106 protein-coding genes (1 of these 106 running past the window's edge) are annotated in these 113009 nt (G+C 70.7%); 39 read left to right on the top strand and 67 right to left on the bottom strand.

The annotated features are described in order from the left end of the window. From IH50_RS0113330 to IH50_RS0113320, 3 genes are all read left to right on the top strand, one after another. A protein-coding gene (locus IH50_RS0113330; RefSeq protein ID WP_234328147.1) for a hypothetical protein crosses the window boundary here: on the top strand, positions 1-471 show its 3' end. 1449 nt of this gene lie to the left of the window's left edge; the window shows 471 of its 1920 coding nt (coding positions 1450-1920); its start codon lies off the left edge, out of view; it ends in the stop codon at positions 469-471. A gap of 25 nt (positions 472-496) precedes the next feature. Next, a complete protein-coding gene (locus IH50_RS0113325) occupies positions 497-979 on the top strand; it encodes a DUF1616 domain-containing protein (protein ID WP_234328146.1) in 483 nt (160 codons plus the stop codon). Between the two features lie 62 nt (positions 980-1041). Continuing rightward, positions 1042-2142, top strand: a complete 1101-nt coding sequence (locus IH50_RS0113320; RefSeq protein WP_078913966.1) for a glycoside hydrolase family 26 protein — start codon at positions 1042-1044, stop codon at positions 2140-2142. 31 nt (positions 2143-2173) lie between these two features. On the opposite strand, the gene IH50_RS42505 is transcribed toward IH50_RS0113320, so the two are convergent. Both IH50_RS42505 and IH50_RS0113310 read right to left on the bottom strand, forming a co-directional pair. Continuing rightward, a complete protein-coding gene (locus IH50_RS42505) occupies positions 2174-4831 on the bottom strand; it encodes a lipopolysaccharide biosynthesis protein (RefSeq protein WP_234328145.1) in 2658 nt (885 codons plus the stop codon). Further along, positions 4828-6147: a DegT/DnrJ/EryC1/StrS family aminotransferase gene (locus tag IH50_RS0113310; protein ID WP_078913959.1), complete on the bottom strand. Its 1320-nt coding sequence runs from the start codon at positions 6145-6147 to the stop codon at positions 4828-4830. The genes IH50_RS42505 and IH50_RS0113310 overlap by 4 nt, the downstream gene beginning before the upstream one ends. Positions 6148-6389: 242 nt before the next feature. On the opposite strand from IH50_RS0113310, the gene fahA reads away from it, so the two are divergent. Both fahA and IH50_RS0113300 read left to right on the top strand, forming a co-directional pair. Continuing rightward, on the top strand, positions 6390-7604 hold the full coding sequence (fahA, locus tag IH50_RS0113305) for a fumarylacetoacetase (protein WP_030860800.1): 1215 nt from the start codon (positions 6390-6392) through the stop codon (positions 7602-7604). A gap of 169 nt (positions 7605-7773) precedes the next feature. After that, a complete protein-coding gene (locus IH50_RS0113300; protein WP_030860798.1) occupies positions 7774-8712 on the top strand; it encodes a M56 family metallopeptidase in 939 nt (312 codons plus the stop codon). Positions 8713-8811: 99 nt separating this feature from the next. On the opposite strand, the gene recQ is transcribed toward IH50_RS0113300, so the two are convergent. The 15 genes from recQ to IH50_RS0113225 all read right to left on the bottom strand — a co-directional run bounded on the left by recQ (position 8812) and on the right by IH50_RS0113225 (position 27001). Next, positions 8812-10755 carry a DNA helicase RecQ gene (gene recQ, locus IH50_RS0113295; RefSeq protein WP_051767289.1) on the bottom strand — a complete coding sequence of 648 codons (1944 nt, stop codon included), beginning with the start codon at positions 10753-10755 and terminating at the stop codon, positions 8812-8814. Between the two features lie 175 nt (positions 10756-10930). Next, on the bottom strand, positions 10931-12580 hold the full coding sequence (nuoN, locus tag IH50_RS0113290; protein WP_030860795.1) for an NADH-quinone oxidoreductase subunit NuoN: 1650 nt from the start codon (positions 12578-12580) through the stop codon (positions 10931-10933). Further along, entirely contained in the window at positions 12577-14148 is a 1572-nt protein-coding gene (locus IH50_RS0113285) for an NADH-quinone oxidoreductase subunit M (RefSeq protein WP_030860793.1), read from the bottom strand. Before IH50_RS0113285 ends, nuoN begins: the two co-directional genes overlap by 4 nt. 5 nt (positions 14149-14153) lie before the next feature. Beyond that, a complete protein-coding gene (gene nuoL / locus IH50_RS0113280; protein WP_030860789.1) occupies positions 14154-16118 on the bottom strand; it encodes an NADH-quinone oxidoreductase subunit L in 1965 nt (654 codons plus the stop codon). 14 nt (positions 16119-16132) lie between these two features. Next, positions 16133-16432: an NADH-quinone oxidoreductase subunit NuoK gene (gene nuoK, locus IH50_RS0113275; RefSeq protein WP_004927567.1), complete on the bottom strand. Its 300-nt coding sequence runs from the start codon at positions 16430-16432 to the stop codon at positions 16133-16135. Next, a complete protein-coding gene (locus IH50_RS0113270) occupies positions 16429-17286 on the bottom strand; it encodes an NADH-quinone oxidoreductase subunit J (RefSeq protein ID WP_030860787.1) in 858 nt (285 codons plus the stop codon). The genes nuoK and IH50_RS0113270 overlap by 4 nt, the downstream gene beginning before the upstream one ends. After that, positions 17283-17924 carry an NADH-quinone oxidoreductase subunit NuoI gene (gene nuoI, locus IH50_RS0113265; protein WP_030860784.1) on the bottom strand — a complete coding sequence of 214 codons (642 nt, stop codon included), beginning with the start codon at positions 17922-17924 and terminating at the stop codon, positions 17283-17285. The genes IH50_RS0113270 and nuoI overlap by 4 nt, the downstream gene beginning before the upstream one ends. Continuing rightward, entirely contained in the window at positions 17917-19293 is a 1377-nt protein-coding gene (gene nuoH / locus IH50_RS0113260) for an NADH-quinone oxidoreductase subunit NuoH (protein WP_030860782.1), read from the bottom strand. Before nuoH ends, nuoI begins: the two co-directional genes overlap by 8 nt. Next, positions 19290-21794: an NADH-quinone oxidoreductase subunit G gene (locus tag IH50_RS0113255; RefSeq protein ID WP_030860780.1), complete on the bottom strand. Its 2505-nt coding sequence runs from the start codon at positions 21792-21794 to the stop codon at positions 19290-19292. Before IH50_RS0113255 ends, nuoH begins: the two co-directional genes overlap by 4 nt. Next, positions 21791-23140: an NADH-quinone oxidoreductase subunit NuoF gene (gene nuoF / locus IH50_RS0113250; RefSeq protein ID WP_030860778.1), complete on the bottom strand. Its 1350-nt coding sequence runs from the start codon at positions 23138-23140 to the stop codon at positions 21791-21793. Before nuoF ends, IH50_RS0113255 begins: the two co-directional genes overlap by 4 nt. Continuing rightward, on the bottom strand, positions 23140-24009 hold the full coding sequence (gene nuoE, locus IH50_RS0113245; protein ID WP_030860776.1) for an NADH-quinone oxidoreductase subunit NuoE: 870 nt from the start codon (positions 24007-24009) through the stop codon (positions 23140-23142). The genes nuoF and nuoE overlap by 1 nt, the downstream gene beginning before the upstream one ends. After that, positions 24006-25328 carry an NADH-quinone oxidoreductase subunit D gene (locus IH50_RS0113240; protein WP_030860774.1) on the bottom strand — a complete coding sequence of 441 codons (1323 nt, stop codon included), beginning with the start codon at positions 25326-25328 and terminating at the stop codon, positions 24006-24008. Before IH50_RS0113240 ends, nuoE begins: the two co-directional genes overlap by 4 nt. Then, positions 25325-26077: an NADH-quinone oxidoreductase subunit C gene (locus tag IH50_RS0113235; protein WP_030860772.1), complete on the bottom strand. Its 753-nt coding sequence runs from the start codon at positions 26075-26077 to the stop codon at positions 25325-25327. Before IH50_RS0113235 ends, IH50_RS0113240 begins: the two co-directional genes overlap by 4 nt. Beyond that, positions 26074-26628, bottom strand: coding sequence for a NuoB/complex I 20 kDa subunit family protein (locus IH50_RS0113230; protein WP_010041554.1), 555 nt, complete (start codon positions 26626-26628; stop codon positions 26074-26076). Before IH50_RS0113230 ends, IH50_RS0113235 begins: the two co-directional genes overlap by 4 nt. Positions 26629-26641: 13 nt before the next feature. Next, positions 26642-27001, bottom strand: coding sequence for an NADH-quinone oxidoreductase subunit A (locus IH50_RS0113225; RefSeq protein WP_003974383.1), 360 nt, complete (start codon positions 26999-27001; stop codon positions 26642-26644). Positions 27002-27847: 846 nt separating this feature from the next. Here IH50_RS0113225 and IH50_RS0113220 point away from each other — a divergent pair. Next, entirely contained in the window at positions 27848-28690 is an 843-nt protein-coding gene (locus IH50_RS0113220; RefSeq protein ID WP_030860771.1) for a C40 family peptidase, read from the top strand. Positions 28691-28969: 279 nt separating this feature from the next. Here the strand turns inward: IH50_RS0113220 and IH50_RS0113215 are convergent, their stop codons facing one another. Beyond that, positions 28970-30652 carry a hypothetical protein gene (locus IH50_RS0113215; protein ID WP_037872340.1) on the bottom strand — a complete coding sequence of 561 codons (1683 nt, stop codon included), beginning with the start codon at positions 30650-30652 and terminating at the stop codon, positions 28970-28972. Between the two features lie 134 nt (positions 30653-30786). After that, positions 30787-32070: a geranylgeranyl reductase family protein gene (locus IH50_RS0113210; protein WP_030860768.1), complete on the bottom strand. Its 1284-nt coding sequence runs from the start codon at positions 32068-32070 to the stop codon at positions 30787-30789. A 98-nt stretch (positions 32071-32168) separates the two neighbouring features. On the opposite strand from IH50_RS0113210, the gene IH50_RS0113205 reads away from it, so the two are divergent. Both IH50_RS0113205 and IH50_RS0113200 read left to right on the top strand, forming a co-directional pair. After that, positions 32169-32675, top strand: coding sequence for a GNAT family N-acetyltransferase (locus IH50_RS0113205; RefSeq protein ID WP_030860766.1), 507 nt, complete (start codon positions 32169-32171; stop codon positions 32673-32675). 119 nt (positions 32676-32794) lie between these two features. Further along, positions 32795-33136 (top strand): PASTA domain-containing protein, encoded by a 342-nt coding sequence (locus tag IH50_RS0113200; protein ID WP_030860763.1) that lies wholly within the window; start codon positions 32795-32797, stop codon positions 33134-33136. Here IH50_RS0113200 and IH50_RS0113195 read toward each other — a convergent pair. The 4 genes from IH50_RS0113195 to IH50_RS0113180 are packed head-to-tail and all read right to left on the bottom strand — an operon-like array spanning position 33123 to position 37526. Continuing rightward, positions 33123-33818, bottom strand: a complete 696-nt coding sequence (locus IH50_RS0113195) for a demethylmenaquinone methyltransferase (RefSeq protein WP_030860762.1) — start codon at positions 33816-33818, stop codon at positions 33123-33125. The two genes, IH50_RS0113200 and IH50_RS0113195, sit on opposite strands and share 14 nt — an antisense overlap. Next, positions 33815-34906, bottom strand: a complete 1092-nt coding sequence (locus IH50_RS0113190; protein WP_030860760.1) for an acyltransferase family protein — start codon at positions 34904-34906, stop codon at positions 33815-33817. The genes IH50_RS0113195 and IH50_RS0113190 overlap by 4 nt, the downstream gene beginning before the upstream one ends. Continuing rightward, positions 34906-37158 (bottom strand): bifunctional polysaccharide deacetylase/glycosyltransferase family 2 protein, encoded by a 2253-nt coding sequence (locus IH50_RS0113185; RefSeq protein ID WP_030860758.1) that lies wholly within the window; start codon positions 37156-37158, stop codon positions 34906-34908. The genes IH50_RS0113190 and IH50_RS0113185 overlap by 1 nt, the downstream gene beginning before the upstream one ends. Continuing rightward, positions 37155-37526, bottom strand: a complete 372-nt coding sequence (locus tag IH50_RS0113180) for a hypothetical protein (protein ID WP_030860756.1) — start codon at positions 37524-37526, stop codon at positions 37155-37157. Before IH50_RS0113180 ends, IH50_RS0113185 begins: the two co-directional genes overlap by 4 nt. Positions 37527-37713: 187 nt before the next feature. On the opposite strand from IH50_RS0113180, the gene IH50_RS0113175 reads away from it, so the two are divergent. Then, complete coding sequence (locus tag IH50_RS0113175; RefSeq protein WP_030860754.1) at positions 37714-38733, top strand: chitinase; 1020 nt, start codon at positions 37714-37716, stop codon at positions 38731-38733. Between the two features lie 100 nt (positions 38734-38833). Here IH50_RS0113175 and IH50_RS0113170 read toward each other — a convergent pair whose 3' ends face one another. The 5 genes from IH50_RS0113170 to IH50_RS0113150 form a co-directional block, all read right to left on the bottom strand. Beyond that, positions 38834-39433, bottom strand: a complete 600-nt coding sequence (locus IH50_RS0113170) for an imidazolonepropionase-like domain-containing protein (protein WP_030860752.1) — start codon at positions 39431-39433, stop codon at positions 38834-38836. Between the two features lie 7 nt (positions 39434-39440). After that, complete coding sequence (gene mqnC, locus IH50_RS0113165) at positions 39441-40640, bottom strand: cyclic dehypoxanthinyl futalosine synthase (protein ID WP_030860750.1); 1200 nt, start codon at positions 40638-40640, stop codon at positions 39441-39443. Between the two features lie 68 nt (positions 40641-40708). Continuing rightward, positions 40709-41443, bottom strand: coding sequence for a prepilin peptidase (locus IH50_RS0113160; protein ID WP_030860749.1), 735 nt, complete (start codon positions 41441-41443; stop codon positions 40709-40711). After that, on the bottom strand, positions 41440-44376 hold the full coding sequence (locus IH50_RS0113155; RefSeq protein WP_030860747.1) for a BTAD domain-containing putative transcriptional regulator: 2937 nt from the start codon (positions 44374-44376) through the stop codon (positions 41440-41442). The genes IH50_RS0113160 and IH50_RS0113155 overlap by 4 nt, the downstream gene beginning before the upstream one ends. A 136-nt stretch (positions 44377-44512) precedes the next feature. Beyond that, positions 44513-44938: an ATP-binding protein gene (locus tag IH50_RS0113150; RefSeq protein ID WP_030860746.1), complete on the bottom strand. Its 426-nt coding sequence runs from the start codon at positions 44936-44938 to the stop codon at positions 44513-44515. Positions 44939-45174: 236 nt separating this feature from the next. On the opposite strand from IH50_RS0113150, the gene IH50_RS0113145 reads away from it, so the two are divergent. Continuing rightward, positions 45175-46026: a helix-turn-helix domain-containing protein gene (locus tag IH50_RS0113145; protein WP_030860744.1), complete on the top strand. Its 852-nt coding sequence runs from the start codon at positions 45175-45177 to the stop codon at positions 46024-46026. Positions 46027-46032: 6 nt separating this feature from the next. Next, entirely contained in the window at positions 46033-46242 is a 210-nt protein-coding gene (locus tag IH50_RS39655; protein WP_078913958.1) for a DUF397 domain-containing protein, read from the top strand. A 54-nt stretch (positions 46243-46296) separates the two neighbouring features. Here the strand turns inward: IH50_RS39655 and IH50_RS0113140 are convergent, their stop codons facing one another. The 10 genes from IH50_RS0113140 to IH50_RS0113095 form a co-directional block, all read right to left on the bottom strand. Further along, entirely contained in the window at positions 46297-46524 is a 228-nt protein-coding gene (locus IH50_RS0113140; protein WP_030860742.1) for a hypothetical protein, read from the bottom strand. Positions 46525-46883: 359 nt separating this feature from the next. Beyond that, positions 46884-47333: a TadE/TadG family type IV pilus assembly protein gene (locus IH50_RS0113135; protein ID WP_030860739.1), complete on the bottom strand. Its 450-nt coding sequence runs from the start codon at positions 47331-47333 to the stop codon at positions 46884-46886. Between the two features lie 17 nt (positions 47334-47350). Next, the gene (locus IH50_RS0113130; RefSeq protein ID WP_030860737.1) at positions 47351-47779 is read right to left on the bottom strand and encodes a TadE/TadG family type IV pilus assembly protein; all 429 of its coding nucleotides are present in this window, start codon (positions 47777-47779) and stop codon (positions 47351-47353) included. A 2-nt stretch (positions 47780-47781) separates the two neighbouring features. Continuing rightward, positions 47782-48231, bottom strand: a complete 450-nt coding sequence (locus IH50_RS0113125) for a TadE/TadG family type IV pilus assembly protein (RefSeq protein WP_030860735.1) — start codon at positions 48229-48231, stop codon at positions 47782-47784. A 23-nt stretch (positions 48232-48254) separates the two neighbouring features. Beyond that, on the bottom strand, positions 48255-48506 hold the full coding sequence (locus IH50_RS0113120; protein ID WP_030860733.1) for a hypothetical protein: 252 nt from the start codon (positions 48504-48506) through the stop codon (positions 48255-48257). Positions 48507-48570: 64 nt separating this feature from the next. After that, positions 48571-49482 carry a type II secretion system F family protein gene (locus tag IH50_RS0113115; protein WP_030860731.1) on the bottom strand — a complete coding sequence of 304 codons (912 nt, stop codon included), beginning with the start codon at positions 49480-49482 and terminating at the stop codon, positions 48571-48573. 14 nt (positions 49483-49496) lie between these two features. After that, entirely contained in the window at positions 49497-50501 is a 1005-nt protein-coding gene (locus IH50_RS0113110; RefSeq protein WP_051767288.1) for a type II secretion system F family protein, read from the bottom strand. Between the two features lie 7 nt (positions 50502-50508). Beyond that, the gene (locus IH50_RS0113105) at positions 50509-51816 is read right to left on the bottom strand and encodes a CpaF family protein (RefSeq protein WP_030860727.1); all 1308 of its coding nucleotides are present in this window, start codon (positions 51814-51816) and stop codon (positions 50509-50511) included. Then, positions 51813-52700: a hypothetical protein gene (locus IH50_RS0113100; RefSeq protein ID WP_030860724.1), complete on the bottom strand. Its 888-nt coding sequence runs from the start codon at positions 52698-52700 to the stop codon at positions 51813-51815. Before IH50_RS0113100 ends, IH50_RS0113105 begins: the two co-directional genes overlap by 4 nt. Before the next feature lie 17 nt (positions 52701-52717). Then, positions 52718-53449, bottom strand: a complete 732-nt coding sequence (locus IH50_RS0113095) for a hypothetical protein (RefSeq protein WP_030860723.1) — start codon at positions 53447-53449, stop codon at positions 52718-52720. A gap of 585 nt (positions 53450-54034) precedes the next feature. Here IH50_RS0113095 and IH50_RS0113090 point away from each other — a divergent pair. Both IH50_RS0113090 and IH50_RS37640 read left to right on the top strand, forming a co-directional pair. After that, positions 54035-54412, top strand: coding sequence for a type II toxin-antitoxin system RelE/ParE family toxin (locus tag IH50_RS0113090; RefSeq protein ID WP_030860721.1), 378 nt, complete (start codon positions 54035-54037; stop codon positions 54410-54412). Then, entirely contained in the window at positions 54412-54720 is a 309-nt protein-coding gene (locus IH50_RS37640) for a helix-turn-helix domain-containing protein (protein ID WP_037872339.1), read from the top strand. The genes IH50_RS0113090 and IH50_RS37640 overlap by 1 nt, the downstream gene beginning before the upstream one ends. Before the next feature lie 37 nt (positions 54721-54757). Here the strand turns inward: IH50_RS37640 and IH50_RS0113080 are convergent, their stop codons facing one another. Beyond that, positions 54758-55273 carry a hypothetical protein gene (locus IH50_RS0113080; RefSeq protein WP_030860716.1) on the bottom strand — a complete coding sequence of 172 codons (516 nt, stop codon included), beginning with the start codon at positions 55271-55273 and terminating at the stop codon, positions 54758-54760. 161 nt (positions 55274-55434) lie between these two features. On the opposite strand from IH50_RS0113080, the gene IH50_RS0113075 reads away from it, so the two are divergent. From IH50_RS0113075 to IH50_RS0113050, 6 genes are all read left to right on the top strand, one after another. Then, positions 55435-56106 (top strand): hypothetical protein, encoded by a 672-nt coding sequence (locus IH50_RS0113075; protein ID WP_030860713.1) that lies wholly within the window; start codon positions 55435-55437, stop codon positions 56104-56106. Beyond that, positions 56103-57182: a hypothetical protein gene (locus IH50_RS0113070; RefSeq protein WP_030860712.1), complete on the top strand. Its 1080-nt coding sequence runs from the start codon at positions 56103-56105 to the stop codon at positions 57180-57182. The genes IH50_RS0113075 and IH50_RS0113070 overlap by 4 nt, the downstream gene beginning before the upstream one ends. 133 nt (positions 57183-57315) lie before the next feature. After that, entirely contained in the window at positions 57316-57891 is a 576-nt protein-coding gene (locus tag IH50_RS0113065) for a hypothetical protein (protein WP_030860709.1), read from the top strand. A gap of 113 nt (positions 57892-58004) precedes the next feature. Beyond that, entirely contained in the window at positions 58005-59180 is a 1176-nt protein-coding gene (locus tag IH50_RS0113060; RefSeq protein WP_030860707.1) for a hypothetical protein, read from the top strand. 47 nt (positions 59181-59227) lie between these two features. Then, on the top strand, positions 59228-59806 hold the full coding sequence (locus tag IH50_RS0113055) for a hypothetical protein (RefSeq protein ID WP_030860705.1): 579 nt from the start codon (positions 59228-59230) through the stop codon (positions 59804-59806). Between the two features lie 59 nt (positions 59807-59865). Continuing rightward, positions 59866-60705, top strand: coding sequence for a hypothetical protein (locus tag IH50_RS0113050; RefSeq protein ID WP_030860703.1), 840 nt, complete (start codon positions 59866-59868; stop codon positions 60703-60705). 202 nt (positions 60706-60907) lie between these two features. On the opposite strand, the gene IH50_RS0113045 is transcribed toward IH50_RS0113050, so the two are convergent. Further along, the gene (locus tag IH50_RS0113045; protein WP_234328144.1) at positions 60908-61387 is read right to left on the bottom strand and encodes a Uma2 family endonuclease; all 480 of its coding nucleotides are present in this window, start codon (positions 61385-61387) and stop codon (positions 60908-60910) included. 724 nt (positions 61388-62111) lie between these two features. Between IH50_RS0113045 and IH50_RS0113040 the strand changes: the two genes are divergently transcribed. From IH50_RS0113040 to IH50_RS0113005, 9 genes are all read left to right on the top strand, one after another. Beyond that, the gene (locus IH50_RS0113040; RefSeq protein WP_158801202.1) at positions 62112-62597 is read left to right on the top strand and encodes a hypothetical protein; all 486 of its coding nucleotides are present in this window, start codon (positions 62112-62114) and stop codon (positions 62595-62597) included. Then, a complete protein-coding gene (locus IH50_RS0113035) occupies positions 62585-63628 on the top strand; it encodes a hypothetical protein (RefSeq protein ID WP_051767286.1) in 1044 nt (347 codons plus the stop codon). The genes IH50_RS0113040 and IH50_RS0113035 overlap by 13 nt, the downstream gene beginning before the upstream one ends. 245 nt (positions 63629-63873) lie before the next feature. Further along, positions 63874-64626 carry a hypothetical protein gene (locus IH50_RS0113030; RefSeq protein ID WP_234328143.1) on the top strand — a complete coding sequence of 251 codons (753 nt, stop codon included), beginning with the start codon at positions 63874-63876 and terminating at the stop codon, positions 64624-64626. A gap of 124 nt (positions 64627-64750) precedes the next feature. Next, positions 64751-65986, top strand: a complete 1236-nt coding sequence (locus IH50_RS0113025; RefSeq protein ID WP_234328142.1) for a mucin-2 — start codon at positions 64751-64753, stop codon at positions 65984-65986. Positions 65987-66018: 32 nt separating this feature from the next. Beyond that, positions 66019-66615 (top strand): hypothetical protein, encoded by a 597-nt coding sequence (locus IH50_RS39650; RefSeq protein ID WP_078913957.1) that lies wholly within the window; start codon positions 66019-66021, stop codon positions 66613-66615. Between the two features lie 570 nt (positions 66616-67185). Beyond that, positions 67186-67539 (top strand): hypothetical protein, encoded by a 354-nt coding sequence (locus tag IH50_RS0113020; RefSeq protein WP_030860691.1) that lies wholly within the window; start codon positions 67186-67188, stop codon positions 67537-67539. Beyond that, complete coding sequence (locus IH50_RS0113015; RefSeq protein WP_030860689.1) at positions 67539-69035, top strand: C2 family cysteine protease; 1497 nt, start codon at positions 67539-67541, stop codon at positions 69033-69035. Before IH50_RS0113020 ends, IH50_RS0113015 begins: the two co-directional genes overlap by 1 nt. Beyond that, entirely contained in the window at positions 69025-69396 is a 372-nt protein-coding gene (locus tag IH50_RS37635; protein WP_030860686.1) for a hypothetical protein, read from the top strand. The genes IH50_RS0113015 and IH50_RS37635 overlap by 11 nt, the downstream gene beginning before the upstream one ends. After that, positions 69389-70162, top strand: a complete 774-nt coding sequence (locus IH50_RS0113005; RefSeq protein ID WP_030860684.1) for a hypothetical protein — start codon at positions 69389-69391, stop codon at positions 70160-70162. The genes IH50_RS37635 and IH50_RS0113005 overlap by 8 nt, the downstream gene beginning before the upstream one ends. Positions 70163-70189: 27 nt before the next feature. Here the strand turns inward: IH50_RS0113005 and IH50_RS0113000 are convergent, their stop codons facing one another. Next, positions 70190-70450, bottom strand: a complete 261-nt coding sequence (locus IH50_RS0113000) for a hypothetical protein (protein ID WP_030860683.1) — start codon at positions 70448-70450, stop codon at positions 70190-70192. Between the two features lie 214 nt (positions 70451-70664). On the opposite strand from IH50_RS0113000, the gene IH50_RS0112995 reads away from it, so the two are divergent. Then, positions 70665-70925: a WXG100 family type VII secretion target gene (locus IH50_RS0112995; RefSeq protein ID WP_030860681.1), complete on the top strand. Its 261-nt coding sequence runs from the start codon at positions 70665-70667 to the stop codon at positions 70923-70925. 87 nt (positions 70926-71012) lie between these two features. Here IH50_RS0112995 and IH50_RS0112990 read toward each other — a convergent pair whose 3' ends face one another. Then, positions 71013-71315, bottom strand: a complete 303-nt coding sequence (locus tag IH50_RS0112990; RefSeq protein WP_030860680.1) for a hypothetical protein — start codon at positions 71313-71315, stop codon at positions 71013-71015. A 72-nt stretch (positions 71316-71387) separates the two neighbouring features. Here IH50_RS0112990 and IH50_RS0112985 point away from each other — a divergent pair, with 72 nt between their 5' ends. From IH50_RS0112985 to IH50_RS0112975, 3 genes are read left to right on the top strand one after another with little or no spacing between them, the layout of a single operon-like run. Beyond that, positions 71388-71657: an SAV_915 family protein gene (locus IH50_RS0112985; RefSeq protein ID WP_030860679.1), complete on the top strand. Its 270-nt coding sequence runs from the start codon at positions 71388-71390 to the stop codon at positions 71655-71657. Positions 71658-71667: 10 nt separating this feature from the next. After that, positions 71668-73128 carry a hypothetical protein gene (locus IH50_RS0112980; protein ID WP_030860678.1) on the top strand — a complete coding sequence of 487 codons (1461 nt, stop codon included), beginning with the start codon at positions 71668-71670 and terminating at the stop codon, positions 73126-73128. 12 nt (positions 73129-73140) lie between these two features. Then, positions 73141-73761 (top strand): DUF3592 domain-containing protein, encoded by a 621-nt coding sequence (locus tag IH50_RS0112975; RefSeq protein WP_158801200.1) that lies wholly within the window; start codon positions 73141-73143, stop codon positions 73759-73761. A 71-nt stretch (positions 73762-73832) separates the two neighbouring features. Here the strand turns inward: IH50_RS0112975 and IH50_RS0112970 are convergent, their stop codons facing one another. The 4 genes from IH50_RS0112970 to IH50_RS0112955 form a co-directional block, all read right to left on the bottom strand. Beyond that, entirely contained in the window at positions 73833-78311 is a 4479-nt protein-coding gene (locus tag IH50_RS0112970) for an FtsK/SpoIIIE domain-containing protein (protein ID WP_030860676.1), read from the bottom strand. A gap of 120 nt (positions 78312-78431) precedes the next feature. Further along, complete coding sequence (locus IH50_RS0112965; protein ID WP_030860674.1) at positions 78432-80819, bottom strand: protein kinase domain-containing protein; 2388 nt, start codon at positions 80817-80819, stop codon at positions 78432-78434. A gap of 119 nt (positions 80820-80938) precedes the next feature. Beyond that, positions 80939-82996 (bottom strand): serine/threonine-protein kinase, encoded by a 2058-nt coding sequence (locus IH50_RS0112960; protein WP_030860672.1) that lies wholly within the window; start codon positions 82994-82996, stop codon positions 80939-80941. A 74-nt stretch (positions 82997-83070) separates the two neighbouring features. Further along, positions 83071-83919, bottom strand: coding sequence for a menaquinone biosynthetic enzyme MqnA/MqnD family protein (locus IH50_RS0112955; protein WP_030860670.1), 849 nt, complete (start codon positions 83917-83919; stop codon positions 83071-83073). Positions 83920-84235: 316 nt separating this feature from the next. On the opposite strand from IH50_RS0112955, the gene IH50_RS0112950 reads away from it, so the two are divergent. Together IH50_RS0112950 and IH50_RS0112945 are read left to right on the top strand one after the other, a co-directional pair. Beyond that, the gene (locus IH50_RS0112950; RefSeq protein ID WP_003992177.1) at positions 84236-84439 is read left to right on the top strand and encodes a cold-shock protein; all 204 of its coding nucleotides are present in this window, start codon (positions 84236-84238) and stop codon (positions 84437-84439) included. A 441-nt stretch (positions 84440-84880) separates the two neighbouring features. Then, a complete protein-coding gene (locus IH50_RS0112945; protein WP_030860668.1) occupies positions 84881-85537 on the top strand; it encodes a class I SAM-dependent DNA methyltransferase in 657 nt (218 codons plus the stop codon). Position 85538: 1 nt separating this feature from the next. Here the strand turns inward: IH50_RS0112945 and IH50_RS0112940 are convergent, their stop codons facing one another. After that, the gene (locus IH50_RS0112940; RefSeq protein WP_030860666.1) at positions 85539-87458 is read right to left on the bottom strand and encodes an AMP-dependent synthetase/ligase; all 1920 of its coding nucleotides are present in this window, start codon (positions 87456-87458) and stop codon (positions 85539-85541) included. Between the two features lie 207 nt (positions 87459-87665). Beyond that, positions 87666-88952, bottom strand: coding sequence for an acetyl-CoA C-acetyltransferase (locus IH50_RS0112935; protein WP_030860665.1), 1287 nt, complete (start codon positions 88950-88952; stop codon positions 87666-87668). Between the two features lie 91 nt (positions 88953-89043). Here IH50_RS0112935 and IH50_RS0112930 point away from each other — a divergent pair, with 91 nt between their 5' ends. Both IH50_RS0112930 and IH50_RS0112925 read left to right on the top strand, forming a co-directional pair. Next, on the top strand, positions 89044-90348 hold the full coding sequence (locus IH50_RS0112930; RefSeq protein WP_030860663.1) for a 3-oxoacyl-ACP reductase: 1305 nt from the start codon (positions 89044-89046) through the stop codon (positions 90346-90348). An 8-nt stretch (positions 90349-90356) separates the two neighbouring features. Continuing rightward, positions 90357-91223, top strand: coding sequence for a MaoC family dehydratase (locus IH50_RS0112925; protein ID WP_030860661.1), 867 nt, complete (start codon positions 90357-90359; stop codon positions 91221-91223). Here the strand turns inward: IH50_RS0112925 and IH50_RS0112920 are convergent. The 8 genes from IH50_RS0112920 to IH50_RS0112890 all read right to left on the bottom strand — a co-directional run bounded on the left by IH50_RS0112920 (position 91193) and on the right by IH50_RS0112890 (position 97254). Beyond that, on the bottom strand, positions 91193-91885 hold the full coding sequence (locus tag IH50_RS0112920) for a TetR/AcrR family transcriptional regulator (RefSeq protein WP_030860659.1): 693 nt from the start codon (positions 91883-91885) through the stop codon (positions 91193-91195). The genes IH50_RS0112925 and IH50_RS0112920 overlap by 31 nt on opposite strands. 281 nt (positions 91886-92166) lie before the next feature. Then, positions 92167-93498 carry a dicarboxylate/amino acid:cation symporter gene (locus IH50_RS0112915; protein WP_030860658.1) on the bottom strand — a complete coding sequence of 444 codons (1332 nt, stop codon included), beginning with the start codon at positions 93496-93498 and terminating at the stop codon, positions 92167-92169. 70 nt (positions 93499-93568) lie between these two features. Next, positions 93569-93655, bottom strand: a complete 87-nt coding sequence (locus tag IH50_RS43520; RefSeq protein WP_311642580.1) for a putative leader peptide — start codon at positions 93653-93655, stop codon at positions 93569-93571. A gap of 164 nt (positions 93656-93819) precedes the next feature. After that, positions 93820-94119 (bottom strand): DUF4229 domain-containing protein, encoded by a 300-nt coding sequence (locus tag IH50_RS0112910; RefSeq protein ID WP_030860656.1) that lies wholly within the window; start codon positions 94117-94119, stop codon positions 93820-93822. Positions 94120-94215: 96 nt separating this feature from the next. Next, the gene (locus IH50_RS0112905) at positions 94216-94740 is read right to left on the bottom strand and encodes a GNAT family N-acetyltransferase (protein ID WP_030860654.1); all 525 of its coding nucleotides are present in this window, start codon (positions 94738-94740) and stop codon (positions 94216-94218) included. Positions 94741-94841: 101 nt separating this feature from the next. After that, the gene (gene mqnE, locus IH50_RS0112900) at positions 94842-96005 is read right to left on the bottom strand and encodes an aminofutalosine synthase MqnE (protein WP_030860652.1); all 1164 of its coding nucleotides are present in this window, start codon (positions 96003-96005) and stop codon (positions 94842-94844) included. Between the two features lie 51 nt (positions 96006-96056). Then, the gene (locus tag IH50_RS0112895; RefSeq protein ID WP_030860650.1) at positions 96057-96515 is read right to left on the bottom strand and encodes an Lrp/AsnC family transcriptional regulator; all 459 of its coding nucleotides are present in this window, start codon (positions 96513-96515) and stop codon (positions 96057-96059) included. 64 nt (positions 96516-96579) lie between these two features. Next, on the bottom strand, positions 96580-97254 hold the full coding sequence (locus IH50_RS0112890) for a UbiX family flavin prenyltransferase (protein WP_199822077.1): 675 nt from the start codon (positions 97252-97254) through the stop codon (positions 96580-96582). 114 nt (positions 97255-97368) lie between these two features. On the opposite strand from IH50_RS0112890, the gene IH50_RS0112885 reads away from it, so the two are divergent. Continuing rightward, positions 97369-97569 carry a hypothetical protein gene (locus IH50_RS0112885; RefSeq protein WP_030860639.1) on the top strand — a complete coding sequence of 67 codons (201 nt, stop codon included), beginning with the start codon at positions 97369-97371 and terminating at the stop codon, positions 97567-97569. A 25-nt stretch (positions 97570-97594) separates the two neighbouring features. On the opposite strand, the gene mqnP is transcribed toward IH50_RS0112885, so the two are convergent. Next, entirely contained in the window at positions 97595-98500 is a 906-nt protein-coding gene (gene mqnP, locus IH50_RS0112880) for a menaquinone biosynthesis prenyltransferase MqnP (protein WP_030860637.1), read from the bottom strand. After that, a complete protein-coding gene (locus IH50_RS0112875; RefSeq protein WP_030860635.1) occupies positions 98497-99948 on the bottom strand; it encodes a menaquinone biosynthesis decarboxylase in 1452 nt (483 codons plus the stop codon). Before IH50_RS0112875 ends, mqnP begins: the two co-directional genes overlap by 4 nt. A gap of 67 nt (positions 99949-100015) precedes the next feature. Here IH50_RS0112875 and IH50_RS0112870 point away from each other — a divergent pair, with 67 nt between their 5' ends. After that, positions 100016-100348 (top strand): PLD nuclease N-terminal domain-containing protein, encoded by a 333-nt coding sequence (locus IH50_RS0112870; protein WP_030860634.1) that lies wholly within the window; start codon positions 100016-100018, stop codon positions 100346-100348. Between the two features lie 138 nt (positions 100349-100486). On the opposite strand, the gene IH50_RS0112865 is transcribed toward IH50_RS0112870, so the two are convergent. From IH50_RS0112865 to hemL, 9 genes are all read right to left on the bottom strand, one after another. Continuing rightward, the gene (locus tag IH50_RS0112865) at positions 100487-102349 is read right to left on the bottom strand and encodes a protein kinase domain-containing protein (RefSeq protein WP_030860632.1); all 1863 of its coding nucleotides are present in this window, start codon (positions 102347-102349) and stop codon (positions 100487-100489) included. A gap of 164 nt (positions 102350-102513) precedes the next feature. Continuing rightward, on the bottom strand, positions 102514-103404 hold the full coding sequence (locus IH50_RS0112860; RefSeq protein WP_030860629.1) for a hypothetical protein: 891 nt from the start codon (positions 103402-103404) through the stop codon (positions 102514-102516). Between the two features lie 332 nt (positions 103405-103736). After that, positions 103737-104870 carry a c-type cytochrome biogenesis protein CcsB gene (ccsB, locus tag IH50_RS0112850; RefSeq protein ID WP_030860627.1) on the bottom strand — a complete coding sequence of 378 codons (1134 nt, stop codon included), beginning with the start codon at positions 104868-104870 and terminating at the stop codon, positions 103737-103739. Next, complete coding sequence (gene resB, locus IH50_RS0112845) at positions 104867-106621, bottom strand: cytochrome c biogenesis protein ResB (protein WP_030860625.1); 1755 nt, start codon at positions 106619-106621, stop codon at positions 104867-104869. The genes ccsB and resB overlap by 4 nt, the downstream gene beginning before the upstream one ends. 4 nt (positions 106622-106625) lie before the next feature. Further along, positions 106626-107429 carry a cytochrome c biogenesis CcdA family protein gene (locus IH50_RS0112840; RefSeq protein WP_420709057.1) on the bottom strand — a complete coding sequence of 268 codons (804 nt, stop codon included), beginning with the start codon at positions 107427-107429 and terminating at the stop codon, positions 106626-106628. 10 nt (positions 107430-107439) lie between these two features. Further along, complete coding sequence (locus tag IH50_RS0112835; protein WP_030860621.1) at positions 107440-108099, bottom strand: TlpA family protein disulfide reductase; 660 nt, start codon at positions 108097-108099, stop codon at positions 107440-107442. A gap of 66 nt (positions 108100-108165) precedes the next feature. Beyond that, on the bottom strand, positions 108166-109467 hold the full coding sequence (locus IH50_RS0112830) for a hypothetical protein (RefSeq protein ID WP_078913956.1): 1302 nt from the start codon (positions 109465-109467) through the stop codon (positions 108166-108168). A 308-nt stretch (positions 109468-109775) separates the two neighbouring features. After that, entirely contained in the window at positions 109776-110423 is a 648-nt protein-coding gene (locus tag IH50_RS0112825; protein ID WP_420709056.1) for a histidine phosphatase family protein, read from the bottom strand. A 41-nt stretch (positions 110424-110464) separates the two neighbouring features. Continuing rightward, positions 110465-111781: a glutamate-1-semialdehyde 2,1-aminomutase gene (gene hemL / locus IH50_RS0112820; protein WP_030860615.1), complete on the bottom strand. Its 1317-nt coding sequence runs from the start codon at positions 111779-111781 to the stop codon at positions 110465-110467. A 476-nt stretch (positions 111782-112257) separates the two neighbouring features. Between hemL and IH50_RS0112810 the strand changes: the two genes are divergently transcribed. Continuing rightward, positions 112258-112695: a hypothetical protein gene (locus tag IH50_RS0112810; protein WP_030860612.1), complete on the top strand. Its 438-nt coding sequence runs from the start codon at positions 112258-112260 to the stop codon at positions 112693-112695. Positions 112696-113009 lie beyond the last annotated feature (314 nt).

The following is a 113009-nucleotide window of genomic DNA, read 5'->3' as shown; positions in this document are numbered from 1 at the left end:
CCGGCCGTTCTGCTGGTGCTCCTGGCCGGCTTCCTGCCGTCGTACTACGGCAAGGAGAAGATGTACTACACACCGCCCGAGGAGACCGCGCTGGTCACCCGCACCCTCGACAACGCCCCCGACGGCTCGCTGATCCTCTCCACCAGCGGTTCCTTCCCGCAGGCGCTGCACCGGTACGACCGCCTGGAGCACTGGTTCTTCGCCGAGCAGGAGCTGCCCGAGAACGAGCGGATGCTGAAGGACCCGGCCCGCTACCTCGCCGACGGAATCCCGCCGGGCACCCGGACGTACGTCATCCTCACCCGCACCCAGGACGTCTACACCGCCGGCGAGGGCCTGCTGCCGGCCGGCGGCTTCGAGACGCTGCGCACGAAACTCTCCGCCTCACCTCTCTTCCAGACCGTCGAAAGCCATGCGTACGGGGTCGTGCTGGAGTACCGCCCGGCCGCCCGAGGAACGACCACAAGGTGATCGAAGTGACGTCGAAGGCCACCCCATGACCAGCATCGACTCCGCGCACTCCACCGACTCCACGGGCCCCTCCGGAACCGGTGCGGCCCGCGGCCTCAGAAGCCCGCGGGTGACCGGGACGCACGTCAGAGTTCTCATAGGCGCCTCGGGCTGGCTCGCACTGGCCGCCACCGCCGTCCCCGGCCCCTCACCGCTGCGCTGGATCCCGGTGCTGGTGTTCACCCTGTTCGGTCCGGGCTGGGCGGCGCTGTATCCGCAGCCGGGCGCCCTGGCCACCGGCGCCAGGCTGGAGGCCGTCGCGCTCGCCGCGCCGATCAGCCTGTCGCTCGGTGTGCTCACCGCCACCTCGCTGTTCCTGGTGGAGGGGTTCTCGGCGACCGCCTTCCTCGTCTCGCTCGCCGTCTTCACCACGGTCGTCGCGGCCCTGCCGGGACTGCCGCTGCCCGCCGCCCGGCGCGGCGCGGTGGAGCGTGTCAGGCGCAGGCCCGCGGACGGCGGTGACACATGACGGGGCCGCACCGGCCGCGCGAGCCGCGCAAGCGGTCCAGGTGGCGCGGGCTGAAGGAGGCGGTGCGCGCGAGGCGCGGTCACACGGCGGTCGTCCTGCTGACGGTCGCCGCGCTGCTGACCGGGCTCGGGTGCTGGGCCGGCCGTCCCGACGACGTGGACCCCTCCGCCCGGGGCCTGCCCGGCAACGCGGCCTCCGGCGAGCTGCCCACCGGCCCCTGCGCCCCCACCGACACGCTGGTTCCGCCCTGCGGCGCCTGGTGGGGGGCGTATGTGCCGTACGCGGCGAACGGCTCCCTCAAGGACGCCGTGCTCGGTTTCGAGGAGCGGATCGGCCGCAGGCTCGACCTCGTCTACAACTACCACGACATGTCGGGCACCGAGCTCGACGGGCAGCTGCTCACCCCCGACGAGCAGGAGCTCGGCAGGGACCGGCTGCTCATGCTGGCCTGGGAGTCCACCGTCTGGACCGAGCCGCACCACGAGAACTGGACGGAGACCCAGCTCGGCTGGAGGAACATCGCCTCGGGGAAGTACGACGAGGAGATCATCGACCCGCAGATCCGGCGCCTCAAGGCCTACGGCAAACGCGTCTTCTTCTCCTTCGACCAGGAGACCGACGCCCGCATCAAGGAGGGCGCGGGCACCCCGGAGGAGTTCGTCGCGGCGTACCGCCATCTCCACGACCGGTTCCGTGAGCTGGGCGCCGACAACGTCGTGTGGGTGTGGACCGTCTCCGGCTACCTCGGCAGCGCCGAGGAGATGAAGGCCCTCTACCCCGGGGACGAGTACGTCGACTGGATCGCGATGGACCAGTACAACTACTACGGCTGCCACGACACCACCGACTGGAAGGACTTCCTGCGCAGCCAGCGGCCCAGTTATGAGTGGCTGCGCGCGAACATCACCGACGACAGACCGGTGATGCTGGCGGAGTTCGCCACCGCGCCCGACGCCGACGACCCGGGACGCCAGCGCGACTGGTACGCCGGGATCCCCGGCGCCGTGAAGAAGCTTCCCGAGGTGAAGGCCCTGGTGCACTGGAACCGGCCGACCTCGGAGAGGCCCGAGTGCGATCTGACCGTCAACGCCGGTCCGGGGCTGGAGGGCTACCGGGAAGCGGGGCGGGACGAGTACTTCCAGCAGCCCGTGCCGCCCCGTTGAGCGGTGGCCGGTGCCCGGCCCGTCCGGCCGCTCAGTGGCCGGACGGGCCGTCCTGTCCGCCGCGGAGCGCGAGCCGTACCGCCGGCACCGCGTGGCTGAGCAGCAGCAGTCCCAGGAGCGTGACCAGCAGGGGCGGCGCGACCGGTGCGAGTGCCTCCCGGAACACCCAGCCGGCCACCCCGGCGAGATACAGCACGCCCCAGCGGACCGGCCACGCCGGCCGCCCGCCCACGCGGGCGAGCAGCAGCCACAGCGGTACGAGGCACAGCAGCTGGAACACCGAGGGGGCCCACCGCAGCACGGCAGCGGGTCCGTCGAGCCCCACCGCCTCCGCGAGCAAGCGGGCCGCGTCGGCGTACAGCGCCCCGTCCACCGGTTCGGGCCGCCACCCGAGGGCGACGGGCGCGGTGTGCAGGGCGAGCAGGGCGGAGGTCAGCGCGAGACCGGAGAGCCAGGGGACCGGCCGTCCGAGCAGGGTCACCGAGGCGACGAAGACGAGGAGCAGCACTCCTCCCGCGGCCGACGCGGGCAGCGGGAGACCCTCCAGTATCTGACGCCCCGTGGGCTCGCCCGCGCCGCCGGACCGGGGGAGCCGGCGTATCGAGAACCAGAAGACGAGGGTCGCGAGCACGAGCAGGGCCCAGAGGGTTCCCACGATCCGGCGGTCGGGGGCGGGGTCGGGGTCGGGGCATGTGCCGGGCACCGACGGCCCGGCGGAGTCCAGATGCCCGACGGGGTTCGGCGGCCCGGCGGGCTTCTGCGGCCCGGCGGAGTCCGCATACCCGGCGCGCTCCGGCAGTCCGGCGCGGCTCGATGACCCAGCGGAGTCCGACGGCCCAGCGGGGTTCGACAGCTCAACGAAGTCCGACGGCCCACCGGAACTCGATGACCCAGCGGGACTCCGATGTCCGGCCCGCGGCGGGGTGCCGGGGGACGCCTCGGTGGCCCGGAACGCGCCGTTCGCCTCCGCCGGCACCCGCCTCTCCCCCGAGGACACCGCCGGGTGCGCGCGGTTCCCCCCGTCCTCCTCCGGGCCCCCGCCCCGGTCCGGCTCCCTCGGCGTCTCCTCCCGGACACCGGTCTCCTCGTGAGGCGACCGCGCCTCGCCGCCGGCGTCGTCCCCCCGCTCGTCCGGGGCCGGCGGACGCGCGATGAGCGCCACCGTGTCCGCCTGGAGGGCCTCCCGTTCGTAGCCGGGGCGGCCGATGAACAGCGTGACGGTCTCCTCGTCGTTCTCGCTGCCCTCGCCGCCCTCCGGGTCCTCGCGCTCGTACGCCGCCCGGCGCGCCCAGTTCGTGCCGTATCCGGCGGTGGCGTTGAGCCGGGCCCAGCGCGTGCCGTAGCCGGGGGTGGCGGCGGACCGCTCCACAGGCCCGCCGGTCTTCTCGCGCAGCGCCGCACGCAGCCCGAACACCGAGACGGCCGCGACCAGTGTCATGCTGATCAGCACCGCCCATCCGGCCCCCGCGATCCCCGCCGGGGTGAACAGCACGGCCGCGCTGCCCAGCACCAGCGCGCACATCGCGCCCTGGAGCACGGCGAGCACACCGGTACGCCCCTGCACCCGCAGCACCCCGATGTACAGCTCCACGACCACGCGGGGCAGCGCGCCGAGCGCGAGCAGCCGCAGCACGGTCGAGCCGTGCTCGGCGTAGTCCGCGTCGAACGGCGTGAGGATCCAGGGCGCGAAGACGACCAGCACCGCGACCACCGGCACCAGCAGCAGCGTCATCCGGCGCAGCGCTCCGCGCACGCCGTCGGCGAGCCGGCGCGGATCGTGCGAGGCGTGGGCGGTGAGCGACGAGGCCATGTTGATGGCCATGAACTCCATCGTGCCACCGACGGTGTACGCCACGTAGAAGTAGCCGTTCTCCGCCGCGCTGAAGCGGACCGCGACCATCACCGGCAGCAGATTGATCATGGCAAGGCTGAACAGCGCGCCGAGCGAGTCGCCGGCCAGGAAGCGGCCCATGGAGCGCAGGCCGGGCGGTTCCACGTCGTGGTCGGCGGCGGCCTGGCGCGGGATGAGCCGACGGAAGACCAGCCAGCCGAGCGGCAGGGTGGAGAACGCGATGGCCACGGCCCAGGACACGAAGATGCCCAGCACCGGCAGTGCGCTCGCGAAGACGGCCAGCAGGACCAGTTTCCCGACGGAGAACACCGCGTTCCCGGCCGGCACCCACTCGGCCTTGCGCAGCCCCGTGAGCACGCCGTCCTGGAGGGTGAGCAGCGCCCACGCCACGCACGCCGCGACGAACAGCGCCCCGGCCGCCGGTGTGCCGAGGGGGGCGTAGGAGGGGCCCCACCGGTCGAGCGTGAGCAGGAAGACGCCCGCGGCCAGGGTGACGACCACCGAACTCGCCAGGTACACGCCCCACACCAGGCGTCCGGTCTCGCGGCCGGCCCGCGGTACGAAGCGGACCACGGCGCCGATCATCGTGGTCGCGGTGATGCTGGCGAGCAGCCGCATCGCGGCGATCGCGGCGGAGCCCTGGCCGACGGCGTCCTCGGAGTAGTAGCGGGCGGCCACGAGCCAGAAGCCCAGGCCGAGGACGGCGGACACGCCCGTGCTGAGCATCAGGAAGTAGGCGTTCTTGAACAGGGAGTCGGAGCCGGACGGGCTCCCGGCGGGCCGGTCCCCGCCGTCGGCGCGCGCCGCGGCGGGCTCGTGCACCTGGGTGTCGGTCACGGTCCGGCCCCAGCCTCGTGGGCCGGTGCTCCCGGCTCGCGGACCGGCGCTCCCTGCTCGCGGACCGGTGTCCCCGGCGCGTCGGCCGGTGTCCCCCGCCGTGTCAGGTCCTCCGGTGGTTCGGCCGGCCGGACACCGGACCGTTCCAGCACGTCGACGGCCTCCCTCGCCCGCAACGGGTCCACCGGCAGCGCGTGCCGCGCGAACCAGCGGGCCGCCTCCGGCGCGGGTGACGGGTCCGTGAAGTCCTTCCCCGCGTAGTCGTCGAGGGGCGGGTCGTAGAGATAGCCGACGACGATCCCGCGCCGGGCCAGTGCCGCGATCGCCGCGTCCCGGTCCGCCACCAGCAGCGGCACCCGGAACAGCGGCTGTACCCGGCCCCTCTCCCCCGGCCGGGCCCACTGGGTCGACAGCAGCAGTTCGGTGCCGTCCCGGCAGGCCCGGAGCACCTCGTCCAGCCGTCCGAGCCGGTGCCGGATCCGCCGCAGCCGCAGCGGTCCCGACCGCAGGCGGTAGGTGTGCATGTCGACGCGGACCCAGGGATCGTGCGCGGTCAGGTCCGGGGCCGCGCCGGCGGCCGCGGCCAGTGCCTCCGGACGCAGCGGCATCCTGATTCCGTCGCGCTCCGTCAGCCCCAGCAGTCCCAGCGCCGCCCAGGCGGCCCGCCGCAGCCCCAGCCCCCGTACGGCGGCCTCGGCGTACGGCCGTAAGAAGTAAGCGAGTTCGGACGTCGCCCTGGGCGGGGTGAGCAGCTCGTCGCAGTCGGCCCGCATCGCGTCGGCCAGACTCGGGTCGGCGAGCGAGAGCATGCCGCCGGCCTGGGCGCCGGCGTGTTTGGAAAGGCTGAAAACGGAGGCTTCCCCCCAGGCCCCGACCGGCCGCCCGCCGACCTCGCTGCCGATCGCGTGCGCCCCGTCCTCCAGCAGCGGGATGCCCAACGCGTCGCAGCGCGCCCGCAGTTCCGGCGCCGGGTCCGGGTTGCCGTACAGGTTCGTGGTCAGTACGGCGGACAGCGAGCCCCATGTCTCCTCGGGCACGGCGTCGACGTCGATGGTCCCGTCGAACGGGTTCAACGGCGCCTGCACCGGGCGCAGTCCCGCCGCCAGCACCACGAAGAAGATGACGTCGTCGTTGACCGGCGACATCAGCACCCTGCCGCCCGGCGGGCACCAGTGGCGCAACGCCACGAACAGCCCGAATCTGCACGACGGCACGTACACGCATTCCCGGCCGAGCCGGCCGCGCATGGTCTCTTCCAGCCGTTTCGACTGCGATCCCCGGCGCGCCGAGCGCGGTCCGGCCTCCCCAATGGCCATCCGCCCCCCAGTGTGCCTTCGGAAACGCCCCCTCCCCGAGGCCTTCCGGCACCTGCCCAGAGTCGCCCCGTTCGCACCGCTCCGTCAAGATTGCCTCCCGTTCTGTGGATAACTTCCGGTACGCAAGAGGAAGCGGGGGGCGCCACCACATCGGCTCTGCCCAAGACCGCCGTGTCACCCGTAACGTGTGGCACGGCCACGGACACGTGGAGCACTTGCACACGAAAGCGAGGCAGCACCCGATGCCCCCCTTCGATGTCCCCGAGGGTGATCCCTTCGGCCCGCACAACCTGCCGTACGGCGTCTTCTCGCCCCCCGGTTCGTCGGAGCGGACCGTGGGCGTCCGGCTCGGCGACCACGTCCTCGACGCCGGTGCGGCGGCGCACGCCCTGGGCTCGCCGTACGCCTCCCTCCTCGCCCGGCCGACCCTCAACCCGCTGCTGGCGGCGGGCCGTACGGCCTGGTCGGACGTGCGGCGGGCGCTCACGGCGTGGGTGACCGTCCCGGCGCACCGGGAGACCGTGGAGCCGCTGTTCCACCCGCTGTCCGAGGTGACCCTGCACCTCCCCTTCGAGGTCGCGGACTACGTCGACTTCTACGCCTCCGAGAACCACGCCCGGAACGTCGGCCGGATCTTCCGCCCCGACGCCGCCGACTCCCTGACCCCCAACTGGAAGCACCTGCCGATCGGCTACCACGGCCGCGCCGGCACGGTCGTGGTGTCCGGCACCGACGTCGTCCGCCCCTCGGGCCAGCGCAAGGCGCCCGCGGACGCCGCCCCGGTGTTCGGGCCGTCCGTCCGGCTGGACATCGAGGCCGAGGTCGGCTTCGTGGTCGGCGTGCCGTCCGAGCCGGGCCGGCCGGTGCCGCTCGGCGACTTCCGCGACCACGTCTTCGGTCTCTGCCTCCTCAACGACTGGTCCGCCCGCGACGTCCAGGCCTGGGAGTACGTCCCCCTCGGCCCGTTCCTCGGCAAGTCCTTCGCCACCTCGGTGTCGGCCTGGATCACCCCGCTGGACGCCCTGGACGAGGCCCGCGTCGCGCCGCCGGAACGCACCCACGCGCTGCTGCCCTACCTGGACGACGCGGCCGAGGAACCCGGCGGCTACGACCTGCGGATCACCGTCACCGTCAACGGTCACGTCGTCTCCGAACCCCCCTTCTCCACCATGTACTGGACGGCCGCCCAGCAGCTCGCCCACATGACCGTCAACGGCGCCCGTCTGCGCACCGGCGACCTGTACGGCTCCGGTACGGTGAGCGGTCCCGCCGAGCGGGAACGCGGCTCGCTCCTCGAACTGACCTGGAACGGCCGCGACCCCCTCGAACTCCCCGACGGCAAGCGGACGTTCCTGGAGGACGGTGACGTGGTGACGCTGTCGGCCTGGGCGCCGGGCCCGGACGGCGTCCGCGTGGGCCTCGGCGAGGTCACGGGACGGGTGGTCCCCACGGTCTGACCCGCCCGGCCCTTGCCGATCTCCGCCGGCCCCTGACTCGCACCGCCCTTCGCCGTCATACTTGGCGTCGGGCGGTGCGCGCGTTCGCGCCGCACTCCCCTCGTACTTCCCGCACGCCCCCAGCACGACCCGAAGCCGCCCTCTTCCGACAGGATCCGGAGCCCGTGGCATGACCGTCTGCCTGCTCCTTCTGAGCGTTGTCGCCGTGACGGCCGCCGTGCCCGTCCCCCGGGCGCTGACCCGGGCGAAGTGGCCGGAACGGGAACCGGTGGTCGCCCTGTGGGTGTGGCAGTGCCTGGTCGCCACCGTCCTGCTGTGCTGCGTCACGGCGCTCGCCCTGGGTGCCGCCGCCGTCTTCGGCACCGTCCGCGCCCAGCTCTTCGCCCCGGCCCCGCCCGCGGTCACCGCGGCGTACGACCTGTCCGCCGCCTCGCCCTGGACCATCGTCCTCACCGTGCTGCTGGCGTCCGGGGCGGCCTGGACGACGGCCATGCTCGGGCGGGAACTGGTCGAGGCCCGCCGCCGGCGCGCCCGGTCCCGGGCCCATCTGCGGGAACGCGCCCCCGAGCTGCCCGCCGGACTCCCCGAGGCCCGCGGTCCCCTGCTGGTGCTGGAGGACGACTACCCCGACGCCTGGTGGATGCCGGGCAGCCCGCCCCAGCTCATCGTCACCACCGGCGCCCTGCAACGCCTCACCGACCACCAGCTCGACGCCGTCCTCACCCACGAGCGGGGCCACGCCCGAGCCCGCCACGACTGGCTGCTGCACCTGTCCACCGCACTGGCCACCGGTTTCCCCCGCGTCCCGCTGTTCGCGCACTTCTGCGACCAGACCCACCGCCTGGTCGAACTGTCCGCAGACGACACGGCCTCCCGCCGCTGCGGCCACCTGACCACGGCGCTGGCGCTGATCGAGCTCAACCAGCACCGGGGCGTCCTCTCCTGCGCCTCCAGCCACCGCCTCCTCGGCGAACGCGTCGACCGCCTCCTGGCACCCCCGCCCCGCCTCGGCCGCCGCCACCGCGCCCTGACCACGGCCGCGGCGGCGCTGGTCCCCCTCGTCCCCCTGCTGATCACCTTCGCACCAGGTCTGACGGCCCTGCCGTAGCCGCCGTGCCCCGGCCGGCCGGGTGCCGGAAGAGCGCCGCGGCCCGGCGTGCGCGGGGTGCCTCTCCCGCTCCCGGCTTCGCTCGACCGGGGCGGCCGTCTATGTCCAGTCGGGCTCCGGCTCCTCCTCGGGCCAGTCGTCCGGGCCGCCGGGGTCCTCGGACCCGGCACCGGCACCGGCGTCTCCCGGAGCGGTCAGCCCCGCCAGCACGGCCACCACGCCCTCCCCGTACGTCGCCAGCTTCTTCTCCCCCACCCCGCTGATCCCACCGAGCTCCGCCACCGACGTCGGCCACACCGTGGCGATCTCCCGCAGCGTGGCGTCGTGGAAGATGACGTACGCCGGAACCCCCTGCTCCCGGGCCTGCTCGGCGCGCCAGGCGCGCAGCGCCTCGAACGCGGGGACGAGCTCCGAGGGAAGCTCGGCCGCGGCGGCCTTGGCCTTGCGCTCCCCCCGCCCCGAACCCGACCCGCCCGACCGGGAGCCCGCCGGCTTCTTCGGCTCCTTGCGCAGCGGCACCTCCCGCCCCCGCCACAGCACCGCCCCGCTCGCCTCGGTCAGCACCAGCGTGCCGTACTCCCCCTCGACGGCGAGCAGCCCCTGGGCGAGCAACTGGCGCACCACGCCCCGCCATTCCGCCTCGGTCAGCTCCTCGCCGATGCCGAACACGGAGAGCTGGTCATGGTCGAACTGGATGACCTTGGCCGTGCGCCGCCCCAGCAGGATGTCGACGATCTGCACCGCGCCGAACTTCTGCCCGCGCTCCCGCTGCAGTCGCACCACCGTGGACAGCACCTTCTGCGCCGCGACGGTCCCGTCCCAGGTCTCCGGCGGGGTGAGGCAGGTGTCGCAGTTGCCGCAGCCCGCCGGGTCGGGGTCCTGGCCGAAGTAGGCGAGGAGCTGGCCGCGCCGGCACCGAACGGTCTCGCACAGGCCGAGCATCGCGTCCAGGTGCTGGTTCGCCCGCCGCCGGAACGCCTCGTCGCCCTCGCCGGACTGGATCAGTTTGCGCTGCTGTATGACGTCGTTGAGCCCGTACGCCATCCAGGCCGTGGACGGCAGCCCGTCGCGCCCCGCGCGGCCCGTCTCCTGGTAGTAGCCCTCGACGGACTTGGGCAGGTCGAGGTGGGCGACGAACCGGACGTCCGGCTTGTCGATGCCCATGCCGAAGGCGATGGTCGCCACCACGACCAGGCCCTCCTCGCGCAGGAACCGCGCCTGGTGCGCGGCGCGCGTCCCCGCGTCGAGGCCCGCGTGGTACGGCACCGCCTCGACGCCGTTGCGGGAGAGGAACTCGGCGGTCTTCTCGACCGAGTTGCGCGACAGGCAGTAGACGATGCCCGCGTCCCCGGCGTGCTCCTCGCGCAGGAAGCCCAGCAGCTGCTTTTTGGGGTCGGCCTTGGGCACGATCCGGTACTGGATGTTGGGCCGGTCGAAGCTCGCCACGAAGTGCCGGGCGTCCGGCATGCCGAGCCGCTCGGTGATCTCCCGGTGCGTGGCGTGCGTGGCGGTCGCCGTGAGCGCGATGCGGGGCACGTCCGGCCACCGCTCGCCGAGCAGCGACAGCATGAGGTAGTCCGGCCGGAAGTCGTGCCCCCACTGGGACACGCAGTGCGCCTCGTCGATCGCGAAGACGGAGATCTTGCCGCGCGAGAGCAGGTCCTGGGTGCTGTCCAACCGCAGCCGCTCCGGGGCGAGGTACAGCAGGTCCAGCTCGCCGGCGAGGAACTCCGCCTCGACGACGCGCCGCTCGTCGAAGTCCTGCGTGGAGTTCATGAACCCGGCCCGCACGCCCAGCGCCCGCAGCGCGTCCACCTGGTCCTGCATCAGCGCGATGAGCGGGGAGACGACGACTCCCGTACCCGGTCTGACCAGGGCCGGAATCTGGTAGCAGAGCGACTTGCCGCCACCGGTCGGCATGAGCACGACGGCGTCGCCGCCCGTGATCACGTGCTCGATGACCGCTTCCTGCTCACCGCGGAAGGCGTCGTACCCGAACACCCGGTGCAGCGTGGCCAGCGCCTCGCTCTCCGTCACTGTCATCCCGTCACTACCGCCCGTCACCGTGCCCTCGTGAGCCGTCCCTCGACCACTGCCTCCACGATAGGGGTCCGTACCGACAGCCCCCGGAGTTATCCACAGGCCCGTCCGTACGCCGACGGCGGCCCGGCTCCCCGAAGGGTGCCGGGCCGCCGTCGGCGTGCCGGTGCGGGCCGTGTCAGCGCACGAACACTCCCGCGTCCCCCGCCAGCTCCAGGAAGTACTGGGGTGCGACGCCCAGGACCACCGTGACGGCCACGCCGACCGCGATCGCCGTCATCGTCAGCGGTGACGGCACCGCGACGGTCGGGCCCTCGGGGCGCGGCTCGCTGAAGAACATCAGGACGATCACGCGGATGTAGAAGAACGCCGCGATGGCCGACGAGATCACACCGACCACGACCAGCGGGGCCGCCCCGCCCTCCGCCGCCGCCTTGAACACGGCGAACTTCCCGGCGAAGCCGGAGGTCAGCGGAATGCCCGCGAAGGCCAGCAGGAACACCGCGAACACCGCCGCCACCAGCGGGGAGCGCCGGCCGAGTCCCGCCCACTTCGACAAATGCGTCGCCTCGCCGCCGGCGTCCCGAACCAGTGTGACCACCGCGAACGCGCCGATCGTCACGAACGAGTACGCCGCCAGGTAGAAGAGGACGGACGAGATGCCGGACGGCGTGGTCGCGATGACACCCGCGAGGATGAAGCCCGCGTGTGCGATCGACGAGTACGCCAGCAGCCGCTTGATGTCGGTCTGGGTGATCGCCACGACCGCACCGGCCAGCATGGTGACGATGGCGACGGCCCACATGACCGGCCGCCAGTCCCAGCGCAGGCCCGGCAGCACGACGTACAGGATCCGCAGCAGCGCGCCGAACGCGGCCACCTTGGTCGCCGCCGCCATGAAACCGGTCACCGGCGTGGGGGCGCCCTGGTACACGTCGGGCGTCCACATGTGGAAGGGGACGGCACCGACCTTGAACAGCAGGCCCATGACCAGCAGCGCGGCGCCGACCAGCAGCAGCGCGTCGTTGCCCATGGTGTCGGCGAGCGCCGGGGTGACCTCCGGGACGGTGCCGTCGACGACCTGGGCGATCGTGGCGTACGACATCGAGCCCGAGTAGCCGTACAGCAGCGCGATGCCGAACAGCGTGAACGCGGAGGCGAACGCGCCGAGCAGGAAGTACTTGACCGCCGCCTCCTGCGACATCAGCCGCTTGCGGCGGGCCAGCGCGCACATCAGGTACAGCGGGAGCGAGAGAACCTCCAGCGCCACGAACAGCGTCAGCAGGTCGTTGGCCGCCGGGAAGACCAGCATGCCGGAGACCGCGAAGAGCAGCAGCGGGAACACCTCGGTGGTGGTGAACCCGGCCTTGACCGCCTGCTTCTCGCTGTCGCTGCCCGGTACGGACGCGGCCTGCGCGGCGAAGGAGTCCACCCGGTTGCCGTGCGCCTCCGGGTCGAGCCGGCGCTCGGCGAAGGTGAACAGGCCGACCAGGGCCGTCAGCAGGATCGTGCCCTGGAGGAACAGGGCCGGTCCGTCGACGGCGATGGCGCCCATCGCCGCGATGCCCGCCTTGGTGGTGCCGTAGCCGTCCGCGGCGAGCGCCACGACCGCGGCGAACGCGGCGACGAGCGCGACCACGGAGACGAACATCTGCGCGTAGTAGCGCGACTTGCGCGGGACGAACGCCTCGACCAGCACCCCGAGGACCGCCGCGCCGACGATGATCAGGGTGGGCGCGAGCTGCCCGTATTCGATCTTCGGCGCGTCGATCTTCGAGATCGGGTCGGCCGCCGTTGTCCACAGGCTGTGGACGGCTGTTGCGCTCACTTGGCCGCCTCCACCTCGGGCCGGGGGTCCTGCTTCTGTACGTCGGACATGGTGTGCTTCACCGCCGGGTTCACGACGTCCGTGAGGGGCTTCGGGTAGACGCCCAGGAAGACCAGCAGCACGACCAGCGGCGCCACCACCGCGATCTCCCGCACCCGCAGATCGGGCATGGCGGAGACCTCGGGCCTCACCGGGCCGGTCATCGTCCGCTGGTACAGGACGAGGGTGTAGAGCGCGGCGAGGACGATGCCGAAGGTGGCGACGATGCCGATCACCGGGTAGCGCGTGAACGTGCCGGCCAGGACCAGGAACTCACTGACGAAGGGCGCGAGCCCCGGCAGCGAGAGCGTCGCGAGCCCGCCGATCAGGAAGGTGCCGGCGAGCACCGGGGCCACCTTCTGCACACCGCCGAAGTCGGCGATGAGCCGGGAGCCGCGCCGCGAGATCAGGAATCCGGCGATCAGCATCAGCACGGCGGTCGAGATGCCGTGGTTGACCATGTAGAGCGTCGCCCCGGACTGGCCCTGGCTGGTCATCGCGAAGATGCCCATGATGATGAAGCCGAAGTGCGAGATCGACGCGTACGCGATCAGCCGCTTGATGTCGCGCTGGCCGACCGCGAGCAGCGCCCCGTAGATGATGCTGACGACCGCCAGGACGAGGATGGCGGGCGTCGCCCACTTGCTGGCCTCCGGGAACAGCCCGAGGCAGAAGCGGAGCATCGCGAAGGTGCCCACCTTGTCGACGACCGCCGTGATCAGCACGGCCACCGGGGCGGTGGACTCCTGCATGGCGTTGGGCAGCCAGGTGTGCAGCGGCCACAGCGGCGCCTTCACCGCGAAGGCGAAGAAGAAGCCGAGGAACAGCCAGCGCTCGGTGTTCGTCGCCATGTCCAGCGAGCCGTTGGCCCGCGCCTCGGCGATCTCGGTGAGCGAGAAGTTCCCGGCGACCACGTACAGCCCGATCACCGCGGCCAGCATGATCAGACCGCCGGCCAGGTTGTAGAGGAGGAACTTCACCGCCGCGTACGACCGTTGTGTCGCCGCCTTCTCCTCGCCGTGCTCGTGGGCACGGTCCCCGAAGCCTCCGATGAGGAAGTACAGCGGGATGAGCATGGCTTCGAAGAAGATGTAGAAGAGGAAGACGTCGGTGGCCTCGAAGGAGAGGATCACCATCGCCTCGACGGCCAGGATCAGGGCGAAGAAGCCCTGCGTCGGCCGCCACCTCTTGCTTCCCGTCTCCAGCGGGTCGGCGTCGTGCCAGCCCGCGAGGACGATGAACGGGATCAGCAGGGCGGTCAGCGCGATCAGCGCCACCGCGATGCCGTCCACGCCCAGCTCGTACCGCACGCCGAAGTCCGCGATCCAGGCGTGGGACTCGGTGAGCTGGTAGCGGTCGCCGTCCGGGTCGAACCGCACCAGGACGGTGATCGCCAGGACGAGCGTGGCGAGCGAGAACAGCAGGGCCAGCCACTTGGCGGCCGTGCGCTTCGCGGCCGGTACGGCGGCCGTGGCGATCGCCCCGATGGCCGGGAGCGCCGCCGTCGCTGTCAGCAGAGGAAAGGACATCGGTATCAGACCGCCCTCATCAGCAGGGTCGCGGCGACCAGGACCGCCGCTCCCCCGAACATCGAGACCGCGTAGGACCGCGCGAAGCCGTTCTGCAGCCTGCGCATCCGCCCGGACAGGCCGCCCATGGAGGCCGCCGTGCCGTTGACGACCCCGTCGACCAGGGTGTGGTCGACGTAGACCAGGGAGCGGGTGAGGTGCTCACCGCCGCGGACCAGGACCACGTGGTTGAAGTCGTCCTGGAGCAGGTCGCGCCGGGCGGCCCGGGTGAGCAGCGACCCGCGCGGGGCGACGGCCGGCACCGGACGGCGCCCGTACTGGGCCCAGGCGATGGCCACGCCGATGACCATCACGGCGACCGTGGAGGCGGTCACCGTCATGGCGCTGATCGGCGCGTGACCGTGGTCGTGGCCGGTGACGGGCTCCAGCCAGTGCATGAAGCGGTCGCCGATGCTGAAGAAGGCACCGCCCGCGACCGACCCGACGGCCAGCACGATCATCGGGATCGTCATGATCTTCGGGGACTCGTGCGGGTGCGGCGGCTCGTACGCGCCCCGCGTCTCGGCGGCCGGCTCCACGTCCGGTGCGGCCGGGGACGGCGTCGGGGCGTTGCGCCAGCGCTCCTCGCCGAAGAACGTCATCAGCATCACGCGCGTCATGTAGTACGCGGTGATGGCCGCGCCCAGCAGGGCGCAGGCGCCGAGGATCCAGCCCTCGGTGCCGCCCTTGGCGAACGCGGACTCGATGATCTTGTCCTTGGAGAAGAAGCCGGACAGGCCCGGGAAGCCGATGATGGCGAGGTAGCCGAGACCGAAGGTGACGAACGTGACCGGCATGTACTTCCGCAGGCCGCCGTAGCGGCGCATGTCGACCTCGTCGTTCATGCCGTGCATCACGGAGCCGGCGCCGAGGAACAGGCCGGCCTTGAAGAAGCCGTGCGTCACCAGGTGCATGATCGCGAAGACGTAGCCGATGGGACCGAGGCCGGCGGCGAGGACCATGTAGCCGATCTGCGACATGGTCGAGCCGGCCAGCGCCTTCTTGATGTCGTCCTTCGCGCAACCGACGATCGCACCGAAGAGCAGCGTGACCGCGCCGACGATGGTGACGACCAGTTGCGCGTCCGGGGCGCCGTTGAAGACGGCCGCGGAGCGGACGATCAGGTACACGCCCGCCGTCACCATGGTCGCGGCGTGGATGAGGGCCGAGACGGGGGTCGGGCCCTCCATCGCGTCCCCGAGCCAGGACTGCAGCGGCACCTGGGCGGACTTGCCGCAGGCGGCGAGCAGCAGCATCAGCGCGATCGCGGTGAGCTTGCCCTCACCGGCCTGCCCGGCGAGGCCGGGCTCCTCCAGGGTGCCGAGCACCGGCCCGAAGGCGAAGGTGCCGAACCACAGGAACATCAGCATGATCGCGATGGACAGGCCCATGTCGCCGACGCGGTTGACCAGGAAGGCCTTCTTCGCCGCCGTCGCCGCGCTGGGCTTGTGCTGCCAGAAGCCGATCAGCAGGTAGGAGGCGAGACCGACGCCCTCCCAGCCGACGTACAGCAGCAGGTAGTTGTCGGCGAGGACGAGGATCAGCATCGCCGCGAGGAACAGGTTCAGGTAGCCGAAGAAGCGGCGGCGCCGCTCGTCGTGCTCCATGTACCCGATGGAGTACAGGTGGATCAGCGAGCCGACGCCGGTGATCAGCAGGACGAACGTCATCGACAGCTGGTCGAGCCGGAAGGCGACGTCGGCCTGGAAGCCCTCCACCGGGATCCAGCTGAACAGGTGCTGCGTAATGGTGCGTTCCTCGGCGCCCTTGCCGAGCAGGTCGGTGAACAGCACCAGGCCGAGCGCGAAGGAGACGGCCGCGAGCAGCGTGCCGATCCAGTGGCCGACGGCGTCCAGCCGGCGTCCGCCGCACAGCAGGACCGCCGCTCCGAGCAGGGGCGCCGCCACCAGCAGCGCAATCAGGTTCTCCACGATTCAGCAGCCCCTCACAGCTTCATCAGGCTGGCGTCGTCGACCGAGGCCGAGTGGCGGGAACGGAACAGGGACACGATGATCGCCAGCCCGACCACGACCTCCGCGGCGGCGACGACCATCGTGAAGAACGCGATGATCTGGCCGTCGAGGTTGCCGTGCATCCGGGAGAAGGCGACGAACGCGAGGTTGCAGGCGTTGAGCATGAGCTCGACGCACATGAACACGACGATCGCGTTGCGCCTGATCAGTACGCCGGTGGCGCCGATCGTGAACAGCAGCGCGGCCAGGTAGAGGTAGTTCACGGGGTTCACTTCGACGCCTCCTCGGCCCGCTTGAAGGTCGGCGCGTCGATCGCGGTGCGCTCCAGGCGCTCCTCGGCGCGCCGCTCCATGGCCCGCAGGTCGTTGATCGCCTCCTGCGACACGTCACGGATCTGGCCGCGCTCCCGCAGCGTCTTGCTGACGGTGAGCTCCGACGGGGTGCCGTCGGGCAGCAGGCCCGCGATGTCCACCGCGTTGTGCCGGGCGTACACACCGGGCGCCGGCAGCGGCGGCAGGTACGTGCCCTCGCGCACGCGCCGCTCGGCCAGCTCCCGCTGCGTCTTCGCGCGTTCGGTGCGCTCGCGGTGGGTGAGCACCATGGCGCCGACGGCGGCCGTGATGAGCAGCGCGCCGGTGATCTCGAAGGCGAAGACGTACTTGGTGAAGAGGAGGGCCGCGAGACCCTCCACGTTGCCGCCCGCGTTCGCCTCGCCGATGCCGTCGAACTCGCTGAGCGAGGCGTTCCCGATCCCGCCGATCAGCAGGACGCCGAAGCCGAGCCCGCACAGCAGGGCCAGCCAGCGCTGGCCCTTGATGGTCTCCTTCAGGGAGTCCGCCGCGGTGACGCCGACGAGCATCACCACGAACAGGAACAGCATCATGATCGCGCCGGTGTAGACGACGATCTGGACGACGCCCAGGAAGTAGGCGCCGTTGGCCAGGTAGAACACCGCCAGGATGATCATGGTGCCGGCGAGGCAGAGCGCGCTGTGCACGGCCCGCTTCATGAAGACGGTGCACAGGGCGCCGATCACGGCGACCGTGCCGAGGATCCAGAACTGGACGGCCTCTCCGGTGGAGGTGCCCGCGGAGAGGGTCACCGCGGCGGCGAGCTGCCCGGTCATCGCCCGATCACCTTCTCCGACGCCGGTTCCTCCGGGCCGAAGGTCGAGGCGGCCTCCTGGACCACCTCTCCCTCGGAGTGGGCCACCTGCCGCTCCGTACCGGGCGCCGCCTCGGTCACCAGGCCCCGGTAGTAGTCCTGTTCGTCGGTGCCCGGGTACATGGCGTGCGGGGAGTCGACCATGCCCTCCTCCAGACCGGCGAGCAGCTGCTCCTTGGTGTAGATGAGGTTGGCGCGGCTGGAGTCCGCCAGCTCGAACTCGTTGGTCATCGTGAGCGCGCGCGTGGGGCACGCCTCGATGCACAGCCCGCACAGGATGCAGCGGGCGTAGTTGATCTGGTAGACGCGGCCGTACCGCTCACCGGGCGAGTAGCGCTCCTCCTCGGTGTTGTCCGCGCCCTCGACGTAGATCGCGTCGGCGGGACAGGCCCAGGCGCACAGCTCGCAGCCGACGCACTTCTCCAGGCCGTCCGGATGGCGGTTGAGCTGGTGCCGTCCGTGGAAGCGCGGAGCGGTGGTCTTCCGCTGCTCCGGGTACTGCTCGGTCAGCCGCTTCTTGAACATGGCCTTGAAGGTCACGCCGAAGCCGGCCACGGGGTTCAGGAAACCGGGCTCGGTCCCCTTGGGCTCCTCAGCCATCGGACGCCTCCTTTCCATCCGTGGATCCGACCGCAGATCCGTCACTCTGAGTATCGGGTGCACCACTGACAATCAGCTCCCGCTCACGGCGCGAGCGGCGCCGCGGGACCGGCGGCATCTCCTGTCCCGGCAGCGGCGGTACGGGGAATCCGCCGCCCATGGGGTCGAAGGCGGGCGGACCCTCGGCGGGCTGCCCGGCCTCCTTCCCCTTGCCGCGGAACAGGTCGGCGACGAAGGACAGCAGCAGGAGGGCGAGGACAGCCCCGCCGATGTAGAGGGCGATGTCGGCGAAGTCGTAGTTCTCGTTCCGCAGCGCCCGCACGGTGGCGACGAGCATCAGCCACACCAGGGAGACCGGGATGAGGACCTTCCAGCCGAGCTTCATCAGCTGGTCGTAGCGCACGCGCGGGAGCGTGCCGCGCAGCCACACGAAGCCGAACAGCAGTGAGAGGAGCTTGCCGGTGAACCAGAGCATCGGCCACCAGCCGTGGTTCGCGCCCTCCCAGAAGGTGCTGATCGGCCACGGGGCCCGCCAGCCGCCCAGGAAGAGGGTCACGGCGACGGCCGAGACGGTCACCATGTTGATGTACTCGGCGAGCATGAACATCGCGAACTTGATCGACGAGTACTCGGTGTTGAAGCCGCCGACCAGGTCGCCCTCGGACTCGGGCATGTCGAACGGGGCGCGGTTGGTCTCGCCGACCATCGTCACGATGTAGATGAGGAAGGAGACCGGCAGCAGCAGGACGTACCAGCGGTCGGTCTGCGCCCCGACGATCGTCGACGTCGACATCGACCCCGAGTACAGGAACACGGAGGCGAACGCGGCGCCCATGGCGATCTCGTACGAGATCATCTGCGCGCAGGAGCGCAGACCGCCCAGGAGCGGATAGGTGGAGCCGGAGCTCCAGCCCGCCAGGACGATGCCGTAGATGCCGACCGAGGCGACCGCGAGGATGTACAGCATCGCGATCGGCAGGTCGGTGAGCTGCATGGTGGTGCGCTGGCCGAAGATCGAGACCTCGTTGCCGGCCGGGCCGAAGGGGATCACCGCGAACGCCATGAAGGCCGGGACGGCCGCGACGATCGGCGCGAGGACGTAGACGGCCTTGTCCGCGCGTTTGACGACGACGTCTTCCTTGAGCATCAGCTTCACGCCGTCGGCGAGCGACTGGAGCATGCCCCAGGGGCCGTGCCGGTTGGGGCCGATGCGCAGCTGCATCCAGGCGACGACCTTGCGCTCCATGACGATGGAGATCAGCACGGTCACCATCAGGAAGGCGAAGCAGAACACCGCCTTGACGACGACCAGCCACCAGGGGTCGGTGCCGAACATCGAGAGGTCTTCAGCGGCGAGGTACGGGCTCATGCCTCCACCTCCTCGGTGGCCTCGTCGGCGGGCGTCGCCGGGCCGATACGGACGAGTGAGCCGGGCAGTGCCCCGGTGCCGGAGGCGACGCCGCCGCCGACGGAGTTCAGCGGGAGCCACACCACGCGGTCGGGCATCTCGGTGACGGCCAGCGGCAGCCGGACCGTTCCGGCGGTGCCGGTCACCGCGAGCAGGTCGCCGTCCTTGACGCCGGCCTCGGCGGCCGTGGCCGCCGACACGCGCGCGCGGGCGGCGTGCCGGGTGCCGGCGAGCGCCTCGTCGCCCCGTTGCAGGACGCCCTCGTCGAGCAGCAGCCGGTGCCCGGCGAGCACGGCCTCCCCGGCGGCCGGCCGGGGCAGCACGCCCGCGGTCTCCAGCGGGTCGGTGGCCCGGGGGCCGTCCCAGACGCCGAGCCGGTCGAGCTCCGCGCGGATGGTGCGCAGGTCCGGCAGCCCCAGGTGGACGTCCATGGCGTCGGCCAGCATCTGCAGCACGCGCGCGTCGGTGGGCGCGACCCGCCGGGTCATCTGGTCGGGCTTGAGCGCCGCCTCGAACATACGGACCCTGCCCTCCCAGTTGAGGAAGGTGCCGGCCTTCTCCGCGACCGCGGCGACCGGCAGGACGACGTCGGCGAGTGCGGTGACCTCGCCGGGCCGCAGCTCCAGCGACACCACGAACCCGGCCTCGGCGAGCGCGGCACGCGCGCGTGCCGGATCGGGCAGGTCGGCGACCTCCACGCCCGCGACCAGCAGCGCCTGGAGCTCACCGCGGGCCGCCGCCTCGACGATCTGTCCGGTGTCGCGACCGTAGCGGTGCGGCAGTTCGGCCACACCCCACGCGGCGGCGATCTCCTCGCGTGCGCGCGGGTCGGTCGACGGGCGGCCGCCGGGCAGCAGCGCCGGCAGCGCCCCCGCCTCCACGGCGCCCCGCTCCCCGGCCCGGCGCGGGATCCACACCAGCCGGGCCCCGGTCGCGGCGGCGAACCGGACGGCGGCGGTCAGACCGCCCCGTACGGCCGCCAGCCGCTCGCCGACGACGACGACCGCGCCCTCGCCCCGCAGCGCCTCGGCGGCCCTGGCCCCGTCGCCCTCCAGGCCGACGCCGCCGGCCAGGGCGTCCAGCCACTCGGTCTCGGTGCCGGGAGCCGCCGGCAGCAGCGTGCCGCCGGCCTTCTCCAGCCCGCGCGTGGCGTGCGTGGCCAGGGCGAACGTCTTCTGCCCGTGCTTGCGCCAGGCCTTGCGCAACCGCAGGAAGACGCCGGGCGCCTCCTCCTCGGACTCGAACCCGACCAGCAGGACCGCGGGCGCCTTCTCCAGGTACGTGTACGTGACACCCGTGCCGTCGAGGTCACGGCCGCGGCCCGCGACCCGTGCGGCGAGGAAGTCGGCCTCCTCGGCGCTGTGCACGCGCGCGCGGAAGTCGATGTCGTTGGTGGCGAGCGCCACCCGCGCGAACTTGCTGTACGCGTAGGCGTCCTCGACGGTGAGCCGGCCGCCGGTCAGGACACCGGTGCGGCCGCGCGAGGCCAGCAGTCCCTGCGCCGCGATCCGCAGCGCGTCCGGCCAGGACGCCGGCTCCAGCTCGCCCTCCGGGTTGCGCACCAGCGGCGTGTCGAGACGGCCCGGCATCTGCGCGTACCGGAACGCGAAGCGCCCCTTGTCGCAGATCCACTCCTCGTTGACCTCGGGGTCGTGGGCGGCCAGCCGCCGCATGACCTTGCCGCGCCGGTGGTCGGTGCGGGTGGCGCAGCCGCCGGAGCAGTGCTCGCACACCGACGGCGACGAGATCAGGTCGAAGGGGCGGGAGCGGAACCGGTACGCCGCCGAGGTGAGCGCGCCGACCGGGCAGATCTGGATGGTGTTGCCGGAGAAGTACGACTCGAAGGGGTCGCCCTCGCCGGTGCCGACCTGCTGGAGCGCGCCCCGCTCGATCAGCTCGATCATCGGGTCGCCGGCGACCTGGTTGGAGAACCGGGTGCAGCGGGCGCACAGCACGCACCGTTCGCGGTCGAGCAGCACCTGGGTGGAGACCGGGACGGGCTTCTCGTAGGTGCGCTTCCTGCCCTCGAAGCGGGACTCGGCGTTGCCGTGCGACATCGCCTGGTTCTGCAGCGGGCACTCGCCGCCCTTGTCGCAGACCGGGCAGTCCAGCGGGTGGTTGATGAGCAGCAGCTCCATCACACCCTTCTGGGCCTTCTCCGCGACCGGCGAGGAGAGCTGCGTCTTCACCACCATCCCGTCGGTGCAGGTGATGGTGCAGGACGCCATGGGCTTGCGCTGGCCCTCGACCTCGACGATGCACTGCCGGCAGGCGCCGGCCGGGTCGAGGAGCGGGTGGTCGCAGAACCGGGGGATCTCGATGCCGAGCTGCTCGGCGGCCCGGATGACCAGGGTGCCCTTGGGCACGCTGATCTCGGCGCCGTCGATGGTCAGCGTCACGAGGTCCTCGGGCGGGACCGCCGCCTCTCCGCCTCCGGAGGGAGCGCTTGCGGTCACGGTCATGCGTTCACCTCCGTACGGTGGTCGGCCCAGGCCGTCGACCTGGCCGGATCGAAGGGGCAGCCGCGGCCCGTGATGTGCTCCTCGTACTCCTCGCGGAAGTACTTGAGCGAGGAGAAGATCGGCGAGGCGGCGCCGTCGCCGAGGGCGCAGAAGGACTTGCCGTTGATGTTGTCGGCGATGTCGTTCAGCTTGTCGAGGTCGGCCGGCCGCCCCTTGCCGGCCTCGATGTCCCGCAGCAGCTGGACCAGCCAGTACGTGCCCTCACGGCAGGGCGTGCACTTGCCGCAGGACTCGTGGGCGTAGAACTCGGTCCAGCGGGTGACGGCGCGCACGACGCAGGTCGTCTCGTCGAAGCACTGCAGGGCCTTCGTGCCGAGCATGGAACCCGCGGCGCCCACTCCCTCGTAGTCGAGGGGGACGTCGAGGTGCTCCTCGGTGAACATCGGCGTCGAGGAGCCGCCCGGCGTCCAGAACTTCAGCCGGTGGCCCGGGCGCATCCCGCCGCTCATCTCCAGCAGCTGGCGCAGGGTGATGCCGAGGGGCGCCTCGTACTGTCCGGGGTTGGCGACGTGGCCGCTGAGGGAATAGAGCGTGAAGCCGGGGGACTTCTCGCTTCCCATCGAGCGGAACCATTCCTTGCCCCGGTTCATGATGGCGGGAACCGAAGCGATCGACTCGACGTTGTTCACCACAGTCGGGCACGCGTAGAGGCCCGCGACGGCAGGAAAGGGGGGACGGAGCCGCGGTTGACCCCGGCGGCCTTCGAGCGAGTCGAGCAGTGCGGTCTCCTCACCGCAGATGTACGCGCCCGCGCCCGCGTGCACGGTGAGCTGGAGGTCGAGTCCGCTGCCCAGGATGTTCTCGCCGAGGAAGCCGGCCGCGTAGGCCTCGCGCACGGCCTCGTGCAACCGCCGCAGCACGGGGACGACTTCACCACGCAGATAGATGAAGGCGTGAGACGACCTGATGGCATAGCAGGCGATGACGATGCCCTCGATGAGGCTATGTGGATTCGCGAAGAGGAGCGGGATGTCCTTGCACGTCCCGGGCTCCGACTCGTCGGCGTTGACCACCAGATAGTGGGGTTTTCCGTCTCCCTGGGGAATGAACTGCCACTTCATTCCCGTCGGGAAGCCGGCGCCGCCGCGCCCGCGCAGACCGGACTCCTTGACGTACGCGATGACGTCGTCCGGCGACATGGCGAGCGCCTTGCGGAGCCCCTCGTACCCCTCGTGCCTCCTGTAGACGTCCAGCGTCCAGGACTCGTCCTCGTCCCAGAAGGCCGACAGCACGGGCGCGAGCAGCTTCTCCGGGCTCATGTCCTTGAGTTCGGGTGCCAAGGTCATCACTCCCCCTCCTCGGCGGTGGGCCCGGCGGGGTGCGCCGGGTCGGAGGCCGATGTGTCCTGTGGCGCGTCGTGCGAGCTGAGGTGCTCCGTCGGTGACGGCTCGTGCGGCGGGGTGTCCTGGGGCGCCTCACCGCGCGGGTGCACCACACGCGCGGGCGCGGCCTCCCCCTTGGCCAGCTTCAGGCCGATCAGGGAGGCGGGTCCCGCGCTGCCGGTGGCCTCGACGGCCCCCTCGCGCGTGTCGGGGAAACCGGCCAGGATGCGGGCGGTCTCCTTGAAGGTGCACAGGGGCGCCCCGCGGGTGGGCGCGACCGGGCGGCCGGCGCGCAGGTCGTCGACCATGCGCTTGGCGCTCTGGGGGGTCTGGTTGTCGAAGAACTCCCAGTTGACCATTACCACGGGCGCGAAGTCGCAGGCCGCGTTGCACTCGATGTGCTCCAGGGTGACCTTGCCGTCGTCGGTGGTCTCGCCGTTGCCGACGCCCAGGTGCTCCTGGAGCTCCTCGAAGATCGCGTCGCCGCCCATGACGGCGCACAGGGTGTTGGTGCACACCCCGACCTGGTAGTCACCGCTCGGCTTGCGCCGGTACATGGTGTAGAAGGTGGCGACCGCGGTCACCTCGGCCGTGGTCAGGCCGAGCATGTCCGCGCAGAACCGCATCCCGGTGCGCGTGACGTGGCCCTCCTCCGACTGCACGAGGTGCAGCAGCGGCAGGAGGGCGGACCGGGAGTCCGGGTAGCGGGCGATGACCTCGCGCGCGTCGGCCTCCAGCCGGGCCCGGACGTCGTCCGGGTAGGCGGGTGCGGGCAGTTCGGGCATGCCCAGGCTGACGCCCCGCTCGGACCGCTCCGAAGAAGAGGTGGTCACCGGTCGACGCCTCCCATCACGGGGTCGATGGACGCGACGGCGACGATGACGTCGGCGACCTGGCCGCCCTCGCACATCGCCGCCATGGCCTGCAGGTTGGTGAAGGACGGGTCGCGGAAGTGGACCCGGTAGGGGCGGGTGCCGCCGTCGGAGACGACGTGCGCCCCGAGCTCGCCCTTGGGCGACTCGACCGCCGCGTACGCCTGTCCCGGCGGGACCCGGAAGCCCTCGGTGACCAGCTTGAAGTGGTGGATCAGGGCCTCCATGGAGGTGCCCATGATCTTCTTGATGTGGTCGAGGGAGTTGCCCAGTCCGTCCGGTCCCAGGGCGAGCTGGGCGGGCCAGGCGATCTTCTTGTCGGCGACCATGACCGGTCCGGGCTGGAGCCGGTCCAGGCACTGCTCGACGATGCGCAGCGACTGGCGCATCTCCTCCAGCCGGATCAGGAAGCGGCCGTAGGAGTCACAGGTGTCGGCGGTCGGGATCTCGAAGTCGTAGGTCTCGTATCCGCAGTACGGCTGTGCCTTGCGCAGGTCGTGCGGCAGGCCGGTGGAGCGCAGGATCGGGCCGGTGGCGCCGAGGGCCATGCAGCCGGCCAGGTCGAGGTAGCCGACGTTCTGCATGCGGGCCTTGAAGATGGGGTTCCCGGTGGCGAGCTTGTCGTACTCCGGGAGGTTCTTCCGCATCGTCTTCACGAACTCGCGGATCCGGTCCACCGCGCCGGGCGGCAGATCCTGGGCGAGTCCGCCGGGGCGGATGTACGCGTGGTTCATCCGCAGCCCGGTGATGAGCTCGTAGAGATCGAGAATGAGTTCACGATCACGGAATCCGTAGATCATGATCGTGGTGGCGCCGAGTTCCATGCCGCCGGTGGCGATGCACACCAGGTGGGAGGAGAGCCGGTTCAGCTCCATCAGGAGCACCCGGATGACGGTGGCCCGGTCCGGGATCTGGTCCTCGATGCCGAGGAGCTTCTCGACGCCCAGGCAGTACGCCGTCTCGTTGAAGAACGACGTCAGGTAGTCCATGCGCGTCACGAACGTGGTGCCCTGGGTCCACGTGCGGTACTCGAGGTTCTTCTCGATGCCGGTATGGAGGTAGCCGATGCCGCAGCGGGCCTCGGTGACCGTCTCGCCGTCGATCTCCAGGATCAGACGGAGCACTCCGTGGGTGGACGGGTGCTGCGGACCCATGTTGACGACGATGCGTTCGTCGTCGGCGCGGGCCGCGGTCTCGACGACCTCGTCCCAGTCGCCGCCGGTGACCGTGTATACGGTGCCCTCGGTGGTCTCCCGAGGGGAGGCGTGGGAAGTGCTCATGAGTACGACCTCCGCTGGTCCGGAGCCGGGATCTGGGCGCCCTTGTACTCGACGGGGATGCCGCCGAGGGGATAGTCCTTGCGCTGCGGATGGCCCTGCCAGTCGTCCGGCATCATGATCCGCGTGAGGGCCGGGTGACCGTCGAAGACGATGCCGAAGAAGTCGTACGTCTCGCGCTCGTGCCAGTCGTTCGTCGGATAGACGGAGAACAGCGACGGGATGTGCGGGTCGCTGTCGGGGGCGCTGACTTCCAGGCGGATCAGCCGGTTGTGGGTGATCGAGCGCAGGTGGTAGACGGCGTGCAGCTCGCGGCCCTTGTCGTTCGGGTAGTGCACGCCGCTGACGCCGGTGCACAGCTCGAAGCGCAGGGCGGGGTCGTCGCGCAGGGTCCTCGCGACCCGGACCAGGTGCTCGCGCTCGATGTGGAAGGTGAGTTCGCCGCGGTCGACGACCGTCTTCTCGATGGCGTTCTCCGGAAGCAGGTCCTGCTCCTCCAGTGCGCCCTCCAGCTCGTCGGCGACCTCGTCGAACCAGCCGCCGTAGGGGCGGGACGCCGGTCCCGGGAGCCGGACCGAGCGGACCAGTCCGCCGTAGCCGGAGGTGTCGCCGCCGCCCGCGGCGCCGAACATGCCGCGCTGGACGCGGATCTCCTCGCCGCCCTGTCCGCGCTGGCCGGGGAGGTTCTCGGCGGAGAGGTCCTTCTCGGGGTTCACCCCGTTCGCCCCGCCCGCGCCGTTCGCGTCGCTCATCGCAGCAGCCCCTTCATCTCGATCGTGGGCAGGGCCTTGAGCGCCGCCTCCTCCGCCTCGCGGGCCGCTTCCTCCGCGTTGACGCCGAGCTTGGAGGTCTGGATCTTCTGGTGGAGCTTGAGGATCGCGTCCATCAGCATCTCGGGGCGGGGCGGGCAGCCGGGGAGGTAGATGTCGACCGGGACGATGTGGTCGACGCCCTGCACGATCGCGTAGTTGTTGAACATGCCGCCCGAGGAGGCGCAGACCCCCATGGAGATCACCCACTTGGGGTTCGGCATCTGGTCGTAGACCTGCCGCAGCACCGGCGCCATCTTCTGGCTGACCCGCCCGGCGACGATCATGAGGTCCGCCTGCCGCGGCGATCCGCGGAAGACCTCCATGCCGAAGCGCGCCAGGTCGTAACGTCCGGCGCCGGTGGTCATCATCTCGATGGCACAGCAGGCGAGGCCGAACGTGGCGGGGAAGACGGACGACTTACGCACCCAGCCCGCGGCCTGCTCGACGGTGGTGAGCAGGAATCCGCTCGGCAGCTTTTCTTCGAGTCCCATGACTAGTGGCCCCTCAGTCCCATTCCAGGCCGCCGCGCCGCCATACGTACGCGTACGCGACGAAGACGGTGAGCACGAAGAGCAGCATCTCCACGAGCCCGAAGATCCCCAGGGCGTCGAAGGTGACGGCCCAGGGGTAGAGGAAGACGATCTCGATATCGAAAATGATGAAGAGCATCGCCGTCAGGTAGTACTTGATGGGGAAGCGCCCGCCGCCGGCCGGCGTGGGGGTCGGTTCGATACCGCACTCGTACGCCTCGAGCTTGGCGCGGTTGTACCGCTTCGGACCGATCAGCGTGGCCATGACCACGGAGAAGATCGCAAAGCCTGCCCCGAGGGCTCCCAGTACGAGGATGGGCGCATACGCGTTCACCGCTCCTCGCTCCTCTCAGTCGGCATTGACTGCAATGGGGTCCCCCCGGGGGTGAGCGAAGCCGAGCCCCTGGGGGAGGTGGTGCGTCGGACCCGCCCCGCCTCGACAGCCCCACGAACCACGCCCGCCCCGGCGAAGATCGAGAACATGTGAAGCAGGTCACAAGCCCAACCGCTCCGCATCCTATGCCTGCGGGTCTGTGATCTGCGACACGGGGTATCGCACAAGCTTTGTGATCTCCACCACCTGACGAACGATCATGAAGTCGGATGAGCGGTGATCTTCACACGCCAAGCATCCAGGCGGTCACCAAAGGTGACATTTTGCCTCGTCAGCGCAGCTCAGGGCGGCCGTCTCCATATCAAGAGTCTTCCCGCGCATGCAAATTGGCGCTGGACTCGATCTCTTGATAGAGGAGCGTTCACACATCAGGGGGACCGGAGGCGGGATGTGGACGTGTGCACGCGTTCACGAAGTCCCGGCGCCGCGATCCGGCCGCCGATCCGCCCCCGCTCCGGCCGGCGATGCCCGCGTCGACGCTCTCGTCGATCCGGACGTCGATCCCGGGGGCCGGCCGAGGCGTGGCCGGCGCTCCCGGACGCGACGGTGCGGGTAATCGTTCCGTGACCTCCGCCACATTCATGAGAGGCGTCTGAGAGCAGGGGTTGGCCAACCAGTCCAACCAGTGGTAAGTGCGGGGCAATTCGGACGTAACGATGAAAGTACGTGATCACGGGCCGATCACGGACGCCCGCAATGTCCGTTAGGGCGTCAATAAAAAGCGACACGCCCGGGATTCGGAGTCCCGATTGAACAACTGTGGCGCAGCACACGTTTCTTGAAGGTATGAAGCAGTCCCTGGTACCGGTTGTTCCCATGTCCCACACCGCTCACATACGCAGCCACCGGAAGCCCCGCCGCACCGCCCAGTCCACGATGGCGATGCGGGCCGGCGTCGCCGGTGGCGTCCTCAGCACCCTGGCAGTGGCCGGGGCGTCGGGTTCGGCGAACGCTGCCGAGCCGGTGACGCAGACCCTCGAACTGCCGACCCTGACGGCGGACCTCGCCGCTCAGGTCGCCCAGTCCGCGGACGCCACCCAGCAGGCCGCCGCGAACTACCAGCTGCAGGCCGAGCGTGACGCGGCCGCGGAGCAGGCCGCCAAGGAGGCCAAGGCCGACCTCGCCGTGGCCAAGAAGAAGGCCCAGGCGAAGAAGGAGGCCGCCGAGGAGGCCCGCAAGGCCGCCGCCGAGCGCGCCACCCGCAACGCCGAGCGCACCACCCTCACCACCACCTCCGCCGCCTCCACCACCACGACCGCCTCCGCGCCCGCCAGCGGCAGCGTCGCGACGGTCATCGCCTTCCTGCAGGCACAGGTGGGCGACGCCTACGTCATGGGCGCCTCGGGCCCCAACGCCTGGGACTGCTCCAGCCTGGTCCAGGCCGCGTTCAAGCAGGTCGGCGTCGACCTGCCGCGCGTCTCGCAGGACCAGTCGATGGCCGGCACCGACATCCCGCTGTCCCAGATCCAGGTCGGCGACATCCTCTACTGGGGCGGCAAGGGTTCCGCGTACCACGTGGGTGTCTACATCGGCGGCGGCCAGTACCTGGACGCGGCCAACCCCTCCAAGGGCGTCGTCATCCAGGACCTCTCCGGCTACCCCGCGTCGGGTGCCGTGCGCGTGCTCTGAGCCGCGCCCCGTCGTGGGCCGGAGGGCCGCTGCCGCTCGGGGGCAGCGGCCCTCCGGCATGCCCGCACACCGGGCCGAGATCTCCCTATTGCCCGAATCGCCCCATCGTCCGGGCGGGTTGACGGCGCCGGTACGCACCGGCCGGACGCCCTGCGGCCCCGTGACGGCCCCTCACGGCGCCCCGGCACGGACGCCGACGGCCGGGGTCCGCCCTCCGGACCCCGGCCGTCCACAGCGCCGCTCACGGCTTCGCGCCGCACGGGCGCTCACTCACGCCTCTCAGGCGATGGCCCCGCCCGTCCGCCGCCCCCGGCGGCGCAGCAGCACGGTCACGCCCGCGCCGAGGCCCAGCGTCAGCAGCGCCGCCCCGCCGATCAGCGCCGTCCCGCCGGCGCCGGTGGACGCCAGACCGCCCTGGACGCCGCCGGACGTACCGTTCGTACCGGAACCGGAGGAACCGGTACCGCCGTCCTGCCCGGAACCGGACGAGGACGAGGGTGAAGGCGAAGGTGAGGCGGACGGCGTGGCGCCGCCGCCGTTCTGACCCGTTCCGCCGTCCGTCTGCTCATCCGGGCCGTTCAGGACGATCCAGGCCGAATTGTTCGCGCGATCCGACTCGGCGGGGTCCCCCGAATCCGGCAGCGCCACCTCGCCCTTGGCGTTCTCGACGACCCGGTCGACGCGCAGTTCGAACGGGTAGGTGAACTCGGCGTCCTCCAGCAGCGGGGTGCTCACCCAGCAGCGGTAACCCTTCTCGTCCTCGGCGAGGGTGGTCTCCCGGCACTTCTCCGGCGCCTTGGTGACGGTCGCCCCTTCGGGAACCTTCACCGTGAAGGAGAAGGGCTCACCGCCGGACCGCAGGGCGCTGATCCAGGCCGGCCCGTTGTTGCGGAAGCCGATCTCCGCCGTGACGGTGTCGCCGGCCCCGGCGTCCAGCGAGGCGCCGGTCAGCTCCAGGTCGTAGGTGTTCTTCAGGGGCAGGTCCAGCTCCGCGTACCGGGTGTAGTCCGCGGGGTCGGCGTCGGAGACCTGCCTCAGCTCCAGGTCCACTCCGTTGCCCTGCCGGTACTCCTTCCCCTCGCGCAGGCCGTCCGCCTCGTCCGGCGGTACGGCCGTGAAGGAGTAGGTGAAGATGTCGCGCAGCGCGAAGTCCGCGGTGCCCACCTTCAGCGGCTCGGCGAGCGCGTACGCCGCACCGGCCTCGATGGTGTCCGGGAACGTGCAGATGACGTCGGTGCCCTGCCGCAGCAGCGGGCCGGTGGTCACCTCGGAGTAGGCGCAGTTGCCGAACGAGTCGGGGAAGGACACCCCGCGCGAGCCGTGGAACCGCAGTACCGCGCCCTCGGCGGGCAGGGTGCCCACGTTGCGCAGGCCCACGGGGGCCTTGTAGGTGTCGCCCGCCTTCAGGTCACCGGGCAGGGGCAGCGTGTGGTTCAGGAACTCGGGGCCGCCGACGAGCACGTCGATGTCCAGCGGCGTGAAGTCCAGCCCCTCGCCCTCACCGGTGACCTTGATGCTGCCGGAGTCCCCGGCCTCGCTGTCGTCGTCGACGTCCAGCCGGATCTTGCCGACCCGGTTGTACTGCTGCCCTGCGTACAGCTCCCAGCCCGTGCAGGTGGCGACGAGGCCGTCGACGTCGCAGGGGAGGTCCACCGAGGCGACGCCCTCCAGCCCGGTGGCGTCGATGCGGATCGTGTAGTCGCCGGTGAACACGGGCGGGACGACGCCGTCGCCCTCGAACTCCTCCCCCGGGACGTTCAGCCGCAGGTCGATCTGCGGTTCCGGGGAGTCGTCGCCGGACCCCAGCGACAGGTCGACCCGGTCCTCGCCGGTGATGGTCACGGGGAGGGGCTCGTCGGCCGCCCGGGCGGTGCCCGCGGCACCGGCCGCGACCAGACTCGCGGCGGCCACCAGCCCCAGGGCTCTGAGCGGCCCGGGCCGCCGTTGTGCCTGCTGTGTCATGGAAGGCTCTTTCGTCGTACGGGACGTGCCTGCGTGGTTACGTCCCGTACGACTCCGGCCGCGGCCGGTCAGTTGTCCACCGGCGTATTACACGATGATCACAATCGGACGCTCCGTCAGAACCGTCCGGCCGGTCACGCCTTCGGCGCCACCTTGCTCAGGCCGTTGATGATGCGGTCCATCGCGTCGCCGCCCGTCGGGTCGGTCAGGTTGGCGAGCAGCTTCAGGGTGAACTTCATCAGCATCGGGTGCGTCAGTCCGCGCTGGGCGGCGATCTGCATGATCTTCGGATTGCCGATGAGCTTCACGAAGGCCCGGCCGAGCGTGTAGTAACCGCCGTAGGTGTCCTTCAGCACGCGCGGATAGCGCTGGAGGGCGATCTCCCGCTGGGCCGGGGTGGCCCGCGCGTGGGCCTGGACGATCACGTCGGCGGCGATCTGCCCGGACTCCATCGCGTAGGCGATGCCCTCGCCGTTGAAGGGGTTCACCAGTCCGCCCGCGTCACCGACCAGCAGCAGGCCGCGCGTGTAGTGCGGCTGGCGGTTGAAGGCCATGGGGAGCGCGGCGCCGCGGATCGGGCCGGTCATGTTGTCCGGGGTGTAACCCCAGTCCTCCGGCATCGACGCGCACCAGGCCTTGAGCACCTCGCGCCAGTCCAGCTCCTTGAAGGAGTCGGAGGTGTTGAGCACGCCGAGGCCGACGTTGCTGGTGCCGTCGCCCATGCCGAAGATCCAGCCGTAGCCGGGCAGCAGCCGGTCCTGCGGGCCACGGCGGTCCCACAGTTCCAGCCAGGACTCCAGGTAGTCGTCGTCGTGGCGGGGCGAGGTGAAGTACGTGCGCACCGCGACGCCCATCGGCCGGTCCTCGCGCCGGTGCAGCCCCATCGCCAGGGACAGCCGGGTGGAGTTGCCGTCGGCGGCCACCACCAGCGGGGCGTGGAAGGTGACCTCCCGCTTCTCCTCGCCGAGCTTGGCCTTCACGCCGGTGATGCGCCCGGTGCGGTCGTCGATGACCGGGCCGCTCACATTGCAGCGCTCGTACAGCCGGGCGCCCGCCTTCTGGGCCTGGCGGGCGAGCTGCTCGTCGAAGTCGTCGCGCTTGCGGACCAGGCCGTAGTCGGGGAAGGAGGCGAGTTCCGGCCAGTCGAGCTGGAGGCGGACCCCGCCGCCGATGATGCGCAGGCCCTTGTTGCGCAGCCAGCCGGCCTCCTCGGAGATGTCGATGCCCATGGCGACGAGCTGCTTCGTGGCGCGCGGGGTGAGACCGTCGCCGCAGACCTTCTCCCGCGGGAACTCGGTCTTCTCCAGCAGGAGCACGTCGAGTCCGGACCGGGCCAGGTGGTACGCGGTGGCGGAGCCGGCCGGCCCCGCGCCTACGACGATGACGTCCGCGGTGTTGTCGGAGAGGGGCTCGGTCACGGCGGGATCTCCCCAAGTTCGAAATCTGCGTGCCGACCGGCACTGGACACGGGCAGTCTATTCAGCACGAGTGATCACCCGGCTGAAGGGCTGCCCCCGTGAACCGAGCTCTCCCCGTCGTACGGCTGCGCGTCCCCACCCACGAGGACGCCTTCGCCTGGCATCGGATCTTCGACGACCCGGACGTCATGGAGTTCCACGGCGGCACGTCGGCGGAGCTGTCGGTCTACGAGGAGCTCACCGCCCGCCAGCGCCGGCACGACGCCCAGCTCGGCTTCTGCCTGTGGACCATGCTCGACGAGTCCGGCCGGGTCATCGGCTTCACCGGCGCCCAGCCGTGGGAGCGCGACTGGGGCCCGACGGGCGAGATCGAGATCGGCTGGCGGCTCGCGCGGGAGCACTGGGGCAAGGGGTACGTCACCGCGGCGGCCCGGCAGACCCTGGAGCGGGTGACGGCGGCGGGTCTGACGGGCGTGGTGGCGATGGTGGACGCCGGCAACTCCCGCTCCATAGCGGTCACCCGGCGGCTCGGGATGCGCCTCGCCGAGACGTTCACGATCCCGTCCTCCGGGCGGGAGGGCCACTGCTACCGGCTGGACCTCTGACCCCGGCACCCGGTCGTCACCCAGAGTAACCAATTGTCACGGAACGCCACTTGATGCTTCCGGCGGGCCCGGCACCGGGTCTACTCTGCCGGTACCGCTTGGGGGTGACGTCCGTGCGTATGACACCCAGGACACCGACGCCCGACGTGCGCGTGCCGCGCCTGGTCGGACTGATGGCCGTGGACGCGCGTGAGTCGGCCCGGGCCCGGGGCCTGTCCGTGCACGCCCCCGACCGGCCGGACTTCCAGCGCGTCGTCGTCGACTACGTCGTACGGCAGTATCCGCAGCCCGGCACCGAGGTGCCGCGGGACTCCGTGGTCCATGTGTGGTTCGACTTCGGTGAGGGCGAGGGCGGCGGAGGGGTGCGCGAGCCGCGCGGGCCGCTGCCGCCCACGGGCGGGCTCCGGCGGGAACTGGAGGAGCCCGCCCCGCCTCACCCGGTGCTGCTCAGCTCTCCTTGAACCCCCGGTGCAGCGCCACCACGCCGCCCGTGAGGTCGCGCCACGCCACCTTCGACCAGCCGGCGCCCTGCAGCCGCCCCGCCAGCGCGGGCTGGTCGGGCCAGGCGCGGATGGACTCGGCGAGATAGACGTACGCGTCCGGGTTGGACGACACCGACCGGGCGACCGGCGGCAGCGCGCGCATCAGGTACTCGGTGTAGACCGTGCGGAACGGCGCCCACGTCGGGTGCGAGAACTCGCAGATGACGATCCGCCCGCCGGGCCGGGTCACCCGGTGCATCTCGCGCAGCGCCGCGTCCGTGTCCTGCACGTTGCGCAGCCCGAAGGAGATGGTGACGGCGTCGAAGACGTCGTCCTTGAAGGGCAGCCGGGTCGCGTCGCCCGCCGTGTACGGCAGCCAGGCGTTGTTCCGCTTGCCGACCCGGAGCATGCCCTGGGAGAAGTCGCAGGGCACGACGTAGGCGCCGGCGCGGGCGAAGGGCATCGACGAGGTGCCCGTACCGGCCGCCAGGTCCAGGATCCTCTGCGCGGGCCGGGCGTCGACGGCCTTCGCGACCTCCTTGCGCCATCGCCGGTCCTGGCCGAGGGACAGCACATCGTTCGTCAGGTCGTATCGTTCCGCGACGTCGTCGAACATCGAGGCGACTTCGTGCGGCTGCTTGTCCAGGGATGCGCGGGTCACACGCCCATTCTTGCAGCCCGCCCACCGGGCAGGAGCGTCGGCTTCCGGCGGGCGGCGACATCCTCGACCCAGCCGCACGCGAGCACGAAGCCGCCGGTCAGGACCCAGCCGACGCCGAACAGGAACCACTGGCTCTCCAGCGGCAGGTACGTCTCGAACGCGGGCACCTCCCAGAACCGGTCGATCAGCGGCACGGCCAGGATCAGCGCCAGTTCGTGCCAGAGGTAGATCGTCACGGCGCGCGCGTTGAACACGGTGACCAGCCGGGAGCGGGACGGCCCCACGAGGCCCGCGTACTCCTTGGCGTACATCAGCAGCGTCACGAACCCGGCCGACCAGAAGGCCTGCGCGAGCGGGTTGTCGTCCAGGTCGTAGGTGCCGCCGTACTCCGCCTGGTGGGCGAGGGCGTACCAGCCGCCGTAGGCGAGCGCGGCGAGCGACGCCACGGTGACGGCGAGGGGGCGCAGCCGCGCGAGCACCCCCTCGTGGTGGGCGAAGCCGAGGAGCCAGCAGAACAGGAACGTCGCGAGGTCGGTGAGGGCGCTGCCGAACCGCCCCTCCGGCGGCTGCCACACGTACGTGAGGACGACGACCGGGACGAGCGACAGCACCAGCACCACGACCGGGGACAGCCGCAGCACCCGCAGCAGCAGCGGGGAGAGCAGCACGAACCACAGGTACGTCCGCAGGTACCAGACGATCTCCCAGGCCTGCTCGGCCCAGGCGCTGCCCGGCGGGTCGCCGAGCGGCACGATCCAGTACACGATCCGCCATCCCGGCATCCAGCCGTGCACCAGCATCGCGGTGACCACGAAGAAGCCCCAGAACCAGAACGGCGGCAGCAGGCGGCGGACCCGGCTCCGGATCACCGTGAGCGCGGGGCGCCGCAGCGACCTGGCCATCAGGGTGCCGGCCAGCCCGAACATCACCCCCATCGACGGGAAGACCATCCCCGCCCAGGCCCAGCCGAAGGTGTGGTACGCCACGACCCGGACGAGGGCCACCGCGCGCAGGAGGTCGAAGTACCCGTCACGGCCGGCCGGGGCCGTGACCTGCTCACGCACGGCCCCCTTGCGGTGCGCCCCCATCAGCCGCCCGTCCTCGTCGGCATCCCGACCTCGCCCGTCCGCTTCAGCTTCTGCCAGCGCAGCCGGCCGCCGGTCAGGGCGGTGACACAGGAGTGGATGAGGACGAGATACATCATCTGCCGGTACGCGAACTGCTGCAGCGGCATCATCAGCAGGTACCGGTACTTCTCCCGGTCGAGCCGGAAGGCGTACGCGGCGCACACCAGCTGCACGCCCAGGACCGCGAGCCAGGCCAGCAGGGCGGCCTGGAAGTCGACGAAGAGCATCGAGTACACGGTGAACACGTCGATGAGCGGCGCGAAGACCGGCGTGACGATCTGGAAGAGCACCACCAGCGGCAGGCCGACCCGCCCGAACCGCCCCGAGGGCCCCTTGTCGGTGAGGGACCCGCGGTGCTTCCACAGCGCCTGCATGGTGCCGTACGACCAGCGGTAGCGCTGCGACCAGAGCTGCCGCAGCGAGCGGGGGGCCTCGGTCCACGCGCGGGCGTGCTCCTCGTAGACGACCCGCCATCCCGCGCGGTGCAGCGCGATGGTGATGTCGGTGTCCTCGGCGAGGGTGTCCTCGCTCATCCCGCCCGCCTGGAGGACCGCCTCACGGCGGAACGCGCCGATCGCGCCGGGGATGGTCGGCATGCAGCGCAGCAGGTCGTACATGCGCCGGTCGAGGTTGAAGCCCATCACGTACTCGATGTGCTGCCAGGCGCCGATGAGCGTGGAGCGGTTGCCGACCTTGGCGTTGCCCGCGACGGCGCCCACCGACGGGTCGGCGAAGGGCTGCACCAGGCGGCCCACGGTGTCCGGTTCGAAGACGGTGTCGCCGTCCATCATCACGACGATGTCGTGCCGGGCGTGGCGGATGCCGTTGTTCAGGGCGGCCGGCTTGCCCGCGTTCTCCTGCCGGATCACCCGGACGTCGGGCAGGCCGAGCGCCTCGGCGAGCTCCGCCGTGCCGTCCGTGGAGCCGTCGTCGACGACGACGATCTCGATCGGATGGGTGCTCTCGGCCAGCGACCGCAGGGTGTTCTCGATGCACTCCTTCTCGTTGTACGCCGGGACGATCACGCTGACCGGCCGGGTGACGGGCGGTCCCCAGCCGAAGCGGCGTCTGTTGCGCTGCCGGTGGTGGCGCCGGGCGAGGACGAGCATCAGCCCGAACCGTCCCATGACGGCCACGCCCACGATCACCAGGCCGGCCGAGAGCGCGGGCACCGTCCACTCGGCGACGGTGACGGCCGCGATGAGCGCCTTGCCCTCGTAGAGGGTCGCGCCGGTGGCGGTGCGGTGGGAGGCCTGGAGCCGGCTGCCGGTGCCGGACGGGGCACCGGCGGCGGCACCGGGACCGTCCGCTCCGGACCCGCCGGCGGACTGCTGCTGCTCGGCCATGGCGCCGCTGACGGTGGTGAAGGTGTAGCCCTCCGCCTGCATGTTCTCGATGTACTCCGCCAGCGCCTCGACGGTCTGCGTGCGGTCGCCGCCGGAGTCGTGGAAGAGCACCGAGGCGCCCTTCCCGTCCTCCGGGGTGGCCCCTTCGACGATCTTCGCGACGCCCGGCTCCTTCCAGTCCTCGCTGTCGGTGTCGATGAAGACGCTGGTGTAACCGTCCTCGCCGAGCTGCTGGTAGACCTGCCAGCTGTAGTTGTCGATGGCGTCCGGCTTGGAGGAGTACGGCGCCCGGAACAGTGTGGAGGTGATCCCGGCCGCGCCCGCGAGCGCGAGCTGGGTCTGCTCCATCTCGCGGGTGACGCGGGAGGCGCTCTGGTAGGACAGGTCGACGTGGGTGAAGGTGTGGACGCCGATCTCGTTGCCCTGGTCGACCAGGTCCTTCACGATGTCGGGGTGGCGCGACACCATCGAGCCGACCACGAAGAACGTGCCGGGCACGTCGTACTTCTCCAGGACCTCCATGACCTCCGGTGTCCAGGTGGGGTCCGGTCCGTCGTCGAAGGTGAGCACGATCGTCTTGTCCGGGACGGAGGTGGTCTCGGCCTGCCCGCCGGGGAAGCTGAGGATCGGGCCGCCCTCGAGGACCTCGTCGGGCACCTCGGAGGACGAGGCCCCGGTGCGGACCCGCTGGTCGTCACCGACTTCGGCCCGCAGATAGCCGTCGAGCAGCATCACGCAGGTCAGGGCGAGCAGGAGCAGCAGCGCGAGGAGGACCCGCGGCCGGTGCAGGGCGGCGGCCCGTCCGGCGGCGCGCTCGATACGGGTGGGGGCGCGGCGCCGGCCGCGCGCGGGGGGTGCGGCGGTCATGACGTCGCCGAGGGGGTGGGGACGGTGGTGGCGCCCGGGGTGCCGGCCGGCGGGGACGGCGGGGTTCCGGTCGGGGCCACCCCGTTCCTCGGGCCCGCGCCGCCACCGGGTCCTGCCTCCCCCTGTCCGCCTCCGAACGGCAGCAGCGAGGCCGGCGTGACCGAGGTGCCGATGCCCATGAAGGTCAGACCCAGCACGACCGCGTACCCGGCGCAGACGGTTCCCAGGAGCAGGCCGATCCGGCGCAGCAGCCTGGCCCGGCGTCCGGAGGAGTCGACGAAGACGGGCCCTTCGCCGGACCCGTTGCGGCGTTTGCGGCGACGGCCGCGCGCGTCGGCGCGGCTTTCGATGGCGGGATCGGAATGCATGGCCCGGACGGTAGGGGCCGTTTTCTGGGGAAAACCCGGCGTTCCCTGTGAGTCTCCCGTGGGAGGGCCGCGAACCTCTCCGTCCCCTGAGAATGGTCCGGGAACCGGGCGTACATCCTCAGAAAGCGCACAGAACCGTGTGCCAGGTTGGCCGTCCACCCGATGTCTCACGAAGGGAACGAGCACGATGCGCGGTCCACTGAAGTCCGTTGCCGGGCTCGCCCTCCTCCCGGCCCTGGCCCTGGCCACCGCGGGCTGTTCCGCCGGGAGCACCACGGCGGACGCGGCCCCGGCGGACCCCGCCCCCTCGGCCTCGTCGTCGTCCGCGCCGGTCACCGCGTACGCCCCGTACGTCAGTGTCTCGGCGGCCTCCGGCACCGACTCGGCGGGCTCTCCCACGACGTACAACCTGGCGTTCGTGATCTCCTCCGGCAGCGGCTGCGCCCCGTACTGGAACGGCACCCAGGACATCGACGACGCGAGCGTGACGTCCCGGATCGCGGGGCTCACCGGGTCCGGCGCCGGCGTCCGGGTCTCCTTCGGCGGCGCCTTCGGGGACGAACTGGCGGCCACCTGCGACACCGCGGAGGAACTGGCGGAGGCGTACGGCACCGCGCTGGACGCGGCCGGCGCCACCCGTGCCGACTTCGACATCGAGGGCGACGAACTCACCGACTCCGCCTCCGTGGACCTGCGGTCGGAGGCGATCGCGCTGCTCCAGGAGGAACGTGCGGACCTGGAGGTGTCGTTCACCCTCCCGGTCATGCCGTCCGGGCTCGACGAGGACGGGCTGGCCCTGCTGGAGTCCGCGAACGACCACGGCGCCCGGGTCGCCACCGTCAACCTCATGACGATGAACTACGGCGAGTCCTACGACGGTGACATGGGCGAGTACGCCCTCACCTCCGCCGAGGCGGCGAACGCCCAGCTCCAGGACGTCTTCGGGCTGTCGGAGGCCGATGCCTGGCGGGGCATGGCGCTCACCTCGATGATCGGCGTCAACGACGTGGAGGGGGAGACGTTCACGCTCGCGGACGCGGCACAGGTGCGGGCGTTCGCGGAGGAGAAGGGGATCGCGTGGGTGTCGATGTGGTCGGCGTTCCGGGACCGGCAGTGCGGCGAGGACGCTTCCGCGGACGACCCGTTGACGGACTGCAGCGGGGTGGAGCAGGAGGACGGGGCGTTCGGGGAGGCGTTCGCGGGGTGAGGGCCGCACCGTCACGGGGCCGGCGCCACCACGGGGCAGCACCACCACGGATCAGCGCCGTCACGGGCCGGCGCCACCACGGGTCAGGCGTCGCTACGGGTCAGCGCCGCCGGTACACCAGGCGGCCGCCCACGACGGTGGCCACGCACGTGGACGCGCCGTCCCGCACGAGGGCGTCCCGGTCGGGCACGTCGAACACCGCGAACCGCGCGGGTCCCCCGGCGGCGAGGCCCGGCAGCAGCACGAGAGGGACCGGGGAGAGCGCCGGGGGCCCCGGCAGTACGGGCGGACGCCCCGCCAGGGCGAGCCCGGCCCTGCGCACCGCGTCCAGGGCCTCACGGCCGCGCAGCTCACCGGCGACCGCGACCGTCCCGTGCGCCAGCATGCGCTGTACTCCGCGGCGTGCGCTGGCGCCCCGCGCGGACGGTCCGGCGGCCAGGAGCGCCCGCGCCCGCTCCCCGAACACCGGCTCGGTACCGAGCCGGTCCGCCTCGCGCGGGTCGGGGTGGTACGCCTGCTCCAGCAGTTCCGGACCGTAGGGGTTGAGCAGGCCGGGCGTCAGGATGCCGGGCCACCGCCGCAGCCGGGCGTCCGGATGGTCGGCGGCCAGCCGCTCGTACGGGCCGACGGCGGCGATGTGCGCGCCGTCGACCAGGACGGCGGTCTCGGGTGAGGCGTCGGCTGCGTGAAGGGTCAGCACGGGGACGTCAGTTGGAGGCGAGGAGCTTCAGCTCCGGGTGGGCCGTGCCGCCCTCGATGGCCGTGGAGGAGATGTGGGAGACCACGCGCTCGTCGACGGGGTCGTTCGCCGGGTCGTCGTGGACGACGAGGTGCTCGTACGTCGTCGACCGCTGGGCCGGGACCCGGCCCGCCTTGCGGATCAGGTCGATGATCTCCAGCCGGTTGGAGCGGTGCTTGGCACCGGCGGAGGAGACGACGTTCTCCTCCAGCATGATGGAGCCGAGGTCGTCCGCGCCGTAGTGCAGGGAGAGCTGGCCGACCTCCTTGCCGGTGGTCAGCCAGGAGCCCTGGATGTGCGCCACGTTGTCCAGGAAGATCCGGGCGATGGCGATCATCCGCAGGTACTCGAAGAGGGTGGCCTGGGTGCGGCCCTTCAGGTGGTTGTTCTCGGGCTGGTAGGTGTACGGGATGAACGCGCGGAAGCCGCCCGTGCGGTCCTGCACGTCACGGATCATGCGCAGGTGCTCGATCCGCTCGGCGTTGGTCTCGCCGGTCCCCATCAGCATGGTGGACGTGGACTCGACGCCGAGGTTGTGCGCGATCTCCATGATCTCCAGCCAGCGCTCGCCGGACTCCTTGAGCGGCGCGATGGCCTTGCGGGGGCGGGCGGGGAGCAGTTCGGCGCCCGCGCCGGCGAAGGAGTCGAGCCCGGCCGCGTGGATCCGGGTGATCGCCTCGTCGACGCTCACGCCCGAGATCCGCGCCATGTGCTCGACCTCGCTCGCCCCCAGGCTGTGGATGACGAGCTGCGGGAACTCCTTCTTGATGGCGGCGAAGTGCTTCTCGTAGTACTCGACGCCGTAGTCCGGGTGGTGACCGCCCTGGAACATGATCTGCGTACCGCCGAGCTCGACGGTCTCCGCGCAGCGCCGCAGGATGTCGTCGAGGTCGCGGGTCCAGCCCTTCGCGGTGTCCTTGGGGGCCGCGTAGAAGGCGCAGAACTTGCACGCCGTGACGCACACGTTCGTGTAGTTGATGTTCCGCTCGATGATGTACGTCGCGATGTGCTCCGTACCGGCGTACCGGCGCCTGCGCACGGCATCGGCGGCGGCGCCCAGCGCGTGCAGCGGGGCGTCGCGGTAGAGGTCGAGGGCCTCCTCGGGGGTGATCCGCCCACCGGCGGCGGCACGGTCGAGGACGGTCTGAAGGTCGGCCTTCTCGGTCACCGGCGTCCCTTTCGTAAGGGTGTGGACGGACCGATCCAGCCTACGCCAGGGGGTTTCCGGGGCCGACGTCAGGCCGCGTACGCGCCGATCAGCAGCCCCGCGAAGGCCCCGCTGATCAGGAAGGGACCGAACGGGATGGCCGTCTTGCGTCCCGCCTTCCGGGCGACGACGAGGGCGCCCCCGTACAGCGCCCCGAACACGAACCCGGCGAGGGTGCCGAGCATCACGGCCGGCCAGCCGTACCAGCCGAGGACGGCGCCCGCGCCGAGGGCGAGCTTGACGTCGCCGAAGCCCATGCCGCCCGGGTTGATGAGGAACAGCATGAAGTAGCCGGCGCCGAGTGCGAGCGCGCCCAGCAGGGCGCCGGTCCACCCCCCCGCGTGTTCGGGGGTGAGGGCGGCGAGGCCGAGCAGGGCGAGGGCGGCACCGGCGAAGGGGAGGGTCAGCGGGTCGGGCAGCCGCTGCACCCGGAAGTCGACCACGGCCAGCAGCACGCCGACGGGCGCGAGCAGCAGCCAGACGAACAGCTCGGGCCGGGTGCCGGTGGCGGCGGCGAGGGCGGCGCAGACGAGGGCGGTGACGACGACGGGGGCGGTGCCGGGTCCGTACGGCGGTCCCGCGCACGGCCCGCACCGGGCCCGGCCGAGCCAGCCGCCGACCGGGTGCCCCGCCGGGCACGCCGTCCGCCACGCCTCCCCCGACGGGACGGAGAACCGGTAGGCCGCGCGGGGCAGCACCGCGCCGGCCGACGCGCCCCACAGCGCGGCGACGGCGATCAGCAGGGCGTCGAGGTGCTCGGTCATCCGGCCGCCGCGGCCGTGTCGCGCCAGGTGGGGAGCAGTTCGTCGAGCAGCGCCTCGGTGCGCGGCGGCAGTCCGCGGGCGCCGGCGCGGCCGACGAGGTCGGCGGCGAGGGCGGTGAGCCGTGCGGGGTCGTCGAGGGCGTGGGTGGCGCGCAGCAGCTCGTTCCACAGCCGCTCGTCGGCGGGGGCGGTGCGCAGCGCGGCGTTCAGCGCCTCGATGGCCTTCTCCGCGCGGTTCTTCTCCAGGTGGAACGCGCAGAGCGCGAGTCCGGTGTCCGCGACGAGCAGCGGGAGCTGGGCGTCGACGATCTCGTGGGTGAGCCAGCGGTAGCGGCCCTCGGGCCGGTCGGCGAGGAGCGGACCGCGCACCAGCACCAGCGCGTCGGTGAGCAGCCGGCCGCGTACGGCCCGGCTGTCGACGCCCTTGCCCTGGGTGGCCTCGTGGTACAGCGACCGCAGCACGTCCAGGTCGGAGACGACGGACTTGGCGAGGGTGAGCCGCCCGGTGGAGTCCGTGCCGAGGCGGGGGGTGCCGTCGGGGTCGGTGCCGAGCCAGGCGCGCAGCCGCTCGACCAGCGCCTCGCGCACGTCGTCGGTGACGCCGCGCGGCCACAGCGCGGAGGACAGCACGCGCGGGTGGACGCCCTCGCGGTGCAGGAGCAGCAGCGCGAGCGCCTCGTGGAGCAGGGCGCTGCGCTCGCCGTCGGGGGTGTCCAGGCCGATGATCTCGTACGGTCCGACCAGGCGCGCGTAGACGGCGGGCCGCCCCTGCTCGCTGATGTCGACGAGGAACGGCGGGGTGTCGCCGGGTCCGTCGGGTCCGCGCTCGGGGTCGGCGTCGGCGAACAGCTCGACGACCGCGCGCTGCTGGGCGGCGGGCAGGAGCTGGGCGTCGAGTTCGAGACCGAGCAGGGGGGCGAGCAGTTTGCCCTCGCCCGTGATCTCCATCTCCCAGGCGGCACCCGGCAGTTCGCCGCTGCCGGTGCCGACGAGGTAGCCGATGCCGAGGCGGCTCGCGTCGGCGGCGAGTTCGGCGAGCGTGACGGCGTCCTCGGCGGACGGCTCGGCGGCGAGCAGCACGAGGTGCGGGGCCCAACGGGTGTGCTGGGCCGGGCCGGTGCGTCCGGTGAGCACGGAGTCGTGCCCGGCCGCGCCCAGCGCGCCGCGCCGCTGCCGCGTCTCGGCCTCCATGGTCTCGATCAGCGCCTCGATGCCGTCGAGGTGGCGCAGCCGGCTGGGCGCGAGCGGGGTGAGGTCCTCGCCGAAGCCGACGAGGGTGATGGTCATCCGGTCCGACCAGCCGTTGGTGGCCAGCTCGGCGGCGACGGAGGCGAACACGGCGGCCCGGTCGGCCTCGGCGCCGCTCAGCGAGACGATGCCGGGGACGGACTCCAGGTTGAGCAGCAGCCGGGAGTCGTCCATGGTGCCGAGGCTGACGAGGCCGGGGTAGGGGGCGGCGGTGTCGACGTCCTCGTACCGTGCGGCGTCGTCCTTGGCGAGCGTCCAGAACGTCTGGTCCTGTCCGGGCTGCCAGGGCGCGGGCGGCTTCCCGGACGGCTGGGCGAGCTGGAGGTTCAGGTCGCCGCCTGTGAGCCAGGCCGCGTAGACGGTGGGCAGCGGGCGGGACTCGGCGGCGAGGGACGCGGCGAGCCCGCGCAGCGACCGGTCGAGCAGCCGTACGCCCTCGGGGTCGGCGCCGACCAGCAGCGCGTCCTGGACGTCCAGGGCGTCCCCGGTCGGCGTGGGCGGCTGCATCCCGCGCCCGCCGATACCGGCGAACGCCGACTGCCACAGGGCCTGACGGCGCCGGTGCCCGAGCGCGCCGAGGAGACCGGCGGCGAGGAGGGGCGCGGCGAGGAGGGCTTCGGGGAGGCCGAAGGAGGAGGAGTCCTGGGCGGGGGTGGCGTGCTGCCGGTGACCGGCGTCGTCGTTCGCGGGAGCGGGGGCGGGGGCGGGCCGCTGCTCGGGAACGGAGACCTGAGCGGCACCGCCGCCGCTGCCACCGCTGTCCTGCGCGTGCTCCCCGGTCCTGTCGTAGTCACGGATCTGCTGCCGCACCTCGGGCGAGACCTCGGGTGCCTCGTCCGGCATCTCGACGAGGTCGCCGCCGCGCGCGTCGCCGGGCATCTCCATGATCCAGCCGGGCCGGATCAGACTGGCCTCGGACAGCTTGGAACCGTCGGGCTGGGTGCGGTCCTTGTTGAGCTCGAAGATCTCCTTGTACCGGCGCCCGTCGCCGAGGTGCCGCTCGGCGATCTCCCACAGGGAGTCGTGGTGACGTCCCTCGGGCGGCTGGATCCGGTAGAACTTCGTGTCGCCCTGCTGCCTGGCACCACTGCTCGCGGCGGTTTCGGCGTGCGACGCCTGCTCGGCGAGCGCGGCGGCGGTACCGGCGGCCTGCTCCTGCTGCTGGGCGAAGAAGCCGGGGGTCTGCTGGGCGGCGGCCACGGCGGGCCGCTGGTTCCCCTCCAGGCTCTGCCCGAGCTGGCTCAGTCCCGGAGTGAAGCTGGCGGCGGTCGCGCCGACGAGCAGCACGGCGGCGACGAGCTGCCGGGCGAGCAGCTGGCTGGGCCCGGCCCCGGGCACCCGCCCCGGCACCCCGACCCCCGACAGCGCGGCCTTCATCTCGACGAGCACACACGCGGTGAACTGCGCCCAGGCGAGCCAGACGACGAAGGTCAGGATGGAGAGGAAGGTCTGGACGGAGATGTCCTGCTTGAGCCACTCCATCGGCTCGAACGTGTCCGGCAGCGGCCAGCCGGCGGTCACGGCCAGTGCGAACGGCACCCCGACGAGCAGCGCGACCAGCGCCACGAAGGCGAGGAACGCCTTGACGAAGTCCCCGAACGACCGCCGCCGCACCCGCACCGGCTGCGGCGTCCGGTTCCTCGGAGCCGTCGAGCTGGACGGGCTGGGACTGCGGCGTCGCGGCATGGCGGGTGTCCTGGGTTTGTGGGAAGAGGGTCTGCTGAGCCTACAGAGATCTTATGGACTCGATTGGCCCCAGTCGAAGGCCTCCTCCCGCTCAACCGCCGAACAGGTCCTCGGCCCGGGTGGCGTGAGCAAGGAGTCAGGCCGGGACGAGGTCACACCACACGTACTTGCCCCGGCTGCCGTCCCTCGCGTGGGGCTGCCAGCCCCAGAGGTCCGCGCAGGCCCGCACCAGGGCGAGCCCTCGCCCCTCCTCCGTCTCGGCGAGCCGCTCCCAGCACGCCGGCGGTTCGGGCGGCTCCGGGTCCGTGTCCCACGCGCCGATCCGCAGCACGCCGTCCGACCAGCGCACGCGCAGCGCCGCCGGCCCCTTCGTGTGCCGTACGGAGTTGGCGACCAGCTCCGTCGCCAGCAGCTCGGCGGTGTCGACGAGGCCGATCAGGCCGTGCATCGTGAGAATCAGCCGCAGTGTGCGGCGGCAGATGGTCACGGCGCGTGGGTCGTTGGGGATGGACAGGGTGTACTCCCAGGAGGTGGCGGCCTCTTCGACGCCGGTTTCGGGCATGCGTGGACTCCTGTCAGGGGACGGGAAAGGGCAGGTCGGCGGCAGCGAACGGGCGGTGGCTCCGCCGCGTCCGTCATGGCATGACGGAGCGGTGCGCTTCCGGGACCCCGAGCGCCGCAGAGTGTGCGTCGCATCACTGACAGTAGGGCCAAAATTTGGGCCCATGCAAGCCGTTGCCATACTCTTCACCCCGAACGTGTCACTGCCGGTCGGCAGTTGAAGGCGAGGAGCACGCCATGCCGCGCAGGCAGCAGGCCACCGCACGCCAGGAGCGACTGGGCACTGAACTGCGGAAACTACGGGAGGCCGCAGGGCTCAAGGGACGTGAAGCCGCCGCGTTGCTCGGTACCGACTCGGCACAGATGAGCCAGATCGAGGCCGGCGTGGCAGGCGTCAGCGAGACGCGTGTGCGTCAACTCGCCGCCCACTACTCCTGCACCGACGAGAAGCTGGTCGAGGCGTTGGTCGCCATGGCCACCGACCGGACACGCGGGTGGTGGGAGCGGTACAAGGGCCTGCTGCCCCCTTCATTCCTGGACCTCGCCGAGCTGGAGCACCACTGCATCCGCCGACAGGACATCGAGTTCCTGCACGTACCCGGCCTCTTCCAGACGGAGGACTACGCCCGCGCGGTCTTCTCCTACCGGGTCCCCGAACTGCCCCGTGACGACCTCGAACTGCGGGTGAACCACCGGATGGAACGCAGGCGGATCATCGAGGAGCCCCGCTCCGTCCCGTACACAGCCGTCATCCACGAGGCGGCTCTGCGCATCCGCGTAGGTGACCGGACCGCCGCGCGCGCTCAACTCCTCCGCGTCCTGGAGCTCTCCGAAGCGGACCACATCACCGTGCGCGTCATCCCCTTCGACCTGGACGGCTTCGCGGGAGCCACCAACGCCATGATGTACGTGGGCGGTGCTGTACCCAAGCTGGACACTGCCGTACGGGACGCACCGCAGGGGGCCGCCTTCATCGACTCCGAAGCCCAACTCAGCGCTCTTCGAACGCTGTTCCATATGGTGGAGTCCGCGTCTCTCGAACCTGCGCACTCACGCGATTTCATCCACCGTCTGGCGAAGGAGCTGTAAGGCACCATGACCACACCCGAACGCTGGCAGAGGGCGTCCCACTCCGGAAGCGGCGACGGCAACAACTGCGTGGAAATAGCCCGCTCCCCCGCCCGCACAGCCATACGCGACTCCAAACACCCCACCCACGGCCCCCTCTCCTTCCCGTCCCCCGCTTTCAACGCGTTCGTCGAAGCCCTCAAGTCAGGCAGTGGAAACGGGCTCGGAGACGAATGAGCCGGGGCCCGGTCCGCGAACAGACCGGGCCCCGGCTCACGTCGGAAGCGACGCTCAGAGCATCGTGGTGCGCGCGGTGGCCTCGTGGGCCACCGAGGCGCCCAGACCGGCGGAGACGCAGAGCGGGCCCGCCTCGGCGTACACGCCGACGCCGACGGAACCGTGGTCCGCGACGACGGCCACACCGGCGTCGATGCCGGCGGAGACGGACTGCCCACCGGAGACGTTGTCCAGGTCCGCGTCGGGGATCTCGGCGGTTTCGACCTGGGGGACGAAGTTCATGACAGGTCTTTCCCTTCTGTTTCGACGAACGGGAGCGGAAAGGCACGCCCGAAATCCGGGTGGGGGAATCCGGAACAAGGGGTTCGGGGAGCCGCGCACTGATCCAAGCACGCCGTGGAACGGCCGACCAGCGGCGCACGACCGACGCACGCCCTCGCCGCGCCGCCGAATCCATGAATATGGGAATGCGGTCATGGAAAAGGCCCGCATCTTCACGTTACCCACCGGTCACGGAGCGCTTCCGGTGGCACGCTCCCCGCACCCCGACCGATCCGCGCGCTCCGTCCCTTTTCCGTGCGGCCCCGCGGTGAACGGTGTGCAGGTCCGTGGAAGGTTCGGCGACGGCGCCGGCCGCGGCCTCAGCCCACCTCGTTCTCCGCGACCGCCTGCCCGTGCACCACCACGTCCCCGCCGTAGAACACGCCCGTGAAGACCGGCGCGTACGTCAGCTGCACCTCGACCTCCACCGCGTCCACGGTCGCCGCCACGCAGCGGGTCGCCGCGATGTCCGCACCGGACATGTCCATCTCGCGGGCGAACGCCTTCACCCGGGCGTCGCAGTTCTCGTAGTTGATCGGCGCGGGGCCGCCCACGTCGTCGTACAGCGCCTCGCGGTCGATGTCCTGGGCGGCGTAACGGGCCGCCTGTTCCGCGATGTCCGCCGCACGCTCCCGCTTGGAGATGGACATCCCGCCGTCGATGACGAAGGCCGCCAGAGACAGGAACACCAGCGCGAAGATGATGACCGCGCCGGCGCCCGAACCGCGGTCGTCCAGCCGCGTACGGCGGTCCGACAGCCAACCGCGCATACGCGCACGCGCCGCTCTCACGCCGTCCTCCGGTACGGGTCCAGCGGCGAGCTGAAGCTCGCGCTCAGGGTCGTCGGGATGTCCAGGCCCAGCATGGCGAGGCCCCGCACCTCGCAGCTCACCTCGACCGTGAAGATGGTGTCCGGCTCGAAGCCCCGGCTGGTCTGCACGACGCTCACCGGACCGGAGCAGACGTCCGCGAGGTTCGCCTCCGCCACCGCACGCGCCTGGGCCATCGCCGTACCGTGGTCCTTCTGGATCGAGCCCGCCCGGGCCGCGTCCCGCGCCGCACCGTCCAGCGCGCCACGCCCGTCGACCAGTTGCCCGAAACCCACCAGCACCAGGATGAAGAGGATCATCACGGGCGCGAGGATGACCACCTCGACCGTGGACAGCCCGCGGTCGTCCGCTTCTCCCGGCCGCCCGTCCCCCAGGGGGAACCCCATCTCTAGTTCTCCCCCTCCTGCACGAACCGCTCCACCGGCCCCACCGACTGCGCGTGCACCGTCAGATCCAGCCCCGGGAACACCGTCGGGATGCGTGCCGTGATCTCCACGCCCACCGTGTTCTGCTCCGGCTGGAGCATCTTCACGTCGGGACCCAGCACCAGCTGCGGGCCGAGCTGCCGGATGTAGCTGTCCACCACGCCCCGTGCCTCGCCCCGCCAGCCGCCCGGCTGGGCGTCCGCCGTCGCACGCGCCTTGCGCGCACCCGCCTGCGCCGCCGCCTGGGCGACGTGATCGGCGAAGAAGTACAGCGCGAACTGCACCGTCGCGAAGATCATGAAGAACAGGACGGGCGTGAGGAACACGAACTCGATCGCGGTCATGCCGGACTCGCCGCGGGCGGAGGCGGCCTCCACCCGTCGGCGTACCCAGCGGCGTACGCGCACCGACATCCCCGTGGGAGAAGTGACGGCCGTCAGCAGGTGCCGCTCGCGTTGGCGCCCTTGATGCAGTTGCCGACCTTGGTGGCGCCGTCGCTCAGCGCGGTGTTGATGATGGCGGCCACCACGCCGACGATCGCCACGACGACCGCCGAGATGATGACCCACTCCACCGCGGAGGCGCCGCGGTCCAGTTCGCCGGAGCGGGCGCGCTCCACGCGGGCCCGCATGAAGGTGACCAGGAAGTCCACGGCAGGGATGCCGGTGTGGAAGGTACGTCCGTTCATGACGCGTTGTCCTCTCGAATTCGGTTCACGGAAGTTCTGACGTACGGCTCACGGTCAGCGGTTCTCACACCTGGAACACCCGCATCGCCGCCGGGAAGATCAGGAACACGAGGAACCCCGCGCACAGCAGGAGCTGTGCCACGAGCATCGACTGGGACTTCTCACCCGCGCTGCCCTCGATCTCGGCGAGTTCGCGGTGCCGCATGGTCTCGGCGCGGGAGGCGAGGGACTCGCGCACCTTGGCGCCGTCGTCCGCGACCAGCGCCAGCGACGCGGAGAGGTCCTTGAGCTCCTCCACACCCAGCTCCTCCCCGAGCTGTCCCAGCGCCTGCCACTGGCTGATGCCGGTGATGCGGGCGTCGGCGAGGGCGTTGCGGATGCGCTGCGTCGCCCAGCCGTCGGACACCTCGGCCGCCGCCATCAGCGCCTCCGGCAGGCCCCGCCCGCCGGCCAGGCTCATCGACACCAGGTCCAGGTACGCGCCGATCACCCGGCGCAGATCGCGCCGCTTCTCGGCGGCGTCCCGGCGCACCTCCAGGTCGGGCAGGAAGAAGAACAGCGCGGCGCACAGCAGGGCCAGCCAGACCGGGATGATCGGGCTGTCGGCGAGGGCGAGCGTCCAGACGATGGCGAAGAGGAACGGCCCGAAGAACAGACCCGCGACCCCCAGCAGCACCTTGGTCGCCAGGAACTTCTCCCAGCTGCGCTCCAGCACGGCGAGGTCCGCGCGCAACGAGCGCTGCTCCCACCCCTGCTGCAGATACAACTCGGCGACCTTCGCGCCCACTTCGGCCCGCAGCGAGCCGAAACGGCCGGTGTCCCGCTCCGCCGTCCGGGCCGACTCGTACGCCGTGCCGCGTGCCCGCATCGCGTCGATCCGGGCGACCTGGGAGATCGCGCTGCGCTTGGTCGGCAGCAGCGCGCGGACCAGGACGTAGACGCCCAGTCCGAGGACCGCGCCGACGACGACCGGCATCGTCAGTTCGTCACTCACCGACGTACCCCCTCTTCCGGCTGGAGCGGCGCCTGCTGCTGACCCGGCACGGCGCCGGGCGTGCGCGGACGCACGAACCGCACCGCCGACTCGTCCCGCACCAGGAACCGTTCGGGCGTCTCGATGGTGGACAGCTTGCGCAGCCACCAGAAGCCGAGCGCGAACAGGCCGCAGACACAGGCCAGGACGAGCTGGCCGACCGCCGTACCGTACGGCTCGACGAAGTCCCGGTTGAAGACGGACAGTCCGAGCACGAACGCGATCGACACGGCGACGACGATCTGCACCGAGCGCCGGGTCGACGCCCGCTGCGCCATCACGCGCTGCCGCATGTCGACCTCCTCGCGCGCCGACTTGGCGAGCGCGCCCAGCACCTGCCGCAGACCGGGGCCGCGCAGCCGGGCGTTGAGGATGAGGGCGGCGACGATGATGTCGGCGGAGGCGTCGTCGATCTCGTCGGCGAGCTGCTGGAGCGCCTCGGGCAGCGGGGTGCGGGAGCGCAGCCGGTCGACGAGCGCGTCGAGGTGCGGGCGCAGCACGGGCGCGGCGGCCCGCGCGGACGCCGGGATGGCCTGCTCCAGGCCCACCGCGCCGGCGATGGTGTCGCGCAGCGACTCGGTCCAGGAGGCCAGCGCCTCCACGCGCCGCATCGCGGCCTTCTCCTCCCCGGCCCCGCCGAAGAGGCGGTCCCAGAAGAAGACGAGGACGGCGGCGGCGATACCGGCGACCGTCCAGCGGGTCAGCAGCAGCACGGCGAGGCCGACGAGCGCGGCGAGGGAGCCGCGCCGGCCGGCGAACCGGACCAGCTCGTTCGCCCGCTCGCTCGCCTTCTGCCGCTCGTGCTCGGGCTTGGCGGGCAGTCCGCGTACGGCGACGGCGAGCAGGGCGAGTCCGCCGCCGACGGCGACGCCGCACCCGAGCGCGTACAGCACGGTGGGGGAGAACAGCCCGCCCATGGCGCCGAGGGAGTCGAGCGTGGCGAGATCGGTGGTCGTACGCATCACCGGCTCACCCCCACGTTCCGCTGGGCCGGTAGCCGTGGGCCATCAGTTCCTCCAGGCAGGCTATGGGGGCGTGTGCGGTGACCCGGCCGTCGGGGGCCTGAGCGAACACCTCGCTGGACAGCACGCGTCCGTCGACGCCGTTGACCTCGCGCACGGAGGTGACCATGCGCTGGAGGCGGCCGCCGCTCTGGTAGTCGTTGCGCCGCTGGATGAACACGACGAAGTTCACCGCGCCCGCGATCAGCATCTGGCTGGCCTCGATGGGCAGCCGTTCCGTCGCCTGCAGGGCGTAGGTGGAAATACGGTTGAAGACCTCGCTGGAGCTGTTGGCGTGGATCGTGGACAGCGAACCGTCGTTGCCCTGGGACATCGCGTTCAGCATGGTCACGATCTCGTCGCCGAGCACCTCACCGACGATGACGCGGGAGGGGTTCATGCGCAGCGACCGGCGCACCAGCTCCGCCATGGAAATGGAACCCTGTCCCTCGGAGTTGGGCAGCCGCTCCTCGAACGCCACGACGTTCGGGTGGAGGTCGGGGAACGTGTCGAGTCCGAGTTCCAGCGCCCGCTCGACGGTGATGAGCCGCTCCTGCGGCGGGATCTCGTTGGCGAGGGCGCGCAGGAGGGTCGTCTTGCCGGCGTTGGTCGCGCCCGCGATCATCACGTTCTTGCGGGCCCGGACGGCGCAGGCGAGGAAGTGGCCCAGTTCGGGGGTGAGCGTGCCGTTGCCGACGAGGTCGGAGATGAACACCTTGCCCATGCGCGCGCGCCGGATGGACAGCGCGGGCCGCCGCGTCACGTCCATGACGGCCGACAGACGCGAACCGTCCGGGAGCCGCAGGTCGAGCTGGGGGTTGGCGGAGTCGAAGGGCCGGGACGACAGACCGGAGTACGCGCCCAGCACCTGGATCAGCTCGATGAGCTCCTCGTCGGTCTCGGCGACGGGCTCTCCCTGCACCTCGCGCCCGTCCGAGTAGCCGACGAACACCTGGTCGCAACCGTTGATGTCGATGTTCTCGACCTCGGGGTCGTCCAGCAGCGGCTGGAGCCGCCCGACGCCGAACAGCGCGGCGTGCACGGCGGCCGCGTACTGCTCCTCGGTCTCGGCGTCCGGCGGGGTGCGGCCCGCGTTGATCTCCGCGCGGGCGTACTCCTCCAGGATCTGGGCGATGACGGCACGGGCGTACTGCCGCTCGTCCTCGGTGGACATCGGCGTGACACCGGCCACCTGGTCGAGGCGGCGCTGCTCGGCGATCCGGTCGCCGGCTTCCTGACGGAACCGCTTGACCAGCTGATGGTCGACAGCGGTCATCGTCCGGCCCCGTGCGCCTGGGGCGGCTGCTGGGCGTGGGCCTGGGCCTGCGCCTGAACCTGTGCCTGGGCGTGGGCGTGGGCCGCCCATGCGGCGCCGTACTGCTGGTACACGTCCGCCGTCACCTTGCGCGCCGAACGGATCAGCAGCGACTTGTCGAGCCGGCCGCGCCTGCGCCCGGCCAACTGCTCGGCACCGGCCGGGTCGTCGGCGAGGGTGCCGACCACCCGGGCACCGGTCTGCGCGTGCACGAGCATGTCGTTGACCTGGGACGCGAGCTTGGCCGCGTTGCCCGTGTCGGCGACGAGGACGACGCCGATCACCGGGTTGCCGAGGTTCGCGGCGCCGCGCGGCCCGCCGTGCAGCTTGTTGGCAAGCGCGGCGGCCCGGTCCCGTACGCGGGCGAGCGCCTCCGGCTCGGTGCGCGAGACGAGCAGGACGAGGGAGGCGTGCGGGAACAGCTCCACGGCCGGGGTGTCCCCGCTGATCCGCCCGCAGTCGGCGATGACGTCGGCGGGCGCGTGCGGGGAGTCGCCGAGCGCGGCGAAGGCGTGCCCGAGCGTCGGCCACAGCCCGGCGAGCCCGGCGGCCTGCTCGGCGATCCCGAGCCCGACGAGCACGTCGAGTCCGCCGCTCAACGGCTGCGCGTGGTCCCAGAGCTGGTCGGGCACGAGGCCGCGCCGCGCGGTCGCGGCGATGGACAGCATCCCGGTGTTCGGGTTCAGCGGCCCGCCGTGCGCGGCGGCACTGCGGTACACGAGGTCACCGCCCGCCGGGTCGGTCTCGGCGAGCAGCACCCGCCGCGGCCAGACCGCCGCGAGAGCGACGGCCGCGGTGGTGACGCCGGGGGAACCCTTGTCGGCGGCGAGGGCGATGAGGGCCATGGGTCGGGTGCCGCCTTCTAGTTGCCAGGAACGAGGACGAGAGCCACCTCGCCGTTGGAGGCGGCCTGGGTGAGCGCCGCGGCGTCGGCGCTGTCGACGAGCACCGTCACGGGCTTGTCGGTGCTGCTGACGAGGTCGCCGTTCTGCTCCTCCGGCACGGAGTTCACCCGCGCCTCGTCCACGATCAGGGCGTTGCCACCGCCGGTGGAGCCGGAGGAACCCTTGTCGGCGTCGGAGTCGGAGCCGGAGCCGGAGGTGCCGCCGACGCGGTAGGCGGCGACGGTGTCACCGTTCTCCAGATTGGCCGGGTACTGCCCGTCCTTGAGGGAGAGCCCGACAAGGGCCTTGCCCTCGGGGACCTTGGCCTCGTCGCCGAACATCTCACCGACGGCGACGACGCCGCCCGGGATCGTGCTGACGGCCTTGAGCTTCTTCAGGGCGTCGAGCTGAGTCCACTCCACGTAGTGGATGTTCGGGTCCTCGGCGACCATGACCGACGTGGTGTTGGCGTCGGTGACCTTCTGCCCGGCCGGGATCTCCTTGGTGATCTTCACGACCTCGATCCGGTCCCCGGCCTGCAGCACGAGCATCGTGGCACCGAGCGCGCCGACCAGGATCAGCAGCACCGCCAGCGCGGCCAGCGCCGGTTTGCGCTCGCGGGGCGCAGTGGGAAGCCGGTCACCGACCGCCGGCCCGGCCGGTGCCGCGGAACGGCCGGCGCCCGCCCCCGTACGCTCTTGGATCTTCACGCAACCGCTCCCCGTACACCCAAGACGATGTCTGCCACGTTCCCTGAGATTCCCGACACTTCACCCACATCCACTCGCGCACGGACATGCGCGACGGGTCGGACCCACCCGCCCGACCAGGGCAAATAGCCAACGCTGAGGTGAGTGTCAAGCCATCGCACCGTATCAGCCACACATAAGCCCCTCAAGGCGCAGTCCGTCTCGCGTACCTCACCCCGCACACCGTTACCCACCTGCAATTTCACTGTTGAACAACCCAGTTGGGACCTGCTCACCACCTGTGCTCGAGCGAACCGCCGCCCCACCCGGCCGACCACGCATGACATACGGCCCCTTACGCACCGCACATGAGCCCTGCACGATTCACTCACGAGGCTGGGCTGACACATCGGCAGGGCTTCGGACGGCCTGCGGTCACCTCTGCCCAACGCACTCACGCGGCTCGTGGTGAACGCACGGAAGGCGGGGACGGTCGACTGATCCCCGATCGGGTGATCGTCGGGCAATCCGGCCCTCGGGCCGAAGGTCACTCGATTGTGTGGACGCCGTACGTGCCCACGAACCCACGCCACGAACGGAACGGTCATGCCGGAACCACCGGCCCCGGGCCTCTGCATCATCGAAGTGGAGCCGGAGGTGCGCGCCTGGCCGGAAACCCTCTCGCATGCGGACTACCGAGCCGTCGAACGCTTCGCGGACCGGCTCGCCACCGACGGCCCCGCGTTGCCCTTCCCTCTCGCCGGCCACCTCGGCGACGGCCTACGAGAACTGCGCATCGGACCGGTGCGCGTCACCTACTGGTTCGCTCGGGGGCGCCGCGCGATCCTTCTCACGGTCTTCCGCAAGACCAGGATGCAGGAGCGGGACGAGATCATGCGGGCACAGCGAGCAAGGAAGGAATGCGAGGCGGAACACGCACCGGCCGGTGAGCACGACGTTTACAGCAGGGACGAGGAGGCCTGATGAGCAGCGGATACCACACCAGCTGGAAGGTCCCGCCGGAACACCGTGAGGACCCCGCGTACCGTGCCGCAGGCCGCCGCATGGACTTCGCCCAAGCGGTCTACGACCGGCGCTCGGCCCTCGGCTGGACAACAGCGGAGCTGACCCGACGTGCGGCGCTCCCCGAAGAGGACATCGAAGCCATCGAGGAAAGCGCCGTCGACCCCACTCTTGAGCTGATCGAGCGCCTCGCCACAGCGCTCGAGGCCGGAGCCCGCATCGACCCGCGCACCAGCCCCGAATTCCGCTTCGAGGACCACGCGGCCTGACCGCGGAGAGCCGCGGAGGCCGTCCTCGCACCCGGGCTCACCTCCCGATCTGCCCCCAGTCCCGTCGCGGTCGCGGCGGCTCGACGGGCCGGGCGGGCACGACCGGTTCGCGGCGCGATCGCCCGGAGAACCACTCCCCCACCTGCAGGACCGTCATCGCGAGGGAAGGACCGCCGAGCACCAGGCCGAACCCCAGCCCGAACCACCCACTGCCGTCCCCGCGACTCAGCATCCCCGCTCCGGAGACAGCGAGGGCGACACCGCCGACCACCGGGGGAAACAGCCAGGGCCAGGCGTCCGGCTCGGCCACCGCCTCCTCACGCCGCCCCTGACAGAAGGCCGACCACCAGAACCGGGCGCTCCACCACACGAGCAGATACGCGGAGACGGCTCCGGCACCGAACCCCAGCCGGGCCGGCCACCCGACCCGGCTCGCGACCGCCGCGGCGGTGAGTCCGACGGCCAGGAGGACCCAGAAGAGGAAGAGCATGACGCCGACGGCCAACCGGTGCCCACGGCCGCCCTGAAGAGCGCGGTGCGAGATGAAGACCACGACCGCAGCGTAGACGGAGCGGCTCTCCGCCGTACGCCCCGCCCAGGCACCCGGCGACTGTCATTTCGGTCCGCTCATTGGACAGTTCGCGTTGGTGAAACCGAGAACCCCACCGATATCGTCACTGCACTGGAAACGTTTCGTCTCACGGGGAGCCCACTGTGAAGCGCCGTACTTTGCCTGTTGCCGCCGCGTTCGCCGCCGCCGCGACCTTGATGCTGACGGCCTGCGGAGGCGGGGACGACCAGTCCGGTGACAACGACAAGATCACCGGCGCCGACCAGGGGACAGAGAAGCCGACCAAGTCGGCGGAGCCCTCGGGAGCACCGGCGGAAGACAAGCCGGACGGCGTGGACGTGTCCCTGCCCGCGGACATGAACCTGGTCTTCGACTGGGAGAAGCCGAAGAACGAGAACGAGGCGGCGGCCATGGACGACGCCGCAAACTTCTTCCGGGCCATCTACCGAGGCGTCGACAAACGTACGTCCAAGGACGCGTCCGTCGCAGCGTATGCCACCGGTGACGGGCTGAAGTACGCAGAAACGCAGATCAACGCCTGGATCGACGGCGGCTGGACCGCCACCGGCACACTGCGCCACTACGACGCCACCACTCGGTCCGCCGCGAACGGCAAGTCGGTGGAGGTGGCATTCTGCGCGGACGCCGGAAAGTTCTACGGCAAGGAGATCAAGACCGACAAGGTCCTCAAGACCGAGCCCAGCATCGAGGACTTCGACTACTACAAGATCATTATGGTCAAGTACCCCACCGGCACCGGCCTGTGGCAGGCGTCCAAGGTGTACGTCGAGACAAAGGCGGCGAAGTGCCAGTGAGGGGATCACTTCGCACATTCATCGGCACCGCGACGCTGTCGCTGGCCCTCAGCACCGTTGTTCTCTCAGAAGCCGCGTACGCGGCAAAACCGGTGGGCTCCGACAAGGGAGCCACCACCGAGCAGTCGGGCGGCAGCGACGACACCGGCATCTACGCCGCCGCCCGCATCCAGTACTCCGGCTCCGTCGCCAAGAACGGCGGCACCGGGAACGTGACGTCCTCCGACGTCACCTGGACGCCACCGCCCTGCTGGTACGCCCCGTACCTCGGCGCCAAGGACTTCAAGAAGAAGATGTCCAAGGATCTCGAGAACGCCGCTTCGGCCCCCGGAATGACCGGGCACGCGGGCGCGGCGATCGGCGAGACGAAGCGGCACTACGAGGACGACTACGGCTGGGCCGACACCCCCGGCTACAAGGACTACAACGTCGAGAAGGACGGCGAGGGGATGTTCTGGGCCGGTGTCGAAAACCCCAACGAACCCGACATCCTCAAGCGGACCTCGTGCACCGACCTGCCCTTCTGGGTCGACAACGGCGAGGCCCCGCCGCCCCAGTACGAGGAGGCCATCACCCCGGAGATACTCGCCGCCCTCGCCTACCAGCACATGCAGCTGCCCGACACCGAGGTCAGCCTCAAGCCCGAGGGGACCACCAAGGTCAACCTGCCGACCTGGGCCTGGCTCGACAAGGCCGTCTTCGACGAGGTCCGGGCCACGGCGTCCATCAACGCCCCCGGCTTCGCCCTCCAGGCCACCACCACCGCCAAGCCGGTCTCCCTCAAACTGGAGCCGGGCACCGACGACGCCGAGACCTACCCCGCCTCGGGCGAGTGCACCATCAACGCCGACGGCTCCATCGGCGAGCCCTACGCCCAGGGCAAGGCCGACCGGACTCCGCCCTGCGGAATCACCTACCTCCGCTCCTCCGGCAACGGAACCTACAACCTCCAGGCCACCATCACCTGGGAGATCGCCTGGACCGGCACCGGCGGCGCGGGCGGCGACCTGCCCGACGGCACCTTCGGCAACGACCAGGCGGTCACCGTCCAGGAAATCCAGGCCATCAACCGTTGAACCGCGACTCCGGTCCGTCTGCCCACGCCACGATCACCTCCTCCCGCCACGTCGCTCACGTGCCTCATGGGTTGTCGCGGGCGGTGGGTAGCCTCGGCCGGAGTCAAAGTCGGTTCGGATCGAGGGAGCAACCGTGGAAGGTACCGAGAATCCCGGAACAGGCGCAGCGAACGCGTTCCATGGGCGGGCGGTGGTGTACCGGGAGAAGCTGCCGAGGCGCTGGACCATCGCGACCTCGGCGGTCCTGACCGGCTGGGTCGCATACCAGGGCAGCATCCTCCTTCCCGAGGACAGCACGGTCTGGGTCATCATTCTCGGTTTCTCCATATTCCTTGCGCTCGTATTCAATGCCGTGCCGATTTCCAAACGCGTTTATCACCGAATCCATCTTCGCGACGGGCAGTTGACCGTCGGACGGGAGACGATCGCGGTGGAATCGTTGACGGCCGCCTCGCTTCAGGAGGCTCGTGAGCAGCCCACGGACGCGGAGTTCACCGCGGCCTTGGCCTCGCGGTCGCGTGAGGAGCTCGCGGAGTTGCGGCGGAGAAGCCACGCGGCCGGGGCGCCGCGGCTCGTAGGCGGCGGTTGGTCCGTGCCCATGGGGATGGACCAGATCGTGGTCGAGACCGTGCAGGGCGAGTCGCTGCTGATCGCCACCCACGACCGCACGGCACTGCTGGACGCACTGGCGCGAGCCCGCCGGGCCTAGGACCGCCGGAGACCTTGACCTCGAGGTCCGACCGTGACCTGAGTACGGTCTTCGTGTGCCTGTGCTGCTTCCTCCCCGGGAAGGAGCCGACACCGATCACCTGAAGGAGCTTCGTGACAGGCAAGCTGAACAGAGTGGTGAATCCGCAGGACCTCGAGCAGCTGGCCAAGTTGCTCGACGGACGGGGCGGGACGGGGGACAAGCTCGACGAGGCGTTCAGCCGGGCCTCGGCACTCGGTGTATCGGACAAGCTGACCGCGATACGGCCGATGCGCTCCTGGATATCGGACACAGCGCCCGAACTCCGCAGGAAAGCGGCCTACGCCCGCTTGGAGGACGGCGATCCGCTGGCCGGACTGCTGCTCGCCGGGTTCACCCCCGAACAGCTCAAGAACAAGGACCTGCCACCGGACATCCTGCTGGTCGCCAATGCGGCCGCGTCCGACGACCAGGTCGACGACGGCTGGCTCAAGAAGAAGGACGGCGAGACCCTCGACGACTGGCTCGTCAGGATCCAGGGCGATGCCGTCACGCAGCTCACCGGCAACGAGAAGCTGGGCAAGGCGGTCTCGACGTACATTGAGGGGGCCGCCAACCTGTCGGCGTTCTTCACGTCGTCGACCACGGCGCTGCTCGGCGGCAAGTCGCTCATCTCGTACTTCAAGGCATCTAAGGTGCTGAACGCGCCGGGTACCTTCACCGCCCGCATGATCAACGGCCACTGGGACAAGCTGTCCCGGATTCCCAAGGCCGGGAGCTGGCTGACCCGGGTGCCGACCAGCGCGCTCGCCGGCTCCGACGAGGCGGCGATGCTCGCCGGATACATGCGCAAGGGGTCCTTCTACCTGCCCACCTCCACCGAGGCCAACCTGCTCCGCGTCGCTCAGCGCGGCGGTCTCGCCAACGCGGCGAAGGCCGCCGGATGGATCCGTGGTGCCGGCATCGTCGGCTCCGCCGGCGCCACCGCCTGGGGAGTCGCCAACCTGGCGACCATGGACCACGGCAAGGCGTGGAAGGAGGACAAGGCCAAGTACCTCTCCAACTGGACCGGTACGGCCTTCAACGCCTCGCTCACCGCCGCCATGGTGGCCCCCAACCCGGTCACCATCGGCCTCGCCGTCGGCACGGGAGTCGCCTACGCCGGAACCCTGGTCTGGGACAACTGGGACAGCATCAGCAAGGGCGCGGAAGAGGCCGCGGACTGGGTCGGCGACAAGGCCGAGAAGGCCGGCGAGGCCATATCCGACGGCGCGAAGAAACTCGGCAGCGCCCTCAACCCGTTCGACTGACGCCGGTGACGGCACATCCGCGCCGAGCGGCGCGAGGGGAAGGAACCATGCAGCGGCACACCTACGCACTCGAACACTGGGAGGAACGGTCGGGCGACCGGCTGTCCTGGAGGTTCGGATATCGGGGAACGGCAGGGGAGTTCGGGCGGATCGAGGTGGTCTACCCGGCGAGGCGGCACGGCGACCGTCATGTCACCGAGGTCAGCGGGGACACCGTTCCCGCCACCTCCTTCAGCGGCTGGGCCTACGGACGCAAGCCGTCCCTCCACATGGCGCAGCTCAGCGTCGGCGGATCCGGAATCCGTATCCAGCGCAACCGCTGGGCGCAGACCAGAGCCGGACGGGCCCTGCGCCTGCGGGTCGCCGGACGGGAGTACCGCTATCTCGCGACCGGCCGACGGCACCGGGACCGCGCCCTGGTCCGCGACGGGGTGGAAATCCGGACCGGCCGGCAGGGCAGTGGTGCGCGGAAGAAGGCCACCTTCACCGTCCTCGGTCCGGCCGACGCCACCGATCTCGCGCTGGCCGCGGTGATGGTCGGCGTCAACACCCGCAACCTCACCCGGGGCGGTGCCGTCCGCGCTTTCCTCAACAGGTCACTGAACTGGCTGGAGATCTTCCAGTGACCTTCTGACGACTTCGAGCCATCACCGTTCGCCCCCTCCGCCGACGAAAGCGACACACCATGCCTTCCTACGACAGCACCCGGGGCCGGTTCCGCCTGGGCGAGAACCACCTGGCCGTCCTCCGCCACCGCATCGACGGGGAGGAGGTACCCGCGGAACTCGCCGAGGCGGACCGCGAACTGCTGGAGACCTGTCTGACCGACCAGGACGGGAACCTCAACCTCCTGCTGGCGCCGCTGGTCAGCACCCTGCGGTCCCCCTCCGTCGTCCTCCACGTGGAGGCGTTGGGCGAACACGGCACGCTCCACCACGGTGTCACCATCGGCGACGGCTACGTCTACTCCCACGAGTCCTGGCCGGGCTCTGTGGAGTCGGAGTACGTCCGGCTGGAGCCGGCCATGCTCGTCTGGGCACTGGCGCGGATGGTCAATCTCCAGGGCGAGGAGACCGTGGAGGTCGCCACACCCGTGATCGAGACCACCATGGCCGTCCTCGATGCGGGGCTCGACACCTTGGACAGCCTCCCCGGCCTGACGGCGGAGGAGGGCATCGCCCGGATCACGGAGGCACTGAAGGACGCCGGACTTACCCGAAAGTCCCAGCTCAGCACACTCGCCAAGCTGATCGCCGGGATGCGTTCCAGCTGGCGGATGACCGCTGCGTGGCAGGGGCACGACGAGGGAACCCCGGCTCGGCAGGTGCGCGGTTTCGCGGTGTGGGACTGCGGACCTCTCGGCTACTGGCACCGTGAACTGCCCACCGAACCGGTCCTGCCCGGCCAGGTGGACGGCACCACCCCGCTCAAGCTGGTCCGGGTCGATGCCAAGGAGGTCTGGCAGCTGATCACCGACCTGCTCCCGGCCGCCGAGGAGTTCGCGGCGAGGCCGCAAGCGGGCTGATCGAGCCTGGCCTGCGAGTCCAACGGCCGATGAGTACTCGGGCATCACGTCGCGTACACGGTCCGGCACGAGAGCCTGCCGCCGAACGCCCGCACCGGCCCCGGATGTGTCCACTGCGACACGGCCCCCTCTCAGTCACATCTTTCGTGTCTGGGGGCTCACCCTGACGACGTCGCCGTAACTGCCCGCGTCGGCCCGGGGATCAGCCCGATGTCACGTTCCACCCGCATCGCGCGTCGGAAAGGTCCCCGTGTCGATCGCGACCCGCTCCCCGGTGGCCAGCGTGAAGCCGACCGGCTCGCCGTACGGGATCTCGACGACCCGCCCGTATCCCGAAGCGACCGTACTTCCGGACGTTCCGGACGTAGTCCTTCTCGTCCTCCGGTTCCGACGGGACCTCGACCACCGCCAGCACGTCAAGACACGAATAGCTGTTCTTCCGGCGTTCGGCATCGAAGCCGACGATCGTCAGATCAGGCGCGGCGTCGTTCTCCCCGGGGAACGTGATGAGCACGTCACCGAAGACACGCTCCCGCGCGATGCCGGAGGCTTTGACCGCGTCCTTGACATCGGAAACGGTCCAGTCCCGCTCCGGGCTCTGTGGCGTCATGATCACCCTGCCGTCGAACACCTCGACCTTGTAACCCTCGGGGACGGCACCCCGCTCGATCAGCTCGCTCATCACCGACACGGCAGCTCACCTCCTACCGGCATCATGGCTGGCCAAGGCAAGGTGGGCGCGGCTCCGGGCCGGCCGGCCCGTTTGCTCCTGCTCCTGGCTGGCGGCTGAGGACTCACCAGGCAAGGTCACGCTCACCCGGCAACCGAGCGTCACCGCGGCTCCCCTTCGGAGGCTCTTTCGGCTGATCCACGAAGTCCATACCGCCACGGACTCGGCTTCACCGCGTACGCACGCGATGCCGGACGCAAGAGCGAGGCCCAAGCCGCTCCCCTGTTCGTCGGTGTCCCCTCCATACGCACGCCCGCGGCATGACGAGCGGAAGCACGCATGGGGACAGCGACGGCTCCGGAGGCAGCACATCGCGGTGTCCGGGCCCGTCGCTCGCCCGGGCACGATCAGGACACAGCTCATCGCGAAAATGTCGCCGAACAACCGAAACACCCTGGCCCCGGGGTAGTTCGCTCTGGCGAAACCAGCAACCTCACGGCTAGCGTCTGTGCTCTTGACTGAACCTTTGTCTCACGGGGAGCTCACTGTGAAGCGCCGCACTTTGTCCGTTGCCGTTTCGTTCGCCGCAACAGCAGTCCTGTTGCTGACGGCCTGCGGCGGCGGAGACGACGGCTCGAACGACAGCGGCAAGATCACCGGAGTCGACACCGGCAACGCCAGTCCTTCGGCGTCGCCCAGTACGTCCGGGAATACCCCGGACATCAAGCGTCCGAAGATGGCCTTCCCTTCAGACTTCACGATGGAGTTCGACCGCTCCATGCCGTCCGACGCCAAGCAGGCAGCGGCACTCACCGACGCGGAGAACTTCGTGCGCGCCATCAACTACGGCATCGTTCAACAGGACGCCGAGGACGCGGCGTACAAGTTCTACTCCACGCCCGGTGGCAGCGCCCAGGCCTATGCGAAGAAGCAGATCCAGCAGTACGTCGACGGCGACTGGACCATCACCGGGGTTCAGCGCTACACGCGGGCCAAGGTCGAGATGGCGGGCGACGGCAACCGCGCCTCGGTCTCCTTCTGCGACGACGACTCGAAGTTCTACGGCAAAGAGGTCAAGACCAAGAAGGTCCTCAAGACCGAACCGAGCGACAAGGACTACTACTTCTTCGAAATCGTCATGACGGCGTCCCGGGAGGCAAAAGGCCTGTGGACCGCTGACACCATCGAGGTCCAGAAGGAGGCCACGCAGTGCAAGGCGTAACCCGCCATGGTCTGTGCACCATCGGCCTCGCAACCATTCTGCTCCTGGCACCCGCGCACAGCGCGTTCGCCGGAGGCCCCGTCGACAAGGGCACGGAAACCGATGCCGGTCTCAAGGGCGACAACCTCTACGCCAGGGCTACGGCGATCTCGTACGACACCTCGAAGAACGGATCCGGCCCCACTGCCGGATCCGTGACGGTTGCGGGAGGTTCCTGGGCGCCCCCGGCATGCTGGCTGGCACCCAAATGGACTGCGAAGCAGTTCGCCAAGGAGACCGAGGCCGGATACAAGCAGATCTCCGGCGACCCCAACCAGGCCCCTCACGCGAGGAAGGCCACGCATGAGTTCCGCCAGATGTACAAGGACGGCAAGTACAAGAACTACAACCTCGACCAACAGGACGAGGGGATGTGGTGGGGGCCTGTCGAAAATCCGAACGCCCCCATCCTCGAGCGCACTGCCTGCAACGCGACGCTTCCCTTCTGGGCCGAGAACGGCGAGACGCCGGACGTCGAGAACGCCATCACCCCCGAGATCCTCGCCGGCCTGGCATATGAGCAGATCAAGGTTCCCGGAACCGAGGTGACACTCGCTCCCGAGGGCACGACCAAGGTCAATCTCCCCACATGGGCCTGGCTGGACAAGGGCGAGTTCGAGCCCGTGTCCGTCACCGCGTCACTCGACGCACCCGGCCTCAACATCCAGGCCACGACCACAGCCAGACCGATCGCACTGGAATTACTGCCTGGCACCGAGGATGCCGAGACCCATCCCGCGTCCGGCGAGTGCGCCGTCAACGAGGACGGCTCCATCGGCGAGCCCTACACGAAGGGCGCAGCCGACCGGACACCTCCCTGCGGCATCACCTACTTCCGTTCCTCCGGGGACGGAACCTTCAAGCTCCAGGCTGCTGTGACCTGGGGGATCACATGGACCGGCACCGGCGGCGCGGGCGGCGACCTGCCCGACGGTACGTTCGGGAACGACCAGGCGGTCACGGTCCAAGAGATTCAGTCCATCAACCGGTGAGCACGGCAGGCGCGACTCAATGAGGAACATGCCCTCCATGGAGAAAATCCCGACTGTGGTTCGTCCTGTGCGCGCTGTTCCTCCTGATCCTGCTGCCTCACCTCGCCGCCCTGGATGACTGTGGCCCGTCATCCCCTTTTCTTCAACAATTTCTCCACCAGAGGGAACTCACCATGCCTTCCGTAGACGCAAGCCGACGTCGGCTCCGGCTCTCCGATTCCCACATCAGTGTGCTGGGGCTACTCGTGGAGGAGGAGCAGATTCCCGAAGAACTGTTCGTAGCCCGCTCCGAGTTGCGGGATTCGGGCATTGTCGATGCCGACGACAAGATCGCAGCAGACCTTTACCCGCTTGTCACGACACTCATGGAACCGCGGGTCATCGTGCAAGTGGAGATAAGCGGCTCGCACGGCGTCATCCCCAGCGGGGCCGTCATCGGTGATGATTTTATTTTCACGCATGAGAGCTGGCCCGGTGACGCCGAGTCGGAGTATGTCCCCGCAGAACCCGAGACGCTGGTCTGGGCCCTGGCCAGGATGGTGGATCTGCACCGGGACTTCACGGACGGGATCGATGGTGACGAAGAGATCGTCTCGACGATGGGCGCATTTGACGATGTGGTCGCCCATATGGAAACAGGACGGTTCGAGGAGCCCGGAGCTGTGGCCGAAGCGGCGAACGCACCCACACGGTTGGCGGAAGTGCTGTCTCAGCTGAATTGCATGTGGCGCATGACCGTGGCCTGGAAGGGCACCGAGGCGCAAGCAACGCTGGGAAACGGGCTGGCTGTATCGGCGCTCGCCGTCTGGGACTGTGGAATCGAGGGCTACTGGCTGAGGGAGGTGCCCGCGGAGCCGGTCATCGATGGGCAAGTGGACGAGAGCAGCGAGCTGAGGGTGCGACGCACCACCGCGAAGGAACTCTGGCGGATGATCACGGATCTGCTGCCCGACGGAGCGCAGCTCGCTCCGGCACCGCAGTCTCAGCCCACGTCCTGAGGCCGCGCGCGTGCGAGCACGGCGTGAGTCGGACAGGCTGCCCCGTACTCGCCTTTTAGCACCAGAGTTTCTGTACGCATCTCACACTTGATCACGGGGAAATATGAGTAACAGTTCCATACGCATGGCGAATCCCGAGGACATGGAACACCTGGCCAAGCTCCTCGACGGCAGAGGCAAATTGCGGGACAAGTTGGACGAGGCCTTTACCCGGGCAGCCCGTCTCGGTGTGACGGGACAACTGAGCCCTCTCAAGCCCATGCAGAGCTGGACTGATGACACGGCGGTCGACCTCCGTCGGCGTGCGGCCATTCTTCGGGCCGAGAAGGGCGATCCGAAGGCAGCAGCGCTGTACGCCGGTTTCACTCCTGAAGAATTGAAGGGCGTGAACCTCCCGCCTGACGCCATGCTGATCGCGAACGCCTCCGTCGCGAACGGCAACAAGTTCGACACCCAGTGGCTGGAACGACAGAAAGGTGAAACGCTCCAGGACTGGATTGACCGAATCAAGAGTGATGCCGTCGCCAAGGTCACGAACAACGAAAACCTCGGAGAGGTGGTCGGAGACTACATCAACCTGACCGCACTCGCCTCCACAGTTCCAGGCGCCTTCAAGATGGCAGCAGTGGGAACAACTCATCTGATCAAGTACTTCAAGAGCCTTAAGACGCCCGGTCGTGTCGACTTCTTGAAGGCACCCGGCACTACGCTCGCTCAACTATTGAAGGGGCAGTCGACCTCCCGCTTCATTCCCGCGCGCATCCGTTCCCTGGCTGCGAGCATCGGGGCACGCACTCCTGCACCGATCCTTGACGCACTGACCGGGAAGGACAGCTTCGCTGCCCTTTCGGGAAGGCAGTGGGCGTGGGAGGCGAACCTTCTCAAGGTCGGCAAGAACGCCGGCTCTCTGAGCAGGGCGACCGGAGCAAGTCGGCTGAGTGCCTTCGCCTCCGGAACCGGTACTGCGCTGCGGACAGGCGGCTTCTGGCGTGTGGCTGGTATTGGTGGCAGTGCCGTTTCCACGGTGGTCGGTGCCGTCGACCTCATGCAGGAAGGGAACCCTGTCGAGGCTTTCAAGCGGGACAAGGCCGGGTACGTGGCCAAGGCTTCCGGCGTAGCCTTCAACGCCACCTTGACCATGGCCATGGTCGCGCCCACCCCGCTCACGATAGGCGCGGCGGTGGTCACGGGTGCCGTCTACGGTGTCGCAAGCATCATCGACAACCGGGAGGCCATCAAGGAGTTCCCGGGCAAGGTCGCCGACGCCGGAGCCTGGGCAGGCAAAAAAATCAGTGAGGGAGCTGGAAAACTTGCTGATGGCGCGAAGGCGCTGGGCAGTGCACTGAACCCCTTTGATTAATAATCCACAGCGCGCAAAGGCCAGGACCAAAAATGTCTCAATTCTCGTTCGATCTTCAACGGTACACGAACACCGCCACTTCCCGGGAGCAGACCCGTGTGACCTTTTGGCGTGGCACCGTGGGGCAATTGGGTTCCGTTGAACTGGTAGTACCCGCTTTGGAAATCGTAGCCGTGTCCGAACCAAGGGAGATGATCGGCGCCATGGTGACCGGCGACAGCATTCCGATGTCTTCATTCAAAGGAATTCGATACGGTGGACGACCTCGCTTGGCCGAAGGGAAGTTGAGCGTGGCCGGGCAGCACGCGTCCTTTACACGGAAAGCTTTGCGGATGAGCAGAAGCGGCCGGGCTTTGAAGATCTGGGCCGTGGGGCGGGAGTACCGATATCGAGAGGAAGGGAACCGGCGACATCACGTGTTGGAACGCCCGGAGTCCCGTATCGCCATGACCCGTTCCAGCACAGTGAACCCGGAGAGAATTTCCGGAGTGGCCTATGGGGCTGTGGACTCCGTGGACATCAGTGTCGCCATCCTTTTCGAAGGCGTGTACACACGCAACCTGTCGTTTCGCGGTGCAGTGATATCGACCCCAGGAAGATTCCTGGACGGGTTGTCCACGCTTTCTTGATGCTGGTCAGGGCGTAGTCATCCGTTCAAGCCGCGGCCAGTCTTCTTCGACTTCGTCCAAAATTTCCACTACTCCAGATCACCGGACACCGCCGAAGTTCGTGTGGACAAAACTTCCAGGCAGACGGCAAGGCTGATTGCGAGGACGCCCGCCGCACCCAGGCAGGTTCCGGACAACGTCTGCGGTTTGTTCTCACTGAAACTTCTCATGCGTACGCCTGCGCCCGACCGGGCCGTTGCATGGCTGCGCTTGCCGCCGCCCAGGTCTTCGGCCGGTTCGACCGCACCCCTCGGGGTCACCACACGGACAACTCACACAGCGAAAAGCCGACATAGGGGAAAATGGCGCGCTATCGCCGTGCTTCTCGAATCGGTCGCCAGGTCACAGTAAAGCAAAGGCGATGAAGTGCCGTCGGGTGCCGATGGCCTATGTGGTTGGCCTGCGTCAGCCGGGGCGGTTCCGCTCCGCAACCGTGCAACGGAAGCGACTCTCGTATGCTTCAGCGGCGATCCCGTGCAGCAACTCACGTGAAATCGCCGGAAATGTCAGCGAACGGGGAGGACGTCGGCCGTGGGGCCTGCAGATGCGGACAGTGGTGCCGAGTTGAAAAAGCGGGCCGAGCGGTTGCGGGAGTGCGCACGTGAGGCGCGGACGCTGGCGCGCAGCCTGGGGCCGTATCTCGACGGCGTGGTGAAGAAGGCCACCCCGCGCGCCGGCTCCCGTGCGGGGGACGGTGCGGACGCGATCTGGCAGGGGCCCTTCGCCGACGACTGCACCGCACAATTGCAGCAGCGGCAGCGCACCCTCAACGGCATGGGCGGCGCCCTTCTGGCCGATGCCACCCGGTGGGAGAACCAGGCCGACGAACTGGACCGGCAGGCCAGGGAGAAGGACAAGGCCACGGCCGGGACGGGCGGCAACTGATGGGCTTCCGGGGATTCGACGCCGCCAAGCTCACCGCACTCGCGGGTGACCTCGACACCCTCGCCGGCAATGCGGGGAAGCTGCACAGCCGGCTGGCCGCCGTCCTCACCTCCGCCCAGCAGAACCTGCCGCCGGGACAGAGCGCCTCCCACGACCCCGAACTGCGGGCTCTCGTCGGTGACGTCGTTCCCATACCGTCGTTCTTCGGCGGGCGCCGCCGGCTTCCCGGTTCCCTGACCGGCGAACTCGGTGACATGCAGGCGTCGATGAAGCGCCGGATCAGGCAGCTGGAAGGCGTGCGGGAGCTGGTGCGCAAGGGCTACCCCGTGGCCGACGGGAGCGTGTTCCTCGACGAGAAGGCCCCGGACGCCAAGAAGATCGACGAGGCTCTGCGCAACCTGCGGGCCCTGGACGGCAAGGACTTCGGTACCAACGGCAACCGCGACGACCTGGAGAAGGTCTCGGGCGAGCTCGACGGGCTGACGGCCGCCGAGATCGACGCCCTCATGTCCAAGGCGTCCCCGAAGGACCTCGCCTTCTACAACGAGCTCATCACCGACACCGGTGATTCCGGCTGGAACCCGTTCGACGAGAACGGTCTGCCCGAGGGCAGGCGCCGGGACACACTCAGCCTGATGCTGTCGAAGATCAGTCCGGAGAACGTGCCCAAGTTCCAGGCGGCCTTCCCCGGGATGCAGCCGACGTTCACCAACACCGGCGCGTACGAGCAGGGCGGCAACAACCAGAACGGGCAGACCAACAGCGGCATTCACTGGGCGCCGCCCGGCGACCCGCTGTTCGTGAACGGCGTCTCGTCCGAGGACGTCAACCAGAACCAGTTCGGTGACTGCTGGTACGTCGCCTCACTGGCCGGCCTGGCGCAGAAGAACCCCCGGTTCGTCCAGGAGGGCATCAAGGAGAACCCGAACGGCACGGTCAGCGTCCGCGTCTGGGACAAGGAGGGCAACTACCACTGGGTCACCATGACCGCCGACCTGCCCACCGACCAGAACGGGAACCCGATCAGCACCTACGGCAGAGGCGAGTCCTGGCCCGCGTACTACGAGAAGGCCTTCGCGATGGTCTACTCGGAGGACGGCGACGACGAGCGCGGCTACGGCGGCATCGAGGGCGACGACCCGAAGAGGGCCGCCCCCTACCTCACCGGCCAGGAGGGCGAGGACCTGACGACGGGCGGCTTCCTCGGCATCGGCGAGGACGAGGACAAGAACCTGGACTCCCTGAAGAAGGCGTTCGAGTCGGGGCAGGTCGTCACCGTCTCCACGCCGGCCGACGAGAGCCTGGACAAGAACCACCCCAAGGAATGGGGCAGCACGTACCACAGCAATCACGCCTACTACGTCCGCGGCTTCACCGACGACGGCAAGGTCGTTCTCGGCAATCCCTGGGGCACCTCCGGCTATCCGCCGATCACCGTGACGCAGGAGCAGTTCAACAAGTACTTCCAGGCACCGGAGGCGTTCGATGTCCCGTGACGACGCCCGCGACACCCGGCAGGTGAGTGGAGTGACGACCGACCGTCCGCAGGTGAAGTACCCGTTCGAGTTCGACGGCCGCTGGGTGCTCCGCTACCACATTCCGTACACCGTGGAACATGAGGGCTGTACGCACCGGATCGTGGCAACAATCTTCGCCCAGCCGTCGGTGCACGGCCGGATCCAGGTCAACCGCGACGGACGGCTCATCGCCGAGTACGACGAGCTGGTCCCCGGAAGCGTGGTGGAGATCACCGGGGACGTCTGGCGGGTGACGGAGGTCGCCTACCGGACCCGCGTCGTCCTGGAACGCGTCCTTGAACAGACAAAGGAGGAAGCCGGTGCACAGGCCGGTGAGTAGGTACCGCATCGCAGGCTCCGCGCTGGCCGTGCTCACGCTGGCCGGTTGCGGGGCGTCGTCCGGCGGGGGCGGTGAGGAGCCCACGGCGGCCCCCGCGACCACACAGGCGGCCGCCAAGGACAAGGGGCCGGTGTGCGTCGGCGAGGCACCGCGGGACGGGGTGCACGTCCTGCGCGGTGGCGGCTTCCGGCTGCCGGGCGGTGGAGGCGTGCAGTACGCCGAGGCGGAGGCCGACGGCACGACACGCAAGGCGACCCTGCGTGAGGGTGACCGGTACAAGTCCGGCCAGCGCCAGTGGACGGTCGGGCCCGGTGGGCAGGTGACCGTCTCCGGCCACACCTACACCGTCCGGCAGATCTGTTCCTACCGCGTCGTACTCGAGCCGAAGGCCGCCGCGGACAAGGCCTCGCTCTCCGCGGCGCCCAAGTCCATGGAGGCAGTCGGCGGGGCCGCGGACGCTCCTTTGTGCTTCACGACCAATCCTGACGTCCTGGCCGCCGCCGCGGCCGGTTTCCCGGCCGAGGGGAAGGAACTGTCCCTCGTCGGCAACGGCGGGGTCCAGCGTTTCCCCACGGGGCTGTCCCTCACCGTCTCGTACCTCGACACCGACACGGGAACGGCCGGGATCGCCGCGAACTGCGCGGCGATCCCGGTCGCGGCGTACGAGAACGTACGAGTCGGCGATCCGGTGGAGTTCGCAGGGGTGCTGTTCGAGGTCTCACAGCTCACCGAACAGGTGGTACGGCTCACACGGACGAGTGCGTAGCGGGCCGGCCGGCACCTTTGCCTCTACTTACTTCTTATTGTCCTGGAGGTCCTTGGCGTCCTGCGTGCACCGCTGTGCTTCGTCGCGCAGGGCCTTGGCGACGGTGCCGCACTTCGTCTGCCAGGTCTTGAGCTTGCCCCGTACGTCGTCCGCGTTGGGACCCGCCCAGGACTTCATGCCGGTCGTGCTGTGGTTCTTGGCGGTGTCGACGAGCGAGTCGATGTGGTCGGCGAGCGAACGCAGCTGACCAGCCCGCTGGTTGAGTTCCTGAATGTCAGGATTTGCCATGGCAGCCTCCCCCTCTGTCTCGACGGTCAGGATACGGTCGCATCTCCTGGAGCCCCGTTCGACCCTCACCCGTCGGTCCGTGCCGGGCGAACACGCGTCGTTCACGGTATGGCCCCAACCCCTGTGTGCCGGGCAGGAACTGATCGTGGTGCGATAGCGTCCACTGTTGCAAACGGATAGTCCGCTTGTTCCTGATGACACGGGGAGGATCACCATGGATCGCGGTGCAGATCTCGCACGGCTCCGGGAGTTGTCGAAGCTCTACGCTCGCAAGGCTCATGACCTTCAGCTCCTGATCAAGGACCTTCAGACGGCCACGGCAGACAGCACCAGCTACTGGAAGGGCCCGAAGGCCGACCGGTTCCGGGACGACTGGCGCGATGTGAAGCCGACGTTCGACAAGTGGGTCGACACGCTGAACGACGCCAGCAAGTCCGCGAACACCAGCGCCGACAACATCGAGCGCGCCACCTGATTCCAGGGCGGATCACACGGAGTGCACAGCCGCTCGGGGCGCCGGGATCACACCCCTCAGGGGCGATCCCGGCGCCCCGGCGGCGTCTCAGGCGCTCGATCCGTACGAGCGGGCCTGCGCCGCCGGCACCTTCTCGGGCTCGTCCCGGATGGCCGCGTCGATGACCGGCAGCAACCTGCCCACCTGTTCGCCCAGCCTCCGGTGACGCCCTTCCAGCTCTCGGTGCCAGGCCCGGGCGTTCTTCCCCACCCAGACCTTGTCGCCTCCGATGTCCTCGGCCGGCCCCTTGAGGGCCCTCTTGAGGTTCTCCACCTCCTTGGCCAGGTCACCGCGCAGCTTCCGCAGGTCTGCCTTCCTGGGATTGGGAACGGTGGATTCGAATTCCGCCATTAAGTATTACCTTCAGGCTTTCATATCGCGCTCGGAATTGCCCCTTCTCTCAGCGCCTCATAATCTAAGCCAATGGCCTCCGAATACCTTGTCCTGCCCACGATGAGTGACCCCCCTCCCGACGACGGCGCGTTCGAGGTGACTCTCGTACCGGTCGCCGGTGCCGATGGCCGGGAGCGGCTCGTCGCACTCGCGTTCACGTCGGTATCCCTGCTGGTCGAGGCGATGGGAGAGCGACAGCCCTGGGTCGTCCTCCCCTCCGGCGAGGTCGAGGGGGCGTTGAGAGGCTCGGGGGCCCTGAGCGTACTGATCGATCCCCGACTCGCCACGGGCGCGGAATAGGAATTCTCCGGTGGTCGATCCGAATTTCTCCGGAATCAATCCGGACAATCTACTGAGGACCATCAAGAACCTGGAATCCGGCAGCAAGGCGCTGCACGGTGCGAAAACCTCTTACCTCGCCAGGTTTCACAGGTTCGGCCTGGACACGGCCCATCTGACGGAGATCGGGAAGATCGCCCGCTGGGTCGACGACGAACTCCCCATGCTGCGCCGGAGGCAGGCTCTGGCAGCGGCGATGGAGACGGATCCCGGGAAGCACAAGGGCGGGGCCATGGTCCGGTTGCGTGAGCCGGTCCTGACCATCGGCGCGGCGAGGGAGAAGGGGGAGAGACTCGCCGGGGAGACCGACGAAGCCGCCGGCCTCGGACCTGGCGCGGCCGGTGCGGAATTCCACCGGATCGCACAGGAGTTGGCCGCGCGCCAGGGGGACCCTGACTTCACCTCGGCGTTCTACGCCGCGCTCGATCCCGCCTTGCTGAAATTCCTGCCGGTGACCGTCGCCGCGACCAGGACACCGACGGCGGAGAACGACGCGAAAGTGTTCGGCTCCGCCTTCACCACGGCAGTCAACGCCGACACTCCTGCCCCGGGCTTCGCCAAGGCGGTCGCCCTGTTCCACGGCGACATCGGCGAGGACGAGCCGACCGCCGTGTTCAACAGGGCACTCATGCAGGGGGACGATCCCGACCTCTGGGCCATCGCGTGGCGGCACACGCAGGCTGCTGTGAAGAAGCTCGGCGATCCCGCGGACACGTGGTCCGACACGGCCGGGCTGCTGGCCTCCGTCATGGGCATGCAGGCGAAGTACGCCGGGCACTTCTGGGAACGGTCGCAGAAGTTCTCCGACGAAGCGAGCCGGCTGTACCAGCAGCGCATCAACAGCATGTCGCCGGAAGACCGGAGGAAGTTCAAGAAGGACACCCGGCGAGCGGCCAGGAACGCCAGGCAGTCCGCTCGAGAGGCGGAACGCATCCTCGCCAAGTACGGCATGGGATCCTTCTCCCGCTTGCTGGAGGCTTCCGTCGCGGACGGTGGCAGCTGGCTGATCGGCAAGGTTCCTGGCCTCAGAGCACCCAGCTCGGCAACGCTCTTCGGACGTGCACTCCACACAGGGGGCAAGCTGCCGCTGGTGGGCACGGTTCTCACCCTCGGCGCCATCGGATGGGACATCGGTCACGGCGAGGAGAAGGACGTCGCCGTCGCGGCCAACGTCGGGGGGATGGCTGCGGGCACAGGTATGACCTGGGGGACGATGGCGGTGGTGGCAGCGGCGGGGGGTCCCGTCGGGTGGGGCATCGCAGGCGGAGTCGTGCTGGGTTTCGGTGTCGGTTACGGAATCTCGTACGCGCTCAAGGAAGAGACCGGAAGAAGAGCCGTCAATGCGGTCACAGGCGCGGTGAAGGACGCGGGCGAAGCGATCGGTGACACCGCGTCCGGCCTCAAGAAGACGGTGAGCGGGTGGTTCTCATGAGGCGGAGCAGTGATGGCTAGGAAGAAGAGACCCAGACGCCGCAACGACCAGTACCGGTTGCCGCAGCGTGTCGCCGCGGCACAGCGGTATGCCGCCGGAGTCGCCGAGGACAAGCCGCGTCCGGAGCCTCCTCAGCGACGGCTCATCGCCGTTGCTCTCGGCATGTTCCTGCTGTGCCTCGGGATGGCGCTCTTCTTCTGGATTCCGGCACGCTCCCTCGTGCACGACCTGCGTGCCAACGGAGTCACCGTCCCGGCGACGGTAACCGGATCGGACAGCAAGCCCAAGTACGTGAAAGTGAGGTACATCCAGGGCGAGAACTCCGGGAAGGAGGTCAAGCTCTCCGAGTACGCCGGAATGCTCCCCGATCTCCATGCCGACGATGCACTGCTGGTCACGTATGACCCTGAAGACCCGTCCCGTGTCCTTTCACGCAGTTGGGTGATCTCCCCTCCCCTCAACCTGCCGGCGTACGGCACCTCCGCCCTGGCCCTGTTCACCTTCGGCTTGACCCTCGCAGTCGTGGTCCGTCGCCGCTGGATTCTGCGCACCCCCTGGCCCGATCATCCCCTTCATGGCTCAAGTGATGGCCGGAATCCCGGCTCCACGGCCGTCCGCCTCACCAAGCCTTAGCCACGTCACCGAACAAACGCTGGGGGCCCCAGCCACACCGGCTGGGGCCCCCAGCTCCCTCGTATGAACCCTCAGCCGTTCATCACCGCCTGAACCGGCATGAACGACCCTCCGGTCACGAACAGGCCGCTTCCCGCTGGGCCGCCGCCGCTGTTGGAGGGGAGGCGGATGCCGAAGAGTTCGCCCTCCGATGGGCTCTGGGGTGTCAGGAGCAGGCCGTTGCGGGACTTGCGGGCCTCTACCGCGAAGCCGCGGTACTGGCCCGAGAGGCTGTCGGTGGAGCCGGCCGCGATGAGGCCGATACCGCCGTCGGCGCCCTTGCGGACGACCGTTTCCAGGGCCTCGTCGAGACGGGTGTCGTAGAGGAGTTCCGCGTCGTCGACGACCACGACGTAGGAGCCGCCGGACGCCTTGTCCACCAGCTCGTCCAGGTCGTCCTCCCTGCTGTCCGCGTTCAGCAGGCCCAGGACGCCGTCCCTGCCTTCCAGCTCGCGCAGCGGCGAGCGGCGTGGGGCGACCAGGACCACCGGTGTGCCGGAGCGCAGCAGTGTCTCCGTGGCGGCCACCAGGAGTGTGGAGCGGCCGGACTTCGGCGGGCCCGCGATGACGAAGCCCGGGCCGTTCTCCTCCAGGTCGACACCGACGGGCTGGAGTTCGTCGCCGCCGACGCCGATCAGCGCCCAGAGCGGGGACGGCGGGGCGAAGTCCGGATCGAGGGCGAGCGCCTCGGACACCGTGATGCGGGACGGCAGCGCGTCCACCCGCATGGGGCGGCGGCCGGCCGGGATCCGGCCGTGGCGGGCTGCCGACTCCTCCGCGATCTCACGCAACGCCCGCACCTGCGCCTGGCCGGCGGGGTCGTCCGTGAGCAGGCCGATCTGGGTCTCGTCGACGCCCGTGTCGGTGATGCGCAACGCCCGTCCCGGGGGCATGTTCTTCGGGACCTCACGAGCCTGCAGCCCTGCCGTGGAGTAGTCGTTCGGGTCGGCGAAGCGCAGCACCAGGCGGTCGGCGAAGGCGGACGAGACATGGCCGCTCAGGCCGCTGCGGTCGGCGGTCATGACGACCTTGAGGCCCACCGCGGAACCCTCACGGAAGATGCGCTGGGCCGCCTCGATCAGCTGGCCGTAGTTGTAGCTCTCGAAGGTGGAGGCGAAGCCCTCCCAGCCGTCCAGCAGGAGCACCATCCAGGGGAGGCGGTCCTCGGGGGCGGCGGTCGCCCGCTGTTCGGCGGCGCTGGACGCGCCTTCCATGGCGAGCAGTTGCTGCCGCCGGGCGATCTCCGCCAGCAGGCGCTCGATGAGGCGCCGGACGCGGTCCGGCTCGTCACGCGTCACCACGGCACCCACGTGCGGCAGCCGCATCAGCGGCAGCAGCGCGTTCGAGCCGCAGTCGATGCCGTACAGGTGCACGTCGTGCGGGGAGGTGGTGCGGGCCAGCGAGCCGGCCAGCGTCCGCAGGGCGGTCGAGCGGCCGGAGCGGGCACCGCCGAGCAGCATGGTGTGCTCGCCGTGCACCAGGTCCAGCGACAGCGGCGTACGGGACTGCTTGGCCGGCAGGTCGATCAGGCCGTACGGGATCGGGGCCACGTCCGTTGCCTCGCTCGTGGCGGGTTCCTCGCCGTACGCGGTGAGTTCGTCCAGGGTGACCTGCTCGGACAGGGGCGGCAGCCAAGGGCTGCGCTGTTCGCCGAAGCCCATGCGCGCGGCACCGTCCCGCACCGCGTCGACGAGGACGGCGAGGTCGGTGACCATGGTGCCGTCGTCCTCGGCCTCGGCCCGCTTGGGCAGCGGGCGGCCGTACGCGTTCCAGGGCAGCGGCAGCAGCGTCGCCTTCGGGCCCGTCCCACCCGTGGCGGGGCGTCGCCCACCGATGCGGGCCGACTGCACCCCGACCAGGGACTGCGCACCGGAGCGCACGTACATGCGGCCCGGCGTGGACTTGGCGATGGCGCCCGAGTCCGGGGCCTCGATGACGTCGATGGACTCGGAGGCGTCCGTCACCCGCAGCGCGATCCGCAGGTTGGTGTTGGCACGGATGTCCGCGCTGACGACACCGGCGGGCCGCTGCGTGGCCAGGACCAGGTGCACGCCGAGCGAGCGGCCGCGGCGGGCGATGTCGACCAGGCCCGCGATGAAGTCGGGGAGTTCGGCGACCAGCGAGGCGAACTCGTCGATCACCAGGACCAGTCGGGGCATTGGCTCCAGCTCGGGGCGGAGCTTGCGGGTGTCGTTGTAGTCCTCGATGTCCTTGGCGGCGGCGTCGAAGAGGATCTTCTCCCGGCGGTGCAGTTCGGCGGCGAGGGAGGCGAGGGCACGCTCGGTGAGGTGGGCGTCGAGGTCGCTGACCATGCCGACCGTGTGCGGCAGCCGGGCACAGTCCATGAACGCGCTGCCGCCCTTGTAGTCGATGAGCACGTAGTTGAGGGCGTCGGGGCGGTTGGCGACGGCCAGCGAGGTGATGATGGTCTGCAGGAGCTCCGACTTACCGGCACCCGTGGTTCCCGCGACCAGCGCGTGCGGTCCGTCCCGCCGGATGTCCAGGACGAAGGGTCCGTCCGCGGCGATGCCGACGGGGGCCGCCGTGGTGGAACCGCCCGCCCGCCAGATCCGTTCGACGTCCACCCCGGTCGGGTCCGGCATGCCCAGCAGGGTCAGCAGCCTCGCCGACGTCGGCAGGGCACTGCCCGCGTCGTCCCGGCTGACGTCCCGGACGGGGGCGAGGGAGCGGGCGAGCAGCTCGCACCACTCCGGCGTGACCTGGTCGGCCAGGACGTCCCCCGCGGCCTCCAGTCCGTGGCCGCGTACCCGGACATGGTGGGCGGCGTCGGGGGACCAGGCGACGACGGCCTTGCACTCCTCCGGCAGCAGGCGCTCGTCCTCGTCGACGCACAGGGCGAGGATGCCGTACTGGGGGCCTTCGGCGAGCAGTTGCGGCACGCCGGGCACGCGGCGCAGCAGGCGGGCCCCGTCGAGGATCAGCAGGACGCTGGGGTCCGGGTACAGCTGGCCCGTCATGTTGTTCTGCTCACGGGCCGCCTTGCGCCGGGCGAGCTCGTTGAGGAGTTCGTTGACGCGGCGGGTGATCCCCTCGGAGTCGAAGCCGACCAGGGCGACGCAGTCCTGCCCCTGGTCGGGGCTGGTGTGGGGCAGCCAGTGCGCCCAGTGCCAGTCGGCGCCGGCGTTCGGGGTGGACGTGAGCGTCACGAGGGAGAGGTCCCGGGGGCTGTGCAGCACCGCCGCCTGGACGCCGAGCCAGCGGGCGGTGGCCAGCGCACGGGCCCGGTCCCCGGCGATGCCGACGACCCCGAGCTCGGTGAAGGGGAGGGTGACGGGAACGTCCGGGAGGACGGGGGGCTCGGGGCGCTCCTCGTCGTACAGGGAGCCGCCGCGCCCCAGGACGAGTTCGACGTCGGACGGAAGGCTGCCGGAGCCGACCCTCAGCCGCAGGGCGTCCGGGTCGGTGAGCCGGCGTTCCCACAGCCGGCGGCGCGGTCCCGTGGCGAACAGCAGGACTTCGGCCGGATCGGGGCTGTCCACGCGGCGGGCCCGCTGCTCCTCTTTTCCGAGGGCGGCGAGTTCCGCCTCGTGAGCGGCGAGATCCTTCTTGTACTGCTTGACGGAGGTCTTGTGCTGCTTCTTGCCCTCCCGGTTCTCGCTGATCCACTGGGCGATCATCATCAGCGGGCTCATCAGGCAGAAGAGCAGCATGTAGATCTGCTTGGTGAGGAAGTACATGCCGATGCCGAACAGCATGGGCATGAACGCCATGATGAACTGGAAGCGCGCCCGGTCCCCCTTGGTGGGCGGTACCGGCACCACCAGCCGCCGCCGGGGTCGCAGCGGGGACAGGCGGGGCGGCCGGTTGTAGGCGAGTCCGCCCTCGCTCATCGGGGACAGGTGGGCGTCCGGCTCGGTCACGCGGTCGAGTACGAGCAGTGAGTCACCGACCCGGACGACGCCGCCGAGCGGCCACGCAGCGCCTGCCGTCACCGCTTCGTCGTCGAGCAGGACTTCGGCGCCGCCCTCGGGGACGAGCGTGATGTCACCCTTCATGTCGATGGTGATCCTGAGGGCGACCGCCGGCAGCGACGTGTCCGTCAGGGGCAGCGAACACGTGGGGGCGGCACCGACCGTGGCCGCTCCGATCCCCAGCCGGACCACGCGTCCGGAAGCGGGCCCGCCGGCCACCCTCAGTTCGTACGGTCCGACCGGCTCGCCCTTGCGCAGCAGCGGGCCCACCGAGGCGTCGACCGAGACCCTCATGCCGTCCTGGAGGACGGCCGTGGCCGGCGCGGAGGGATCGCAGCGCTCGCCGTCGGCCCACAGAAGCGGTGCGCCGGCGGTCACCGCACCATGGCCGTACGGGAGCGCCTGTGACGTGCCGGACAGGGGAATCACGTTGCCGGACACACTCGCCGGGCGGCCGGGCCCGCCGAGAGCGGTCGCCAGTGCCTCCGCGACGTCGCCCGCCGTGGCGGTGTCGTCCGTGGTGACGACGACGTCCTGCGGCTCACCGCCCTCCCGTACGACCGTGACCAGCATCTGCATGGTGGTTCATCCTCCCCGTCGGCCCCTGCGGCCGCATTCGTTGCTTCGCCTGACGGAGACCGGTGGCGGTCGGTCCCCTGTCCCCTGTACGTCCGAAGGCCGTGTCCTGATATCCGGGTGTCAGACGGCGGGCAGAGCGTAGATCTCCGGGCCGTGGGTGACCAGCAGGCGGTTGCCGGAGAGGGTCACCTGCCACGGTTCGCCGTTGTCCTTGGTGTCGTCGTAGACCCAGCGGACCTTGCCGGTCCGGGCCTCCAGTGCGACGACGCCGCCGCCGGACAGGCCGCCGGTCGCCCCGTACAGGGAGGAGCCGGCGCGCAGGAACGTCTCCGGTCCGTCGGCTTCCAGGTCGTCGCAGAGCCAGGTCCGCTTGCCCGTCTTGACGTCCACCGCCCAGACGCCGTCGTCGTGGTCGCTGACGTACAGCACGCCGTCGATCACCGAGGGGTTGCGGAAGGCCCGGCGGCCGTTGGAGGACAGGGTCCAGCGGGTGTCGCCCGTGTCGGCGTCGAGGGCCGTGAGCTCGTCGCCCGGCAGGAAGACGAGACCGCCCGCGACCGTGGGCTGCCAGGTCCAGTCCTCACCGATCTTCCTGGTCCACAGCTGCGCACCCGTGGCGGTGTCCCGCACCGTGAGGTTGTGGTGGGAGTCGGCGTACACCAGGTGCTTGCCGGAGACACTGCCCTGGACGTCGTAATCCTTGGTGCCCCAGTCCCGTCTCTGCAGCCACGTCTTCCTGCCGGTGGTGTGGCTGACGGCGGCCACGGCCGTGCGGTATTCCGTGGCGCTCCTGGACTCGCCGAAGTCCTCGGCCGTGACGTAGACGTTCTTGTCGTCGACGGCGATGGCGGAATCGACCGACAGGGACTCGCCCAGCCGGCTTCGCCAGACCTCCTCGCCGGTCTTCACGTCGAGGGCGACGAGCACTCCGTCGTAGCCGCCGTCGGCCAGGAACACCTTGCCGTCGTGGAAGAGAAGGGGCTCTCCCGGGCGGCACGCCTCCTTCTTCGACCAACGGGCCTTGCCCGTCTTCACGTCGTACGCCACGAGCGGGTCGCCGCTGATCAGCAGGAGGCCGTCGTGCGTGAGCAGCGGTACGAGGGAGGTGGTGCTGTCCTCCGCCACCGACGTGTGCCACAGGGGCTGGGGCGCGACGCCGGGGGGCGGCGTGGTGAACCGTTCCCCGGCCGGTTCGGCCGAGCCGCCCCGGCCCGCCTCGTCCGTCGTGGAAGGGGAGTCGCCTCCGTCCTGCGTGAGCCACCAGGCCACTCCGCCTCCGGCCACGGCGACACCGGCGGCGGCGCCGAGCGCCAGGCCGAGTGCGCGGCGGCGGGACCGGGCGGTGCCGGTGCCCGGCTCGCCGAGCCGCACCGTGCCGGGCAGGGAGGTACCCGGAGCGCCTCCGTGAGCGGGAGCGCCGTGACCCGGTGCGGGCGCACCGCCGTATCCGGGGGTCGGCGTGCCACCGTATCCGGGGGTCGGCGCGTCGCCGTACCCAGGGGTCGGCGTGCCGCCGGGGTGACTGCCGTACGCCTGGGCCGGGTTGCTCGCGCCGGGCCCCGCCGTCATGGTCGGCGCCGGGCCGAAGGACGCCACGGCCGGGGCCGATTCCGGGGCGTCGAGGTCGAGTATTCCCGCGGCGTGCGTCGCGATCGTCGACGCCACCGCCGACGGCAGCCAGTCGGTCAGGACGGGCCCGACTCCCTGCGGGGCCAGGGACGTCACGATCTGCGCCGGCGCGGGACGCTGCGCCGGGTCCTTCATCAGGCAGGCGCGGACCAGGCCCAGCAGCGACTGCGGTACGCCGGTGAGGTCGGGCTCGCCGTGCACGATCTGGTAGAGCAGCGCGGCGTGCGAGGAGGCGCCGTCCCCGTAGGCCCCCCGGCCGGTCGCCGCGAAGGCGAGCACCGCGCCCAGCGAGAAGACGTCGCCCGCCGTGCCGACGTCCTTGCCCTGAGCCTGCTCGGGGGACATGTAGCCGGGCGATCCGACCACGACTCCGGTCTGTGTCATACGGCTTCCGTCGACCGCCCGTGCGATGCCGAAGTCGATGACACGGGGGCCGTCGGCGGCCAGCAGGACGTTGGACGGCTTGAGGTCGCGGTGGATCAGACCCGCCGCGTGCACCTCCTGCAGCGCCGCGGCGAGGCCCACGGCCAGGGCGCGGACCGTGCGCTCCGGCAGCGCGCCGTGCGCGGCGACCACGTCCGTGAGGTCGGGGCCGAGCACGTACGACGTCGCCAGCCAGGGAAGTGACGCGTCCGGGTCGGCGTCCACGACCGGCGCGGTGTAACGGCCGGACACCGCCTTGGCGATCTCCACCTCGTGCCGGAAGCGCTCCCGGAAGCCGGCGTCCGCCGCGAGGTCCGGGCGCACCACCTTCACGGCGACGGTACGGCCACCGGGCGAACGCGCCAGGTACACCCGCCCCATGCCGCCGGCGCCCAGTCTTCGCAGCAGGCGGTAACTGCCCAGCTCGCGAGGGTCGTCCGGCTGCAGAGTCTCCATGGTGGCCTTCCCCGTCATGATGCCCGTGCGGCATGTGCTGCGCCTGGTGTCGTTCGCCGACGCAGACACATTAGTGAGTGCCGGGAGACGGACAGCGACCGGGCGGAGCCGGAGGGCACTTACTTGATCTTCGACAACCGGGCTTTCGGTGACCCCGACTCCTTGCTGTCCGACTCGTAGACGAGGTCGTCGCCGACCGGGGTGAGGCGGACCGTGTGCTCGGCCTGGTTGCAGACGTCGCGGTTGGACTTCGCGCCGACGGAGACCGTGACGAGCTGCTTCTTTGTGACCTGTTTCAGGGTGAGGACGTCGTCGCAGACGCCGCCGAAGATGTCCGTGTGGCGGAGGGTGCCCACCTGTTCGCCGATCTCCGCCTGTTCGAGGGTGACGCGGAACGTGCCGAGCGGAATGGCGATGCTGTCGCGGGAGTTGGCCTGGCCCTCCCAGGTGCCCAGGTAGGTGGTGGGGACGGTGACGGGGGAGGCCGGCTCTTCGGTCCGGCCCCCGCCGTCGGACTGTGTGGCGCCGTCCCCGGAGCCGCCAGGCAGCAGGTCGAGTACGAAGACGGAGCCGACGGTCACCGCGGCCAGCGCGCCCGCCACCGCGAGGGCGACCGTGCAGCTGACGCGCCGGCCCCGGCCGCTGCGGTCGGGGGAGGAGGTGGCCGCGAAGGAGACGGAGAGTTTCCCGGGGCCACCCCGGGCATCCCGGTCATCCGGGCCGCCCCGGCCGTCCCGGTCCACCGGCTGGGTGGGCGGGTGCGGGGTCGCGGAGGCGTGGGACGGTGCGTCGCGTGGCTCGGGAACGGCGGCCACGCCCGGCCCCTGTGTCACCGGCATCACGGGCGGCGGGCCGAAGCCCCCGGACACCGCGCCGGCCGACGGGGAACCCCCCTCGGACGGATCACCGAGGCCCCCGGCCGACACGGAGCCACCCGCACCCGGATCACCGAAGTCCCTGGCCGGTACGGAGCCACCCCCCGACGCCCCACCGAGGCCCCCGGCCGACACGGAACCCCCCGCACCCGGATCACCGAAGCCCCCGGCCGACACGGAACCACCCGACGACGCCCCACCGAAGCCCTCGGCTGACAGATCCCCGCCCGCCGACGCACCGCCGAAACCGCCGGCCACCACCGCCCCGCCCGCCGACGCACCACCGAAACCCCCGCCCGACGGATCCCCACCCGCCGGCTCCGCTCCGGCCCCCTCCCCCACCGACGGCCTGCTGAACCCCACCGGCCCCGACGCTCCCTCCCCCGTCGTCTCCAGGTTCAGGAGTCGTACCGCGGCCCGGCTCACCTGCTCCACCAGGGCTCCCGGCAGCCAGCCGGCCGTCATCAGGCGGGCCGCGCCGCCCTCGGGGGCCAGGCGGCGGGCCAGTTCGGCGGGGGCGGGGCGGGCGGACGGGTCCTTGTCGAGGCACGCCTCGACGAGCTCGCGCAGCTCGCCGTCCAGTCCGTCCGCCCCGTCCGTCCCGTCCAGCTCGGGCGGCTCGTGCACGACCTTGTACAGCAGCGCCGCCGAGGAGTCGCCGGGGAAGGGCGGGCTGCCCGTCGCCGCGTACGCCAGGACCGCGCCGAGGGAGAAGACGTCCGCCGCGCCGGTCACGCCCTTGCCGAGGATCTGCTCGGGGGACATGTAGCCGGGGGAGCCGATGGACACGCCCGTCGACGTCAGGGACGCCGTGCCGTCCGTGGCGCGGGCGATGCCGAAGTCGATCAGGAGGGGGCCGTCGAGGGTGAGGAGGACGTTGGACGGCTTCACGTCCCTGTGCACCAGGTTCAGCGCGTGGACGGCGGTCAGCGCCTCGGCGAGGCCCGCGCCCAGCGCCCGTACGGTGGGCGCGGGCAGCGGGCCGGTGTCGGTGACCGCGGCGGCGAGGGAGGGGCCGGCCGCGTAGGCGGTGGCGACCCAGGGGATCCGGGCGCCGGGGTCGGCGTCCAGGACGGGGGCCGTCCAGGCGCCGCCGACCCGGCGGGCGGCGTCCACCTCGCGCCGGAACCGGGCGCGGAACTCGTCGTCCAGCGCGAAGTGGGGGTGCACGATCTTCACCGCGACCGTGCGGCCCCCCGCGCTGCGGCCCAGGTAGACGCGGCCCATGCCGCCGGAGCCGAGCCGGCCGAGCAGCCGGTAGGGGCCCACGGCCGTGGGCTCGTCCGCTTCGAGCGGCCGCATGGCGTCCACCCCTCCCCCGTCATGCCCGTACGCCGGAACCTTCCAGCAGGGTAGTGGGCGGGCCGCCCGTGGCCTCAGGGCCGGAGCAGATCGACCTTCACGTCGGCCGGGAACCCGGTCGTCGGTCCGACCCTGCGGGCGAACTCGGCGACCGCCTCCAGCTGCGGGGCGCCGAAGCTGAAGTCGAGGGTGGTGAAGTACTGCGCCAGGGTCGCCTCGTCGAAGGCCTCCCAGCGGGCCGCCTGCTCGGCGACCTTGTCGACCTCCTCCAGGGAGAGGTTGCGGGAGGCGAGGAAGGCCTCGTGCACCTTGCGGGTGATGAGCGGTTCGCGCTCCAGGTAGTCGCGGCGCACGGCCCACACCGCGAAGACGAACGGCAGGCCCGTCCACTGCTTCCACAGGGCGCCCAGGTCGTGCACGTCGAGGCCGTAGCGGGGGCCGTCGAGCATGTTGGCGCGCAGGGCCGCGTCGCCGATGAGGACGGCGGCCTCGGCCTCCTGCATCATCAGGCTCAGGTCGGGCGGGCAGGTGTAGTAGTCCGGCTGGACGCCGTACCGCTCGGCGAGGAGGAGCTGGGCGAGGCGTACGGAGGTGCGGGAGGTCGACCCGAGGGCGACCCGTGCTCCGTCCAGCCGGTCCAGGGGGACCTGCGAGGCGATCACGCAGGACATGACGTCGCCGTCGCAGCCGACGGCGATGTCCGGGAAGGCGACGAGCTGGTCCGCGTGCTTGAGGAACTCGACGAGGGTGACGGGCCCGATGTCGAGGTCGCCCTGCACCAGCTTCTCGCTGAGCTTCTCCGGGGTGTCCTTCGTCAGCTCGAAGTCGAGGAGCGTGCCCGTTCTCGCGAGCCCCCAGTACAGGGGCAGGCAGTTCAGGAACTGGATGTGGCCGACGCGCGGCCGGGTGCGAGGATTGTCCACATCGTGAGGCTAGTCCTCGTCCCCGGCGGGCGGACCCTCGCCCCCTCACTCCCTCGGTCGCCCACATGTTCGATCGAACGCCCACGACGGACGGAGTGTTCAAACATTCGGGTGACGTGATCTTGACCTCTATTGCATTCGGGAGTCTGCGTGCTAGGCTCGTCGCAAGTTGCAGTTTGGTTTCCCTTGCAGTACAGAGCCTGCGGAGCATGTGACCGCGGGCTCTCGTCGTTCTCAGACGGATGCACTTGTGCGGAATAGTCTTCACACTTGCTGGTTCTGGAGCAGGGCAACCCTTTGGGCCCAAGGAGGGCTTATGGCTACCGGAACCGTGAAGTGGTTCAACGCCGAAAAGGGCTTTGGTTTCATCGCCCAGGAAGGCGGCGGCCCCGACGTCTTCGTCCACTACTCCGCGATCAACGCGAGCGGCTTCCGCTCCCTCGAGGAGAACCAGCAGGTGTCCTTCGACGTCACGCAGGGTCCGAAGGGCCCGCAGGCGGAGAACGTCACCCCGGTCTGATCCTCACCGATCCGGGAACGACTAGCAGTACCCAAGGAGCCCCGCGCCGTCAGGCGACGGGGCTCCTGCCTTTTCCCTCCCGCCCCCGATCCCGCCACCGAAATACCTCGGTGAATATCCGGGGAATTCCTCTCATACGCGCCGCATGATCAGTACGAATTTCGTACCGGCCTCCCCTGCCTCGTATGCGCGCCTCGTGCGCATACGGCACATCCCCGCGATACGTCATGCGGTCCCCGGAATGCGCGGCTCGAAGGCGCGTACGGTCCCGGTTCCCGCCCCACCGCGCAGACGTCGCGCCGCGCAGACGCCCCACCGCGCAGACGTCGCGCCGTGCGTCCGGCACGTGCCCGCCCGGCCGCGAGGAGCGCGAGGAGCGCGAGGCCGGTTCCGCCCCCATGCCCCCGGAGCCGTCGGTGGAGGCGAGTAGGGTCACCGCCCATGACCGCCACCGACGCCGATCACACCCTCGCCACCCGCACCTTCTACGACGCCGTCGCCGAGGACTACGCCGCCCTGTTCCGCGACTCCCTCTCCGTCATGCCCCTGGACCGGGCGGTGATGGCCGGCTTCGCCGGACTGGTCGGCGAGGGCGGCCGGGTGGCCGACCTGGGGTGCGGTCCCGGCCGGGTGACCGCGCATCTCGCCTCCCTCGGACTCTCCGTCTTCGGCCTCGACCTGTCGGAGGGGATGCTCGCGATCGCCCGCCGCGAGAACCCCGGCCTGCGCTTCGAGCAGGGCTCGATGCGGAACCTGGACCTCCCCGACGGTGCCCTCGCCGGCGCCGTCTCCTGGTACTCCACCATCCACACCCCGCAGGACGAGCTGCCCGCCGTCTACGCCGAGTTCCGCCGGGTCCTGGCACCCGGGGGCCACCTGCTGCTCGCGTTCCAGTGCGGCGACGCACCCCGCCGCCACGAGCGTCCCTGGGGCCACCCGGTCACCCTCGACTTCCGGCGCATGCGCCCGGAACACGTCGTCGCGCTCCTGGAGGCGGCCGGCTTCACCCTCGTCCAGCAGACGGTGCGCATCGCCGACACGGACCAGGGCGAGTCGACGCCCCAGGCGTTCCTGATCGCCCGCGCGGCGACGGGGTGACCTACCCCGCGTACAGCCCCTCCACCTCCGCCGCGAAGTCCCGCAGGATCTCCTCGCGCCGCAGCTTCATCGACGGGGTCAGGTGGCCGGCCTCCTCCGTGAAGTCCACCGGGAGGACGGTGAAGCGGCGGATCGACTCCGGGCGGGAGAGCATCTTGTTGGCCTCGTCGATCGCGCGCTGGAGGATCGCGTACAGCTCCTCGTCGTCGAGGACGAGCTCCGGCGGGACCGGGTGCTTGCCGTTCATGCGGCGCCAGTGGGTGAGGCCGGCGGGATCGAGGGTGATCAGGGCGGAGACGTAGGGGCGGTTGTCTCCGACCACCATGACCTGGGAGATCAGCGGGTGCGAGCGGAGCCAGTTCTCCAGCGGGGCCGGGGCGACGCTCTTGCCACCGGCGGTGATGATCAGCTCCTTCTTGCGGCCCGTGATGGTCAGATAGCCCTCGTCGTCCAGTTCGCCGAGGTCGCCGGTGTGCAGCCAGCCGTCGGGGGCGGCGGGGACGATTCCGCCCGCCTGGGAGTCCCAGTAGCCGCGCAGCACGTGCTCGCCGCCGACCAGGATCTCGCCGTCCGCCGCTATGCGGATCCGCGTCCCCGGCAGCGGCCAGCCCACCGTGCCCAGCCGGGGCTTCATCGGGGGCGTCACCGTCGAGGCGCCGGTGGTCTCCGTCAGGCCGTAACCCTCGAAGATCTCGATGCCGGCACCGGCGTAGAACGCGGCGAGGCCGGGGCCGAGCGGGGAGCCGCCGCAGATGGCGTAACGCACCTTGCCGCCCATGGCGTTGCGGATCTTGCGGTAGACCAGCGGGTCGTAGAAGGCGCGGGCCGTCTTCAGGGAGCGGGACGGGCCGGCGCCCGCCCCCGTCTTGCGGGCCTCGGCGGCCTCGCCGTAGCGGCGGGCCACCGACTCCGCGCGGTCGAAGGACGAGAGCCGTCCGCCCGCCTCCGCCTTCGCCCGGGCGGTGTTGAAGACCTTCTCCAGCATGTACGGGATGGCCAGCAGGCAGGTGGGCCGGAAGCTCGCCAGGTCGGACAGCAGGTCCTCGGCGGCCAGGCTCGGCGCGTGGCCGAGGCGCACCCGGGCGCGCACACAGGCGACGGCGACCATCCGGCCGAAGATGTGGGACATCGGCAGGAAGAGCAGGACGGAGGCCTCTTCGCCGGTCCGGGCCTTGAAGACGGGGTAGAGCAGCTCGATGGCGTTGTCCACCTCGGCGAAGAAGTTGCCGTGGGTGAGGGCGCAGCCCTTGGGGCGGCCGGTGGTGCCGGAGGTGTAGACGAGGGTGGCGAGGGTGTCGGGGCCCAGGACGCCGCGGCGCACCTCCACCTCCTGGTCGGGTACGTGCGCGCCGGCTTCCGCGAGCGCGTCGACGTGGCCCTTCTCCATGACCCACACCCGCCGCAGGTCGGGGAGGTGCGCGAGCTCGGGGCCGAGGGCGGCGGCCTGGCCGGCGGTCTCCGTGACCAGGGCGACCGCGCCGGAGTCGTGCAGGATCCAGCGGGTCTGGAAGACGGAGGAGGTGGGGTAGACGGGGACGGTGACCAGCCCGGCGGCCCAGGCGGCGAAGTCGAGCAGCGTCCACTCGTAGCGGGTGCGGGCCATGACGGCGATCCGGGCGCCCGGCGTCAGACCCTCGGCGATCAGTCCCTTCGCGACGGCCAGGACCTCGGCGGCGAACTCCCGCGCCGTCACGTCCCGCCAGCCGCCGTCGGCCGTCTTCCGGCTGAGCACCACCTCGTCCGGCGCCGTGCTCGCGTTCTCGAACGGCAGGTCGGCGAGCGACCCGTGCCGCACCTGCCGGGCGAACGGCGGTACGGACACTTCCCGTACGACGCCGTCCAGCCGCCGGATCTCCGGCTCGACCAGGACGGGTGCTCCGTAGACGTCGTCGTCGAGAGCGGAGGAGTAGGTGGTGGACACGGGGCGGCTCCTGGGACGTGCAGGGGAACTGCGTGCTGCCACGACATACGTGCCTCGCACGCCGAGGCGCTCACCGGTGGCCGCGGGAGAAAGGGGTCACCACCGGTCGGTGCGGAGATCGTACGGCGCTGACGTGGAAGGTCTGTGCGGGTTCGGGGACGGTCCCGGGCCGGGGGTGTGCATTGTTGTGGGTTACGTGAGGGTCACTCACGTACGCTCCAGGATCGCCGTCACCCCCTGGCCGCCCGCCGCACAGACCGAGATCAGTCCGCGTGCGGGGGCGTCCCGTTCGGCGAGGAGTTTCGCCAGGGTGGCCACGATGCGGGCGCCGGTGGCGGCGAAGGGGTGGCCGGTGGCCAGGGACGAGCCCGCCACGTTCAGCCGGGCGCGGTCGACGGGCGCGAGGCCCCGCTTCTCCCAGGCGGCCAGCGTGGCCAGCACCTGGGAGGCGAACGCCTCGTGCACCTCGACCAGGTCGAAGTCCGCGATGCCCAGACCGGCCCGCTGAAGCATGCGCGGGACCGCGTGGGCGGGCGCCATCAGCAGGCCGTCCTCGCCGCCGGCGACGTCCCCGTGCACGAAGTCCACGGCGGCCGTCTCGTACGCGCTCAGATAGGCGAGAGGTTCCAGGCCGCGCTCCGCCGCCCACTCCTCGCTCGCGAGCAGCACCAGCGCGGCGCCGTCGGTGAGCGGGGTCGAATTGCCCGCCGTCATGGTGGGTTCGGGGCCGTCGAGGCCGAACACCGGCTTCAGCGCGGCGAGTTTTTCCACCGTCGAGCCGGGGCGCAGGTTCTGGTCGCGGGCCAGGCCCCGGAAGGGCACCACCAGGTCCTGGAAGAAACCGCGTTCGTACGCCGCCGCCAGCCGCTGATGGCTGGCCGCCGCCAGTTCGTCCTGCGCCTCGCGGGTGATGCCCCAGGCGCGGGCGGTGACCGCGGCGTGCTCGCCCATGGACAGGCCCGTGCGCGGTTCGGCGTTGCGCGGGATGTCGGGGACGAGGTGACCCGGGCGCACCTTCGCCAGCGCCTTCAGCCGGCCGCCGAGCGTCTTCGCCCGCCGCGCCTCCAACAGCACCTTGCGCAAAGTGTCGTTGACGCCGAGGGGCGCGTCGCTCGCGGTGTCGGCGCCGCCGGCGATCGCGGCCTCCGTCTGGCCGAGGGCGATCTTGTTGGCGGCGGCGATCACCGCCTGGAGTCCGGTGCCGCAAGCCTGCTGGATGTCGTAGGCGGGGGTGCGGGCGTCGAGCGCCGCGCCGAGGACGGTCTCGCGGGCGAGGTTGAAGTCACGGCTGTGCTTGAGGACCGCCCCGGCGACGAACTCCCCGACGGCGCCCGGTGCTTGCAGTCCGTACCGCTCGACAAGTCCGTCCAGCGCGGCGGTGAGCATCTCCTGGTTGGAGGCGGTGGCGTAGGGGCCGTCGGAGCGGGCGAAGGGGACGCGGCTGCCGCCGACGACCGCGACGCGCCGGACGGTGCCCGGCTTCAGAGTGCTCATCTCGACCTGCTCCTCACCGTGACATAGGCTTACCTCCGGTAACCTTACTCCAGAGTAAGCACTCCTCGGAGCAGTCACGGAGGAATCCCGCATGGCCGACCGCTATCTGAGCTTCACCGGCACCGCGCCCGGCCGCTTCCTCACCCGCCGTCTGGGCCTGCCCCGGCCGGCGGCGCTGCGGCGCTGGTCACCGGAGCGGCCGGAGCTGGACGGCGGCCTGCTCCACCGCACGGCCGGGAAGTCCGCCCTCGACCTCGCCCCCGTCCTCGCCCGCACGGGACCCGCCCCGGACGACACCGGCCGGCCCGCCGCCGTCGTCCTGGACGCCACCGGGATACGGGACGTCGACGGGCTCGCCGAGGTGCACGCGGCCCTGCACCCCGTCGTACGGTCCGTCGCCGCGAGCGGCCGGATCGTGGTGCTCGGCGCCCCGCTCGACCCCGCCGACCACCATCAGGCCGCCGCCCAGCAGGCGTTGGAGGGCTTCACCCGCTCCCTCGGCAAGGAGGCCGGCCGGGGCATCACCGTGAACCTGGTCCGCCTCACCGACGCCCCCGCCGCCGAGTCCACCCTCCGCTTCCTGCTCTCCCCCAAGTCGGCCTACGTCAGCGGCCAGGTGATCGGCGTCGGCGCGCACGAGTCCCCCGCCCCCTACGACACGGACCGCCCCCTGTCCGGCCGTACCGCCCTGGTGACCGGCGCCGCGCGCGGCATCGGCGAGGCGGTCGCCGAGACACTGGCCCGGGACGGCGCCGAGGTGGTCGTCCTCGACGTCCCCGGCGCCGAGGCGGACGCCCGGCACGTCGCCGAACGGCTCGGCGGAAGGGCGCTCCCCCTCGACATCACCGCCGCCGACGCGGGCGCCCGCATCGCCGAGGCCCTCCCCGGCGGCCTCGACGTCCTCGTCCACAACGCGGGCGTCACCCGGGACCGCCGCCTGGTCAACATGCCTGCCGAGCGCTGGAGTTCCGTCCTGGAGGTGAACCTGGCGAGCGTGCTGCGCACCACCGACGCGCTGCTCGCCGCCGGGACCCTGAGGCGGGGCGGGCGGATCGTCGCCACGGCGTCCATCGCGGGGATCGCCGGGAACGCCGGCCAGACCAACTACGGGGCGAGCAAGGCCGGGATCACCGGCCTGGTCCGCGCCCTCGCGCCGCACGCGCTCGCCGGGCACGGGGTGACGGTGAACGCGGTCGCGCCCGGCTTCATCGAGACGAGGATGACGGCCGCCGTCCCGCTGCTCATCCGCGAGGCGGGCCGCCGGATGAACTCCCTCGCCCAGGGCGGCCTGCCCGTCGACGTCGCCGAGACCGTCGCCTGGCTCGCCCACCCGGCCTCGGGCGCGGTGAACGGGCAGGTCGTACGGGTCTGCGGCCAGAGCCTGCTGGGGGCGTGAGAGGGCCCATGACACCCACGCTCGAACTCCCCGCGCCCCCCGCTCTCGCACCGCTCCTCGCCCGCGGCGCCCTGCTCTCCCCCTTCAAGCGCCCGCGTCCCGACGCCGCCCACCCCCGCACCCGCCTGGTGCTGCCCGCCCTGCGCGTCGACACCGCCCGGCTCACCGCGTACGAGCGGGTGTGCGGCTTCCCGACCGGCTTCCCGACCGGCACCGCGAGCCCCGGGGACGCGCTGCCGGTGACCTATCCGCACGTGCTGGGCTTCCCCCTCGCCATGCGCCTGATGAGCGGGCCGGACTTCCCGCTCCCTCTGCTGGGCCTGGTCCACACGTCGATACGGATCACCCGGCACCGGGCGACACCGGCCACGGGCGCGTACGCACTGACGGTGTACGTCGACGGGCTGGCCCCGCACCGGCGCGGCACCCAGGCCGCCGTGGTCACCGAGATGCGGGACGGCGGGGACGTCGTGTGGGAGTCACGGAGCACCTATCTGGCCCGCCACCGGACCTCCGAACGGCCCACCGGGCAGCGGGAGGAGGAGCCGAAGCCCCTGCCCGCCGTCGACGAGTGGCGGCTGGCCGGGGACGTCGGACGGCGCTACGGTGCCGTCTCCGGCGACCGCAACCCGATCCACCTGCACCCGCTCACCGCCCGCCTCTTCGGCTTCCCCCGCGCCGTCGCGCACGGCATGTGGACCGTGGCCCGCTGCCTCGCCGCCCACGGCACCCCGGACGCGGCACAGGTCCGCGCGGACTTCCGGGCGCCGGTGCTCCTGCCGGGGACGGTGACGTACGCGGCGGAAGCCGGACGCTTCCACCTGCGCGGCGACGGCGGCCGGGTTCACCTGACCGGCGAGGTCAGCCCGCTCTGAGCCGTCTCCGGGGCGGGCTCGTCGTCCGGCGGGGTCCAGCGGCGGCCGGCCATCAGGTCGCCGAGGCCCGCCCAGGCGAAGTTCATCAGGGTCGCCGCCGCCTGCCGGGCCGTGACACCGGGGGTGGCGTTGGCCCAGTCCGCGAGGGACTCGGCGGCGCCGACCAGGGCCTCCGCGAGCCCCGCGACCTCACGCTCGGGCAGGTCGGGGTCCCGGTGGGCGTCGCGGGCGGCGACGAGGATGAGCTGCGTCACGAACGCCACGATCTCCGCGCGCATCACGGCGACCTCGGCGGCGAACACCTCGCCGTGGGTGCGGGCCTGGAGGTGCAGCACCGCCCAGCCGTCGGGGTGCCGGGCGGTGTGCGTGAAGAACGCCGTCAGCCCCGACCAGAGTTGGCGGTCGGCCGGCAGACCGGGGCGGGCACCGGCGCGCACGGCCTCGACGAGGGCCGTCGCCTCGCGCCGGATGCACGCGGTGAACAGGTCTTCCTTGGAGTTCAGGTACAGGTACACCAACGGCTTGGACACACCCGCCAGTTCGGCGATCTCGTCCATCGACGCCGCCATGTACCCCCGCTGTCCGAAGGTCCGCACGGCGGCGTCCAGCATCTGCTGCTCACGGACCGCACGCGGCATCCGCTTCGTCTTCACGGCACCCATGGGACACAGCGTACGGTCCGTCCCCTGCCGCGGGCCCCGGCCTCCGGCGCTCCCCGGCCCCGGCTGGCCGCCGGGGACGGCCGTTCACCCCGCCGTCGGCGTCGGCGGGAGCTGCGCGGTGAACCGCGTGGACGGCGCCGAGGTGCCGGTGCGGACCACCGGCGGCGGGGCGCTTCCCGGCCGACCGGGCGCTCGCGGGCCGGTTCGTACGGGGCGCCCCCGGCGACGGTCACCCGCCGATGACGGCCGGGAAGCGCTCCGTGTCCGGGGCCCGGTGACGGTCAGGCCGCCGCGGGGACCCGGCGGGGCTCGTCGGCCGGGGTCTCGTCGGCCGGGGTCTCGTCGACCGGCGAGGCGTGGACCGAGTCGTACGCCTCCCGGTCGAGCAGTCCCTCACGGGCGGAGACGATGACCGGGACGAGCGCCTGGCCTGCGACATTCGTGGCCGTGCGGATCATGTCCAGGATCGGGTCGATGGCGAGGAGCAGGCCCACGCCCTCCATGGGCAGGCCCAGGGTGGAGAGGGTGAGGGTGAGCATGACCGTCGCGCCGGTGAGGCCGGCCGTGGCGGCGGAGCCCACCACCGAGACGAACGCGATCAGCAGGTAGTCGCCGACGCCGAGCTGGATGTCGAAGATCTGGGCGACGAAGATCGCGGCGATGGCCGGGTAGATGGCGGCGCAGCCGTCCATCTTGGTCGTCGCGCCGAACGGGACGGCGAAGGAGGCGTACTCCTTCGGCACGCCGAGGCGCTCGGTGACCTTCTGGGTCAGCGGCATGGTGCCGACGGAGGAGCGGGAGACGAAGGCGAGCTGGATCGCGGGCCAGGCGCCCTTGAAGAACTGGATGGGGCTGGCCTTGGCGACGGTCGCGAGCAGCGTCGGGTAGACGCCGAAGAGGACGAGCGCGCAGCCGACGTAGATGTCGGCGGTGAAGGTGGCGTACTTGCCGATCAGGTCCCAGCCGTAGGTGGCGATGGCGTTGCCGATGAGGCCGACGGTGCCGAGCGGGGCGAGGCGGATGACCCACCACAGGGCCTTCTGGAGGAGTTCGAGGACGGACTCGCTCAGGGTGAGGATCGGCTGGGCCTTCTCGCCGAGCTGGAGGGCGGCGATTCCGGCGACGGCGGCCATGAAGACGATCTGGAGGACGTTCAGTTCGGTGAACGGCGTGATGACGTCGGTGGGCACGATGCCGGTGAGGAAGTCGATCCAGGAGCCGGTGTGCTCCGGCTCGGCGCCGTCCGCCGGGGTGAGGCCGGTGCCGGCGCCCGGGTTGGTGACCAGGCCGATGACCAGGCCGATCGCCACCGCGATCAGCGAGGTGATCATGAACCAGAGGAGGGTGCGCGAGGCCAGCCGGGCCGCGTTGTTGACCTTCCGCAGGTTGGTGATGGAGACCAGGATCGCGAAGAAGACGAGCGGGGCGACGGCCAGCTTCAGCAGGCCGATGAAGGTGCCGCCGATCTTCTCCAGGGTGGTGACCAGCCAGGAGACGTCCTGGCTGCGGGCGAGCCAGCCGAGCAGGACGCCCAGGACGAGGCCGGCGAGTATCTGGGCCCAGAAGGGCACGCGGAGGGGCAGCTTGGACTGCGTGTTCGTGGACACGGACATGCTCCGTTGAGGGGACGCGTGGGGAAGGTGACGGTGACGTGGGACGGGGAACGCGGGTGGCGGCGGAGCGTCAGGGACGACAGTTCGCGGCGGTGACCCGGCAGAGGTCCACGTGCAGGCGCGCCACGAGCGGAACACTCCGGGGCGTGGGGAACACGGCTGCTGACTTCACCCGAAGACCGTAACACCTGAGCTTTGAGATCCTCAAAGCCTTTCTTTGAGAGGTGAGGAGCCAAAGACACCTATACAACGCAAAGCGCCCCGGTTTCCAGGACGTTCGGAACCGGGGCGCCCGAGTACGGTGCGCGGGTGTGACGGACGTTACGAGGTCTGGCCCTGCGTGCGGGCGGCGTCGTCGGCCGTGTCCTCCATGGCGCGGTTGGCCTCCAGGCCGGCCTTGGCCCGGTCCACCCGCCGTACGATCCGCTCGGAGGCCCGGTCCCGCTCCTCGCGGAGCACGACGAAGCTGATCGGGGCCGAGATCAGCAACGCGAGCAGCACGATCCACAGGCCGTTGGAGTCGCCGAGACCGCGCGGGGCGAGGCCGGAGTAGACGAGGCCCCAGACGACCACGAGGCAGCCCACGAAGATCCCGAGGCGCATCAGTGTGTAGCGGAGCATCTCATCCACTCTTCCCTGCGTACGGTCAGAACGCCCCAAAGGGACGATGTCCAGTGAAGCACGGCCGGGCGTGGATCTTTCAGCGGGGTGCGGGGCTCAGGTCAGCGGCAGCAGCATGATGATGTCGTCGCGGTCGTCGCCGGGGGCCACGCGGATGGCGTTCGGGACCCGGCCGACCTCCTTGTAGCCGCAGGAGGCGTAGAAGCGCTCCAGGCCGAGGCCGCCGCGGCAGGCGAGCCGGATCGCCTCGATGCCGTCGACGGTGCGGGCGGACCGCTCGGCGGCGGCGAGCAGGTCACGGCCGTACCCCTTGCCCTGGTGGCGGGGGTGGACCATCACCGTGTAGAGCCAGAGCCAGTGGGTCATCAGGGGGTGGGTGTTGAAGGTGAGGAACGCCGTCGCCGCCACCCTGCCCTCCTCGTCGTGCCCGACGAGCAGGCGGGAGCGTTCCTCCGTCATCGACACGAACTGGCGCACCAGGCCGGGGCGGATGTCCTCACGGGTCACGGGCGGTACGAAGCCGACCGCTCCGCCGGCGTTGGTGACGTCGGTCCACAGGTCGAGGATGCCGTCGCGGAGTTCGGGGGTGACGACGGGATCGAGGGTGAACGTAAGGGGCATGTGGCGATGCTAGCCCTTACTCGGAGGTGGCGCACTCAAGAATGAGGTGGGCACAGGGCGAGGGTCAGGGGGCGGGAGCCCCCTGACGGGGCCCCGCCGCCTCACACCCGCATCGGCTGGGGGGACTCCCGGCGCGCCGGGTCGGGGCCGTCGTACTCCCGGATGATCTCGTACCGGGTGTTCCGTTCCACCGGCCGGAACCCCGCGTCGCGGATGAGGTCCAGCAGATCCTCACGGGTGAGCTTGTTCGGCGTGCCGTAGTCGTCCGCATCGTGCGTGATCTTGTACTCGACGACTGACCCGTCCATGTCGTCCGCCCCGTGCTGCAGCGCGAGCTGCGCCGTCCGCACGCCGTGCATCACCCAGAACACCTTGACGTGCGGCACGTTGTCGAACAGCAGCCGCGACACCGCGAACGTCTTCAGCGCCTCCGCGCCGGTCGCCATCTGCGTCCGCGCCTGGAGCCGGTTGCGTACCTTGCCGTCCTTCATGTCCACGAAGTCGTGCTGGTAGCGCAGCGGGATGAAGACCTGGAAACCGCCGGTCTCGTCCTGGAGTTCACGCAGCCGCAGCACGTGGTCCACGCGGTGGCGGGGCTCCTCGATGTGGCCGTACAGCATGGTGCACGGCGTCTTGAGGCCCTTCTCGTGCGCCAGCCGGTGGATGCGCGACCAGTCCTCCCAGTGGGTGCGGTGGTCGACGATGTGCTGCCGCACCTCCCAGTCGAAGATCTCCGCGCCGCCGCCGGTGAGGGACTCGAGACCGGCGTCGATCAGCTCGTCGAGGATCTCGGAGGCGGACAGCCCGGAGATGGTCTCGAAGTGGTGGATCTCGGTGGCGGTGAACGCCTTCAGCGAGACCTCCGGCAGCGCGGCCTTCAGCTCCCTGAGCGAGCGCGGGTAGTAGCGCCACGGCAGGTTCGGGTGCAGCCCGTTGACGATGTGCAGCTCGGTGAGGTTCTCCCCCTCCATCGCCTTGGCGAGCTTCACCGCCTCCTCGATGCGCATCGTGTACGCGTCCTTCTCTCCCGGCTTGCGCTGGAAGGAGCAGTAGGCGCAGGAGGCGGTGCACACGTTGGTCATGTTGAGGTGGCGGTTGACGTTGAAGTGGACGACGTCGCCGTTGAGCCGCGTCCGCACCTCGTGCGCCAGCCCGCCCAGCCAGGCCAGGTCGTCCGACTCGTACAGCGCGATGCCGTCCTCACGGGTCAGGCGTTCGCCCGCCCTGACCTTCTCCTCCAGCTCGCGCTTGAGCCCGACGTCCATGCCGATCCCTCATTCCCTCTTCAGACAGACCCGGTCAACCGTACGCCCCGGTCACTCCACTTCCTCAGGCAGCTCACCGACCCGGTTCTCCCACTTGGTGGAGAGCACGATGGTGGTACGGGTCCGGGAGACGCCCTTGGTGCCGGACAGCCGGCGGATGGTCTTCTCCAGGCCGTCCACGTCGCTCGCCCGCACCTTGAGCATGAAGGAGTCGTCGCCGGCGATGAACCAGCAGTCCTCGATCTCCTTCAGCTCCTTCAGCCGCTGCGCCACGTCCTCGTGGTCGGCGGCGTCGGAGAGCGAGATGCCGATCAGGGCGGTCACGCCGAGGCCGAGCGAGGCGGCGTCCACGGTGGCGCGGTAGCCGGTGATGACACCGGCCGCCTCCAGCCGGTTGATGCGGTCGGTGACGCTGGGGCCCGACAGGCCGACGAGGCGCCCCAGCTCCGCGTAGGAGGCCCGGCCGTTCTCCCTCAGGGCCTGGATGAGCTGCCTGTCCACCGCGTCCATGCGATCGAAGCCTTCCACTGAAGAGGTCTGAAGTTCTGCACGTGCTGGAATGCCGCCGAAGCGCTCAGTCGGGGCGGGATCCGCCGCCGAGCTCGCCCTTCCAGCGGCGGTAGAGCCGGTGCTCGACGCCCGCCGCGTCGAGTACGCGTCCGGCGACGAAGTCCACCAGGTCCTGGATGTGCGTCGCGCCCGCGTAGAAGGCCGGCGAGGCGGGCACCACGGTCGCGCCCGCGTCGTCCAGCGTCACCAGGTGCCGCAGGGTCTGGCCGTTCAGCGGGGTCTCCCGTACGGCCACGATCAGCGTGCGTCCCTCCTTCAGGGTGACGCTCGCCGCCCGCTGCAACAGGTCCTTGGACAGCCCGAGCGCCACCCCGGCCACACAGGCCGTGGAGGCGGGCACGATCAGCATGCCCTTGCTCGGATACGACCCCGAGGACGGCCCGGCCGCGAGGTCACCGGCGGCCCAGTGCCGTACGCCGTCGAGGTCGACGGTGAAGGTGTCCGGCTTGCCGTCCGCCCCCCGGGACAGCCATTCCCGCAGGTCGTCGCGCCAGTGGGCGTCCCGGAAGGCGATGCCGGTCTCGTCCAGCAGGGTCAGCCGGGAGGCCCGGCTGACGACGAGGTCGACACTCTCCCCCGCCGCCAGCAGCGCACGCAGCACAGCGGCTGCGTAGGGCGTACCGGACGCCCCGGACACCCCCACGATCCAAGGCTCGCGCCGCGTTTCTCCTGCGTTCACAACTCGAGCCTACCGGCGGACGGCAGGCGTCCGCGCTCAGGACCGGTCGGAGGCCTTCGAACCCGGCGGCCGGGCGGCTAGAGTGCGGAGGCGACACGGGACGAGGGGGGAACGATGGCCAAGGTCAGCATCAGCCTCGACGCCGAACTGGTGGTGGAAGTGATGGTCCTGGCGGGCGTCGGCTCGCCCCAGGACGCGATCGAGGTGGTCGTACGGGACTACATCGCCCGCGGCCACCGCACCGAGGCCCGCACCGAACTCAGGGACCAGGGCCTGCGCGAGGTCGACGCCAAGCCGCAGGAGCCCCAGGGCTGAGCCCCCGGGCCGCGCGCCGGCGTTCTCACACGGTCAGCCCCCGCACCAGCAGGTCCAGCAGCGCGCACACGAACAGCGCGATGCCGATGAAGCCGTTGACGCTGAAGAACGCCCGGTTCAGGCGGGTCAGGTCGTTCGGGCGGACGATGGTGTGCTCGTAGACGAAGGCGCCGGCCACGATCAGCAGGCCGAGCCAGAAGAACGCGCCGGCGTCGGTGAGCAGGGCGTACCAGACGAAGAGGGCCGTCGTGACGGTGTGGCAGGCACGGGCGCCCCAGATCGCGGCCGGGATGCCGAAGCGGGCCGGAACCGACTTCACACCGATCTCGCGGTCGGTGTCGACGTCCTGGCAGGCGTAGATCAGGTCGAAGCCGCCGATCCAGACGCCGACCGCGAGGCCGAGGACGACGGCGTCCCAGGACCACGACCCGGTGATCGCCAGCCAGCCGCCGACCGGGCCCATGGCCTGCGCGAGACCCAGGATGGCCTGCGGGAAGTTGGTGAACCGCTTGCCGTACGGATACACCACCATCGGGATCACGGCGACGGGCGCGAGGGCGAGGCAGAGCGGGTTGAGCAGGGCCGCCGCGCCGAGGAAGACGGCGAGGGCGACGAGCGCGCCCGTCCAGGCGTGCCGGACCGACATCGCGCCGGTGACCAGCTCGCGGTGGGCGGTGCGCGGGTTGCGGGCGTCGATCTCGCGGTCGATGATCCGGTTGGCGGCCATGGCGAAGGTGCGCAGGCCGACCATGGCGACGGTGACCAGGAGCAGCCGGCCCCAGTGGATGTTCTCGTCCCACTCGTACATCGCGGTGAGGGCGGCGATGTAGGCGAAGGGCAGGGCGAAGACCGAGTGCTCGATCATCACCAGGCGCAGGAAGGCTTTCGTGCGTCCCGGCTGCTGCGGGAGCGCTGCGGAGGCCGAGGTCACAGTCCGTACTCCTTCCAGCGGCGGTCGACGAGGGCGGCGGTGTCCGGGTCGGACTCGACCATGTCGGGCCAGCCGCCGTCGCGCGTGTACCCCTCCTCGGGCCACTTCTTCGTCGCGTCGATGCCCGCCTTGCCGCCCCAGAACTGCTGGTACGAGGAGTGGTCGAGGTGGTCGACGGGACCCTCGACGACGGTGAGGTCACGGGCGTAGTCGGTGTTGCCGAGGGCCCGCCAGGACACCTCGTGCAGGTCGTGGACGTCGCAGTCGGAGTCGACGACCACGATCAGCTTGGTCAGCGACATCATGTGGGCGCCCCAGATGGCGTGCATGACCTTCTGCGCGTGCTTGGGGTACTTCTTGTCGATCGAGACGATCGCGCAGTTGTGGAAGCCGCCGGACTCGGGGAGGTGGTAGTCCACGATGTCCGGAACGATGATCTTGAGGAGGGGCAGGAAGAAGCGTTCCGTCGCCCGTCCGAGCGGCCCGTCCTCGGTCGGGGGCCGGCCGACGACGATCGACTGGAGCAGCGGGCGCTTGCGCATCGTCACGCAGTCGATCGTCAGCGCGGGGAACGGCTCCTGCGGGGTGTAGAACCCGGTGTGGTCACCGAACGGCCCCTCGGGCAGCATCTCGCCGGGCTCCAGCCAGCCCTCGACGACGACCTCCGCGTGCGCCGGGACCTGGAGCGGAACGGTCTTGCAGTCGACCATCTCGATCCGCTTGCCCTGCAGGAAACCGGCGAACAGGTACTCGTCGATGTCGCCGGGCAGCGGCGCGGTGGAGGCGTACGTCACGGCGGGCGGGCAGCCGAAGGCGATCGCGACGGGCAGGCGCTCGCCGCGCCGGGCGGCCACCTGGTAGTGGTTGCGGCTGTCCTTGTGGATCTGCCAGTGCATGCCGATGGTGCGCTTGTCGTGGCGCTGGAGGCGGTACAGGCCGAGGTTGCGGACGCCCGTCTCCGGGTCCTTGGTGTGGGTGAGGCCCAGGTTGAAGAAGGAGCCGCCGTCCTTGGGCCAGGTGAACAGCGCGGGGAGCCGGTCGAGGTCCACGTCGTCGCCGGTGAGGACGACCTCCTGGACCGGCGCGTCCTTCACCTTCTTCGGCGGTACGTGCGTCATCGCGCCGAGCTTCCCGAACGCCTCGCGCACCCCGACGAACCCGTGCGGCAGCTCGGGCTTCAGCAGCCCGCCGATCTTCTCGGAGATCTCCGCGTACGACGTCAGGCCGAGCGCCTTCAGCAGGCGGCGGTCGGTGCCGTACACGTTCATCGCGAGGGGCATGTCCGAGCCGCGCACGTTCTCGAAGAGCAGCGCGGGACCGCCGGCCTTCTGCACCCGGTCGACGATCTCACCGACCTCCAGATACGGGTCGACCTCGGCCTTGATGCGCTTGAGGTCACCCTCGCGCTCCAGCGCCCTGAGCAGGGAGCGAAGATCGTCGTAAGCCATGCGGTCAAGTATCCCCGAGCGGTTACGCTGGCCCTGTACCGCCCACCGCTTTCGCTGGAGAGGCCCCATGCTGCGGGTGCTGATGTTCCTGGTGCCACTGGCCCTGAGCGTGTACGCGTTCATCGACTGCATCAGTACGAAGGACGACGACATCCGGCACATGCCCAAGCCGCTGTGGGCGATCCTCGTGCTGCTGTTCCCGCTGGTCGGCTCGATCTCCTGGCTGATCGCCGGCAAGAAGCGGCACCCCGCGGGCGGCGCCGCCGGTTCCGCCTGGGGCCGGGGCGGCGGCCGGCAGTGGGTGGCGCCGGACGACAACCCCGAGTTCCTGAAGTCGCTGGACGAGGAGAGGGACAAGGACGACAGGCCGGGGGACGGCGAGCGGGGCGGGCCCGCCTGACCGTCCCGCGCCGGCCGCCGTCAGCCGGCCCTCGGCGACATCGGCCCCGACAAAGCGGCCCGCGTCCTGCCCGGCCGCCGGATCCGGTGGCCGGACAGCACGGCCCCCGGACGATCGCGGGCGGGGCTCCGGGACGGGTCAGCCGACGAGGTTCTTGATCCGGGCGGCGGTGAGGGCCCGGTCGAAGACCCGTACGTCGCGGACGGCGCCGGGGAAGAAGTCGACGGCCTGGCCGCCGTACGACGCCCGGCCGATGATGAAGGGGCCGGTGGCGGACATCGGGTTGGTGTCCTCGGCCTCCGCCTCCTGTACGCCGTTGACGTACAGCCGCAGGGTGCGCGCCGGGCCGTCGCAGACGCCGGCGAGGTGGGTCCAGACGTTCACGGCGGGCTCGCTGCGGCCGGCGGCGCGCAGGCCGGGGCGGGAGAGGGCCCAGCGGTTCTCGTCGACGGCGTACTGGAGGTAGAAGCCGCTGGCGTCCTGGGCGTCCTGGCTGACGGCGGTGGCCCAGCCCCCCGGTGCGGCGGAGAGCCGGACCCAGGCGGCGATCGTGAAGCTTTGGCCCTCCCCGGTCTCCACCACCGGTCCTCCGGTCATGATCTGGCCGCCCTGCCCGTCGAAGACGGCTCCGCCTCCGCCGGGCACCCAGGTGACGCCGGTCGCGGTGCCGTCGTGGCCGCCCGCGGTGTCCCGCGCGACCGTGCCCGAGGTCTCGTCGAGGGGCCAGTGCCCGACGGGCCGGGCGGGCTGCGGGGCGACGGTGGGTGAGGACGTGGGGGAGGCCGAGGAGGGGGGCGTGGCCCGGTCCCGGTCGGCGGCGGCCGACCGGTTGAGCCAGAATCCCGCTCCGGTGCCGGCCGCGGCGACCGCGCCCCCGCCGATGCCGAGGAGCAGGAAGGCCCGCCGGCTGCCGCCACGCTCCCGGCCCGCCCGGCGGCCGGTGGGCTCCGTCGCGGCGGGGGCGGGCTCCGGGACGGCACCCACCCGGGTGGCCTGGTCGTGGAAGTGCGGCGCCACCATGGTCGCCTGCTGCGGGAGGGCGCCGGGCCCGGCGTCGCGCGGCAGTACGTTCGTCGGGGCCCCCGGATCCGTGGCACGGGCACCCGGGACGGGCGTACCGGCCGGGGTCGGGGCCCCGGCGGCGTTGCCCTGCTGCGGCCAGGGGCCGAGGTGCCGCAGGGCCATCGTGTTCTCGTTGCCCAGGGCACCGACCCGGGCGAGGATCTCCTGCGGGGTGGGGCGGCGGGCCGGGTCCTTGGCGAGGCAGTCGCCGATGAGGGCGTGCAGGGCGGGGTCGGTGACGGCGCCGATGCCGGGGGTGTTGTGCACCACGCGGTAGAGCAGCGCGGGGGTCGGTCCCTCGCCGAAGGGATTGGCGCCGGTCGCCGCGAAGGCCAGCACCGCGCCCAGGCAGAAGACGTCGCTGGCCGGGGTGATCGTGTCGCCGTTGACCTGCTCGGGCGACATGAATCCGGGCGAGCCGGCCACGAGGCCGGTGCCGGTGATCGAGTCGGCCTCGACGCTGCGGACGATCCCGAAGTCGATGACCCGGGGCCCGTCCTCGGCGAGCAGCACGTTGGAGGGTTTGAGGTCGCGGTGGACGAGGTTCACGGCGTGGATCGACACCAGTGCCTCGGCCAGCCCGGCCGCCAGCGCGAGGACCGCCCCCGCCTCGAACGGCCCTCGCTCGACGACTGCCTGCTCCAGCGAGGGACCGGCGATGTAGCTGGTGACCAGCCACGGCAGGGGCGCGTCCGGGTCGGCGTCGACGACCGGGGCGGTGAAGGCGCCGCTGACCTTACGGGCCGCCTCGACCTCGCGGCGGAACCGGTCCCGGAACTCGGGCCGGCGCACCAGCTCGGCGTGCACCACCTTGACCGCGACGAGCCGCCCGCCCGGGGAACGTCCGAGGAACACCTGGCCCATCCCGCCCGCGCCCAGCCGGCTCAGCAAGCGGTACGCCCCGACGGAGTGCGGGTCGTCCGGCTCCAGCGCTGACACAAATGCCTCCCGGCGTGCGATCTCGGCCCATGGGGGCAGGGCCAAGCATAAAGCCAATCGCACCCGTGTTCGTCGAAGTGCCCTACCCCGTACGGCACTTCGACCATCACCCTCTCCCTGAACGCCGCGCCTCTACGCGGAGCCGGGCGACCAGGGAGCCGGCGTCATTCGAAAATCTCTTCGGCCTTCGGAGCGGTGACGGCGCGGGTGAGCCAGCGGCGGAGGAGGTCGGGGTCGCCGCAGTCCGTGACGCGACTGCGGACGTCGTCGGAGATGTCGAGGCCGCGCTGCTCCAGGATGAGCAGGACGTCCTCGGCACGGCTCTTGACGAGGGCTTCGGCGCGGGCTTCGGCGCGGGCTTCTTCCCGGATCTCTTCGACGAGGTAGGACTTGTAGAAGGAGAGGTCCACGGCCACCAGGTTCCTCCAGAGGTGCTTGGCCGGGTGCTTGCCCAGGCCCTGTGCGGTGAATTCGACGATGGGGTCCGCGATGTCTTCGGGCACGTCCCGCAATGCGGTGGAGAGGGCCTTCAGTATCGCATTGACGGCGGGTTCGGCGGCGTGCGTGATGGCCGCGAGGCTGGTCAGGACGAGGTCGGCGCGGGCCTCCTCGGGGTCGGTGATCACGGGCATGTTGTGCGGACCGGCGACCACGGGGCGCAGGGTGAGGGTGGGCAGTTGGGGCGGTCCGCTGCTGACCGCCCGCTGGGCCCATTGGGCCGTGGCGTGGTCCTGGCAGACGACGAGGAGCGCGGTGGGCAGCCGGTACTTCGTCCACAGGTAACTGGTGTAGTACGCCCAGCTCGCCGGCTTGTCCGGGTTCTTGCCGCCCTGGGCCTCGATCGCGAGGAGGAAGTCGCCCTGCTCCGCGGTCTCGAACCGCAGGACCGTGTCGACCCGGCGTTCGACGGGGCTGGTCTCAGTGAGGTCGGTCGGCAGGGGGGTGGCCTTGACGGGCCTCGGGATGTCGACTCCGAGGAAGCGTGAGACGCGACTGAAGAGTCCGGGATCGTGCTGGAAGATGCGGTGCATCGCCTCATGGGGCGGCTTGACCATGGGTCTCCTTCATGTCAGCCCCTGAAGAGGAGTGACATATGTCGTCGGCATGTGCGCCAAACGTAAGGAGAGCGGGACCCTGAAAGCGGGCAAACCGGTGATGTTCACCCACGTGAGTGAATCGGACGCCGCGTGCGAGGAGCGCTGCCACGTTCCGGCCGGCCGGGTACGGCGTGGGGATCGTGCCGCTGGACGACCCGGAGTACGCCGCGACGACGCGGGAGTTCATCGTCCGTCATCCACAGGTGGGGAGCGAGGACATCGGGAGCTGAACGGCGAAGGCCGGTTGCCATGACCCGGGTCACGGCAACCGGCCTTCGTGGTGTCCGGGGTCAGAACCCGACGGACCCCAGCGCGCTCAGGCCGACGTCGGCGTACGAGTGCTTGCCGGAGACGAAGATGTTCACGCCGTAGTAGTTGAACAACCAGCAGCCGAAGGCGAGCAGGGCCAGGTAGGCGGCCTTGCGGCCCTTCCAGCCGGCCGTCGCGCGAGCGTGCAGGTAGCAGGCGTAGGCGACCCAGGTGATGAAGGACCAGACCTCCTTGGGGTCCCAGCCCCAGTAGCGGCCCCAGGCGTCGCCGGCCCAGATGGCGCCCGCGATGATCGTGAACGTCCACAGCGGGAAGACGGCCGCGTTGACCCGGTAGGAGAACTTGTCGAGGGACGCGGCGGCGGGCAGCCGCTCCAGGACGGAGGTGGCGAAGCTGCCGGGCTTGCCGCCGCCGGCGAGCTTGTTCTCGTACGCGTCCTTGAACAGGTAGAGGATCACACCGACCGCGCCGACATAGAAGACCGCGCCGCACAGGATCGCCGTGGAGACGTGGATGTACAGCCAGTACGAGTGCAGGGCGGGGACGAGCTGGTCGCTCTCGGTGTAGAGGACGGTGACGGCCAGACCGAGGTCGAGGAGGACCGTGGTGGTGAGGAACAGGCCGAGCCAGCGGATGTCCTTCTTCAGCGCCAGCAGCAGGAGGTACACGCCGACCGCGGTGGTGGAGAAGGTGATGTTGAACTCGTACATGTTGCCCCACGGCGCCCGCTCCACGGACAGCGCGCGGGTGAGCACACCGCCGAAGGAGAGGCAGAACGCGAGCACGGTGAGGGAGACGGCGATCCGTCCGTAGAGGTCGCCCTTCTCGTCGCCGCCGTGCGCCCCGGGTCCGTCGGGCACGTCGCGGGAGCCGGTGGCGGCACGCACGACGACCTTCGGCCGCTCCAGTACGGCGGTGCCGCCGGCCTGCTGCACCGTGACGGCCGGCGCCTTCCTCGCCTCGGCCCCCGCCTTCGGGCTGAGGGCGGCGGCGGTACGGGCGACCTTGCTGCGGCTGCCGAAGGTCCACTCCGCGATGTACGCGAAGAAGGCGAGGGTGTAGACCGCCATCGCGGAGTAGACCAGCACGTTGCTGATCTCCGCGAGGTTCTCGTTGGCCGCGGCGGCCAGATCTGTTGCGGCGGCGAGAGTCATTTCTCAGCCCCTTCGGCAGGTACGGCTTCGGGATCGGTGGCGGTGTCGGTGGAGTCGGTCGGGTCCGGGGAGGGGTCGGGTGCGGCCGGTGCCCGGTCGTAGAGGATTCCGGCGAGGTCGCCGAGTTCCTCGGGCACCTTCGCGGACTCGCTGCGGCCGAGGCCGGCCATCTCGACGACGGTCACGCCGTCCTCGCCGCGTACCGCGCGCACCCACACACGGCGGCGCTGGATGAACAGGGAGCCGGCGAGACCGGCGATCGCGGCGACCGCGCCGCCGAGCGCCCAGCCGCCGCCCGGCTCCTGGACGATCTGGAAGCCGGCCCATTCCCTGACGTCCTTCTCGAAGGTGACCGAGCCGGCGCCGTCCGGGAGCGTCATGGTCTCGCCGGGCGTGAGCAGCTTCTTGAACAGCTCGCCCTCGGCGTCCTTGAACTCCTTCATCTTCGTCTTGTCCATCTGGTACACGCTCTGCGGAATGCCGGAGTCGGCCTTCAGGTCACCGTGGTAGGCGGAGAGCGCGAGCACCGGATAGTCCAGCGCGGGGAACTGGGAGAGCATCGTGCCGGCGGCGGAGCCGCCGAAGGTGGGCACGAAGAAGGCGTTGAAGCCGAGCTGCTCCTTCTCGCCCCCGGGGTTGCGGTAGCCGTCGAGGACCTTGACCACGCCGGAGGAGGTGACGTTGGCATCGAGCGGCAGCAGCGGCACCGCGTCCCGGTAGACGATCTTGCCCTTGCCGTCGCGGACGGTGATGACGGGCGCGTAGCCGTGGCTGACGAGGTAGACCTTGGCGTCGCCGATCTCCAGGGGCTTGTTCACCTTGACGAGGGCCGTCTTCTCCTTGCCGTCCGCTCCCTCGGTGTAGGTGAGCTCCGACTGGTACGTGCGCGGGGTGCCCTTGTTGGGGCCGGTGCGCTCGTAGGTGCCGGTGAACTCCTTGACGTCGAAGCTGAACGGCTCCAGGTCGTCGTTGGTGAAGAGGCTGCCGGACTTGAAGTCGTCGTACTGGGTGAGCGTGTTGGCGAAGCCGTCCCCCTCGACGATCAGCTTGTTGCCCTCGGACTTGAAGAGCTGGCCCCAGCCGAAGGCGATCAGCATCACGATCAGCGCGATGTGGAAGAGCAGGTTGCCGACCTCGCGCAGATAGCCCTTCTCGGCGGCGACGGCGTCACCGGCGAGGTGGGCGCGGAAGCGGCGCTTCTTCAGCAGGGCGAGCGCGGCCTCGCGGACGGCCTCGGGTTCGGCCTCGGTGCGCCAGGTGGTGTGGGCGGGCAGCCGGGTCAGCCGGCGGGGCGCGCCCGGCGGGCGGCCGCGCAGCTGGCCCACGAACTGCCAGGTGCGGGGCACGATGCAGCCGATGAGGGAGACGAACAGCAGGATGTAGATCGCGGAGAACCACACCGAGCTGTAGACGTGGAAGAGCCCGAGCTTGTCGTAGAGGGGCGCGAGGACGTCGTGGCGCTCGCGGAAGTCGGCGACCGCCGTCTCGTCGATGCCGGTCTGCGGGATGAGCGAGCCGGGGATCGCGCCCAGCGACAGCAGCAGCAGGAGCAGCAGCGCGACCCGCATGGAGGTGAGCTGCCGCCAGAACCAGCGGGCCCAGCCGATGACGCCGAGGGAGGGCAGGTTCGGCGCGTCCTCCGTGGGCGCGGTGGACAGCTGGGAGCCGGCGGCGCCGAGGTCCTGGTCGTCGGCGGCCTTGGAGGTGTCGTCGGCGGCCCGGTGGGAGTCGTCGGTTGTCGTCTTGCTCATCGGGTCAGATCCCCACAGTGAAGCCGTTGGACCAGGTCTGCATCTCCGCCACGAGGCTGTCCCACGCGCCGGTCAGCAGCAGCACACCGGTCGCGATCATCATCGTGCCGCCGACGCGCAGGACCCAGACGTAGTGCCGCTTGACCCAGCCGAAGGCTCCGAGCGCCTTGCGGAAGGCCACGGCGGCGAGCACGAAGGGCACGCCCAGCCCCAGACAGTACGCGACGGTCAGCAGGGCGCCGCGTCCGGCGCTCTCCTGCTGTGCGGAGAGGGTGAGGACGGAGGCGAGGGTGGGGCCGATGCAGGGGGTCCAGCCGATGCCGAAGAGGGCGCCGAGGACGGGGGCGCCGACCAGTCCGGCGGCCGGCCGCTTGTGGAAGCGGAACTCGCGCTGGGTGAGCCAGGGCATCAGGCCCATGAAGAAGACGCCCATGAGGACCATGAGGACGCCGAGCACCTTGGACAGGACGTCCGACTGTTCCTGGAGGGTCTGCCCGAAGTAGCCGAAGAAGGCGCCGCCGGAGACGAACACGGCGGTGAAGCCGAGCACGAAGAGGGAGGCGCCGATGACCATGCGGCCGCGCCGGGCCTCGGCGAGGTCGGTGCCGGAGACGCCGGTGACGTAGGAGAGGTAGCCGGGGACCAGCGGCAGGACGCAGGGCGAGAAGAAGGAGACGAGCCCGCCGAGCAGCGCGATGGGCAGGGAGACCAGCAGGGCGCCGTTGAGCACCGTGCCGTTGTAGCCCGCGCCGGCGGCCAGGGTGAGCACCGTGCCGTGGTGGCCGGCTTCGGCGGCCAGCGTGTGCAGAGCCGTCACGTCACTTCTCCGCGACGACCGGCTTGAGCATCTTCAGCAGCCGCTCGTCGTCGAGCTGGGCCAGCGCGCGGGCCGCGATCTTCCCGTCCCGGTCCAGGACCAGGGTGGAGGGGACGGCCTGCGGGTTGAGGGTGCCCTTCTCGAAGCGGAGCATCAGCTTGCCCGTGGGGTCGTACAGGCTCGGGTAGGGGATGCCGAAGTCCTTCTCGAAGGCGAGGGCGGCCGTGGTGCTGCCGTCGCGGGTGTTGATGCCGACGAACTGCACGTCCTGGTCGGCGTACTCCTCGGCCACCTTGGCGAAGTACTTGGCCTCCGCGCGGCAGGGGTTGCACCAGGAGCCCCAGACGTTGAGGACGACGACCTTGCCCTTGTAGTCGGCGACGTCGAGCTGCTCGCCCTCGAGGGTCTTCCCGGACAGGTCGGGCGCGGCGGCCCGCTCGCCCCGGGGGACGGTGGAGATGCCGTCGCTGCCGGTGACGAAGTTGGTGTTGCCGCCCCCGCCGGACGTTCCGCCGGAGCCGCAGGCGGAGACGAGCAGCGCGGCCGCGGCAGCGCCGGCGGCCAGGGTGGCGCGGCGGCGGGCGCGCGGGGCACGGAGGGCACGGTCCGGGCTGTGAACGGCTCGGTTCGAGCGCTGGGGGGCGCGGCTGGCGGCACTCATGTGAAAAGTTTCGCATGCCCGTTCCGGGGATCTTGCGCACCCCCCGTGCGGGTGGAAACCCGCATTTCAGGCGCCGTTGCCGGCACCTGTTCCGCTCGCCCCGCCGGTGTCCTTCGCGAACGCCTTCCAGCCACCGGCCGGTTCCTGGCCGACGTCCAGGGTGCGGAACCGCTCCAGGACCTCGGGCCTCTGCGCGTCCAGCCAGTCGGTGAACTGCCGGAAGGAGACGAGCCTCACGTCGCCGCCCTTCTCCTTCTCCCGCGCGATGTGCTTGAGGGCCTCCTCCACGGCGTCCATGTAGATGCCGCCGTTCCACTGCTCGAAGTGGTTGCCGATGAAGAACGGCGCGCGGTTCGTCTCGTAGGCCCGCTGGAAGCCGGATATGTACGCCTGGGCCGCCTGCCGGCGCCAGCCGGGGTGGTTGTGGGCGGGCGCGTTGGTCGAGTTGACCGACTGGTTGGCGAGGATGTTGTAGTCCATCGACAGGACCTCGAAGGAGTGGCCGGGGAACGGGATCTGCTGCAGGGGGAGGTCCCATATGCCCTGCTTCTTCGACGGCCAGACCTGGCGGCCGCCGGGCGAGGAGGAGTCGTAGCGCCAGCCGAGCTCGCGGGCGGTGGGCAGCAGCTTGTCCTGGCCGAGCAGACAGGGCGTCCGGGCGCCGACGAGCTCCTTGTCGTAGTCGAAGGGGAGCGGCTCCAGGTCGGTCCAGCCGGAGTTGGTCCGCCACTCCTTGACGAAGGACTTGGCCTGCTCGATCTCGCTGCGCCACTGCTGGGGGGTCCAGTTGCCGACGCTGCCGGAGCCGCCGCAGAAGTGGCCGTTGAAGTGGGTGCCGATCTCGTGCCCTTCGAGCCAGGCACGGCGGACGTTCTTCAGCGTGTCCTTGATGTGGGCGTCGGTGAGGTAGCCGATGTCGGAGGCGCCGCGCGGGTTGTTCGGGGGGTCGTAGAGGCGCTTCTTCGACTCGGGGAGCAGGTAGAGGCCCGAGAGGAAGAAGGTCATGGACGCGCCGTGCTCCTTGGCGAGGTCCAGGAAGCGCGGGAAGAGGCCGTTGCCGACCTCGCCGGCTCCGTCCCAGGAGAAGACGACGAACTGCGGCGGGGTCTGGCCCGGCTCCAGCGGCACCGGCGCCTCGGGCTGGTGGGGCTGCTCGCCGGTGAAGGAGGTCGAGCCGTCGCCGATCGGGCGGGCCGTCCTCGTCGGCTTCGGGTCCGGTTCCGGCTCCTGCGCGCCGGCCCGGTCACCGCCGGGACGGGACCCGCCGGGGCCGTCCGCGTCCTTGTGGCCGCCGCACCCGGCCAGCGAGGCGGCGGCAGCGGCCCCCGCCCCGAGTCCGAGCATTCCCCTACGGGTGAGACTGCGCATGGCAACCCCGTTCGTCACGTCCTCTGGTGGTCACTCACTCAGAGGACGCGACGGAGACGAGGGTTCCCGAACGGATGCGAGGGTTTCGCAACGGTTTTCGAAAGCATGGCCCCCGCCGGGCACCGCGTCACGGTCCCGGACGGGTGCAACCCCGGTCCCGGACGGGTGCAACCCCGGTCTTGCACGGCGGGCATCGCGCCGGACCCGGACTGGCGTGACGCCGGACCCGGACGGGTGCAACCCCGGCCCGGGGGGCGGGCGCAACCCCGGTCCGGGGCGGGCGCGAGCCCGGCCCCGGGCGGCGGGCGTCACGCCCCGAACGCCTTGCCCTTCCCCTTCACCGGCTTGGCGCCCGCGAGCAGATGCGCGGGGACGAGATCGCGGGCCGGCTCGCTGTAGCCGACGGAGACGATCCTGTCGCCCTGGTAGGTGAAGGTGGTGAGCGAGGCGAGCGTGCACTGCCGCTTGCGCGGGTCGTGCCACAGCCGCCGCTTCTCCACGTACGACCGCACGATCCAGATCGGCAGCTGGTGGCTGACCAGCACCGCCTCGTGTCCCCGCGCCGCGTCCTTGGCCGAGTTCAGCGCGCCCATCATGCGGATGACCTGGTCGACGTACGGCTCGCCCCAGGACGGCTTGAACGGGTTGACGACGTGCTTCCAGTTCGCCGGGCGGCGCAGCGCGCCGTCGCCGATGCCGAAGGTCTTGCCCTGGAAGACGTTCTCCGCCTCGATCAGCCGCTCGTCGGAGGCGATGTCCAGGCCGTGCGCCTTGGCGATGGGCTCGGCCGTCTCCTGTGCCCGCTCCAGCGGGGAGGCGACGACATACGTGATGTCGCGGGAGGCGAGGTGCTCGCCGACCCGGTCGGCCATGCGCCGGCCCAGCTCGGAGAGGTGGTAGCCGGCGAGACGGCCGTAGAGGACACCGTCCGGGTTCTCGACCTCGCCGTGCCGCATGAGGTGGACGACGGTGACGTCGTCGTCCTTCTTCACGGTGCTCACGCGGTCGCCTCCGCTGCCGCTCGGGCCGCCGCCGGAAGGGCGTCGGCGATCCGCTGGACGGCCCGCTCGTCGTGCGCGGTGGACACGAACCAGGACTCGAAGGACGACGGCGGGAGGTAGACGCCGTTCGCGAGGAGGGAGTGGAAGAACGCGGTGAAGCGGAACGACTCCTGCGTCTTCGCCTCCTCGTAGTTCCGCACCGGGCGGTCGGTGAAGAAGACCGAGAACATGTTGGAGGCGTTCTGCAGCGTGTGCGCGACACCCTCCTTGGTCAGCGCCTCGGTCACGAGCGACTGGATCTGCGCCGAGACGGCGTTCACCTTCTCGTACGCGGCGTCGTCGAGCAGCCGCAGCTGGGCGAGCCCGGCGGCGGTGGCGACGGGGTTACCGGAGAGGGTGCCGGCCTGGTAGACGGGCCCGGCGGGGGCGAGGTGCGCCATGACGTCGGCGCGCCCGCCGAAGGCCGCGGCCGGGAAGCCGCCGCCCATCACCTTGCCGAAGGTCATCAGGTCGGGGCGGACGCCGTCGACGCCGTACCATCCGGCGCGGCTGGTCCGGAACCCCGTCATGACCTCGTCGGAGATGTACAGCGCGCCGTTCGCGGCGCACGCGTCCTTCAGCCCCTGGTTGAACCCTGGCAGCGGCGGTACGACGCCCATGTTGCCCGGCGACGCCTCGGTGATCACGCAGGCGATCTCACCGGGGTGCGCGGCGAACGCGGCGTGCACGGCGTCGAGGTTGTTGTACGGCAGCACGATGGTGTCGCCGGCCTGGGCGCCGGTCACACCGGGCGTGTCGGGCAGCGCGAACGTGGCCACCCCGGAGCCGGCGGAGGCGAGCAGCGAGTCGACGTGCCCGTGGTAGCAGCCGGCGAACTTGACCACCTTGGTGCGCTGCGTGAAGCCGCGCGCGAGGCGGATCGCCGACATGGTGGCCTCGGTGCCGCTGGAGACGAGCCGCACCTGCTCCAGCGGCTCGATCCGGGCGGTCATCTCCTCGGCGAGCGCGACCTCGCCCTCACCGGGCGTGCCGAAGGACGTGCCGCGCGCGACGGCCTCCTGCACGGCGGCGATCACCTCGGGGTGCGCGTGTCCGAGGATCATCGGCCCCCAGGAGCAGACCAGGTCGACGTACTCGCGTCCGTCGGCGTCGGTCAGGTACGGGCCGGTGCCCGACACCATGAACCGGGGCGTGCCGCCGACGGCGCGGAAGGCGCGCACCGGCGAGTTCACGCCGCCAGGCGTGACGGCCGCGGCACGGTCGAACAGCGCCTGCGAGGCTCGGGCTTCGTATGAATATGGCAGTTCGCTCATGACCTGCGACTTCTCCGACCTTCTCCGACATTCCGGGGGTTTCCCGGCTCCGGGTGCGTATGACGTGTCCAGGGTAGGCCAGGGGCGGACTGCGGCATCCGGCCCCCGTTCGGCCGTGATCTGCGAAACTGACGTCTGATACACACAGCTCACACGGCCGGGGCCGGCCGGAGGCTGCGGACACCCCGCGGGCAGATGCTTCACCGCACGTTTCGGCGGGCGGCCGTGGGGGAGGTCACTGACACGATGATCGGGTTGCGCGGCGGGGGCCACGCGTCCTAGAAAAGCAGTCGGGTGGAGATATGCATCGCGGTGGCGGACTGGGCGAGGGGACTGATGACCTGGGTCCTCGGCGCGCCCGGCGGGGAAGGCACCGGCGGCGCGAGGCGGAGGACACGGACGAGACACGCCGCACGCGCGGCGAGCCGGAGCGGATCGACCCCCTGAGGGGGGCGGGGAGCAGGAATGGTGGTCGGGTGGGGGTGACGTACAAGTATTTCGGTGCGCCGGACGGCGCCACCGCGGCCCGCGTCCCGATATCGATGCGCCCCGAGGAGCTCGGCGGCGACGAGCTCGGCATGGGCGGCATGTTCACCAAGATCAAGCCGGAGACCATGGCCGCGATGGTCCTCACGGGCATCGAGGGCGTCCCCCTGCACAAGGTCCCGCCCCTGGAACTGGTCGTCCTGCACCCCGACTACGCGGTCGTGAAACTCCCCATGACGGTCGTCGACCCCCTGCGCGGCATAGGCGAGGAGGCGGTCGGCGCGGCGGCCTTCATCTGGTCGACGGTCCCGGACCGCGGCGGCCCGCGGGACGCGTTCAACGTGTACCAGCTGCTCCACGAGTGGCAGGACTTCTCGCACCGGCTGCACGAGGCGGGGCATCAGGCGTACTGCTTGGTGTGGCCCTGAGCTGGGGTTTCGTGAGGGTCGGGCGGGGTCTTCGGGCCTCGCCCTTTTGCGTGCCGGGGAGGGGCCGTCAGGCGGCCGGGGCACATTGAGGGCACATTGGTTTTTCTGGAGGTGGTGATGTGCCCTGGGGCTCTCCGGTTTCCAACGGCTCCGCGCCGGTGAAGGCGTCGTCTATCGCCTTGCGGGTCCGGCTCTCGCTGGACGGCAGCAGGTGCGTGCATCTCCCCTCCTACTGTGGAGACCGTGACCGGAGGGATAGTTGGGGGTCATGGCATCCAGGAAGCGCATCTACGACGCCGAGTTCCGTGAGGGGG

Origin of the sequence: Streptomyces sp. NRRL S-37, assembly GCF_000721605.1 — a bacterium.
Lineage (GTDB): Bacteria > Actinomycetota > Actinomycetes > Streptomycetales > Streptomycetaceae > Streptomyces.
Note: the sequence above shows the minus strand (reverse complement) of the source record. Positions and strands in the feature narration are given on the sequence as shown.

What these genes read in the sequence shown, in the direction of transcription:
- IH50_RS0113325 (WP_234328146.1), top strand. Translation starts at nt 497, where the DNA reads ATGACCAGCATCGACTCCGCGCACTCCACCGACTCCACGGGCCCCTCC.
- IH50_RS0113310 (WP_078913959.1), bottom strand. Translation starts at nt 6,147, where the DNA reads ATGGCCATTGGGGAGGCCGGACCGCGCTCGGCGCGCCGGGGATCGCAG.
- fahA (WP_030860800.1), top strand. Translation starts at nt 6,390, where the DNA reads ATGCCCCCCTTCGATGTCCCCGAGGGTGATCCCTTCGGCCCGCACAAC.
- IH50_RS0113300 (WP_030860798.1), top strand. Translation starts at nt 7,774, where the DNA reads ATGACCGTCTGCCTGCTCCTTCTGAGCGTTGTCGCCGTGACGGCCGCC.
- recQ (WP_051767289.1), bottom strand. Translation starts at nt 10,755, where the DNA reads ATGACAGTGACGGAGAGCGAGGCGCTGGCCACGCTGCACCGGGTGTTC.
- IH50_RS0113285 (WP_030860793.1), bottom strand. Translation starts at nt 14,148, where the DNA reads ATGTCCTTTCCTCTGCTGACAGCGACGGCGGCGCTCCCGGCCATCGGG.
- IH50_RS0113270 (WP_030860787.1), bottom strand. Translation starts at nt 17,286, where the DNA reads ATGACCGGGCAGCTCGCCGCCGCGGTGACCCTCTCCGCGGGCACCTCC.
- nuoI (WP_030860784.1), bottom strand. Translation starts at nt 17,924, where the DNA reads ATGGCTGAGGAGCCCAAGGGGACCGAGCCCGGTTTCCTGAACCCCGTG.
- nuoH (WP_030860782.1), bottom strand. Translation starts at nt 19,293, where the DNA reads ATGAGCCCGTACCTCGCCGCTGAAGACCTCTCGATGTTCGGCACCGAC.
- IH50_RS0113255 (WP_030860780.1), bottom strand. Translation starts at nt 21,794, where the DNA reads ATGACCGTGACCGCAAGCGCTCCCTCCGGAGGCGGAGAGGCGGCGGTC.
- nuoF (WP_030860778.1), bottom strand. Translation starts at nt 23,140, where the DNA reads ATGACCTTGGCACCCGAACTCAAGGACATGAGCCCGGAGAAGCTGCTC.
- IH50_RS0113240 (WP_030860774.1), bottom strand. Translation starts at nt 25,328, where the DNA reads ATGAGCACTTCCCACGCCTCCCCTCGGGAGACCACCGAGGGCACCGTA.
- IH50_RS0113235 (WP_030860772.1), bottom strand. Translation starts at nt 26,077, where the DNA reads ATGAGCGACGCGAACGGCGCGGGCGGGGCGAACGGGGTGAACCCCGAG.
- IH50_RS0113230 (WP_010041554.1), bottom strand. Translation starts at nt 26,628, where the DNA reads ATGGGACTCGAAGAAAAGCTGCCGAGCGGATTCCTGCTCACCACCGTC.
- IH50_RS0113220 (WP_030860771.1), top strand. Translation starts at nt 27,848, where the DNA reads ATGAAGCAGTCCCTGGTACCGGTTGTTCCCATGTCCCACACCGCTCAC.
- IH50_RS0113215 (WP_037872340.1), bottom strand. Translation starts at nt 30,652, where the DNA reads ATGACACAGCAGGCACAACGGCGGCCCGGGCCGCTCAGAGCCCTGGGG.
- IH50_RS0113200 (WP_030860763.1), top strand. Translation starts at nt 32,795, where the DNA reads ATGACACCCAGGACACCGACGCCCGACGTGCGCGTGCCGCGCCTGGTC.
- IH50_RS0113190 (WP_030860760.1), bottom strand. Translation starts at nt 34,906, where the DNA reads ATGGGGGCGCACCGCAAGGGGGCCGTGCGTGAGCAGGTCACGGCCCCG.
- IH50_RS0113185 (WP_030860758.1), bottom strand. Translation starts at nt 37,158, where the DNA reads ATGACCGCCGCACCCCCCGCGCGCGGCCGGCGCCGCGCCCCCACCCGT.
- IH50_RS0113180 (WP_030860756.1), bottom strand. Translation starts at nt 37,526, where the DNA reads ATGCATTCCGATCCCGCCATCGAAAGCCGCGCCGACGCGCGCGGCCGT.
- IH50_RS0113175 (WP_030860754.1), top strand. Translation starts at nt 37,714, where the DNA reads ATGCGCGGTCCACTGAAGTCCGTTGCCGGGCTCGCCCTCCTCCCGGCC.
- IH50_RS0113160 (WP_030860749.1), bottom strand. Translation starts at nt 41,443, where the DNA reads ATGACCGAGCACCTCGACGCCCTGCTGATCGCCGTCGCCGCGCTGTGG.
- IH50_RS0113155 (WP_030860747.1), bottom strand. Translation starts at nt 44,376, where the DNA reads ATGCCGCGACGCCGCAGTCCCAGCCCGTCCAGCTCGACGGCTCCGAGG.
- IH50_RS0113150 (WP_030860746.1), bottom strand. Translation starts at nt 44,938, where the DNA reads ATGCCCGAAACCGGCGTCGAAGAGGCCGCCACCTCCTGGGAGTACACC.
- IH50_RS0113145 (WP_030860744.1), top strand. Translation starts at nt 45,175, where the DNA reads ATGCCGCGCAGGCAGCAGGCCACCGCACGCCAGGAGCGACTGGGCACT.
- IH50_RS39655 (WP_078913958.1), top strand. Translation starts at nt 46,033, where the DNA reads ATGACCACACCCGAACGCTGGCAGAGGGCGTCCCACTCCGGAAGCGGC.
- IH50_RS0113140 (WP_030860742.1), bottom strand. Translation starts at nt 46,524, where the DNA reads ATGAACTTCGTCCCCCAGGTCGAAACCGCCGAGATCCCCGACGCGGAC.
- IH50_RS0113135 (WP_030860739.1), bottom strand. Translation starts at nt 47,333, where the DNA reads ATGCGCGGTTGGCTGTCGGACCGCCGTACGCGGCTGGACGACCGCGGT.
- IH50_RS0113130 (WP_030860737.1), bottom strand. Translation starts at nt 47,779, where the DNA reads ATGGGGTTCCCCCTGGGGGACGGGCGGCCGGGAGAAGCGGACGACCGC.
- IH50_RS0113125 (WP_030860735.1), bottom strand. Translation starts at nt 48,231, where the DNA reads ATGTCGGTGCGCGTACGCCGCTGGGTACGCCGACGGGTGGAGGCCGCC.
- IH50_RS0113120 (WP_030860733.1), bottom strand. Translation starts at nt 48,506, where the DNA reads ATGAACGGACGTACCTTCCACACCGGCATCCCTGCCGTGGACTTCCTG.
- IH50_RS0113115 (WP_030860731.1), bottom strand. Translation starts at nt 49,482, where the DNA reads ATGCCGGTCGTCGTCGGCGCGGTCCTCGGACTGGGCGTCTACGTCCTG.
- IH50_RS0113110 (WP_051767288.1), bottom strand. Translation starts at nt 50,501, where the DNA reads ATGCGTACGACCACCGATCTCGCCACGCTCGACTCCCTCGGCGCCATG.
- IH50_RS0113105 (WP_030860727.1), bottom strand. Translation starts at nt 51,816, where the DNA reads ATGACCGCTGTCGACCATCAGCTGGTCAAGCGGTTCCGTCAGGAAGCC.
- IH50_RS0113100 (WP_030860724.1), bottom strand. Translation starts at nt 52,700, where the DNA reads ATGGCCCTCATCGCCCTCGCCGCCGACAAGGGTTCCCCCGGCGTCACC.
- IH50_RS0113090 (WP_030860721.1), top strand. Translation starts at nt 54,035, where the DNA reads ATGCCGGAACCACCGGCCCCGGGCCTCTGCATCATCGAAGTGGAGCCG.
- IH50_RS37640 (WP_037872339.1), top strand. Translation starts at nt 54,412, where the DNA reads ATGAGCAGCGGATACCACACCAGCTGGAAGGTCCCGCCGGAACACCGT.
- IH50_RS0113055 (WP_030860705.1), top strand. Translation starts at nt 59,228, where the DNA reads ATGCAGCGGCACACCTACGCACTCGAACACTGGGAGGAACGGTCGGGC.
- IH50_RS0113050 (WP_030860703.1), top strand. Translation starts at nt 59,866, where the DNA reads ATGCCTTCCTACGACAGCACCCGGGGCCGGTTCCGCCTGGGCGAGAAC.
- IH50_RS0113045 (WP_234328144.1), bottom strand. Translation starts at nt 61,387, where the DNA reads ATGAGCGAGCTGATCGAGCGGGGTGCCGTCCCCGAGGGTTACAAGGTC.
- IH50_RS0113040 (WP_158801202.1), top strand. Translation starts at nt 62,112, where the DNA reads ATGGCCTTCCCTTCAGACTTCACGATGGAGTTCGACCGCTCCATGCCG.
- IH50_RS0113025 (WP_234328142.1), top strand. Translation starts at nt 64,751, where the DNA reads ATGGCGAATCCCGAGGACATGGAACACCTGGCCAAGCTCCTCGACGGC.
- IH50_RS39650 (WP_078913957.1), top strand. Translation starts at nt 66,019, where the DNA reads ATGTCTCAATTCTCGTTCGATCTTCAACGGTACACGAACACCGCCACT.
- IH50_RS0113015 (WP_030860689.1), top strand. Translation starts at nt 67,539, where the DNA reads ATGGGCTTCCGGGGATTCGACGCCGCCAAGCTCACCGCACTCGCGGGT.
- IH50_RS37635 (WP_030860686.1), top strand. Translation starts at nt 69,025, where the DNA reads ATGTCCCGTGACGACGCCCGCGACACCCGGCAGGTGAGTGGAGTGACG.
- IH50_RS0113000 (WP_030860683.1), bottom strand. Translation starts at nt 70,450, where the DNA reads ATGGCAAATCCTGACATTCAGGAACTCAACCAGCGGGCTGGTCAGCTG.
- IH50_RS0112995 (WP_030860681.1), top strand. Translation starts at nt 70,665, where the DNA reads ATGGATCGCGGTGCAGATCTCGCACGGCTCCGGGAGTTGTCGAAGCTC.
- IH50_RS0112990 (WP_030860680.1), bottom strand. Translation starts at nt 71,315, where the DNA reads ATGGCGGAATTCGAATCCACCGTTCCCAATCCCAGGAAGGCAGACCTG.
- IH50_RS0112985 (WP_030860679.1), top strand. Translation starts at nt 71,388, where the DNA reads ATGGCCTCCGAATACCTTGTCCTGCCCACGATGAGTGACCCCCCTCCC.
- IH50_RS0112975 (WP_158801200.1), top strand. Translation starts at nt 73,141, where the DNA reads ATGGCTAGGAAGAAGAGACCCAGACGCCGCAACGACCAGTACCGGTTG.
- IH50_RS0112970 (WP_030860676.1), bottom strand. Translation starts at nt 78,311, where the DNA reads ATGCAGATGCTGGTCACGGTCGTACGGGAGGGCGGTGAGCCGCAGGAC.
- IH50_RS0112965 (WP_030860674.1), bottom strand. Translation starts at nt 80,819, where the DNA reads ATGGAGACTCTGCAGCCGGACGACCCTCGCGAGCTGGGCAGTTACCGC.
- IH50_RS0112960 (WP_030860672.1), bottom strand. Translation starts at nt 82,996, where the DNA reads ATGCGGCCGCTCGAAGCGGACGAGCCCACGGCCGTGGGCCCCTACCGG.
- IH50_RS0112950 (WP_003992177.1), top strand. Translation starts at nt 84,236, where the DNA reads ATGGCTACCGGAACCGTGAAGTGGTTCAACGCCGAAAAGGGCTTTGGT.
- IH50_RS0112945 (WP_030860668.1), top strand. Translation starts at nt 84,881, where the DNA reads ATGACCGCCACCGACGCCGATCACACCCTCGCCACCCGCACCTTCTAC.
- IH50_RS0112935 (WP_030860665.1), bottom strand. Translation starts at nt 88,952, where the DNA reads ATGAGCACTCTGAAGCCGGGCACCGTCCGGCGCGTCGCGGTCGTCGGC.
- IH50_RS0112930 (WP_030860663.1), top strand. Translation starts at nt 89,044, where the DNA reads ATGGCCGACCGCTATCTGAGCTTCACCGGCACCGCGCCCGGCCGCTTC.
- IH50_RS0112925 (WP_030860661.1), top strand. Translation starts at nt 90,357, where the DNA reads ATGACACCCACGCTCGAACTCCCCGCGCCCCCCGCTCTCGCACCGCTC.
- IH50_RS0112920 (WP_030860659.1), bottom strand. Translation starts at nt 91,885, where the DNA reads ATGGGTGCCGTGAAGACGAAGCGGATGCCGCGTGCGGTCCGTGAGCAG.
- IH50_RS0112915 (WP_030860658.1), bottom strand. Translation starts at nt 93,498, where the DNA reads ATGTCCGTGTCCACGAACACGCAGTCCAAGCTGCCCCTCCGCGTGCCC.
- IH50_RS0112910 (WP_030860656.1), bottom strand. Translation starts at nt 94,119, where the DNA reads ATGCTCCGCTACACACTGATGCGCCTCGGGATCTTCGTGGGCTGCCTC.
- IH50_RS0112905 (WP_030860654.1), bottom strand. Translation starts at nt 94,740, where the DNA reads ATGCCCCTTACGTTCACCCTCGATCCCGTCGTCACCCCCGAACTCCGC.
- mqnE (WP_030860652.1), bottom strand. Translation starts at nt 96,005, where the DNA reads ATGGACGTCGGGCTCAAGCGCGAGCTGGAGGAGAAGGTCAGGGCGGGC.
- IH50_RS0112895 (WP_030860650.1), bottom strand. Translation starts at nt 96,515, where the DNA reads ATGGACGCGGTGGACAGGCAGCTCATCCAGGCCCTGAGGGAGAACGGC.
- IH50_RS0112885 (WP_030860639.1), top strand. Translation starts at nt 97,369, where the DNA reads ATGGCCAAGGTCAGCATCAGCCTCGACGCCGAACTGGTGGTGGAAGTG.
- IH50_RS0112875 (WP_030860635.1), bottom strand. Translation starts at nt 99,948, where the DNA reads ATGGCTTACGACGATCTTCGCTCCCTGCTCAGGGCGCTGGAGCGCGAG.
- IH50_RS0112870 (WP_030860634.1), top strand. Translation starts at nt 100,016, where the DNA reads ATGCTGCGGGTGCTGATGTTCCTGGTGCCACTGGCCCTGAGCGTGTAC.
- IH50_RS0112860 (WP_030860629.1), bottom strand. Translation starts at nt 103,404, where the DNA reads ATGGTCAAGCCGCCCCATGAGGCGATGCACCGCATCTTCCAGCACGAT.
- ccsB (WP_030860627.1), bottom strand. Translation starts at nt 104,870, where the DNA reads ATGACTCTCGCCGCCGCAACAGATCTGGCCGCCGCGGCCAACGAGAAC.
- resB (WP_030860625.1), bottom strand. Translation starts at nt 106,621, where the DNA reads ATGAGCAAGACGACAACCGACGACTCCCACCGGGCCGCCGACGACACC.
- IH50_RS0112835 (WP_030860621.1), bottom strand. Translation starts at nt 108,099, where the DNA reads ATGAGTGCCGCCAGCCGCGCCCCCCAGCGCTCGAACCGAGCCGTTCAC.
- IH50_RS0112830 (WP_078913956.1), bottom strand. Translation starts at nt 109,467, where the DNA reads ATGCGCAGTCTCACCCGTAGGGGAATGCTCGGACTCGGGGCGGGGGCC.
- IH50_RS0112825 (WP_420709056.1), bottom strand. Translation starts at nt 110,423, where the DNA reads ATGCGGCACGGCGAGGTCGAGAACCCGGACGGTGTCCTCTACGGCCGT.
- hemL (WP_030860615.1), bottom strand. Translation starts at nt 111,781, where the DNA reads ATGAGCGAACTGCCATATTCATACGAAGCCCGAGCCTCGCAGGCGCTG.